The organism is Polynucleobacter sp. Latsch14-2 (assembly GCF_018881925.1).
Classification (GTDB): Bacteria; Pseudomonadota; Gammaproteobacteria; order Burkholderiales; family Burkholderiaceae; genus Polynucleobacter.
This window is the reverse complement of record NZ_JACVPL010000002.1, coordinates 110,995-224,406: the sequence shown is the minus strand read 5'-3', so window position 1 is coordinate 224,406 and position 113,412 is coordinate 110,995. Positions and strand designations below refer to the sequence as shown.

Annotated in this window: 120 protein-coding genes and 1 tRNA gene (2 of these 121 cut by a window edge); 79 read left to right on the top strand and 42 right to left on the bottom strand. The window is 45.6% G+C overall.

Annotated elements, in window-relative coordinates:
* Positions 1-139: the end of a c-type cytochrome gene (locus ICN46_RS03270; RefSeq protein WP_216204461.1), read on the top strand. 590 nt of this gene lie to the left of the window's left edge; only the last 139 of its 729 coding nucleotides appear in the window; the start codon falls outside the window, past its left edge; its stop codon occupies positions 137-139.
* Positions 140-224: 85 nt separating this feature from the next.
* Here ICN46_RS03270 and lysA read toward each other — a convergent pair whose 3' ends face one another.
* Positions 225-1,523 carry a diaminopimelate decarboxylase gene (gene lysA / locus ICN46_RS03265; protein WP_216204456.1) on the bottom strand — a complete coding sequence of 433 codons (1,299 nt, stop codon included), beginning with the start codon at positions 1,521-1,523 and terminating at the stop codon, positions 225-227.
* Positions 1,523-1,711: an LPS translocon maturation chaperone LptM gene (gene lptM, locus ICN46_RS12130; protein WP_223146567.1), complete on the bottom strand. Its 189-nt coding sequence runs from the start codon at positions 1,709-1,711 to the stop codon at positions 1,523-1,525. Before lptM ends, lysA begins: the two co-directional genes overlap by 1 nt.
* A 17-nt stretch (positions 1,712-1,728) precedes the next feature.
* Between lptM and cyaY the strand changes: the two genes are divergently transcribed.
* Positions 1,729-2,139 (top strand): iron donor protein CyaY, encoded by a 411-nt coding sequence (gene cyaY / locus ICN46_RS03260; RefSeq protein WP_255538722.1) that lies wholly within the window; start codon positions 1,729-1,731, stop codon positions 2,137-2,139.
* Between the two features lie 11 nt (positions 2,140-2,150).
* Here cyaY and aroB read toward each other — a convergent pair whose 3' ends face one another.
* The 4 genes from aroB to ICN46_RS03240 all read right to left on the bottom strand — a co-directional run bounded on the left by aroB (position 2,151) and on the right by ICN46_RS03240 (position 5,565).
* On the bottom strand, positions 2,151-3,233 hold the full coding sequence (gene aroB, locus ICN46_RS03255) for a 3-dehydroquinate synthase (protein ID WP_216204452.1): 1,083 nt from the start codon (positions 3,231-3,233) through the stop codon (positions 2,151-2,153).
* Positions 3,234-3,241: 8 nt separating this feature from the next.
* Entirely contained in the window at positions 3,242-3,766 is a 525-nt protein-coding gene (locus ICN46_RS03250) for a shikimate kinase (protein ID WP_216204450.1), read from the bottom strand.
* 12 nt (positions 3,767-3,778) lie between these two features.
* Entirely contained in the window at positions 3,779-4,693 is a 915-nt protein-coding gene (locus ICN46_RS03245; protein ID WP_255538720.1) for a secretin GspD/PilQ domain-containing protein, read from the bottom strand.
* A gap of 191 nt (positions 4,694-4,884) precedes the next feature.
* Positions 4,885-5,565 (bottom strand): hypothetical protein, encoded by a 681-nt coding sequence (locus ICN46_RS03240; protein WP_216204444.1) that lies wholly within the window; start codon positions 5,563-5,565, stop codon positions 4,885-4,887.
* A 220-nt stretch (positions 5,566-5,785) separates the two neighbouring features.
* On the opposite strand from ICN46_RS03240, the gene ICN46_RS03235 reads away from it, so the two are divergent.
* The 16 genes from ICN46_RS03235 to hisD all read left to right on the top strand — a co-directional run bounded on the left by ICN46_RS03235 (position 5,786) and on the right by hisD (position 24,233).
* On the top strand, positions 5,786-8,044 hold the full coding sequence (locus ICN46_RS03235; RefSeq protein WP_524538584.1) for a penicillin-binding protein 1A: 2,259 nt from the start codon (positions 5,786-5,788) through the stop codon (positions 8,042-8,044).
* Positions 8,045-8,055: 11 nt separating this feature from the next.
* Complete coding sequence (locus ICN46_RS03230; RefSeq protein ID WP_216204438.1) at positions 8,056-8,760, top strand: transposase; 705 nt, start codon at positions 8,056-8,058, stop codon at positions 8,758-8,760.
* A 195-nt stretch (positions 8,761-8,955) separates the two neighbouring features.
* On the top strand, positions 8,956-13,701 hold the full coding sequence (locus ICN46_RS03225; protein WP_216204436.1) for a glutamate synthase-related protein: 4,746 nt from the start codon (positions 8,956-8,958) through the stop codon (positions 13,699-13,701).
* A gap of 47 nt (positions 13,702-13,748) precedes the next feature.
* Entirely contained in the window at positions 13,749-15,212 is a 1,464-nt protein-coding gene (gene gltD / locus ICN46_RS03220; RefSeq protein WP_216204434.1) for a glutamate synthase subunit beta, read from the top strand.
* 10 nt (positions 15,213-15,222) lie between these two features.
* Positions 15,223-16,089, top strand: a complete 867-nt coding sequence (locus ICN46_RS03215) for an ABC transporter ATP-binding protein (protein ID WP_255538719.1) — start codon at positions 15,223-15,225, stop codon at positions 16,087-16,089.
* Positions 16,086-16,883, top strand: a complete 798-nt coding sequence (gene mlaE / locus ICN46_RS03210; protein ID WP_216204430.1) for a lipid asymmetry maintenance ABC transporter permease subunit MlaE — start codon at positions 16,086-16,088, stop codon at positions 16,881-16,883. The genes ICN46_RS03215 and mlaE overlap by 4 nt, the downstream gene beginning before the upstream one ends.
* Positions 16,884-16,904: 21 nt before the next feature.
* Positions 16,905-17,387 (top strand): outer membrane lipid asymmetry maintenance protein MlaD, encoded by a 483-nt coding sequence (mlaD, locus tag ICN46_RS03205; RefSeq protein WP_216204427.1) that lies wholly within the window; start codon positions 16,905-16,907, stop codon positions 17,385-17,387.
* Positions 17,384-18,133: an MlaA family lipoprotein gene (locus ICN46_RS03200; protein ID WP_216204424.1), complete on the top strand. Its 750-nt coding sequence runs from the start codon at positions 17,384-17,386 to the stop codon at positions 18,131-18,133. The genes mlaD and ICN46_RS03200 overlap by 4 nt, the downstream gene beginning before the upstream one ends.
* 131 nt (positions 18,134-18,264) lie before the next feature.
* The gene (locus tag ICN46_RS03195; protein ID WP_370625476.1) at positions 18,265-18,852 is read left to right on the top strand and encodes an MlaC/ttg2D family ABC transporter substrate-binding protein; all 588 of its coding nucleotides are present in this window, start codon (positions 18,265-18,267) and stop codon (positions 18,850-18,852) included.
* Positions 18,853-18,870: 18 nt separating this feature from the next.
* Positions 18,871-19,131, top strand: coding sequence for an STAS domain-containing protein (locus tag ICN46_RS03190; protein WP_216204418.1), 261 nt, complete (start codon positions 18,871-18,873; stop codon positions 19,129-19,131).
* Between the two features lies 1 nt (position 19,132).
* Positions 19,133-19,885, top strand: a complete 753-nt coding sequence (locus ICN46_RS03185; RefSeq protein ID WP_216204414.1) for an ABC transporter ATP-binding protein — start codon at positions 19,133-19,135, stop codon at positions 19,883-19,885.
* On the top strand, positions 19,882-20,658 hold the full coding sequence (locus ICN46_RS03180) for an ABC transporter permease (RefSeq protein WP_216204412.1): 777 nt from the start codon (positions 19,882-19,884) through the stop codon (positions 20,656-20,658). The genes ICN46_RS03185 and ICN46_RS03180 overlap by 4 nt, the downstream gene beginning before the upstream one ends.
* 42 nt (positions 20,659-20,700) lie before the next feature.
* A complete protein-coding gene (locus ICN46_RS03175; RefSeq protein ID WP_216204410.1) occupies positions 20,701-20,949 on the top strand; it encodes a BolA family protein in 249 nt (82 codons plus the stop codon).
* A 16-nt stretch (positions 20,950-20,965) separates the two neighbouring features.
* The gene (gene murA, locus ICN46_RS03170; protein WP_216204408.1) at positions 20,966-22,240 is read left to right on the top strand and encodes a UDP-N-acetylglucosamine 1-carboxyvinyltransferase; all 1,275 of its coding nucleotides are present in this window, start codon (positions 20,966-20,968) and stop codon (positions 22,238-22,240) included.
* Positions 22,241-22,260: 20 nt separating this feature from the next.
* Positions 22,261-22,887: an ATP phosphoribosyltransferase gene (gene hisG, locus ICN46_RS03165; RefSeq protein WP_216204406.1), complete on the top strand. Its 627-nt coding sequence runs from the start codon at positions 22,261-22,263 to the stop codon at positions 22,885-22,887.
* Between the two features lie 20 nt (positions 22,888-22,907).
* The gene (gene hisD / locus ICN46_RS03160; protein ID WP_216204404.1) at positions 22,908-24,233 is read left to right on the top strand and encodes a histidinol dehydrogenase; all 1,326 of its coding nucleotides are present in this window, start codon (positions 22,908-22,910) and stop codon (positions 24,231-24,233) included.
* 33 nt (positions 24,234-24,266) lie between these two features.
* On the opposite strand, the gene hisC is transcribed toward hisD, so the two are convergent.
* Positions 24,267-25,340 carry a histidinol-phosphate transaminase gene (gene hisC / locus ICN46_RS03155; protein WP_216204403.1) on the bottom strand — a complete coding sequence of 358 codons (1,074 nt, stop codon included), beginning with the start codon at positions 25,338-25,340 and terminating at the stop codon, positions 24,267-24,269.
* A gap of 116 nt (positions 25,341-25,456) precedes the next feature.
* Here hisC and hisB point away from each other — a divergent pair, with 116 nt between their 5' ends.
* The 14 genes from hisB (at position 25,457) to tatC (ending at position 32,596) form a co-directional block, all read left to right on the top strand.
* Positions 25,457-26,044: an imidazoleglycerol-phosphate dehydratase HisB gene (hisB, locus tag ICN46_RS03150; RefSeq protein WP_216204401.1), complete on the top strand. Its 588-nt coding sequence runs from the start codon at positions 25,457-25,459 to the stop codon at positions 26,042-26,044.
* A 47-nt stretch (positions 26,045-26,091) separates the two neighbouring features.
* Positions 26,092-26,754 carry an imidazole glycerol phosphate synthase subunit HisH gene (hisH, locus tag ICN46_RS03145; protein WP_216204399.1) on the top strand — a complete coding sequence of 221 codons (663 nt, stop codon included), beginning with the start codon at positions 26,092-26,094 and terminating at the stop codon, positions 26,752-26,754.
* A 19-nt stretch (positions 26,755-26,773) separates the two neighbouring features.
* Positions 26,774-27,535, top strand: coding sequence for a 1-(5-phosphoribosyl)-5-[(5-phosphoribosylamino)methylideneamino]imidazole-4-carboxamide isomerase (gene hisA, locus ICN46_RS03140; RefSeq protein ID WP_216204397.1), 762 nt, complete (start codon positions 26,774-26,776; stop codon positions 27,533-27,535).
* A gap of 11 nt (positions 27,536-27,546) precedes the next feature.
* Entirely contained in the window at positions 27,547-28,305 is a 759-nt protein-coding gene (gene hisF, locus ICN46_RS03135) for an imidazole glycerol phosphate synthase subunit HisF (protein ID WP_216204395.1), read from the top strand.
* A 91-nt stretch (positions 28,306-28,396) separates the two neighbouring features.
* A complete protein-coding gene (locus ICN46_RS03130; RefSeq protein WP_216204393.1) occupies positions 28,397-28,651 on the top strand; it encodes a type II toxin-antitoxin system Phd/YefM family antitoxin in 255 nt (84 codons plus the stop codon).
* Positions 28,651-29,079 (top strand): type II toxin-antitoxin system VapC family toxin, encoded by a 429-nt coding sequence (locus tag ICN46_RS03125; RefSeq protein ID WP_216204391.1) that lies wholly within the window; start codon positions 28,651-28,653, stop codon positions 29,077-29,079. Before ICN46_RS03130 ends, ICN46_RS03125 begins: the two co-directional genes overlap by 1 nt.
* Positions 29,080-29,116: 37 nt before the next feature.
* Complete coding sequence (gene hisI / locus ICN46_RS03120; RefSeq protein WP_216204389.1) at positions 29,117-29,512, top strand: phosphoribosyl-AMP cyclohydrolase; 396 nt, start codon at positions 29,117-29,119, stop codon at positions 29,510-29,512.
* Between the two features lie 84 nt (positions 29,513-29,596).
* Positions 29,597-29,860 (top strand): antitoxin, encoded by a 264-nt coding sequence (locus ICN46_RS03115; RefSeq protein ID WP_370625474.1) that lies wholly within the window; start codon positions 29,597-29,599, stop codon positions 29,858-29,860.
* 8 nt (positions 29,861-29,868) lie between these two features.
* Positions 29,869-30,255, top strand: a complete 387-nt coding sequence (locus ICN46_RS03110; RefSeq protein WP_255538718.1) for a type II toxin-antitoxin system VapC family toxin — start codon at positions 29,869-29,871, stop codon at positions 30,253-30,255.
* A gap of 17 nt (positions 30,256-30,272) precedes the next feature.
* Positions 30,273-30,674, top strand: a complete 402-nt coding sequence (locus tag ICN46_RS03105) for a phosphoribosyl-ATP diphosphatase (protein WP_216204385.1) — start codon at positions 30,273-30,275, stop codon at positions 30,672-30,674.
* Positions 30,671-31,027 (top strand): histidine triad nucleotide-binding protein, encoded by a 357-nt coding sequence (locus tag ICN46_RS03100; protein ID WP_216204383.1) that lies wholly within the window; start codon positions 30,671-30,673, stop codon positions 31,025-31,027. Before ICN46_RS03105 ends, ICN46_RS03100 begins: the two co-directional genes overlap by 4 nt.
* Before the next feature lie 16 nt (positions 31,028-31,043).
* Positions 31,044-31,262, top strand: a complete 219-nt coding sequence (gene tatA / locus ICN46_RS03095; RefSeq protein WP_216204381.1) for a Sec-independent protein translocase subunit TatA — start codon at positions 31,044-31,046, stop codon at positions 31,260-31,262.
* A 39-nt stretch (positions 31,263-31,301) separates the two neighbouring features.
* Positions 31,302-31,781, top strand: a complete 480-nt coding sequence (tatB, locus tag ICN46_RS03090) for a Sec-independent protein translocase protein TatB (protein WP_216204379.1) — start codon at positions 31,302-31,304, stop codon at positions 31,779-31,781.
* Between the two features lie 32 nt (positions 31,782-31,813).
* Positions 31,814-32,596: a twin-arginine translocase subunit TatC gene (gene tatC / locus ICN46_RS03085; protein WP_216204377.1), complete on the top strand. Its 783-nt coding sequence runs from the start codon at positions 31,814-31,816 to the stop codon at positions 32,594-32,596.
* On the opposite strand, the gene ICN46_RS03080 is transcribed toward tatC, so the two are convergent.
* The gene (locus ICN46_RS03080) at positions 32,593-34,071 is read right to left on the bottom strand and encodes a tetratricopeptide repeat protein (RefSeq protein ID WP_216204375.1); all 1,479 of its coding nucleotides are present in this window, start codon (positions 34,069-34,071) and stop codon (positions 32,593-32,595) included. The two genes, tatC and ICN46_RS03080, sit on opposite strands and share 4 nt — an antisense overlap.
* A gap of 208 nt (positions 34,072-34,279) precedes the next feature.
* On the opposite strand from ICN46_RS03080, the gene ICN46_RS03075 reads away from it, so the two are divergent.
* Positions 34,280-35,464 carry a porin gene (locus ICN46_RS03075; protein ID WP_216204373.1) on the top strand — a complete coding sequence of 395 codons (1,185 nt, stop codon included), beginning with the start codon at positions 34,280-34,282 and terminating at the stop codon, positions 35,462-35,464.
* Positions 35,465-35,676: 212 nt separating this feature from the next.
* Here ICN46_RS03075 and mscL read toward each other — a convergent pair whose 3' ends face one another.
* A complete protein-coding gene (gene mscL / locus ICN46_RS03070) occupies positions 35,677-36,108 on the bottom strand; it encodes a large conductance mechanosensitive channel protein MscL (RefSeq protein WP_216204371.1) in 432 nt (143 codons plus the stop codon).
* Between the two features lie 138 nt (positions 36,109-36,246).
* On the opposite strand from mscL, the gene petA reads away from it, so the two are divergent.
* From petA to ICN46_RS03020, 10 genes are all read left to right on the top strand, one after another.
* Entirely contained in the window at positions 36,247-36,849 is a 603-nt protein-coding gene (gene petA / locus ICN46_RS03065; protein WP_216204370.1) for a ubiquinol-cytochrome c reductase iron-sulfur subunit, read from the top strand.
* Between the two features lie 10 nt (positions 36,850-36,859).
* A complete protein-coding gene (locus ICN46_RS03060) occupies positions 36,860-38,260 on the top strand; it encodes a cytochrome b (protein WP_216204368.1) in 1,401 nt (466 codons plus the stop codon).
* A 24-nt stretch (positions 38,261-38,284) separates the two neighbouring features.
* Positions 38,285-39,058 (top strand): cytochrome c1, encoded by a 774-nt coding sequence (locus ICN46_RS03055; RefSeq protein WP_216204366.1) that lies wholly within the window; start codon positions 38,285-38,287, stop codon positions 39,056-39,058.
* A gap of 74 nt (positions 39,059-39,132) precedes the next feature.
* Positions 39,133-39,744 carry a glutathione S-transferase N-terminal domain-containing protein gene (locus ICN46_RS03050; protein WP_216201942.1) on the top strand — a complete coding sequence of 204 codons (612 nt, stop codon included), beginning with the start codon at positions 39,133-39,135 and terminating at the stop codon, positions 39,742-39,744.
* A gap of 30 nt (positions 39,745-39,774) precedes the next feature.
* The gene (locus ICN46_RS03045; RefSeq protein ID WP_216204364.1) at positions 39,775-40,182 is read left to right on the top strand and encodes a ClpXP protease specificity-enhancing factor; all 408 of its coding nucleotides are present in this window, start codon (positions 39,775-39,777) and stop codon (positions 40,180-40,182) included.
* Between the two features lie 18 nt (positions 40,183-40,200).
* Positions 40,201-40,276 (top strand) — tRNA-Thr (locus ICN46_RS03040).
* 9 nt (positions 40,277-40,285) lie between these two features.
* Complete coding sequence (locus ICN46_RS03035) at positions 40,286-40,957, top strand: DUF5672 family protein (RefSeq protein WP_216204362.1); 672 nt, start codon at positions 40,286-40,288, stop codon at positions 40,955-40,957.
* A gap of 123 nt (positions 40,958-41,080) precedes the next feature.
* Entirely contained in the window at positions 41,081-41,968 is an 888-nt protein-coding gene (locus ICN46_RS03030; RefSeq protein ID WP_216204360.1) for a glycosyltransferase family protein, read from the top strand.
* A gap of 16 nt (positions 41,969-41,984) precedes the next feature.
* A complete protein-coding gene (locus tag ICN46_RS03025) occupies positions 41,985-42,782 on the top strand; it encodes a hypothetical protein (RefSeq protein WP_216204358.1) in 798 nt (265 codons plus the stop codon).
* Positions 42,782-43,942: a DegT/DnrJ/EryC1/StrS family aminotransferase gene (locus ICN46_RS03020; RefSeq protein ID WP_216204357.1), complete on the top strand. Its 1,161-nt coding sequence runs from the start codon at positions 42,782-42,784 to the stop codon at positions 43,940-43,942. Before ICN46_RS03025 ends, ICN46_RS03020 begins: the two co-directional genes overlap by 1 nt.
* A gap of 68 nt (positions 43,943-44,010) precedes the next feature.
* Here the strand turns inward: ICN46_RS03020 and ICN46_RS03015 are convergent, their stop codons facing one another.
* From ICN46_RS03015 to ICN46_RS03005, 3 genes are read right to left on the bottom strand one after another with little or no spacing between them, the layout of a single operon-like run.
* On the bottom strand, positions 44,011-44,760 hold the full coding sequence (locus ICN46_RS03015; protein WP_216204356.1) for a class I SAM-dependent methyltransferase: 750 nt from the start codon (positions 44,758-44,760) through the stop codon (positions 44,011-44,013).
* A gap of 32 nt (positions 44,761-44,792) precedes the next feature.
* A complete protein-coding gene (locus tag ICN46_RS03010) occupies positions 44,793-45,617 on the bottom strand; it encodes a DUF5672 family protein (RefSeq protein WP_216204354.1) in 825 nt (274 codons plus the stop codon).
* Positions 45,618-45,671: 54 nt separating this feature from the next.
* Positions 45,672-47,012, bottom strand: a complete 1,341-nt coding sequence (locus ICN46_RS03005; RefSeq protein ID WP_216204352.1) for an MFS transporter — start codon at positions 47,010-47,012, stop codon at positions 45,672-45,674.
* 175 nt (positions 47,013-47,187) lie between these two features.
* Between ICN46_RS03005 and phaP the strand changes: the two genes are divergently transcribed.
* Positions 47,188-47,772 carry a phasin family protein gene (phaP, locus tag ICN46_RS03000; RefSeq protein ID WP_216204351.1) on the top strand — a complete coding sequence of 195 codons (585 nt, stop codon included), beginning with the start codon at positions 47,188-47,190 and terminating at the stop codon, positions 47,770-47,772.
* 86 nt (positions 47,773-47,858) lie between these two features.
* Here the strand turns inward: phaP and ICN46_RS02995 are convergent, their stop codons facing one another.
* From ICN46_RS02995 to hemA, 5 genes are read right to left on the bottom strand one after another with little or no spacing between them, the layout of a single operon-like run.
* Positions 47,859-49,136 (bottom strand): DNA recombination protein RmuC, encoded by a 1,278-nt coding sequence (locus ICN46_RS02995; protein ID WP_216204348.1) that lies wholly within the window; start codon positions 49,134-49,136, stop codon positions 47,859-47,861.
* 21 nt (positions 49,137-49,157) lie between these two features.
* Positions 49,158-49,466 carry a Grx4 family monothiol glutaredoxin gene (gene grxD / locus ICN46_RS02990; protein WP_216204346.1) on the bottom strand — a complete coding sequence of 103 codons (309 nt, stop codon included), beginning with the start codon at positions 49,464-49,466 and terminating at the stop codon, positions 49,158-49,160.
* A 60-nt stretch (positions 49,467-49,526) separates the two neighbouring features.
* Positions 49,527-50,378, bottom strand: a complete 852-nt coding sequence (gene prmC, locus ICN46_RS02985) for a peptide chain release factor N(5)-glutamine methyltransferase (protein ID WP_216204343.1) — start codon at positions 50,376-50,378, stop codon at positions 49,527-49,529.
* Positions 50,379-50,390: 12 nt separating this feature from the next.
* On the bottom strand, positions 50,391-51,470 hold the full coding sequence (prfA, locus tag ICN46_RS02980) for a peptide chain release factor 1 (RefSeq protein ID WP_216204342.1): 1,080 nt from the start codon (positions 51,468-51,470) through the stop codon (positions 50,391-50,393).
* Positions 51,471-52,787, bottom strand: a complete 1,317-nt coding sequence (hemA, locus tag ICN46_RS02975; RefSeq protein WP_216204340.1) for a glutamyl-tRNA reductase — start codon at positions 52,785-52,787, stop codon at positions 51,471-51,473.
* A 19-nt stretch (positions 52,788-52,806) separates the two neighbouring features.
* Between hemA and ICN46_RS02970 the strand changes: the two genes are divergently transcribed.
* Entirely contained in the window at positions 52,807-53,088 is a 282-nt protein-coding gene (locus ICN46_RS02970; protein WP_255538717.1) for a hypothetical protein, read from the top strand.
* Between the two features lie 10 nt (positions 53,089-53,098).
* Here ICN46_RS02970 and ICN46_RS02965 read toward each other — a convergent pair whose 3' ends face one another.
* Genes ICN46_RS02965 through ICN46_RS02950 form a run of 4 tightly spaced genes read right to left on the bottom strand, consistent with a single transcriptional unit; the run spans position 53,099 to position 57,687 of the window.
* A complete protein-coding gene (locus ICN46_RS02965; RefSeq protein ID WP_216204338.1) occupies positions 53,099-53,878 on the bottom strand; it encodes a uracil-DNA glycosylase in 780 nt (259 codons plus the stop codon).
* A 23-nt stretch (positions 53,879-53,901) separates the two neighbouring features.
* On the bottom strand, positions 53,902-55,683 hold the full coding sequence (locus ICN46_RS02960) for a M61 family metallopeptidase (RefSeq protein WP_216204336.1): 1,782 nt from the start codon (positions 55,681-55,683) through the stop codon (positions 53,902-53,904).
* 20 nt (positions 55,684-55,703) lie between these two features.
* On the bottom strand, positions 55,704-56,420 hold the full coding sequence (locus ICN46_RS02955) for a DsbC family protein (RefSeq protein WP_216204335.1): 717 nt from the start codon (positions 56,418-56,420) through the stop codon (positions 55,704-55,706).
* Positions 56,413-57,687 carry an FAD-dependent monooxygenase gene (locus ICN46_RS02950; RefSeq protein WP_216204333.1) on the bottom strand — a complete coding sequence of 425 codons (1,275 nt, stop codon included), beginning with the start codon at positions 57,685-57,687 and terminating at the stop codon, positions 56,413-56,415. Before ICN46_RS02950 ends, ICN46_RS02955 begins: the two co-directional genes overlap by 8 nt.
* Before the next feature lie 39 nt (positions 57,688-57,726).
* On the opposite strand from ICN46_RS02950, the gene ychF reads away from it, so the two are divergent.
* Positions 57,727-58,821 (top strand): redox-regulated ATPase YchF, encoded by a 1,095-nt coding sequence (ychF, locus tag ICN46_RS02945; protein ID WP_216204331.1) that lies wholly within the window; start codon positions 57,727-57,729, stop codon positions 58,819-58,821.
* Between the two features lie 82 nt (positions 58,822-58,903).
* On the opposite strand, the gene ICN46_RS02940 is transcribed toward ychF, so the two are convergent.
* Positions 58,904-59,254: a hypothetical protein gene (locus tag ICN46_RS02940; protein WP_216204329.1), complete on the bottom strand. Its 351-nt coding sequence runs from the start codon at positions 59,252-59,254 to the stop codon at positions 58,904-58,906.
* Positions 59,255-59,393: 139 nt separating this feature from the next.
* Here ICN46_RS02940 and ICN46_RS02935 point away from each other — a divergent pair, with 139 nt between their 5' ends.
* Positions 59,394-59,930, top strand: coding sequence for a hypothetical protein (locus ICN46_RS02935; RefSeq protein WP_255538716.1), 537 nt, complete (start codon positions 59,394-59,396; stop codon positions 59,928-59,930).
* Here the strand turns inward: ICN46_RS02935 and trpC are convergent.
* From trpC to rpe, 5 genes are read right to left on the bottom strand one after another with little or no spacing between them, the layout of a single operon-like run.
* Positions 59,927-60,730 (bottom strand): indole-3-glycerol phosphate synthase TrpC, encoded by an 804-nt coding sequence (trpC, locus tag ICN46_RS02930; protein WP_216204324.1) that lies wholly within the window; start codon positions 60,728-60,730, stop codon positions 59,927-59,929. The two genes, ICN46_RS02935 and trpC, sit on opposite strands and share 4 nt — an antisense overlap.
* Before the next feature lie 18 nt (positions 60,731-60,748).
* Positions 60,749-61,774, bottom strand: coding sequence for an anthranilate phosphoribosyltransferase (gene trpD, locus ICN46_RS02925; protein ID WP_216204323.1), 1,026 nt, complete (start codon positions 61,772-61,774; stop codon positions 60,749-60,751).
* Positions 61,775-61,797: 23 nt separating this feature from the next.
* Complete coding sequence (locus tag ICN46_RS02920; RefSeq protein ID WP_216204320.1) at positions 61,798-62,364, bottom strand: anthranilate synthase component II; 567 nt, start codon at positions 62,362-62,364, stop codon at positions 61,798-61,800.
* Entirely contained in the window at positions 62,348-63,853 is a 1,506-nt protein-coding gene (gene trpE / locus ICN46_RS02915; protein ID WP_216204319.1) for an anthranilate synthase component I, read from the bottom strand. The genes ICN46_RS02920 and trpE overlap by 17 nt, the downstream gene beginning before the upstream one ends.
* Complete coding sequence (gene rpe, locus ICN46_RS02910; protein WP_216204316.1) at positions 63,853-64,569, bottom strand: ribulose-phosphate 3-epimerase; 717 nt, start codon at positions 64,567-64,569, stop codon at positions 63,853-63,855. The genes trpE and rpe overlap by 1 nt, the downstream gene beginning before the upstream one ends.
* Positions 64,570-64,618: 49 nt before the next feature.
* Between rpe and apaG the strand changes: the two genes are divergently transcribed.
* On the top strand, positions 64,619-64,993 hold the full coding sequence (gene apaG / locus ICN46_RS02905) for a Co2+/Mg2+ efflux facilitator ApaG/CorD (RefSeq protein ID WP_216204315.1): 375 nt from the start codon (positions 64,619-64,621) through the stop codon (positions 64,991-64,993).
* 22 nt (positions 64,994-65,015) lie between these two features.
* On the opposite strand, the gene ICN46_RS11960 is transcribed toward apaG, so the two are convergent.
* On the bottom strand, positions 65,016-65,297 hold the full coding sequence (locus ICN46_RS11960) for a hypothetical protein (RefSeq protein WP_255538734.1): 282 nt from the start codon (positions 65,295-65,297) through the stop codon (positions 65,016-65,018).
* Between the two features lie 19 nt (positions 65,298-65,316).
* On the opposite strand from ICN46_RS11960, the gene mltA reads away from it, so the two are divergent.
* Together mltA and ICN46_RS02895 are read left to right on the top strand one after the other, a co-directional pair.
* Positions 65,317-66,270 carry a murein transglycosylase A gene (gene mltA, locus ICN46_RS02900; RefSeq protein ID WP_255538715.1) on the top strand — a complete coding sequence of 318 codons (954 nt, stop codon included), beginning with the start codon at positions 65,317-65,319 and terminating at the stop codon, positions 66,268-66,270.
* Positions 66,271-66,292: 22 nt separating this feature from the next.
* Positions 66,293-67,069, top strand: coding sequence for an enoyl-CoA hydratase (locus ICN46_RS02895; RefSeq protein WP_216204311.1), 777 nt, complete (start codon positions 66,293-66,295; stop codon positions 67,067-67,069).
* 19 nt (positions 67,070-67,088) lie between these two features.
* Here ICN46_RS02895 and ICN46_RS02890 read toward each other — a convergent pair whose 3' ends face one another.
* From ICN46_RS02890 to bioA, 4 genes are read right to left on the bottom strand one after another with little or no spacing between them, the layout of a single operon-like run.
* Positions 67,089-68,285, bottom strand: coding sequence for a M20 aminoacylase family protein (locus tag ICN46_RS02890; protein WP_216204309.1), 1,197 nt, complete (start codon positions 68,283-68,285; stop codon positions 67,089-67,091).
* A 44-nt stretch (positions 68,286-68,329) separates the two neighbouring features.
* Positions 68,330-69,061 (bottom strand): dethiobiotin synthase, encoded by a 732-nt coding sequence (bioD, locus tag ICN46_RS02885; protein WP_216204308.1) that lies wholly within the window; start codon positions 69,059-69,061, stop codon positions 68,330-68,332.
* Positions 69,058-70,293, bottom strand: coding sequence for an 8-amino-7-oxononanoate synthase (locus ICN46_RS02880; protein ID WP_216204306.1), 1,236 nt, complete (start codon positions 70,291-70,293; stop codon positions 69,058-69,060). Before ICN46_RS02880 ends, bioD begins: the two co-directional genes overlap by 4 nt.
* A complete protein-coding gene (bioA, locus tag ICN46_RS02875) occupies positions 70,290-71,645 on the bottom strand; it encodes an adenosylmethionine--8-amino-7-oxononanoate transaminase (protein ID WP_255538712.1) in 1,356 nt (451 codons plus the stop codon). Before bioA ends, ICN46_RS02880 begins: the two co-directional genes overlap by 4 nt.
* Before the next feature lie 86 nt (positions 71,646-71,731).
* Between bioA and bioB the strand changes: the two genes are divergently transcribed.
* The 19 genes from bioB to lpxC all read left to right on the top strand — a co-directional run bounded on the left by bioB (position 71,732) and on the right by lpxC (position 92,699).
* On the top strand, positions 71,732-72,769 hold the full coding sequence (gene bioB / locus ICN46_RS02870) for a biotin synthase BioB (protein WP_216204304.1): 1,038 nt from the start codon (positions 71,732-71,734) through the stop codon (positions 72,767-72,769).
* A 14-nt stretch (positions 72,770-72,783) separates the two neighbouring features.
* A complete protein-coding gene (gene coq7 / locus ICN46_RS02865; protein ID WP_216204301.1) occupies positions 72,784-73,413 on the top strand; it encodes a 2-polyprenyl-3-methyl-6-methoxy-1,4-benzoquinone monooxygenase in 630 nt (209 codons plus the stop codon).
* 275 nt (positions 73,414-73,688) lie between these two features.
* Complete coding sequence (gene mraZ / locus ICN46_RS02860) at positions 73,689-74,117, top strand: division/cell wall cluster transcriptional repressor MraZ (RefSeq protein ID WP_216204299.1); 429 nt, start codon at positions 73,689-73,691, stop codon at positions 74,115-74,117.
* Positions 74,118-74,129: 12 nt separating this feature from the next.
* A complete protein-coding gene (gene rsmH / locus ICN46_RS02855; RefSeq protein WP_216204297.1) occupies positions 74,130-75,080 on the top strand; it encodes a 16S rRNA (cytosine(1402)-N(4))-methyltransferase RsmH in 951 nt (316 codons plus the stop codon).
* Complete coding sequence (gene ftsL, locus ICN46_RS02850) at positions 75,077-75,343, top strand: cell division protein FtsL (RefSeq protein WP_216204295.1); 267 nt, start codon at positions 75,077-75,079, stop codon at positions 75,341-75,343. The genes rsmH and ftsL overlap by 4 nt, the downstream gene beginning before the upstream one ends.
* A gap of 47 nt (positions 75,344-75,390) precedes the next feature.
* Positions 75,391-77,112, top strand: a complete 1,722-nt coding sequence (locus ICN46_RS02845) for a peptidoglycan D,D-transpeptidase FtsI family protein (RefSeq protein ID WP_216204679.1) — start codon at positions 75,391-75,393, stop codon at positions 77,110-77,112.
* Between the two features lie 8 nt (positions 77,113-77,120).
* Positions 77,121-78,659, top strand: a complete 1,539-nt coding sequence (locus ICN46_RS02840) for a UDP-N-acetylmuramoyl-L-alanyl-D-glutamate--2,6-diaminopimelate ligase (protein ID WP_255538711.1) — start codon at positions 77,121-77,123, stop codon at positions 78,657-78,659.
* On the top strand, positions 78,659-80,104 hold the full coding sequence (locus tag ICN46_RS02835) for a UDP-N-acetylmuramoyl-tripeptide--D-alanyl-D-alanine ligase (protein WP_255538710.1): 1,446 nt from the start codon (positions 78,659-78,661) through the stop codon (positions 80,102-80,104). The genes ICN46_RS02840 and ICN46_RS02835 overlap by 1 nt, the downstream gene beginning before the upstream one ends.
* Positions 80,095-81,264, top strand: coding sequence for a phospho-N-acetylmuramoyl-pentapeptide-transferase (gene mraY, locus ICN46_RS02830; protein WP_216204291.1), 1,170 nt, complete (start codon positions 80,095-80,097; stop codon positions 81,262-81,264). The genes ICN46_RS02835 and mraY overlap by 10 nt, the downstream gene beginning before the upstream one ends.
* A gap of 14 nt (positions 81,265-81,278) precedes the next feature.
* Positions 81,279-82,901: a UDP-N-acetylmuramoyl-L-alanine--D-glutamate ligase gene (murD, locus tag ICN46_RS02825; protein WP_216204289.1), complete on the top strand. Its 1,623-nt coding sequence runs from the start codon at positions 81,279-81,281 to the stop codon at positions 82,899-82,901.
* Positions 82,898-84,169: a putative lipid II flippase FtsW gene (ftsW, locus tag ICN46_RS02820; protein ID WP_216204287.1), complete on the top strand. Its 1,272-nt coding sequence runs from the start codon at positions 82,898-82,900 to the stop codon at positions 84,167-84,169. The genes murD and ftsW overlap by 4 nt, the downstream gene beginning before the upstream one ends.
* Positions 84,166-85,239, top strand: a complete 1,074-nt coding sequence (gene murG, locus ICN46_RS02815; protein WP_216204286.1) for an undecaprenyldiphospho-muramoylpentapeptide beta-N-acetylglucosaminyltransferase — start codon at positions 84,166-84,168, stop codon at positions 85,237-85,239. The genes ftsW and murG overlap by 4 nt, the downstream gene beginning before the upstream one ends.
* A complete protein-coding gene (gene murC / locus ICN46_RS02810; RefSeq protein ID WP_216204285.1) occupies positions 85,236-86,672 on the top strand; it encodes a UDP-N-acetylmuramate--L-alanine ligase in 1,437 nt (478 codons plus the stop codon). Before murG ends, murC begins: the two co-directional genes overlap by 4 nt.
* Positions 86,665-87,663, top strand: coding sequence for a D-alanine--D-alanine ligase (locus ICN46_RS02805; RefSeq protein ID WP_216204283.1), 999 nt, complete (start codon positions 86,665-86,667; stop codon positions 87,661-87,663). The genes murC and ICN46_RS02805 overlap by 8 nt, the downstream gene beginning before the upstream one ends.
* Before the next feature lies 1 nt (position 87,664).
* On the top strand, positions 87,665-88,531 hold the full coding sequence (locus ICN46_RS02800; protein ID WP_216204280.1) for a cell division protein FtsQ/DivIB: 867 nt from the start codon (positions 87,665-87,667) through the stop codon (positions 88,529-88,531).
* Positions 88,528-89,757, top strand: coding sequence for a cell division protein FtsA (ftsA, locus tag ICN46_RS02795; protein WP_216204279.1), 1,230 nt, complete (start codon positions 88,528-88,530; stop codon positions 89,755-89,757). Before ICN46_RS02800 ends, ftsA begins: the two co-directional genes overlap by 4 nt.
* A 49-nt stretch (positions 89,758-89,806) precedes the next feature.
* A complete protein-coding gene (gene ftsZ / locus ICN46_RS02790; RefSeq protein WP_216204278.1) occupies positions 89,807-91,147 on the top strand; it encodes a cell division protein FtsZ in 1,341 nt (446 codons plus the stop codon).
* A 113-nt stretch (positions 91,148-91,260) separates the two neighbouring features.
* Positions 91,261-91,761, top strand: a complete 501-nt coding sequence (locus tag ICN46_RS02785) for a peroxiredoxin (RefSeq protein WP_216204277.1) — start codon at positions 91,261-91,263, stop codon at positions 91,759-91,761.
* A gap of 23 nt (positions 91,762-91,784) precedes the next feature.
* Entirely contained in the window at positions 91,785-92,699 is a 915-nt protein-coding gene (gene lpxC / locus ICN46_RS02780) for a UDP-3-O-acyl-N-acetylglucosamine deacetylase (protein ID WP_216204276.1), read from the top strand.
* A gap of 15 nt (positions 92,700-92,714) precedes the next feature.
* Here lpxC and ICN46_RS02775 read toward each other — a convergent pair whose 3' ends face one another.
* Positions 92,715-93,215 (bottom strand): hypothetical protein, encoded by a 501-nt coding sequence (locus ICN46_RS02775; protein WP_216204275.1) that lies wholly within the window; start codon positions 93,213-93,215, stop codon positions 92,715-92,717.
* A 54-nt stretch (positions 93,216-93,269) separates the two neighbouring features.
* On the opposite strand from ICN46_RS02775, the gene secA reads away from it, so the two are divergent.
* From secA to ICN46_RS02745, 6 genes are all read left to right on the top strand, one after another.
* Complete coding sequence (secA, locus tag ICN46_RS02770; RefSeq protein WP_216204274.1) at positions 93,270-96,035, top strand: preprotein translocase subunit SecA; 2,766 nt, start codon at positions 93,270-93,272, stop codon at positions 96,033-96,035.
* Positions 96,036-96,183: 148 nt separating this feature from the next.
* Positions 96,184-96,642, top strand: a complete 459-nt coding sequence (locus tag ICN46_RS02765) for a (2Fe-2S)-binding protein (RefSeq protein WP_216204273.1) — start codon at positions 96,184-96,186, stop codon at positions 96,640-96,642.
* 10 nt (positions 96,643-96,652) lie between these two features.
* Positions 96,653-98,776 (top strand): xanthine dehydrogenase family protein molybdopterin-binding subunit, encoded by a 2,124-nt coding sequence (locus ICN46_RS02760; RefSeq protein ID WP_216204272.1) that lies wholly within the window; start codon positions 96,653-96,655, stop codon positions 98,774-98,776.
* 82 nt (positions 98,777-98,858) lie between these two features.
* Complete coding sequence (argJ, locus tag ICN46_RS02755; protein ID WP_216204271.1) at positions 98,859-100,094, top strand: bifunctional glutamate N-acetyltransferase/amino-acid acetyltransferase ArgJ; 1,236 nt, start codon at positions 98,859-98,861, stop codon at positions 100,092-100,094.
* 26 nt (positions 100,095-100,120) lie between these two features.
* A complete protein-coding gene (locus ICN46_RS02750) occupies positions 100,121-100,978 on the top strand; it encodes an ATP-binding protein (RefSeq protein WP_216204270.1) in 858 nt (285 codons plus the stop codon).
* 11 nt (positions 100,979-100,989) lie between these two features.
* The gene (locus ICN46_RS02745; RefSeq protein ID WP_216204268.1) at positions 100,990-101,406 is read left to right on the top strand and encodes an NUDIX domain-containing protein; all 417 of its coding nucleotides are present in this window, start codon (positions 100,990-100,992) and stop codon (positions 101,404-101,406) included.
* Here ICN46_RS02745 and zapD read toward each other — a convergent pair.
* From zapD to ICN46_RS02715, 6 genes are read right to left on the bottom strand one after another with little or no spacing between them, the layout of a single operon-like run.
* Entirely contained in the window at positions 101,403-102,155 is a 753-nt protein-coding gene (gene zapD / locus ICN46_RS02740; protein ID WP_216204267.1) for a cell division protein ZapD, read from the bottom strand. The genes ICN46_RS02745 and zapD overlap by 4 nt on opposite strands.
* A gap of 11 nt (positions 102,156-102,166) precedes the next feature.
* The gene (coaE, locus tag ICN46_RS02735) at positions 102,167-102,853 is read right to left on the bottom strand and encodes a dephospho-CoA kinase (RefSeq protein WP_216860280.1); all 687 of its coding nucleotides are present in this window, start codon (positions 102,851-102,853) and stop codon (positions 102,167-102,169) included.
* Positions 102,808-103,305, bottom strand: a complete 498-nt coding sequence (locus tag ICN46_RS02730) for a prepilin peptidase (RefSeq protein ID WP_255538708.1) — start codon at positions 103,303-103,305, stop codon at positions 102,808-102,810. Before ICN46_RS02730 ends, coaE begins: the two co-directional genes overlap by 46 nt.
* A gap of 2 nt (positions 103,306-103,307) precedes the next feature.
* Positions 103,308-104,384 carry a type II secretion system F family protein gene (locus ICN46_RS02725; RefSeq protein ID WP_216204263.1) on the bottom strand — a complete coding sequence of 359 codons (1,077 nt, stop codon included), beginning with the start codon at positions 104,382-104,384 and terminating at the stop codon, positions 103,308-103,310.
* Entirely contained in the window at positions 104,375-105,448 is a 1,074-nt protein-coding gene (locus ICN46_RS02720; RefSeq protein WP_216204261.1) for a GspE/PulE family protein, read from the bottom strand. Before ICN46_RS02720 ends, ICN46_RS02725 begins: the two co-directional genes overlap by 10 nt.
* Complete coding sequence (locus ICN46_RS02715) at positions 105,445-106,734, bottom strand: HlyC/CorC family transporter (RefSeq protein WP_216204259.1); 1,290 nt, start codon at positions 106,732-106,734, stop codon at positions 105,445-105,447. Before ICN46_RS02715 ends, ICN46_RS02720 begins: the two co-directional genes overlap by 4 nt.
* Positions 106,735-106,852: 118 nt before the next feature.
* On the opposite strand from ICN46_RS02715, the gene ICN46_RS02710 reads away from it, so the two are divergent.
* A complete protein-coding gene (locus ICN46_RS02710; RefSeq protein ID WP_216204257.1) occupies positions 106,853-107,365 on the top strand; it encodes a methylated-DNA--[protein]-cysteine S-methyltransferase in 513 nt (170 codons plus the stop codon).
* 7 nt (positions 107,366-107,372) lie between these two features.
* Here the strand turns inward: ICN46_RS02710 and ICN46_RS02705 are convergent, their stop codons facing one another.
* A complete protein-coding gene (locus ICN46_RS02705) occupies positions 107,373-108,350 on the bottom strand; it encodes a squalene/phytoene synthase family protein (protein ID WP_216204255.1) in 978 nt (325 codons plus the stop codon).
* A 108-nt stretch (positions 108,351-108,458) separates the two neighbouring features.
* Here ICN46_RS02705 and ICN46_RS02700 point away from each other — a divergent pair, with 108 nt between their 5' ends.
* Both ICN46_RS02700 and ICN46_RS02695 read left to right on the top strand, forming a co-directional pair.
* Positions 108,459-109,871 carry a high affinity choline transporter 1 gene (locus ICN46_RS02700; protein WP_216204253.1) on the top strand — a complete coding sequence of 471 codons (1,413 nt, stop codon included), beginning with the start codon at positions 108,459-108,461 and terminating at the stop codon, positions 109,869-109,871.
* Between the two features lie 125 nt (positions 109,872-109,996).
* Positions 109,997-111,016, top strand: a complete 1,020-nt coding sequence (locus ICN46_RS02695; RefSeq protein WP_216204251.1) for a 2-dehydropantoate 2-reductase — start codon at positions 109,997-109,999, stop codon at positions 111,014-111,016.
* Positions 111,017-111,018: 2 nt separating this feature from the next.
* On the opposite strand, the gene ICN46_RS02690 is transcribed toward ICN46_RS02695, so the two are convergent.
* On the bottom strand, positions 111,019-111,786 hold the full coding sequence (locus ICN46_RS02690) for a fumarylacetoacetate hydrolase family protein (protein ID WP_216204250.1): 768 nt from the start codon (positions 111,784-111,786) through the stop codon (positions 111,019-111,021).
* 58 nt (positions 111,787-111,844) lie between these two features.
* Here ICN46_RS02690 and ICN46_RS02685 point away from each other — a divergent pair, with 58 nt between their 5' ends.
* A complete protein-coding gene (locus tag ICN46_RS02685) occupies positions 111,845-112,780 on the top strand; it encodes a hypothetical protein (protein WP_216204248.1) in 936 nt (311 codons plus the stop codon).
* Positions 112,781-112,786: 6 nt separating this feature from the next.
* Here the strand turns inward: ICN46_RS02685 and ICN46_RS02680 are convergent, their stop codons facing one another.
* Positions 112,787-113,412, bottom strand: the 3' portion of a protein-coding gene (locus ICN46_RS02680) for a polyprenyl synthetase family protein (protein WP_216204244.1). It continues 379 nt past the right edge of the window; only the last 626 of its 1,005 coding nucleotides appear in the window; its start codon lies off the right edge, out of view; its stop codon occupies positions 112,787-112,789.

The window sequence follows — 113,412 nt, the reverse complement described above, 5'->3', positions numbered from 1 at the left end:
GGCTGAGTATTCCAATGCCCAGTTGTTGGCTTTCCGTGACGGTATTCGCAAGAACAGCTCACAAATGACAATTATTGCTACCAAGCTTTCAGATGTTGAAATGAAGGCTGTTGCAGATTACATGGCTGGCCTGCATTAATACGGCAGTACTTAAAAAACAAAACCCCGCTAAATAAAGCGGGGTTTTTTATTGCCCAAATTAAGCTCTTGCAAGGCAACTTTTCTTATTTTGGCAAAAGACTTTCCGTACTAAAAAGATTCTTGATGGTCTCGCGAGACCTAATGACATAAGCATTTTTTCCATCAACCATAATTTCAGCTGGTTTAGGTCTAGTGTTGTAGTTGGAGGCCATAACAAAGCCATAAGCACCGGCAGATAGAATGGCCAAAAGATCTCCTTCTTCAATCGCAAGATTACGATCTTTGCCAAGCCAGTCACCAGATTCGCAAACCGGACCCACGATGTCATAGGTCGAGCTTTTAACTGCTTTGGTTGTTACCGGAACAATGCCGTGATATGCCTCATAAAGAGCGGGGCGCATGAGTTCAGTCATGGCAGCATCGACGATACAAAAGTTTTTCTCTGCACCAGGCTTGAGGTATTCCACTTTAGTTAATAGAACGCCAGCATTGCCCACTAAGGACCTGCCTGGTTCAAGCACTACATCTAAATGCCCAAAGCCACGCTCTGCAACGCGATCAAGCAGTGTGTTTGTAAAGGCAGTGATATCAGGAGGGGACTCTTCGCCATAAGAAATTCCAAGTCCGCCACCAAGGTCCAGATGGTGGATCTCAATGCCTTCTCTGTGAAGGTGCGAAACAAGGTCTAATACTTTATCAAGGGCATCTAAGTAAGGCGCAGTCGTGGTAATTTGCGAGCCAATATGGCAATCAATCCCCACTACATCAATTTGAGAAAGTAGAGCTGCCTCACGATATGTTTTTAAAACTTCGTGATAGGCAATGCCAAATTTATTTCCTTTCAAGCCAGTAGAAATATATGGGTGAGTTTGAGCATCTACATCTGGATTGACGCGCAAGGAGATAGGCGCGCGACAATTGAGCTCTTGGGCAACGCGATTAATTTTGTGTAGCTCTGCAATCGATTCAACATTAATGCATTTAACGCCAACTTTTAGCGCCTGCGAGATCTCTTCTCCAGATTTTCCAACACCGGCAAATACTAAGCTTTTAGGGTCAGCCCCAATGGCTAAAGCACGAGCTAATTCACCGCCGCTGACCAAGTCAAATCCAGCGCCTAACTTTTTAAAGCAATCAATCACAGCCAAATTACTATTGGCCTTCATTGCAAAATGAATGCGGGCGCGACGCTTGCCCTTTGCATCAACGCAAGCAAGGTCATAAGCTTCATAGGCCTCGGTAAGTGCTTTTTTGCTATAAATATAGAGTGGTGTCCCAAACTCTTTTGCTAGATCGGCTAAGGGGGTCTCTTCTACATACCAAGCGCCATTACGCTCTGAAAAGCCAGATAATTTAGGAAGAGGAATTGCGGAGCTATTCATTACTTTGCCGAAGAAGGGGTGGTTTCGCTGGAGCCTAGGGGTGGGTACAGCTTACCTTTGGGTTCAGGCTCACTTGGGGCTACGGGAGCGGGTGGGGTGCTGGGTAAATAAAGCGCTCCTCTAACCCCACATCCCACAAGGGATATTAGGATGCTAATGCTGAGTGCTCTTATAAGAATCGCTATCATGAATGTCTCTAAAACGAATGATTGAATATAGCATGCAGGACTCTCAAACAAATCTAAATAATGCAACTCTAGAGCAGATTGATGACAAGCAATTTTATCAATTGGGGGCTAATTTACTGCACTCTATTGAGGTGGCTTTAGAAGCTGCTGATGATGCATTGGATCTGGATTTGGATATAGAGCGTCAGGGGGGTAACGTTATTAATATTCGCTTCCGCGATCGTAGCGTTATCGTAGTTAATACCCAGCCACCATTGCACGAGATTTGGGTGGCAGCCAAGTCAGGCGGGTATCACTATCGTTGGGCGGGTACAACGACTGCACCATTATGGCTGGACACCAAAACTGGCCGCGAGTTGTTGGGTGACCTATCTGAATTTGCTAGTTCTCAGGCAGGCAAAGCGGTAAAAATCGATTTGCTAAGGTAACTTTGAATAAACTAATCTGCGCCAGTAGCTTTGAGTGTTTCAATGACGGTTGTGTCGGACACGCTTTTGATGTGGGCTTTGCCGATTTTTTCTAAAAGAACGTAGCGAACTGTCCCACCCTCAGTTTTTTTATCTACCTGCATGAGTTCCATATAGCGCTTAGAACCAAATTTTGGCGGCTGGATTGGAAGGCCTAGAGATTGAATAATATTTTTTAGTCGATCAACTTCTGTTTGAGTGATTTGCCCAAGTCGACAGGACAGGTCAGCTCCCAATACCATTCCACAGCCTACTGCCTCACCATGTAACCACTCACCATAGCCCATTCCTGCTTCAATAGCATGACCAAAGGTATGTCCAAAGTTAAGCGTAGCGCGAATGCTACCCTCTCGCTCATCTGCAGAAACTACGGCGGATTTGATTTCACAAGAGCGTAATACTGCATGAGCCATTGAGTCTGTATCACAAGCTAGCAAGGCTTTTGTATTCGTTTCAATCCAATCTAAAAATTGGGCGTCAGCAATAGCGCCATGCTTAATGACTTCTGCAAGTCCAGCCGAGAGCTCTCGGGGTGGGAGTGTTTTTAAAGTATTTAAATCTGCAATGACGGCTTCGGGTTGATGAAATGCGCCAATCATATTTTTGCCAAGTGGGTGGTTAATGCCAGTTTTGCCACCAACAGAAGAATCAACCTGTGCCAATAAAGTCGTGGGTACTTGAATGAAGCGAATGCCACGCATAAAGCTAGCCGCTGCAAAGCCAGTCATGTCGCCAATAACCCCGCCTCCCAAGGCGACCAGCATGGTTCGGCGATCAGCCCCATGGGTTAGTAGGGCATCAAATATTAGTTGTAGGTTTTTCCAGTCTTTATAAGACTCGCCATCGGGCAAAATAATTCTTCTAACGGGCTTACCGAGCTTTTCTAATGTTTGTGTGAGGCGATCGGCATACAGAGGTTCAATCGTTGTATTGGTAACGATATAAATCGAAGTGGCTTTCTCGCAAGCGCTAAAGAGTTTTGGTTGATCAATTAGGTCTGTGCCAATGTGAATCGGATAGCTTCTGCTGCCGAGATCTACTTCAAGTGTTTTCATAAAAAATTTCAGGCGGAAAGTTCAAGCTGCATGATGAGTGTGTTGACTAATTGATTAACGCTGGGTTTGCCAGTCTCAATCACGTGGTCCGATATTTCTCGGTATAGGGGGTCGCGAAGTGCATATAAATCCCCTAGAATTTTTCTGGCATCACCATTTCGGAGAAGTGGCCTGCCTTCCCCACCTTTAGTACGGTGCCAGAGTTCGGTGGGGTTTGCGTGAAGGTAGATAACAAGACCCCTTTCGCTAAGGGCTTTGCGATTTTCTGGAAGCAGGACGGCGCCACCGCCGGTTGCTAAAACAATATTGTGTTCGGATGAAATTTCATTGATGACTTGTGCCTCGCGCTTTCGAAAGCCGTCCTCTCCTTCCATCTCAAAGATCACTGGAATCTTGACCCCACATCTCTCTTCAATCACATGATCTGCATCCAAAAAACGGCGCCCCAATTTTTTGGCCAGCACTTTTCCAACGGTCGACTTCCCAGCGCCCATCAGGCCGATTAGAAAGATATTGTTGGATGAAGAATTCATCCTTGGATTTTATTAGGGTTTATCAAGGATGGTAGGAGTTAAAAAGACTAGTAGCTCAGTTTTATCTTCTAATTTTGATTTATGTCGAAATAAGTGGCCTAAGAGGGGGATATCACCCAATAAGGGGACTTTGACTTCATCTTCGCGTTCAGTGGTCTGAAAAATACCCCCAATGATGGCTGTGCCGCCGTTTTCCACTGTTACTTCAGAGCTGAGGTTCTTGGTATCAATTGCATAGCCTTGCTCAGTTTTCATGCCAATAGTGTCTTTATTGATGCCTACTAGCATTGAGATCTTCCCATCGGGGTGAATTTTAGGCAAAACCTCTAACCGTAGGTTTGCTTTGCGGAACTGCAATTTGCCGCCACTTTGAGAGGTAGTTTGATAGGGCAGCTCTGTACCCTGCTCAATTGTGGCCTTGACTTGATCGCCGGTCATGATGCGAGGATTTGAGAGAATTTTCCCTTGACCTTCTGTTTCTAGGGCAGAAAGCTCAATTTGTAAAAGGCGGCTTGCATTTTTTGAAATCAGAGTTGCCGCAAGGTTTGCTGGATTAAAGCCGCTCAGTCCGGTACCCGCTAGATCGATGTTGCTGCTAAGCTTTTGGTCGGAGTGCTCGCCGATCCCGCCGAATTGATATCCAAGCTTCATGCCTAATTCGCGAGCGAACCGTTGATCTGCTTCCACTATTCGGGCTTCAATGAGAATTTGCCTCGGGCTATTAATATGGTCTCCCCCAAATGGTAATGCTGCATCTTCTCTGCGGAATTTTTGAAATGCCTGTATTTCTGAATGCGGACCAATCCAGTAAATATCGCCGTTTCGGGCTAATCGTAGACCCCTACTCGCAATGATTGAATGGAGTGCTGTTTGCCAAGGCGTATTGCTGAGGTCAACAGATATTGTGCCTTTGATAGATTCGCTCAAAATAAAGTTGGTCCCCCCTATTTTGGCTAGAATCTGGAGAAGTTCAGATAACTCAATATCTGTGAATTGCAAACTAATAGGCGCATCTTGCGTACTCTGAGGTTGGAAAGTTACCGAGGCTAAACTCGTTGAAAAACTGATGGTGAGAGCAAAAGACGCTATGCAAATTTGAATCTTAAAGAGAGGTGTTTTCATTCGGCTTTTGTTGTTCTCAAAGTGAGGGATTTACCTTTAGGGTTGACTAGCGTTACTCGGTCCTTTTGAATCCCAGAAAGCTGCCAGTCACCCAAAGCTTGGCTGCCGAGTTGCAAGGTTAATCTGGCTTTGCTGGATTGAAAAAAGGCCTGCTGAGTTTCGCCAACTTGAGCCGTGCCTAAATAGCGCCAACGGCGCAGTTCTGATTCATGTGGGTCGGCTTTAGGGGTGTTGGATAACTTGGTTTGGGGTGATAGGATCATTTTAGAGTGAACGCTCACTTCTAATTCATCGATTGCTCCATATAATTCAGCTTCAATATTTTCTGCATCAGCACGGTACTGTGTGAGCTCTTTTTTGAGCTCTGTGATCTGACTTTGGGTTCTTTCAAGCACAAGCTGAGAATTAGTTTTGAAGGAATCGAGAACAAAGAAGATCATGACCGCTAGGGCAATAGCGATAACGATGATAAGAAAATAAAGACCTAAATTTCCGCCTTTTACCTGGAAATGGAGATTGTCGAGAAAGTCATTCTTTACCTGCTTTGGCTTTGAACTAAAGCCATCTTTTGGCGCGGGAGATTTGCGTATGCCATGGGGATCCGGAATGGCTGGGTCATCCCCTAATTCACTCAGAATGTCATCAAATGATTGAGGCGAGATATGTCGGCTGGGCATATCTCATTGTTCAGTTGCCCGCAGAGAAAAGCCATCAGATTCGCCTGTTCCTTGTGTCAGAAAAAGCCCGCAAGAATTTTCGAGCTCTATTGGTCTGAAGTTTTAGGAAAAAAGACTAAGCACCCTATAATTTGAGCTTATGGCTCTCCCCCCAAAAGACAAGCCACCGCTAAATCAGCGGTCCAATAGATTTCCAGATAGACGCCCCCGTCAGTTTGGAATGAAGTCTGCTACCAATGGGCAGTCCAGAGGTAATCCTCTGGTCAAAGCCTTACTGATTATTGGTGTAGTTTGTACTTTGGTATTTACCTTGATCCTGGGCTACGCCTTTCTGATTGCCAAGCCTAATTTGCCTAAGATTTCTGCGCTGGTAGATTACAACCCCAAAACGCCTTTGCGTATCTATACCGCAGATAAAGTCCTTATTGGTGAGTTTGGCGAAGAGCGCCGTAAAGTGATTCCGCTAAGCGAAATTCCCTTGAGCATGCGGAATGCAGTGATCGCTACTGAGGATGATCGTTTCTATTCTCATGGCGGCGTTGACTATGTAGGTGTTTTGAGGGCAGGGGTAGCTAATTTGCGAGGCCATTTAGCGCAAGGTGCATCCACAATTACGATGCAAGTCGCCCGTAACTTCTTTTTGAGTAATGAAAAAACATTCAGTCGTAAGATTTATGAAATCTTATTGGCGTGGCAAATAGAGTCTGAATTAAGTAAAGATAAGATTTTAGAAATCTACATGAATCAGATCTTTTTAGGCCAACGCGCATTTGGCTTTGCCAGCGCAGCACAAATTTATTTTGGTAAAGATCTAAAAGATATCAGCATTGCTGAGTCTGCTATGTTGGCGGGTTTACCAAAGGCACCTTCGGCATATAACCCTGTGACGAATTTCCGGCGGGCAAAAATACGACAGGAATACATTCTGCAGCGGATGCGCGACCTGTCTTACATTACGCCTGAACAGTACCAAAAGGCGATGGCTGAGGAGTTGCATATTCGAGGTTTGGGAAATGAATTCAGCACACGCGCTGATTTTCCATCTGAGATGGTGAGGCAGATATTGCTTGCACAGTATGGCGATGCAATCTACTCACAGGGGGTCGATGTCTATACGACCATCCTCAAAGCAGACCAAGACGCAGCCTATAAGGCGGTACGTCGCGGGATTTTTGAATACGACTTACGCCATGCTTATCGCGGGCCAGAAGGATTTATTGATCTCCCTGAGGATGCAGTAAAGAGGCAGCGCGCAATTGATGAGGCCTTGCTTTCCTATCCTCAATTAGATGATCTCCAATCAGGAGTAGTGCTCGATGCCAAGCCAAAGGAAATGCAAGTCATGCTTTCTACGGGCGATATCATTACCTTAAAGGGCGATGCATTGAGATTAGCTTCCGCATCGTTAACTGATAGCTCTCAACCTAAAAAACGTTTACGCCCAGGTGCCGTTGTAAGGCTCCTGCAGGCCGAGCCGGGTATTTGGAAGTTGGCCCAACTCCCTCAGGTGGAGGCAGCATTTGTTTCTATGAATCCAGAGACGGGTGCGATTCTTTCATTGGTTGGCGGCTTTGATTTCCACCGCAACCAATTCAATCATGTAACACAAGCATTGCGTCAACCAGGCTCTTCATTTAAACCGTTTATTTATGCAGCAGGTCTTGAGAAGGGATTTACACCCAGCACAATGGTTAACGATGCACCCTTATCGATTGGCAGTTTAGAGACTGGCAGTCAATCATGGGAGCCTAAAAACTATGATGGCAAATACGAAGGCATGATGCGTTTACGTACGGCCTTAGCTAAATCAAAGAACGTTGTTTCGGTTAGATTGATTAGGGCAATTGGCCCATCTTATGCGCAGGAATATATTCAGCGTTTTGGTTTTGATCCAGAGAAGCACCCCCCTTATTTAACAATGGCTTTGGGTGCGGGCTCTGTGACACCACTCCAAATGGCTACAGCCTACAGCGTATTTGCCAATGGAGGTTATCGCGTCGATCCTTTTTTAATTGATAGGATGGTTGACTCAAAAGGTGTTGTTATATTTGAAGCTAAACCCGTTCGAGTTGGAGATGGCGCGCCGCGGGTGTTGGATGCGCGCACTGCCTTTGTGATGGATAGTATGTTGCAAGAGGTGACTAAGACAGGAACTGCAGCAAGCGCTAGAGCCAAATTGGGGCGGAACGATATTGCTGGAAAAACAGGTACTACCAATGATTCACACGATGCTTGGTTTGCTGGATATAACCCTAAGGTGGTGGCAATTTCTTGGATTGGTTTTGATAAGCCAGAGAGTTTAGGCGATCGCGAGACCGGTGGCGGTTTGGCATTGCCAATGTGGATTTCTTACATGACAACAGCCTTAAAAGATAAGCCACAAGAAAATCGCGAGATACCAACCGGTGTAACGCAAGCTGATGGTGACTGGTTTATCCCAGAGTTTGCCCCTAATGGTGGCGTGCGCGAACTTCAGTAAGCGCTCAAGTTATGGCTAGGCAGGCGCGCACTGTTATTCCTGGCCAGGCAATGCATGTCATGGTACGCGGCAATAATCGTGAAATGCTTTTCTATAACGAGCATGATCGAGAAGTTTATTTAGACTGGCTGCGTGATGCAGCAAAACAATACTCTTGTTCAGTTCACGCTTTTGCGCTCATGCCTAATCATGTACATTTATTAATGACCCCTCAGCATGAAGATTCCTTAGCAAAAACAATGCAGTCATTGGGTAGGCGTTATGCGCAGTATTTCAATCAGCAACATCATCGCTCCGGAACTATTTGGGAGGGGCGTTATCGCTCTTCTCTAATTGACCCAGACTATTTTCTGCGTTGTCAGCGCTATATTGAGCTTAATCCCGTCAGAACAGGTTTTGAGTCCGCCCCACAGGATTCGGCATGGACCAGTTTTACAAGTCATATCGGCGGAAACTCTGAGCCTTGGTTGGTTGATCATCAACATTTTTGGATGCTGGGTAATACCCCTTTTGAAAGACAGATGAGCTGGGCTAATTTCGTCAAAGAGGGCGCGCCTCACTGGGAAGATCGGCAGATAACAGAATCACTCATTCGTTCTAAGCCTTGGGTGAGTGATATTTACGCTAAAAAGTTATTCAAGGACAGACCTGAAATAGCTCAAATACGCCATCGTGGCCGACCAAGAAAAATAAAGTCATTTATTTCAATACCTTAGAGATTTTTTAGTGCGGAAGGCAGCGCTAGAATATTGAGCACATTATCGACTCTGTCCCTATTTAAGTAATTCATTTTGGTGCTCTTACTAAAAAAATGGGACAGACTCATTTTATTTCTATTGCGTCGTTATGGGTATTCACCTATATTTGATCTTCCAAAAGTAATCAGGCCTTTGTTGCCGCTCGGAAATACTATGACTACACAATCAATTACAGATCTACGACCAATTGCTCAGGGCTTATATGACCCACGAAATGAGCATGATGCCTGCGGCGTAGGATTCGTCGCGCATATCAAAGGTAAAAAATCGCACGAAATCGTTGCTCAGGGTTTGAAGATTTTGGAGAATCTAGATCACCGGGGAGCTGTCGGTGCTGATCCTTTAATGGGTGACGGAGCCGGAATCTTAATTCAAATTCCGGACACGCTCTATCGCGATGAAATGGCCAAACAAGGCGTGACTTTGCCACCATTTGGCGAATACGGTGTTGGCATGATTTTTTTACCAAAAGAAAATGCTTCACGTTTAGCCTGTGAACAAGAGTTGGAGCGCACAGTACGTCTAGAAGGTCAGGCTGTATTGGGCTGGAGGGATGTGCCAGTAGATGTGAAATTGCCGATGTCTCCAACGGTTAGAAAGACTGAGCCATTCATCCGTCAAATCTTTATAGGCCGGGGTCGTGACATTATGACCACGGATGCGCTTGAGCGTAAGTTGTATGTGATTCGTAAAACAGCTAGTCATGCTATTCAAGATTTACATCTGAAGCATGGCAAAGAATATTTTGTTGCATCAATGTCGGCACGTACTATTGTTTATAAAGGCCTGCTCCTGGCAAACCAAGTGGGCGCCTATTACGAGGACTTAAAAGATCCGCGAACTGTGTCAGCATTGGCTTTAGTGCATCAACGCTTTTCGACAAATACTTTCCCCGCCTGGGAGTTGGCGCACCCATACCGCATGATTGCTCATAATGGCGAGATTAATACCGTCAAGGGAAATGTCAATTGGGTAAATGCACGCGAAGGTGCTGTTAGTTCGCCTGTATTAGGCGATGACTTGAAAAAACTTTGGCCACTAATTTACCCAGGTCAATCTGATACCGCTTGCTTTGATAACTGCTTAGAGCTATTGGTAATGGCTGGTTATCCACTAGCACAGGCCATGATGATGATGATTCCAGAGGCTTGGGAACAACATACATTGATGGATGAGAACCGCCGAGCTTTTTATGAATACCACGCAGCCATGATGGAGCCATGGGATGGTCCGGCGGCTATGGCGTTTACTGATGGTCGCCAAATTGGCGCAACTTTGGATCGCAATGGCTTACGTCCCGCACGCTATTACGTGACAGATGACGACTTAGTCATCATGGCATCAGAAGCCGGTGTATTGCCAATTCCGGAAAACAAGATTGTTCAAAAATGGCGCTTGCAACCAGGCAAGATGTTCATGATTGATATGGAGCAGGGCCGCATTATTGATGATGTGGAATTGAAAAATGCCGTTTCAAAAGCAAAACCATATAAGAGTTGGATTGATGCTGTGCGCGTCAAGTTGGATGAAGTTGACGCTGGTAAGGCCGACATTATTGATGAGAAAAAAGTCATACGCCCAGCTGCATCATTGCTAGATCGCCAGCAAGCTTTCGGCTATACCCAGGAGGATATTAAGTTCCTGATGGCGCCGATGGCAATGAATGGTGAAGAAGCCATTGGTTCGATGGGCAATGACAGCCCTTTAGCAGTTCTTTCAAATAAGAACAAGCCACTTTATAACTACTTCAAACAGTTGTTTGCGCAAGTTACCAATCCCCCGATTGATTCCATTCGCGAAAATATGGTGATGTCATTGGTATCGTTTATTGGGCCTAAACCCAATTTACTTGATACCAACAATATCAATCCGCCAATGCGTTTAGAGGTCAGTCAGCCAATTTTAGATTTTGACGATATGACGAAGATTCGCCATATAGGTCATTACACCAACGGCAAGTTCCGTTCGTATGAATTGGATATTTGTTATCTAGCAGCATGGGGCAAGGCAGGTATTGAGGCGCGCTTGGCCTCTCTCTGTGCAGAGGCTGCTGATGCAGTTCGTTCTGGTTACAACATCTTGATCGTCAGCGATCGTCAGGTAGACGCAAAGCATGTAGCAATTCCTGCATTGTTAGCAACGTCTGCAATTCATCAGCATTTAGTTGAAAAAGGTTTGCGTACCAGCGTAGGCTTGGTAGTTGAAACGGGAAGTGCGCGTGAGACACATCACTTTGCACTTTTGGCTGGCTATGGCGCTGAAGCAGTCCACCCATACCTGGCAATGGAGACTTTGGCCCAGATGGCTAAAGGTTTATCTGGCGATTTGTCGGCTGAAAAAGCAGTTAAAAACTTTGTCAAAGCAGTTGGTAAGGGCTTACAAAAAGTGATGTCTAAGATGGGCATTTCTACTTATATGTCCTATACCGGATCGCAAATTTTTGAAGCGATTGGTTTAAATCATGATGTGATTGATCAGTATTTCAAAGGTACTCCTTCCAATGTTGGCGGTATCGGTGTATTTGAGGTGGCTGAAGAAGCCTTGCGTATGCATGCTGGGGCGTTTAGTGACGATCCGGTACTGGCGAATATGCTTGAGGCTGGTGGCGAATATGCATTCCGTATCCGCGGTGAAAACCATATGTGGACGCCTGACACCATTGCCAAGTTACAACACTCGACTCGTATTGGTGCTGAAAAGGGCTATCAGACTTACAAAGAGTACGCCAACATTATTAATGACCAAAGTAAGCGTCAAATGACATTGCGTGGGTTGTTTGAATTCAAGATTGACCCAGCCAAAGCAATTCCCTTGGATGAAGTTGAGTCCGCAAAAGAAATCGTAAAACGTTTTGCTACGGGCGCGATGTCGCTTGGATCTATTTCCACTGAAGCTCATGCCACTTTAGCTATTGCGATGAACCGCATCGGCGGCAAGTCCAACACTGGAGAAGGCGGTGAAGATCCAAACCGGTACGTGAATGAACTCAAAGGAATTCCGATTAAGAAGGGTGAGACTTTAGCTAGCATCCTGGGCAGTGATGTGGTTGAAGCCAATATTCCTTTGTTGGATGGTGATTCATTGCGCTCCAAAATTAAACAGGTCGCTTCTGGACGATTTGGTGTTACTACAGAGTATTTGCGTTCGGCTGACCAACTGCAAATCAAGATGGCACAGGGCGCTAAGCCCGGTGAAGGCGGTCAATTGCCTGGCGGTAAAGTTTCTGATTACATTGGGAAATTGCGGTATTCAGTGCCAGGCGTTGGTTTGATTTCTCCACCTCCGCACCATGATATTTATTCAATTGAAGATATCGCTCAATTGATTCATGACTTGAAGAATGTAAATCCAGTCGCCGATGTCTCTGTAAAGCTAGTTTCAGAGGTTGGTGTTGGTACGATTGCTGCTGGTGTTGCTAAAGCAAAGGCAGATCACGTGGTAATCGCTGGCCATGATGGCGGTACAGGTGCATCCCCTTTATCTTCCATTAAGCATGCTGGCTCCCCTTGGGAATTGGGCTTAGCAGAAACACAACAGACATTGGTGCTTAATCGTTTGCGTAGCCGCATTCGTGTTCAGGCTGACGGTCAAATGAAAACTGGTCGCGATGTGGTGATCGGTGCCTTGTTAGGCGCAGATGAATTTGGTTTTGCAACCGCACCATTAGTTGTCGAGGGTTGCATCATGATGCGTAAGTGTCATTTGAATACCTGCCCAGTGGGTGTTGCAACCCAAGATCCAGAATTGCGTAAAAAGTTTGCTGGCAAGCCTGAGCACGTTGTGAACTTCTTCTTCTTTGTTGCAGAAGAGGCTCGTGAAATCATGGCGCAGTTGGGTATTCGTAAGTTTGATGACCTGATTGGTCGCGTTGATCTTTTGGATACTCGCAAAGGTATTGATAACTGGAAAGTCCATGGTTTGGATTTCAGTAAAATTTTTGCTGCGCCACAAGTACCCGCAGATGTTCCACGTTATCAAGTTCTTACACAAGATCATGGTTTAGCAAGCGCACTTGACAACATCTTGATTGAGAAGAGTGAGCCTGCAATTGAGCGTGGCGAGAAAGTTTCTTTCATTGTTCCTGTCAAGAACGTTAATCGTACGGTCGGTGCAATGCTCTCCGGTGAGATTGCGCAGCGTTATGGCCATGCTGGCCTGCCTGATGACACTATCCACATTCAGTTAAATGGTACCGCTGGGCAAAGTTTTGCTGCTTTCTTGGCACACGGTGTCACACTGGATTTGGTGGGTGATGGTAATGACTATGTTGGCAAAGGTTTATCTGGCGGTCGTGTGATTGTGCGTGCACCGCATGAGTTCCGTGGTGATACTGCCAAGAATATTATTGTTGGCAATACTGTGCTTTACGGTGCTATTGGTGGTGAGGCCTTCTTCAATGGCGTAGCTGGAGAACGTTTTGCCGTGCGTAACTCTGGCGCTACTACCGTAGTCGAGGGCACTGGAGATCATGGTTGCGAATACATGACTGGCGGCACTGTAGTGGTATTGGGCGCAACCGGCCGTAACTTTGCAGCGGGAATGAGTGGCGGTATTGCTTATGTATATGACGAAGATGGTCTATTTGATAAACGTTGCAATACCAGTATGGCTACTCTTGAAAAAGTATTGTCGTCTGCCGAGCAAATTGCCAAGGTCCCTCAATCACAGTGGCATGCCCCTGTCGATGTTAAAGATGGTGGCGAGCGTTTAACTGATGAGCAAATTCTGAAGGGCCTAATTGAGCGTCACTTCCGTCACACTGGTTCGGAGCGTGCAAAAGCACTTTTAGCTGACTGGGAAAATGCTCGCGATCGTTTTGTGAAAGTGCTTCCAACCGAGTACAAACGTGCATTAGGTGAGTTGTGGGAAAAAGCACAGAATAAAACTGTTGCCGCTTAATTTAGTTAATTAATACAGACATTCAGAAAAGATACTAAGGATTCAATATGGGTAAGGTCACAGGATTTATGGAGTTTGAGCGCGTAAGTGAAACTTATGAAGCTCCTACTAAACGCCTCCATCACTACAAAGAGTTTGTTATTGCCTTAACGGATGAAGAGGCAAAAGTTCAGGGTGCACGTTGCATGGACTGTGGCATTCCATTTTGCAATAACGGTTGCCCAGTAAATAACATCATTCCTGATTTTAATGACCTAGTATTTCATAGTGATTGGCAAAATGCATTGGATGTACTGCAGTCAACCAACAACTTCCCAGAATTTACTGGCCGCATCTGCCCGGCGCCTTGCGAGGCGGCCTGTACCTTAGGCATTAATAGTGACGCCGTGGGTATTAAGTCTATTGAGCATGCCATCATTGATAAGGGTTGGGAGAATGGTTGGGTTAAGCCGCAGCCAGCAAAAACGAAGACGGGCAAAAAAGTTGCCGTTGTTGGTGGCGGCCCTGCTGGTATGGCAACTGCACAGCAATTAGCTCGCGTTGGTCACGATGTCACTGTCTTTGAGAAGAATGATCGCATTGGCGGTTTGCTTCGTTATGGCATCCCTGATTTTAAAATGGAAAAATGGTTGATTGACCGTCGCGTTGAGCAAATGCAAGCGGAAGGCGTCAAGTTTGAGACTGGCGTGTTTGTTGGTAAGGAAGCAATTGGTTCCGAGGTTAAAAATTACTCAACCAAAACAGTTTCTCCAGAACAGTTGATGAAAGATTTTGATGCGGTAGTGATTACTGGCGGCGCAGAGCAACCACGTGATTTACCTGTGCCAGGTCGTGAGTTAGCTGGGGTGCATTACGCACTGGAATTTTTGATTCCACAAAACAAAGAAAATGCCGGCGATTTCAAAAATGAAATTTCAGCGGCCGGCAAGAATGTCGTAGTTATTGGTGGTGGCGACACTGGTTCTGACTGTGTTGGCACATCAAATCGTCATGGCGCAGCAAAAGTAACTCAATTTGAACTAATGCCACAACCACCAGAGGCAGAGAACAAGCCATTGGTATGGCCTTATTGGCCAACTAAATTACGTACCTCCTCATCGCACGATGAAGGTTGCGAGCGTGATTGGTCTGTTGCTACCAAGCGTTTTGAGGGTAAAAACGGCAAATTAGAGAAGCTTATCTGTGTTCGTCTGGAGTGGAAAGATGGCAAGATGACAGAAATGCCAAATTCTGAATTTGAAATTAAGGCAGATTTAGTCTTTTTGGCCATGGGTTTTGTGTCTCCAGCGCAACAAGTCCTTAATGCTTTTGGCGTTGAAAAAGATGCGCGCGGTAATGCAAAAGCTACCGTAGATGGTCAAAAAGCCTATCAAACTAACGTTGCTAAGGTGTTTGCTGCAGGCGATATGCGTCGCGGGCAGTCACTAGTAGTCTGGGCCATTCGTGAAGGTCGTCAGTGTGCTCAGGCGGTTGACGAGTATTTAATGGGGTCATCTGTTCTTCCCCGATAATATCGGGGATATGAATAGTAGCCAACCCCATTCTTTGACTGCACATCAAAAAGCTGTAGGACAAGCCCAAGACCAAGTTGTCGTCTCTATTAAAGACGTCAACTTTTCTTATGCGCCTGGCGAAAGACAAATTTTGTCTGGGTTGAGTATGGAATTTCGTCGGGGTCAAGTCGTTGCAGTGATGGGCGGATCTGGTTGCGGCAAGACTACTATTCTGAGATTAATTGGCGGCCAATTTAGCGCTCAATCAGGCGAAGTGCTTTTTGAGGGCCAAGATATTGGCAAGATGAGTTCAGCCCAATTGATGGGCGCACGCCGTCGTATGGGCATGTTGTTCCAGTTCGGCGCCTTATTCACAGACCTCAGCGTTTTCGAGAATGTCGCATTCCCGTTGCGTGAGCACACAAATCTGACTGAAGAGCTTTTGCACTCATTGGTCCTCATGAAACTTAATGCAGTTGGTTTACGGGGCGCGCGTGATTTAATGCCCTCGCAAATTTCAGGCGGAATGGCAAGACGTGTTGCATTGGCACGCGCGATAGCGCTTGATCCACCGTTGATCATGTATGACGAACCCTTTGCTGGTTTGGATCCGATCTCTTTGGGTATTACGGCAAGATTAATTCGTGATTTAAACAATGCGCTAGGTGCCACTAGTTTGTTGGTAACACATGATGTTGAAGAGACATTTGAAATTGCCGACTATGTCTACTTTATTGCCAATGGGAAGATTGCTGCCAAAGGTACACCCGAGGAGCTTAATCGCTCAACTGATCCATTTGTGCGTCAGTTCTTAGATGCTGCACCCGATGGTCCTGTGCCATTTCACTATCCCGGGCAGAGTCTGGAAGAAGATTTTGGGGTGGTAGTGAAATGACGATATTACATCTAGCTATAGACCTTTTGGGCGACCTCGGATTTTATGTACGCCGCAATCTAACAAGCCTTGGTCATGCTGCGCGCATGTTTATTGCTGTGATTTGGCGCTCTGGTTTTTTGTTGAAAAGACCGCGCTTAGTTTCTGATCAAATTTTATTTGTTGGTAATCACTCTTTTGTGATCATTGCTATCTCAGGTTTGTTTGTTGGTTTTGTTCTGGGCTTGCAGGGGTATTACACGCTTAATCGTTATGGTTCTGAGCAGGCATTGGGGTTGCTGGTAGCGCTTTCCTTGACGCGTGAATTAGGTCCAGTCATTACTGCATTGTTATTTGCTGGTCGCGCAGGCACATCTCTTACGGCAGAGATTGGTCTGATGAAGGCTGGGGAGCAGTTAAGTGCTATGGAGATGATGGCGGTTGACCCGTTAAGTCGTGTGATTGCGCCACGTCTCTGGGCAGGAATAATCGCTATGCCAATTTTGGCAACGATCTTTACTGCAGTTGGTGTGATGGGCGGCTACTTTGTTGGCGTGCCATTGATTGGGGTAGATTCTGGTGCCTTCTGGTCGCAGATGCAAGGCGGTGTAGACCTCTTTTCAGATATTGGCAATGGCTTAATTAAAAGTATGGTCTTTGGTGTAGCAGTCACTTTTATAGCCCTGTATCAAGGTTATGAGGCAAAACCTACGCCTGAAGGTGTATCGCAGGCAACCACCCGAACGGTAGTGATCTCTTCCTTGTCGGTCTTGGCATTGGACTTTCTGCTAACCGCAATGATGTTCTCGAATTAGAAAGAATAAACTGAGGCTCTTATGAGAAAAAGTGCAATTGATATTTGGGTAGGAATTTTTGTAGCTATTGGCTTGTTGGCTGCATTATTTCTTGCGCTGAAGGTTGGTAATATGAACGCAGTTTCATTTGCACCTACGTATAAAATTTCTGCACGCTTTGACAACATTGGCGGCTTAAAGCCGCGTGCGCCAGTAAAGAGTGCTGGGGTTGTGGTTGGGCGAATTGCCAATATCTCATTTGATGACAAAACTTACCAAGCGACTGTCGTCATGACTATCGAGGAGGGCTATAAGTTTCCCAAAGATTCATCTGCAAAGATTTTGACTTCGGGTTTGCTAGGCGAGCAATATATTGGTTTGGAGGCTGGCGGTTCTGATGATATGTTGGCTAATGGTGAAAAAATTGCGCAAACGCAATCTGCTATCGTTCTAGAAAACTTGATCAGCCAATTCTTGTATAACAAGGCAGCCGATAGTGGTCAAGACAAGGGCGCGGCAAAATGATCTTTTGGGTTACAAAGCTGAAACATGCTTTTGTGATTTTTTTTACTGCCGTGTTGGTCGGTTGTGCGTCAATCCCCGCCGGAGTAGAGCCTTCCCCGAACGATCCTTGGGAGCCTTTTAATCGCTCTGTTTTCGAGTTCAATGAAGGTCTGGATGCCTATCTTCTGAAGCCTGTAGTGGCTGGCTATCGATTCGTTTTGCCAGAATTTGTGCGCGAAGGCATTTATAACTTCTTTAGCAACTACAACGATATTTACACTGCGTTAAATAACCTCCTGCAAGGCAAGCCAGCCGATGCTTTTAATGATCTCATGCGAGTGGTGGTGAATACCACGTTTGGTCTGGGTGGTTTCATTGATATGGCGACACCTGGCGGTCTTGAGAAGCATAAAGAGGACTGGGGTCAGACTTTTGGGGTTTGGGGTATTCCTTCAGGTCCTTATGTAGTGTTGCCATTCTTTGGACCAAGCTCTGTTCGAGATACTTTTGGGACTGCCGCTGACTTAGAAACGGACTATCTCTTTAAGTACATCCCAGACGTAGGCTTGCGTAATAGCATTACCGGTTTGCGGGTTGTAAATGCGCGAAATACCTACTACGAGGCAGGAGACTTGCTCGATGGCGCTGCGATTGATAAGTACAGCTTTATGCGGGATGCTTACATACAGAGACGGCAATATCAAATCAACGAGGGGCGCGAGGATGAAGAGCCCCTGATGCCTCCCTATATGAATAGCTACGAGTAAGCCGAGCTGGCGTTAAGAGGCTAAAATTAGGTCTCAATCAGTCGGTCAATTAGGAATATATGAAAAGCTACAAAACAATGCAAAAGCAATTTGCTGTGGTAGTTTTAGGTGTGGTCTCCAGCTTGTTGTTGATGGTTGGCAGCGCATTGGCTCAGACTTCAGATCAATTAAGCCCAGATGGCTTAATTAAAACGGTTGTTTCAGATGTGATGGCATCCGTCAAATCTGATCCTGAAATCCAAAAAGGTAATATTCCGCGCATCGTTGATTTGGTTGAGAAGAAAATTGTTCCTTATACCGACATGCGACGCACTACCGAGATGGCAATGGGCCCTAACTGGAAGAAGGCAAGCCCAGAGCAACAAACTCAGCTGGTTTCAGAATTTAAGAGTCTATTGATTCGGACTTACTCTGGTGCCTTGAGTCAGCTGCGCGACCAGACGGTGCAATTTAAAGCTTTGCGTGCGGCGCCAGACGACAAGGAGGTGGTTGTAAAAACCGTTGTGCTTGGTCGTGGCGATCCAGTGCCGTTGGACTATCGTCTAGAGAAAACAGCCAATGGTTGGAAGGTCTATGACATGAATATCATGGGCGTTTGGTTGGTTGAGGCCTATCGGAATCAGTTTGCAAACCAAATTAGCCAAAATGGAATTGAAGGCCTTATCAAGTTTTTGCAAGAGCGCAATAAGCAATTAGCTGCTACTAAGCCAACAAACTAACTGAAAGACTCCAGAGCAATGCCTTTTCTTCTGCCTAGTAAAGTTACCCAAGAAAATGCGGTACAGCTTGAGCGGGATGGGTTATTCAATATGGCCACATTGGGAACTATTGACTGTTCAGCTTTAATAGATTTTGATTCAACAGTATTAACCTTGTTAATGGCTTGGCAGAAAAAATTACTGTTTAAGGGGCAGACAATTTCTGTTGTAAACGCCCCTGAAAAATTAAAAGTGCTGGCTGGTGTTTACGGTGTTTCACAATTATTGGGCCTTGAATAGCATGCCTGCAGCAATTTCGATTAAAAAAATATCTAAAAACTATGGCGCGCTTCAGGCCTTGGATGAGGTTTCGCTTGAGATACAGCAGGGCGAGTTCTTTGGTTTGCTTGGTCCCAATGGGGCTGGCAAGACAACCTTAATTTCTATCTTGGCGGGCTTGGTCGTTGCCGATCAAGGTCATGCATTGATTATGGGTGCAGATGTCCAAAGTCATTTTCGTGAGGCTCGCCGCGCTCTAGGTGTAGTACCGCAAGAATTAGTTTTTGACCCCTTTTTCACTGTTCGTGAAACATTGCAGTTTCAGTCTGGCTACTTTGGCATTCGAAATAATAACGCGTGGATTGACGAAATCATCGCCAATCTAGATCTGACTAGTAAGGCTGATAGCAACATGCGTTCTTTGTCTGGAGGCATGAAGCGGCGCGTCTTAGTTGCGCAGGCTCTAGTGCATAGACCACCAGTCATTATTCTGGACGAGCCAACAGCCGGTGTAGATGTTGAGTTACGCCAATCACTATGGCAATTTATTAGTAGACTCAATCAAGATGGGCATACGATTGTTTTAACTACGCATTATCTTGAAGAGGCTGAGGCCCTATGTCAGCGCATTGCCATGCTCAAACAGGGCAACATTGTTGCCTTAGACACCACCGCTAATTTATTGAGCCGTTATGGTTCCGTAAAAAAAGATGGCGAAGGCAAGACCGATCTCGAGGATGTTTTTGTCAACATCATGTCTGGGAACGCCTTATGAAAAATCCACCACTAAAGTACGGTAGCGGCTTTCCGGCCCTATTGCGCAAGGAAGTCAAACGTTTCTACAAGGTAGGTTTTCAGACTGTTGCAGCGCCAGTCCTCACGGCTATTTTGTATTTGATGATTTTTGGGCATGTGCTTGAAGGTCGAGAAATGTATGGTCGCTTAAGCTACACCGCATTTTTAATTCCTGGCTTGGTGATGATGAGCTTGCTACAAAATGCGTTTGCCAATACCTCTTCTTCATTGATTCAGTCAAAAGTTACCGGTAATTTGGTTTTTGTTTTACTAGCCCCCCTAAGTCACTTTGAGTTTTATGCGGCTTATGTACTTGCAGCAGTGTTCAGAGGGGTTGTGGTGGGTTTGGGTGTATTTCTCATCACGGCTTGGTACTCCCCTCCAGCACTTGAATATCCGCTATGGATTTTGACCTTTGCATTTTTGGGCGCTGCTATCCTGGGTAGCTTAGGTTTGATTGCTGGAATTTGGGCTGATAAATACGATCAACTGGCGGCCTTTCAAAATTTTCTGATCATGCCTGCCACGATGTTGTCAGGAGTGTTCTATTCCATACATTCATTACCGGCCGCATGGCAGGTGGTATCGCACTTCAATCCGTTCTTTTACATGATTGATGGATTTCGTTATGGATTCTTTGGGGTATCCGATATCTCTCCATGGAATAGCTTGGCAATTGTTTTATGTTTCTTAGTAGTAGTTTCTGCAATCGCATTGCGTATGCTAAAGATGGGCTATAAGCTTAGACACTAAAAACGGATATTTGTATTTAATAGATTCATCAGGAGACTTAAGATGTTGCCAACCCCCGAACAAATTGAGGGCTATATTAAGCAAGGAATTGTCTGCAGCCATATTCAGGTTGAGGGCGATGGCCAACATTTTTTTGCCACGATTGTGAGTCCCGAGTTTGAGGGCAAACGTTTAATACAGCGACATCAATTGGTCTATGGCGCCATGGGTGATCGCATGAAAGCCGAAGTGCATGCTCTATCAATCAAGGCTTTTACACCCGAAGAGTTTGCACAAAACTCAGCCGCATAAATATTGGAATTGATTTATGGATAAATTAAGAATGGTTGGCGGCACACCCTTAAAGGGTGAGGTGCTGATTGCTGGTGCTAAAAATGCCGCGTTACCGATTCTATGTGCTTGTTTGTTGACCGATCAACCGATCGTATTGCGTAACGTACCTGATTTGCAGGATGTGCGTACGATGCTCAAGCTTTTACAAGAAATTGGTGTGACAGTCAGCTTTCCAGATACGGGTGATCGCAGCCATTTGGTATTGAATGCCGCTGATATTAAAAGCTCGGAAGCTACTTACGAGATGGTGAAAACCATGCGTGCCTCCATCTTGGTTTTGGGGCCTCTACTCACGAGGATGTATAGCGCAAAAGTATCGTTGCCTGGTGGTTGTGCCATTGGTGCGCGACCAGTAGATCAGCACATCAAAGGTTTAAAGGCGATGGGCGCCACGATCAAAATTAAGAGTGGATATATTCAGGCGCAGACAAAATCTCCTGAAGATCGCTTACAGGGCGCCAATATCTTGACTGACATGATTACCGTCACGGGCACTGAGAATCTGTTAATGGCTGCAACCCTTGCATCGGGTACGACCATTTTGGAAAATGCTGCGCGCGAGCCAGAGGTGGGCGATTTGGCTGAGCTCTTGGTCAAAATGGGCGCCAAGATTACTGGCATTGGTAGTGATCGTCTAGTGATTGAGGGCGTAGAAAAGTTACACAGCGCAGAGCATTCAGTTATTCCAGATCGCATCGAAGCCGGAACGTTTTTATGTGCTGTTGCCGCCGCTGGTGGCGAGGTATTAGTAAAACAGTGTCGCCCCGATACTTTGGATGCAGTTATTGTGAAGCTCAAAGAGGCTGGCTTAAAAATGGAAGTAGGGCCAGATTGGATTAAGGCATCCATGGTTTCTCGCCCTAAGGCAGTCAGTTTTCGTACTTCCGAATATCCAGCCTTTCCAACCGATATGCAGGCCCAACTCATGGCCGTTAACGCGGTTGCGAGTGGTAGCTCGATGATTACCGAAACTATCTTTGAAAATCGTTTTATGCATGTTCAGGAGCTCAATCGCTTGGGCGCTGATATCGCCATTGAGGGTAATACGGCTATTGCCCAAGGCGTTGAAAAGCTATCCGGGGCAGTGGTGATGGCAACCGATCTCAGAGCTTCAGCGAGTTTGGTTATTGCAGGGTTGGCCGCTCAGGGCGAAACCCAAGTCGATCGGATTTATCATCTAGATCGTGGTTATGACCGTATGGAACAAAAGTTAACCCTCTTGGGGGCCGACATTCAGCGGGTAAAGTAAGCCTGGTGGATAATTGATCCATGAAATTGACACTAGCCCTCTCGAAGGGGCGTATTTTCGAAGAAACCGCCGAGATCTTATCTAAGGTCGGTATTCGTCTGCTCGAAGATCCTGAAAAGTCACGCAAGCTCATTATTGAGACCTCTAATCCAGACGTCCGCTTAATTATTGTGCGCGCCTCTGATGTCCCAACTTATGTCCAGTTTGGCGGCGCCGACTTTGGTGTTGCTGGTTTAGATGTATTGCTGGAAAAAGGTACTGATGGCTTATATGTGCCATTTGATTTAAACATCGCCAAGTGCCGCATGTCAGTAGCTGTGCGCGAAGGCTTTGATTACGCTGCTGCAGTTAAGCAAGGCTCTCGTCTAAAGGTTGCCACTAAGTATGTCAACTGTGCACGTGAACACTTTGCGAACAAAGGCGTACATATCGATACGATCCAGCTATATGGCTCTATGGAGCTAGCGCCTTTGGTTGGTTTAGCAGATGCGATTGTGGATTTGGTTTCTACGGGCAATACTTTGCGCGCAAATGGTTTGATAGAGGTTGAGTCAATTGCGGATATCAGCGCGCGTTTGGTTGTGAATCAAGCCTCGTATAAACGCAAGCGCGCACAGTTACAGCCTTTCTTTGAGCAGCTGAAGTAAAGAACAGGACAACTCATCCAATGTCCTCTGTAGAAATTAAAGTCAAGCGCCTTAATAGTAAAGACGCACAATTTAAACAAACTCTGTTGTCGAGCCTTTCTTTGCCCATGGCTGACGATGAGGCTATTGATTTAGCCGTTCTGAAAATCTTGGCAGAAGTCAAAGCCAAAGGTGATGAGGCAGTTCTTAGTTTTACAAAGCAATTTGATCGTTTAGGCGTTTCGACTGTTGCTGAGCTAGAAATTTCTTCTAAAGAGCTAGAGCAAGCTTATCAAGGTTTATCAGCAGAACAAAAAAATGCTTTAGATATTGCTGCCCAAAGAGTGCGCTCTTATCACGAGAGACAAAAAATCGAAGCGGGTTGCCATTCTTGGGAATATCAAGAGTCGGATGGAACACGTCTTGGCCAAAAGGTCACGGCACTAGATCGGGTTGGTATTTATGTGCCAGGGGGTAAGGCAGCCTATCCATCATCCGTATTAATGAATGCCATTCCGGCAAAAGTTGCAGGTGTGAGCGAAGTCATTATGGTGGTGCCTACGCCTGATGGCGCGCGTAATTCTTTGGTGCTAGCAGCTGCTTATTTATCAGGAGTTGATCGTGTATTTACGATTGGTGGCGCTCAAGCAGTTGGCGCATTAGCTTACGGCACCAAAACCATTCCTTCAGTTGACAAAATTGTTGGCCCAGGGAATGCCTATGTCGCCGCTGCTAAACGCCGAGTGTTTGGCACTGTCGGCATTGATATGATTGCTGGCCCGTCAGAGATTTTAGTCTTATGTGACGGCGCTAGTAACCCAGATTGGGTTGCGATGGATCTTTTTTCGCAAGCAGAGCATGATGAACTTGCTCAGTCGATCCTGCTTTGTCCTGATGCTCAATTTATCGAGAAAGTACAAGCTAGCATCAATCGCTTACTTCCAGAAATGCCAAGAAAGAAAGTCATTGAAGCCTCTTTGGCTAATCGTGCTTTGTTAATTCAGGTACAAGACATGGAGGAGGCTTGCGAGATTGCTAATGCGATTGCCGCCGAGCATCTGGAGATCTGCGCTGCCGAGCCACGCAAGTGGGCTGAGTTGATACGTCATGCGGGCGCGATCTTCATAGGCAACTACACTAGCGAGGCTCTTGGCGATTATTGTGCCGGACCAAATCATGTACTACCAACAGCGCGCACTGCACGCTTTTCATCTCCACTTGGCGTTTATGATTTTATTAAACGTTCAAGCATGATTGAGGTGAGTGAGGCTGGCGCCCAAACACTGGGTGCGGTAGCTAGTACGCTAGCTCATGGTGAGGGTTTGCAGGCGCATGCTCGTGCCGCTGAAATGCGCCTCAAAAAATAAAAGCAAATCTAGAATAATTTACCGTGTAACTAATTAAGCGCTAGCCAGAATTTCTGTTAGCGCCCCTATCAATTCACGACTTTGCTCATCAGTGCCAATGGTGATGCGTAGAAATTCTTCAATCCGCGCCGCCTTAAAGTGCCGCACGATAATGCCGCGATCACGCAATGCTTGATATATTTTTACGCCAGCATGTTTTGGATGGCGAGTGAAAATAAAGTTAGCGCTTGAGGGAATCGTGTCAAAACCTAATACAGCCAGTTCTTTTACAAGTTGGGCGCGCGTTTGTATGACCTTAGTGGAGCTTGCCTCAAGATGCGCTTGATCTTCAATAGCAGCAATGGCGCCAGCTTGTGCTAGACGTCCCAATGGGTAAGAGTTAAAACTATTCTTTACGCGCTCCAGACCCTCAATCAAAGCTGGATGACCAACTGCAAAACCTACTCTTAACCCTGCAAGAGCACGCGATTTGGAAAGCGTATGCACTACCAATAGATTTTCAGGGCAGTTAGCCCCACGCAGTAGCGGAATACAAGATTCTGTGCCGTAATCAACATAGGCCTCATCGATCACAACTACAGAGTTTTTATTTTTCGAGAGTAGTGCTTCAATTTCTGAGCGTGGGATGGATCTGCCAGTAGGGGCATTGGGGTTAGGAAAAATAATGCCACCATTAGGCGATTCATAGTCAGCCACCTGAATTTCGAAGTCAGGTCCCAATGGTATGTTTTTGTATTCAATGCCAAACAACTTGCAATAGACTGGATAGAAGCTATAGGTAATGTCTGGAAATAAGACGGCATCGGTTTGTTTGAGTAGAGCAAGAAACACGTGAGCCAAGACTTCATCTGATCCATTGCCCAAAAATACTTGCTTAGGGTCGAGCCCATGTAAATCGGCAATCGCTCGCTTGAGGGCAACCCCCTCTGGATCAGGATATAGGCGCAAATCATCGGAGGTTTGCTGGCGAATCGCGGCCAGGGCCTTGGGAGATGGTCCATAAGGACTCTCATTAGTGTTGAGCTTCACCAGCCGCTGCATTTGCGGTTGCTCCCCTGGGGTGTAAGGGGTCAAGGACTGAACAACGGGGCTCCAAAAACGGCTCATGAGGGTACTCAAGTCAAAAATCAGAAGGAAAATGAATTAAATCCAATACTTACATTGGTACTAGCAATGATATTATGAGGCTTCAATCAACACTTCGCCTCGCGGCGCAACGAAGCATGCGGCAAGCCGACGTTACCCGAAACACTTCGGAAACCAAAATTCAAATAGCCATCAATTTAGATGGCACTGGCAAGGCTGAACTAGCCTCGGGCGTTCCTTTTCTCGATCACATGCTGGATCAGATTGCACGTCACGGCATGATTGACTTGAAGGTCGTGGCTAATGGCGATACCCATATTGACGATCACCACACTGTTGAGGATGTGGGCATTACTTTAGGGCAAGCTTTTGCTAAGGCGGTAGGAGATAAGGCGGGTATTACCCGCTATGGTCACTCCTATGTGCCCTTGGACGAGACTTTATCGCGCGTTGTGGTCGATTTTTCTGGTCGTCCGGGCCTCGAATTTAATGTGCCGTTTACTCGTGCGCGGGTCGGTGACTTTGATGTTGATCTCAGTATTGAGTTTTTCCGTGGTTTTGTAAATCATGCCGGGGTGACTTTGCACATCGACAACTTGCGCGGTATTAACGCCCACCATCAGATTGAGACTGTATTTAAAGCCTTTGGACGTGCTTTGCGCATGGCTTTGACTTTAGATCCACGCGCCTCTGGCGTTGTTCCTTCAACTAAAGGTAGCCTGTAATCTAGAACGCTGCTAGTTGCCAGAAAATAATAGAGACAGGCTAAAAGTTGGCGCAAACTATTGCCATCGTTGATTACGGAATGGGGAATCTCCGTTCCGTATTTCAGGCATTTCATCATGTAGCTCCTGATGACAATGTTCTGATCGCGCGTAAGCCTGAAGAAATCACTGCTGCTGATCGTGTAGTTTTGCCTGGGCAAGGTGCAATGCCAGACTGTATGAAGCATTTGGATGAGTCTGGCTTGCTTGAGGCGCTTCTAGAGGCAGCTAAAAATAAACCGCTTTTAGGCGTTTGTGTGGGCGAGCAGATGCTCGTTGACCGGAGTGCCGAGGTAAGGGCTAGCGAGAATGCTGTCTGGACTAAATGCCTAGGCTTGATTCCTGGGGAGGTTCGTCGCTTTGAATTAGTGGGCCAAAAACAAGCTGACGGATCTGCCTATAAGGTTCCGCATATGGGCTGGAACCAGGTTCGACAAGATTCTGAGCACCCACTGTGGGCGGGGATTCCGAATTTAAGTAGTTTCTATTTTGTACATAGTTACTATGTTGTACCGCAACGCAATGAAGATATTGCTGGCTCAACCGAATACGGTAGTTGGTTTACTTCTGCTGTGGCACGAGATAATATTTTCGCAACACAATTTCATCCGGAAAAAAGTGCAGAATACGGATTGATGCTGTATAAAAATTTTGCCTCCTGGAAACCTTAATACTTTTTAACCCTTTGCTATGCTGCTGATTCCTGCGATTGATCTAAAAGACGGCCACTGCGTTCGACTCGAACAAGGTGATATGGATAAAGCCACGGTTTTTTCTGAAGACCCCGGTGCCATGGCAAGTCATTGGATTGGTAAAGGCGCACGGCGTTTGCATTTAGTCGACCTCAATGGCGCGTTTGCCGGAAAACTCAAAAATGAATCCGCTATCAAATCGATTCTCAAAGCAGTGGGGGATGAGATTCCTGTGCAATTGGGTGGCGGTATTCGTGACTTAGAAACTATCGAACGTTTATTGGATGATGGGATTAGCACTGTCATCATTGGCACTGCAGCGGTGAAGAGCCCTGGATTTGTGCAAGACGCTTGCACGGCATTTCCTGGCCACATCATGGTTGGCTTAGATGCGCGCGATGGCAAAGTAGCTACCGACGGTTGGAGCAAAATCACGGGCCATGAAGTCATAGACCTTGCCAAGAAATTTGAAGACTATGGCGTTGAAGCCATTATCTATACAGATATTGGGCGTGACGGCATGCTCAAGGGCGTCAATATTGATGCTACGGTGAAGTTGGCACAAGCTGTGCGTATTCCAATTATTGCTAGCGGTGGCCTATCAAACAATCAGGACATAGCGTCTTTGTGTCAGGTAGAGGAGGAGGGCATCATGGGTGTTATTGCTGGCCGCTCCATTTATTCTGGAGACCTTGATCTTGCTGCAGCACAAAAATATGCAGATGAGTTAACACTCAAATTTGCTAAAAAAATTATCTAGCGTGCCTATTAGTGTTAACTAAAAGAGTGATTCCATGCCTTGATGTCACAGCGGGGCGCGTTGTTAAAGGTGTGAATTTTGTCGGTCTGCGTGATGCAGGCGACCCGGTAGAGATTGCGCGTCGCTATGATTTACAGGGTGCTGATGAGCTAACCTTTTTAGATATCACTGCCACATCAGATGGCCGCGATCTTATTTTGCATATTATTGAGGCTGTTGCCTCACAAGTCTTTATACCCTTAACTGTTGGCGGTGGCGTACGTGCTGTTGCTGATGTGCGTCGCTTACTCAATGCCGGCGCTGACAAGGTGAGCATGAATTCTTCTGCAGTTGCTAATCCAGATTTAGTTTCGGATGCTGCTGCTTACTATGGCTCTCAATGCATTGTTGTGGCAATTGATGCAAAACAAACTGCAGCAGGTCGCTGGGAGGTATTTACCCATGGCGGCCGCACAGCAACCGGTATTGATGTCGTGGATTGGGCTGATGAGGTTGCTAAACGCGGCGCCGGTGAAATTTTGTTAACGAGTATGAACCGCGATGGCAGTAAAGATGGTTTTGATTTGGCATTAACCGCGGCTGTTAGTAATGCGGTGAGCGTGCCCGTGATTGCATCTGGTGGCGTGGGCAATCTGCAGCATTTAGTAGACGGCATTACTCAGGGTCATGCCGATGCGGTTTTGGCCGCTAGTATTTTTCACTATGGTGAATATACCGTTGGTCAGGCAAAAGAATTCATGGCTGCCCAAGGTATTCCAGTCCGACTTTAGAGCGGCGACTGCTGTAAGCCCTTTTTGTGCTGGGGATTGCAAATCTGGGTGACTTATAATAAACTAGTTTAATAAACCAGTTGGATAATATATGAAATCAATCCCTATTGTTGTTGGTTCATTTGAAGCAAAAACGCATTTAGCGGAGCTACTAAGAAAGGTAAGCTCCGGTCAAGTTGTCCGCATTACACAACGCGGAAAACCAATTGCAGATTTAATGCCTATTGCATCTGAGGATTTGGGCCTGGTGACGGTTGCTGCTCACAAAATGTTGGCATTAATGAAAAGCACCACTGTTCAAGATAACCTAGATATCAAGTCTCTTATCAGCGCGGGAAGAGATTAATGAATTTTGTATTAGATAACTCTGTGGTGATGCGTTGGCTTTTTAATGATGGTGGCACACAAGATCGGCAGTATGCAGAAAATGTTTTGAATTTGATTGCTGCTAAAACTCATACCCCTATTGCACCAGGTATTTGGCCGTTAGAGATTGCTAATGTCATATCGAGAGCTGAGAATATGGGACGGCTGGAGGAAACTCGCAGCGCTCATTTTTTAGAGACAATTCGGGAAATGGGAATTGAAAACGATTCAATAACACAGGGGCTTGCATTTGGAACGGCTCTACACCTAGCAAGAGCGTATAAACTGAGTTCTTATGATGCATCCTATTTAGAGTTAGCGATGAGACACGCCATACCTTTGGCGACCTTGGATAAAGACCTGTTAGACGCAATGAAAAAAGTTGGGGTGACGCAGTTGGGGGCTTAGGCAACATACTGATCAGGTCTGTCAAAGTAAAGAAAAAATGATAAACAAGCAATCAAACCCGAAGACGCAAGATAAAGCATTGCTAGAAGCGGTTGCCTGGAATGAGCAAGGTCTTGTACCTGTCATTGCCCAAGAGGTCGACAGTGGCGATGTCTTGATGATGGCTTGGATGAACCGCGATGCGCTAATGGAAACCTTGCGCTTAGGTGAGGCTGTTTATTGGACGCGCTCCAGACAAAAGTTGTGGCACAAGGGTGAAGAGTCTGGTCACACGCAAAAAGTGAAGGAAATTCGTTTAGATTGCGACGGCGACACTATTTTGCTAATAGTGGAGCAAAAAGACGGTATCGCCTGCCACACTGGGGAACATAGCTGTTTTTTTCAGAAATGGGATTCTAGTAAGTTAGATTGGCAAAAAATCAGTAAAGACTGATCTTGGTTTGCGACAAACGGTATAGAAAGTGACGACAGACCACTCTATTATGGTATATACTTTGATATATACCAAGGAGTCAAGATGATGAGTCAGACAGCAAAAATTTTCATGAATGGGCGAAGTCAAGCAATTCGATTGCCAGCAGCATTTCGCTTTCAAGAAAAAGAGGTCTTTATACGGCAGGATGCAGCCACTGGAGACTTAATCTTGTCTCGCAAGCCCGATAATTGGGATGGTTTTTTCTTGGCACTCAAGAGCGCCGATATTCCATCAGACTTTTTGAGCCCTGAGGATAGAAATCAAGGCACTCAAAATCGGAATCCCTTCCATGGGATTAACGATTAATGAGATATATGCTTGATACCAATACGGTTAGTAGTCTAATAAAGCAAAATCAGCTAGTGCGCAAAAGAATTACCAGCCTACCAATGGATAAGCTATGCTTATCGGTGATTTCTGAGGCTGAGTTGCTTTATGGGCTGGCGAAAAAACCTCATGCCACAAACCTTCATCAGGTTGTGCAGGAGTTTTTAAAAAGAATTGAAGTGTTGGCTTGGAATAGTGATGTAGCCGAGCATTATGCGATCTTGAGAGCTGACTTGGAGGCTAAAGGTGCCGTACTGGGTTCGCTAGATATGCAGATTGCAGCCCATGCTTTTGAGGCTGGTGCCGTTCTCGTGACAAATGATCAGGCCTTCAAAAGCGTAAAAAAGTTAAAAGTTGAAGACTGGACCAAGTAGTTATCAAAAGAGCATAAATGAACAATAGCAATAAATCCTCCCAAAGTTTAGATTCTGCATTAGCCCACTTGGCTGATGTGGTTGATCAGCGCCGAGACGCATTTAAGGCAGGGCAGGCTGACCCCAAGACATCCTATACCGCATTGCTATTTTCAAAGGGTGATGATGGAATTTTGAAGAAAATTGGGGAAGAAGCCACCGAGACGGTGATGGCAGCCAAAGACTCTCGCCAAGCGAATCTGGCCCCAGAGCAACAAAAGCTGCTAGTGGGTGAGGTGGCTGATCTTTGGTTCCACTGCTTAATTGCCTTGTCTCAGTTCAATTTACGACCAGAAGATGTCATTGCTGAGCTCGATCGCCGGCTAGGAAGCTCTGGTATTGAGGAAAAAGCCGCCAGAAAAGCTGCCAATAAAGAATGAGTCACGATCCAAATTGCTTGTTTTGTAAGATTTCTCAAGGACTCATCCCATCCCAGAAGGTGTATGAGGATGAGGAGATCTACGCATTTAAAGATATCAACCCAGCCGCACCCATTCATTTTTTACTCATTCCCAAAAAACATATCCCTATGCTGGAGTCGGCCCAAGCCATAGATGTGCCATTGCTAGGTAGAATGATGGAATTGGCCCCACTTCTTGCCAAAGAACAAGGTTGCCGTCCTGGAAAAGAAGGCGGCTTTCGATTGATGGTAAACAATGGGGCAGATGGAGGGCAGGAGGTTTATCACTTGCATTTGCATGTGATGGGCGGTCCGCGTCCCTGGAAAAAATAATCCAAGGAGAGTAAGCATGGGTTCATTCAGTATTTGGCATTGGTTAATTGTTTTGGTGATCGTAATGTTGGTATTTGGTACCAAGAAATTACGCAACATTGGGCAAGACCTAGGTGGTGCAGTTAAAGGGTTTAAGGATGGCATGAAGTCTTCTGAAGAGCCAAAAGAACAAATCCAACAAAGTTCAGCTAACGCAGAAAAAACAGTTGATGTACAAGCTAAAGACCTTAAGTAAGCGATCCGTGCGTAATGCATTGGTAGTGATGAAGTTCACATGATCGATCTTGGGGTTTCAAAACTTGCACTAATCGCAGTTGTTGCCTTGGTGGTGGTGGGGCCAGATCGATTGCCAAAAGTGGCGCGTATGGCTGGCAATCTATTTGGTCGAGCACAGCGCTACATGGCCGACGTTAAATCTGAAGTCAATCGCCAAATGGAGATTGAAGAATTCAAACAGTTGCGAGAAGAGAGCGCTGCAGTCTTAAAAGAGGTGGAGGGTAGTATTCATTCCGCCGCTCAAGAGGCTAGCGCAAATCTGAGCGATCAAGCTGATATCTTTGAGAATAATTTCTCAAAGCCATTTCTTGATGAAAAAGAAGTGCTACGCAAGTCCAAACGGCAAGGCCGTAACAGTTGGGGCGTGAGGCGTGCTGCAAGGCCGGTTTGGTTTAAGCGCTCCGCTGGCATTAGAACTCGTGTGCAATCTGGCGCTGCCAGAATGAAGCGCTTTCATCACAGTTCAAATAGCAATTAAGCAAAAAATAAAAGACCCAATACCGTTCTCTAATGGCGCAAAATAATCCAAATTCAGATTCAAACTCATCAGAGTCAAGCGAGGGGCTGCAGGAGTCATTTCTTTCGCATCTATTTGAATTGCGCGATCGCGTCATTAAAGCCGCGCTAGCGATCATCGTTGTATTTGTAGGTTTGGTGTATTGGGCTCCGGATATTTTTCACCTTTTTGCGCAGCCTTTACTGCAAGCATTGCCTGCGGGCGGCAAGATGATTGTGACCGATGTTACTGGTTCATTCTTTGTACCCATGAAAGTCACGATGTTGGTTGCCTTCGTGATTGCGCTGCCAGTGGTGATGTATCAACTGTGGGCATTTATTGCACCCGGACTCTATCTGCATGAGCGCAAACTGATTTTGCCTTTAGTGGTGAGCAGTTATAGCCTTTTCATTATCGGCATGGCGTTTGCGTATTTCTTGGTGTTCCCAACCGTCTTTAAATTTATGGCAAGTTATAACGCGCCTCTGGGGGCTGAGATGTCGACTGATATCGACAACTACCTTAGTTTTGCTATGACAACCTTTCTTGCTTTTGGGATTACGTTCGAGGTACCAGTAGTTGTAGTGGTTCTAGTGCGTATGGGAATTGTGTCCTTGGCCAAGCTCAAGGAGATTCGACCTTACGTCATTGTGGGCGCTTTTGTAGTTTCTGCAATCGTCACACCGCCAGATGTTTTATCGCAACTGCTGCTTGCGGTTCCTATGACTTTGCTCTACGAGCTAGGTCTTTTAGTAGCTCGATTTTATGTGCCCAAACCAGCAGAGGATGAGGCTTAAGCTACCTTCGCAAGCTCTGTTTCTGTTTGAGCTGTAAAAGTTCTGTTTAACCACTCAACTACCCTGTCAAATCGATAGCGTCTTTGCCGTAGATTTCCTTCTAAATCTGACTCTGTGCCGGCGAATGCTTTACCTGCTGCAAGCAGCACGCGACGTTGTTGAATGGTTTCAATCTGAATCAGCCGCGGGAGTATCTTCGGCAGCTCCCAGCGAATATCTACCACCACACAATGTTCGTGTTGCAGTTGCCCAACTTCCGCAAGCAATAACTCAGCCTTGCTGAAGTTAAATTGATTAGCAATGATGAGGCGGTGACATAACAGCATCCAATCAACATCCAGCTTGTGCTCTGCATGATGGTTTAAGGCTTGCTCCGCACATAATGCCAGCTCATGCCATTCGTTCTGCTTAGGATGAGCGCTGCTTTCTAAGATTTTAGAAAGCAGCTCTTTAGCTTCAGGCACTCCCTGTTGATTGGCTTGCCAAACCCAATACGATGCTTGGAGGCCACGCACCTTTTCTTCTATTTTTTCGCGCTTGCGCCAAAGACTTGCCCCTTTACGAAATTGGGCCTGTGCATGCCCTAGATCAGCGGCTCGGTCAAAGCAACGATCGCTCTCTGCTGCGTTGTAACCAGAAAATTGTGGGCGACGATAAATTTCACCCAACGTATACCAAGCATCGCGATCGCCATCTTTGGCGGCTAACTCTAACCAATAAGCTGCTTTTTTAAGTGAGGCATTCGATTTGTTGTCAGTGGACTTTTTGGCGCCCACATCACCGTCGAGTTGCGCTAGACGTAGGCCATGGATAAGTTTGGCTTCGGTAAGTCCGAGTTCCGCAGCCTGAATGAGTGCATCCTCATTCTGATTTTCAATCCAGGCACTCCAAAGAGAAGCAAGTGACTCATTTTTTGGTTGGAACTTAATAAGCAATTCTTTTGCTTCGCGCGTGAAGGCAGATTCCTTGTCGGCAAATTCTTGTAAGTACTCAAGCGCTATCTTTTTGAGTCCGCCAAAATCAAGTGTTGCTAATTCTGAAACAGATACTGCGAGATCTTTTTTCTTCAGCCGCTCTATTAAGTGAGATTGTGTCTCTGCGTGAAGTGGGTTGAGTATTAGATGAATGAGTTGCCATTTCGCCGCTGCTTGTGATTCCGGGCATGCATCAGACCAGGCTATTCTCCAAAAAGAATCCCAGCCAAAGGGAAATGCGGGGGAGCTGAAGGTCTCCACGAGAGGAACCTGAGCTATTTGGGTAAAAAGTTGTCTAACTTGAGGGCTACTTAAGCTTTCATCTGTAAGCTCCTGATTTTGTAGTGAAAAATACGCTTTTTCTAACCAAATCAAGGCATTAGAGGGTTGAATAGGGGTATTAAAGAATCCGTCAAGGTAGGCAGAGGCTACTTTTTGTTGTGCAGAAACATCACCCAAACGGGCGTAACTGAGGATTTTTAAGAATTCGCGACTTGCCATATGACAATTTTGGCATTCCAAGGGCATAAAAGACAGAAAACAAAGCTCTTGTTGCCGAGATACAACGAAGAAAGCCAAAAAACTACCTTTTGACAAGCAAAAAGAGCTCCTAATTACCCTTACCCCCAGTCTAGCTGGGCAAAGGTAGCAAAATTCATAGGTCCCGATTTCATATGGGCATTACTTTCAATTTATGGAGATTTAAAGAATGAAAAAATCGCTATTCGCACTCGCAGCTTTATCAGCTGTTGCTGGCGCGGCTCAAGCTCAGTCAAGCGTTACTGTTTACGGTATCCTCGACGTTGGTTTTGCTAGCACATCAACACGCGCACCTACTTCGTCAACATCTGGCGTTGTAAAGAGCACAACTAACCAGTTCGATCAATCACGTGAAACTTCAAGCCGTTTAGGTTTCAAAGGTACTGAAGATTTAGGTGGCGGTCTTTCCGCATTCTTCACAGCTGAGTTGGGTTTAACTCCAGAAGCTGCAACAATGTCTACAGTTAACAACCGTCAGTCTTTTGTTGGCTTGGCTAAACAAGGCCTTGGCGCTGCATCTATCGGTACACAGTACACCGTATTGCATAACGAATACACACAAATTGACCCAGGCATGAGCAACAACAACATGGGTAGCGTTTTGCGCCCAGCTGGTTCATCTACAGGTGCTGATGCAGGTCAGTACAACTCTTCAACAGCGTACACAGTATCATCAACTAACATGTTGATCGCCAACAGCGAATCATTTGCTGGTTTCCGTGGCAATGCAATGTTGGTTCAGAATGGTAAGAACACTACAATTAATACTTCTGGCACTGTTGGTGGTCAAACTAACTTTACTGGTTGGGGCCTATCTGCTGACTACACTTGGAACAAACTGTATGCAACTGCTGCATATCAGTCATTCAAACAAGTGCAACAAGCTGGCAACACAACCCCTGCTGCAACTTTAGGTACAGCACCGGCTTACTTTGCTGATACAACAACTGTTAGCTCAACAACCAACAATACTGATAACCAAGTATTGGCTGGCGCATCTTATGACTTCGGTATTTTGAAGGCATATGCTGGATATGTAACACGTAAAGTTAGCGATAACTCCAATTCAAACATCTACTTGAAGCGTTCTGCTCAACAGATCGGTGTTCGTAGCTACATCACTCCAGTGATTGAATCTTGGGCGTTGATTGGTAACGGTCGTTACACATCTTACGGTACAGGCTCACCAACAGCTAACTTCAATGCATGGCAGTTGGGTTCTAACTACTACCTCAGCAAGCGTACAAACTTGTATGCTATCTACGGTCAAAGCTTGACATCAAGCACTTCTAGCACATACGGTTACGGTGCTGCTGGTAGCCAGATGTCTCTTGGCGTACGTCACACTTTCTAATTGCTTGCTAGCGTAAGCTAGTGAACAATTAGTTTGGCATTACAAAAACCACCGCGGTAACGCGGTGGTTTTTTTATTGGGATATTGGGATCACAGAAGTAAAGGTAACGATTAGCAACTAAAAAGCTTCTCGTTGCGCGCAATACCAGCAACACTAAAACAGCAAGACCAAAAAATAGACCAATACAGTTTTTTAAAACGATTGCTTGAGATTATTTTTTTAGGCTATCGCGGATTTCTCGGAGCAGCACAATATCTTCTGGAGTTGGAGGGTTCGATGGTGCAGGCGGTGCATCCATCATGCGAACCCGATTGACTAACTTCACCATCTGGAAAATAACAAACGCGAGCAAAATGAAATTGATCGCAATGGTGATGAAATTGCCATAGGCAAATATAGGCACACCGGCTTTCTTTAAGGCATCAAAGGTCCTTGGCACGTTTTCTGGGACATGCCCTAGAACAATGAAGAGATTAGTGAAATCAATATGACCGCCTAACAGTGTCGAAATCACTGGCATCACTATGTCATTTACCAAGGAGTCGACAATTTTTCCAAAAGCGCCCCCAATAATCACACCTACGGCCAGATCGATGACATTGCCCTTGACGGCGAAGTCGCGAAACTCTTTTAAAACGCTCATAAATGCTCCCTTTTTGTCAGAGAAATAGCTTAACTCAAGATTAACCCCATAACTTTCTTGCTTACCCAAATTTTTACTTTAAAATCCTACCTTTAAGCAATTTCCACCCATAAATGCTTCTTTCGAGGAATTTTGTAAATGAGTGACAAGCCCTGTATGGATAAGGATCGCCGTAATTGGTTGATCGCCACTTCGGCAGTTGGAGGCGTCGGCGCAGCCGCAGCCCTCTATCCTTTTGTGGATAGTTTTGAGCCATCCGAGCGTGCTAAGGCAGCCGGAGCAGCAGTTGAGATTGACATTGCTGGTATGCAGCCAGATGAGATGCGCACGGTAGAGTGGCGCGGTAAGCCTGTATGGGTGGTGCGTCGCAAGCCTGAGCAGGTTGCTGAGCTTACCAAGTTAGATGGTGAATTAGCAGATCCTGATTCTTTACGGGATCCAGCGCAATTTACACCTCCTTATGCGCAGAACCAATGGCGTTCTATCAAACCCGAATACCTAGTGGTTGTTGGCATTTGTACGCATTTGGGTTGCTCCCCTTCAGCTAAGTTTGAAGCCGGTGCCCAGCCATCTTTGCCCAATACTTGGCCAGGCGGCTTCCTATGCCCTTGCCATGGCTCTACATTTGATATGGCAGGCCGAGTATATAAGAACAAACCAGCCCCAGATAACCTTGAAGTACCGCCACATATGTATTTGAGCGATACCAAGATTCTGATTGGCGATGATAAGAAGGCCTAAGGAGAGATAAATGGCATTCCACGAAAAAGAAGTCCCAGCAGACGCTTCAGCAGCCCAGAAGGTCTTGGCTTGGGTAGATTCACGATTACCTGTGACAGAAGCCTTTAAGAGGCATATGAGCGAGTATTACGCGCCTAAGAATTTGAATTTTTTCTACATCTTTGGTGCATTGGCTATCGTAGTGCTGGCAATGCAGATACTGACAGGTATTTTCCTGACAATGAACTACAAGCCTGATGCTGCTAAGGCCTTTGATTCTGTTGAATACATTATGCGAGAGGTCCCTTGGGGCTGGATGATTCGTTATATGCACTCAACCGGCGCTTCTATGTTCTTCGTCGTTGTTTATATGCACATGTTCCGTGGCTTGATTTACGGTTCATATCGCAAGCCACGTGAGTTGATTTGGATCTTCGGTTGTGCGATTTTCTTGTGCCTCATGGGCGAAGCTTTCTTTGGTTACTTGCTCCCATGGGGTCAGATGTCTTATTGGGGCGCTCAAGTTATCGTCAATCTATTCTCTGCTATCCCATTGATTGGTCCAGACCTCTCTTTGTGGTTGCGTGGCGACTATGTTGTTGGTGACGCTACTTTGAACCGCTTCTTCGCATTCCATGTGATTGCTATTCCATTGGTCTTGATCGGCTTGGTAGTGGCTCATATTCTTGCGTTGCATGAAGTGGGCTCAAATAATCCCGATGGCGTGGAAATTAAAGACACTCTAGATGCACAAGGTCATCCGGTTGATGGGATTCCATTCCACCCTTACTACTCCGTCCATGACGTGATGTATTTGGGCGGCTTTTTAATGGTTTTTGCTTTGATTGTTTTCTTCGCACCGGAGATGGGTGGTTATTTCTTGGAAGCCAATAATTTCATTCCAGCAAATCCATTACAAACTCCTCCGCACATTGCGCCAGTTTGGTATTTCACACCTTTCTATTCGATGTTGCGTGCTACAACAACAAACTTCTTGTTGCCGTTGTGGATTTTCTTGGCGGTGATTTTGGCAATGTTTGCCAAGACTGCTAAAGACATCAAGATCAAAGGTTTATGTGCGGCAATCGCATTGGTGTTAGCTGGCGGCTTCTATATGTTGGATGCTAAATTTTGGGGCGTTGTGATCATGGGCGGTTCTGTTGTGATCATGTTCTTCTTGCCTTGGCTTGATCATTCTCCAGTGAAATCCATTCGCTATCGCCCAGAATTCCATAAATATATTTATGGCGTATTCGTAGTGAGCTTTGTGATTTTGGGTTACTTGGGTATACAGCCGCCATCACCATTGTTTGAAAAGGTTTCTCAGATCTGCACTATTTATTATCTGGGCTTCTTCTTGGGAATGCCGTTTTGGAGCAAGCTTGGTACATTCAAGCCGGTGCCAACACGCGTTACTTTTAAGTCCCATTAATTCAAAGAGAAATTAGGAACTAGCATGAAACGAATTCTGCAAACTTTGATGGGCATCTGCCAGGCAACAGTCTTGGTTGTTGCTCTTGGTGTAGGCGCGACTGTTAGCGCGAATGAAGGTGGCTATCCATTGGATAAGGCGCCAGATCGCGTTAGTAAAAATGCTTCATTACAAAATGGCGCAAAGATCTTTGTTAACTATTGCTTAAATTGCCACGCTGCTTCAAACATGCGTTACAACCGTCTGCGTGATATTGGCTTGACTGATCAACAGATTAAAGACAATTTGATTTTGAATGACGCTAAGGTTGGCGATCTCATGACAATCTCCATGACGGCTAAGGACGGTAAAGCGTTCTTTGGTAAAAACCCACCTGACTTGTCAGTTGAGGCTCGTGCTCGTGGGGCGGACTGGTTGTATACCTACTTCCGTAGCTTCTATAAGGATGATGATCGTCCAACAGGTTGGAATAACTTGGTCTATCCAAACGTAGGTATGCCACATGTTTTATGGCAACTGCAGGGTGAGCGTGCTGCGAAGTTTGAAGAGCAAAAAGACCCTCATGATGAAGGCCGCATGGAAAAAGTATTTGTTGGGTTTGAGCAATTAACACCAGGCACCATGAAGCCTCAAGAATACGATGACAATATCGCCGACTTAGTTGCGTTCATGTCTTGGATGGCCGAGCCAGTTCAGTTAGAGCGTAAGCGTCTTGGCGTTATTGTGCTTTTATTCTTAGCAATCTTCACCTTGTTTGCTTCGCGTTTGAACAAAGCTTACTGGAAAGATATTCACTAAGTTTGAATTTGATTTAAAGCCGCTGTTTGCTGTATGTTTGCTGTATTGATGTAGAAATTTAAGGACATAAATTTATGATGGTGTTGTACTCGGGCACTAATTGCCCATTCTCGCAACGCTGCCGTCTAGTGCTTTTTGAAAAAGGCATGGACTTTGAGATCCGTGATGTGGACTTGTTTAACAAGCCAGAAGACATCTCGGTGATGAACCCTTATGGCCAAGTTCCAATCTTGGTAGAGCGCGACTTAATTCTGTATGAGTCAAATATCATCAATGAATACATCGATGAGCGTTTCCCCCATCCACAATTGATGCCGCCTGATCCAGTTGCACGCGCACGCGCACGCCTTTTTCTCTTCAATTTTGAGAAAGAGCTGTTTGTGCATGTAGCTGCCCTGGAAAATGAAAAAGGTAAAGCCGCAGAAAAGACTCACGAAAAAGCTCGTTTAGCTATTCGTGATCGCTTAACTCAACTTGCTCCAATCTTCGTGAAGAACAAGTACATGCTAGGCGAAGAGTTCTCCATGTTGGATGTAGCCATTGCACCATTGTTATGGCGTCTGGAGCACTACGGTATCGACCTTTCGCGTAATGCAGCAGCCTTACTCAAGTATGCAGAGCGTATTTTTAGTAGGCCTGCCTATATTGAGGCCTTGACACCTTCAGAGAAGGTAATGCGCCGCTAAGTAGTATTCAGCGGTTCATGACAACTCAGTATGTCTGACATACCAAGCAATAAACCCTATCTTATCCGAGCGCTACATCAGTGGTGCTCGGATAATGGTTTTACGCCCTTCATGGCGGTATTTGTCGACTCTAGAGTAGAAGTGCCGATGGAGTTCGTTAAGAATGATGAAATCGTTCTGAATTTGTCGATTGAAGCTTGCCATCAATTGCAAATGGAAAATGATTACATCAGCTTCCAGGCTAGGTTTGGCGGAGTACCTAAAAAGATATTGGTTCCGATTACCCATATTTTGGCCATTTATGCCAAGGAGAATGGCCAAGGCATGTCTTTCCCATTTGACCCTACGCAGCTTAAAGCCATACCTACTTCAGATAAGGCAGAACATAACGCAGAAAAGGCAAAAACTGCTAGGCCTTCGTTAACGATTGTGAAATAAGCTACAATATCATCCGTTGCCCCTTTAGCTCATCTGGTAGAGCAACTGATTTGTAATCAGTAGGTGGTCTGTTCGAGTCGGACAAGGGGCACCACTAAATTTCATGCTATCACTTCCAGACGTGACCCTCATAGCAGTCAGCTCGGTTGAATTAGACGAGACTTTACTGGCACTTTCTATCTCTTCGAATGAAATAGAGTTTGGCGAGATTAAATTTTTAACTTCGGAATCAATCGCACCAACCAATGCCAAGATAAAAGCGGGGCTTATCCCCAAACTCGATTTTTTGGGATACAGCAAATTTATTCTTCAGGATCTATGTAGGTATGTGCAAACTACGCACTGTTTGGTAATCCAGGCCGATGGCTTTGTTTTAAATCCAGATCGTTGGCAGCCAAAGTTTCTTGAGTATGACTACATTGGCGCGCCTTGGCCAGAAAAGCTGACACTTCATCCCACCCAACAGATCTTGGACATGAAACAAAATCAAGTTGGCAATGGTGGCTTTTCATTGCGTAGCAAGAAGCTATTAGAAGAAACAGCCAAAATCGACTTTGATAGCCTGACTTTTCCGAGCCTCTCTGAAGATCTCATTATTGGCCATTTCCTCTTGGATCAAATGATGAGGGCAGGGATAAAGTTTCCCACTCCAGAGCTGGCGGCACAATTTTCCGTGGAATCGCCAGAAGCTGCCTTTGGGCAAAGTCCCAGTACTTCATTTGGATTTCATGGGAAAGCGCTGAGGGATCATATTTTTAAGCTTGCACCAAGGTAACATTGAGCTCAAGCGGCTAAGATCCTAGTTAAATACTGGCAGTGCTTGTAAAGAGACGGGATTTTGGGACAATTAGAAGCTGCAACCCTGATTTAATGGGTTGTAAATTAACTGGATCAACGAATGCAAGATATACCTGTAGTGCTTCTCAACTATAACCGACCGGAGTTTTCAAAACGGTTGGTAGAAAATCTTGCCAGGATCAAGCCTAAACAGGTCTACATTTCAATTGATGGGCATAAGAGTGATGTTGCAGGGGATAAAAATAAAGTAGATCAGGTTGAGGCAGCATTCGCAAATATTCAGTGGGACTGCGAAGTAAAGTTAAGAAGAAATGAAACAAACCTAGGTTTAAGGCCCGCGGTAAAAGGGGCGCTCGATTGGTTTTTTGGTGAGCAGTCATTCGGAATCGTTTTAGAGGACGACATAGCCTTTAACGAACATTTTTTCCAATACTGCCAAAGATTTTCAAAGTTAGAAGATGGCTCAAAAATTGGAGCGATCTCTGGAAATAATCTAATGGCGCATATGTTCTCCAAAGATTTTTTTCAGCCAAAATATTTACTTGCACAAATATTCCACTGCTGGGGTTGGGCCACCTGGAGTGAGCGGTGGAAAAATTATGATGACAACATTGAGCAAGACGATGATTTTTTCCAAAATACCCTTCCAAAATATCTAAATTATGATGAGAAGGTGATTAATTTTTTTTATTCCGTCAGGACCAATATTCAGAATAATGCTATCAATACTTGGGCCTTGAGATTCTTACTGTCTAACTGGAAGCATGATTTGTATTTTTTAACGCCTCCAGAAAATTTGACGACTAATCACGGTTTTATTGAGGACAGCACTCATACTTCAGCAATGCCTTTTTATATGCAAAATATTCAAATTGGCAACTTTGTTCCCTATGAAAAATCTCAATATGAGATAAAGACTTCCCCGCCTTTTGAGAAAATTGAGGAGAAGTTTATTTTGGGTATCGATAGAAGCCCTCTTTTGCTTTGATATTCCTGGAGAAAAAGTGGGTTTAAAGTTAGCCGTATGTTTTTTTGGGATGAATCGGAGCCTCTCCCATGTTGTCGATTCAATTAATAAAAACATTATTGAGGCCATTCCAGAAGGAATTGAGTATCAAATTTATGGCGCACTCATGCACACTACAGTGCCATTTACAAATATTCGAAGTGAAGAGTTTTCCTGCGTCCCGGAAAGTAATTTCGAGAATTTAATGGTTCCTAAGTCTTTTGAGCTAATAGAGCAATCTGAGTTAGATAAGGTATATAAAAAACCTTTGATGGCGCTTGGCTTAAACGACATCTATTCAGACGATGGTGCCAGCCTAATGAATATGGTTAGAGAAATGTACTCAGTTCAGACGGTTTGGAACTTGGCTTCTGAGTCTAAGCCTGATTACGTATTATTTTTAAGACCGGATTTGATTTACCACGATAAAGTGGATTTCGAAAAATACTTTGCCCTTATTGATCAGGCTTCCGGACCCATGGTGATCACGCCATCCTGGCAAAAATGGGGCGGATTAAACGATAGATTCGGGCTTGCTAATCTTTCGGGGGCGGTAATTTATGGAAAACGCTTCGATCTATTTTGGAAATATGTGCATTTAGTTGGGGGTTATCCTCAAGCTGAAGCAATTCTTTTTACTACCTTATACTTAGAGGGCGTTGACTACTCCATCACTGCTAATGAAACTGCAAGCCGAGTGAGGGCTGGTGGAGTTACTAAAGTGGAAGACTTTAGTGAATGTGGAGATTATAAAAATTTAGAGAGCTACCTGATTGAGGTGGGGAATAGAAACTAATGACTAAAAATGTAAATACACCAATGAATGAATTCCCATTGCTTAAAGAAGGCGATGGGGTAGTCTTGTTTTATCCAGATATTGATAAATCGGCAATCAATTCAGTAGGAGATACTCTATCTGGAAGGTGGATTGGTCAGGGTCCTAAGGTTGAGGAGTTTGAAAGGCGTATTGCGGATCGATTTCTGGATTCTGCAGCTCCGCTAGCTGTGGGAAGCGGCACAGATGCCCTACATTTGTCTTATCTATTAGCGAATATTAATGCTGGGGATGAAATTTTAGTCCCGTCATTTACCTGTACGGCCACTAATATCCCCCTGCTTTATATCGGAGCAAAGATTAAGTTTTTGGATATTGATCCATTAACAATGAATATATCTATTGAGGATCTTAAGAGAAAGATAAGTGACAAAACCAGAGCTATTGTTACGGTAGATTATGGCGGTATCTGTTGTGAGTATTCGGAGATCAACGCTATTGCTAAAAAATACGGTATACCAGTCATTCAGGATGCTGCGCATTCAATTGGCTCAAAATACGATAATAGCTATGTGGGCAACCAATGCGATTTCACTATATTTTCATTTCAAGCAATCAAGACCTTGACTACTGGAGACGGTGGGATGCTGGTGATGAAGGATCCCCAGAATCTTGAGCGAGCAAAAAGACTTCGCTGGTTTGGTATAGATAGAGAAAAGAAGCAGGGCGGCATTTGGGAAAATGATATTCAAGATATTGGCTACAAGTATCAAATGAATGATATTTCCGCAGCAATCGGCCTATCTAATTTAGAAAAAATTGACTCAATTATTGATGACAGAAAATCTTTGTACGCGCACTACCTCGCTGGCTTAAGCAAAGTTTCTGGCATCCGAGTAATCCAACCTTCCTCTGGCTTGTCAGCTGATTTTTGTCCATGGCTCTTAACAATTATTGTTGAAAAAGACCGGATGGGTTTAATGGCAAAACTGAGGGAGCATGGCATTGAGTCTGGCCAAGTTCATTATCGCAATGATAGGTACAGCATCTTCGGCTCTCGCAGAGATGATTTACCTAATATGGACTTGCTTGAAGACGCATATTTGGTCTTACCCCTCCATAGAAGAATGAATCACGAAACAATAGATCGAATCGTAGATGTTATGAAATCTGGTTGGTAGTTGATTTGCTCAAAGAGTTGCCCTACAAACTTGTACAGTCAACGTCTTAAACATAGGTTTAAAACTTTTTACGTTTTCTGAAAAATTAGCGTGCCTTGAAATGTTCCTGAATCAGGTGGCGTATCCAATGTTGAGTGGTCCTGTTCGTGGGCGGAGAAAAAAACTCTGGCGTAACCATTTTCGTTAAATATTTTATCTAGTTCGTTTATACAAAAAACCCACTGAGAGATTTTGACCTCGAGATTATGCTGGTATCTGCAATAGGTATATTTATTATTTAGCGGGGTGTTAATTATGAGAAAAAACTCAGGTTCAGTAGCAATTAAATCTTCAATTTTCTCTAGATAATTTTCTATGTATTGCAAACTACTGGTGCAATTCACAATATCTGATTTCGTTACATCAATTGAGTTTGATAGGTGAAATAGATCTTTCCAGATCGGCTGAAATATTTGACTTAGTGGAGGTTCGATAACCCTGCATAACTTTGGCATCTCTATCAGGTGATACTTAATTTTGCTTACAAGAGTGGAGCTATCTAGAGCTCTAGTAATTTCAACAAAATGTTTTCCGGCGCCGCCTCCAAAATCCAAAATAGTTAACTCTTCTTTTTTAAGAATAAGCGTCGAGATGAGGCTTGGAAGGACGGCACAGCCCCATAGCTTAGATTCGACCATTAGGGGAACTGGTGCCCTAAGAAGAGTCATAAGCTCTAAGATCTGGCTATCTGCATGCCTTTGAATAATTGAGTTATCTTCATAGTTATTGTCGACCGAAAGATACTCTTTGCTATAGCCAGAAAATATTATGGGGTTCATTTTTAGTGGGGTAGGTTATTTTTGGTTATTTGTTAATTCATGACTTTAATAAATCTTTCAGCCCAGCCACCGTAGATCTTATTGCGAAAAAAAACATCAATCAGCTCTATTGTTTTAGGCGTCCTATTGATTGAATCAACAGACTCAAAAAATAATGAATGCATACTTTGATTTTTGCATTCTTCTAGGTATAAGGTCAATATAATGAAATTAAGAGTTCGCTCAATAATTTCCTTGGCAAAAGGCATCAGGAAGTCTTCAGTAAAAAACTTTGGAAAATTCCAGGGACCATGAAATCCAAATAGTTCGTCTGCACTCAGCGACACTGGACCTTCTTGATATGAAAATCTTGAAGCAAGAGGCAAGTGGGGGAACTTGACCCCCAATTGCTCGAGTTCATGCCTATGTCTATGGCATATTAAAAAATCTTCTGGCATATCTATTGCATGGGGAATTTTCTTAATGGCATGCATGAGTTTTTGGGTGCGAAAACTAAAGCCACCATTACCAACGGACATCTTCTCACTATCACGTAAATGGGGCGCTCCAATGTAGTCATAATTGAGAAATTCATCACTCCATTTTCTGGGATTTAAAACAAAGCCGTCCCATTGAATAACGATGAAATCCTCATGGACGTAATTTATCAATGAATCGATCATTAAGGTGGAGTATTGCTCCACATCGGTAATTTCTGGTATTTGCACGAATTCAGCACCATTAAAGTATGGCTGGTCACTAAATGTATAGACCTTTCCTATCTTGCCGCACTCAAGCGTTTTTTCAATAGCGAGTTTTGGCAATGTTTTATTGGGGTAAGTGTCGATGATGACTGCTGAGATTTTTTGATTATTCATCTTGGTGCGCTGGGTAGTGGTTGTTAAACGCCATGTTTTTCTAGGGACTTGTCTTTAGAGCTTCGCATCACGTGTTTCGGTAAGAAAGATACAGCCTATTATGGATGCCAAGCTAAGAAAAATGGTCGGATACCAAAGCCCTACCAACGAGTTGCCCCCCAGTTGATTCAACCAAGTAATGATTAGGGGGAGCAAGCCCCCAATCCAGCCTGCTGCAAGATTGTGGGGTAGTGTGGCTGCGCTATTCCTATTCTTTGCCGGAAAGAGCTCTGCAAGGTAGGCGGTTTGTGGTCCAACTACCAGCGATAGCACTAGTGAGAGCGCTATCAAAATCAATACGATGGCGACTAGGGGATTTGTATTACTTGTTTGAAGATATTCTCCCCCAAACTTTTCAAGTGCCCAATATGCTGGTTGAATAAATATTGCGCCAAGTATGAGGCCGCTCAATATCACTGGCTTGCGCCCAATTCTGTCAGAAAGCCAGCCTGCAAATACAGTCAGCGGAAATAGAGCAAGCGTTGCGCAGATGCTAAGTTGGTCTACTAATTCAGAAGGCAGCTTTACTGCTGTCTTAAGAAAGATTGCCGTATAGACCTGGACGCAAAAGAACAAAATTGCGCCGCATGAGGAAATGCAAAAGAAGAGGAGAAACATCTTCTTTCTAATCTCGGGATCTTTAAAGTTATTGAGGAGTTGTGACTCCACTTTTTGTTTGTTATTGCTGAGTTCTAAAAAGACGGGCGTTTCTTCCAATGCCCTTCTGGCCCGGAATGCAATTGCAAGCAGTAGCAGTGAAACCCAGAACGGCACACGCCAGCCCCATGAGCTAAATTCTTCCGCAGTTAGCCAATGCTGTAGCAGGGCTATCTGCAGAGTGGACGCCATTATTCCTAGTGGACCCATTAACTGTAAGAAGCTCGTTTTAAAGCCACGATTGGTATTGCCTGCATGCTCTGTTAAAAAAACAGCGCTACCCCCAATCTCGCCACCGGCTGATAGTCCTTGTAATAGTCGCAAGCTAACGAGTAGGAGGGGCGCCCAAACCCCAATCTGAGAATAGGTAGGTAAAAATCCTACGCCAACTGTGGCAAGTCCCATGAGGCTGATGGTGATCATAAATACGGGTTTGCGGCCAATACGATCGCCCAGAGAGCCAAATAAGGCTGCACCAATAGGCCGCACTACCATTCCAACGCCAAAGGTCGCTAGACTTGCTAATAGACCAGAACTAGGGTCGTTTGTGGGAAAGAAGAGCGGACCAAATACTACGGCCAAGGTAGCAAAGGTTAAGAAGTCGTACCACTCTAAAAAAGTGCCAAAACAGGCAGCAATAGCTACTTTTCGATAGGAGTGAGGCTTTTTTATTAACTTTAAGTGGTTGATATTATTCAATATTATAAAATTTTAGTAAAAATATGTTGCGTAGCAGCAAAAAGTTCTTGATTTGTCATATTGCTTCAGTTAAAGTTCATTGGTGCAGTGCAATATATAAGGTTTATCGGTATTTTCCTAGTCTTAATCTTGCACTTAATTGATTAGTTGTACCACTTAATTACTGGAGAAATATATGAACCAAGATCAAATCACCGCTAAATTGTCCCAAATTAACAGCAAAGGCCTCGAGGCTTCATTTTCTTTGAGCGAAGCTGCTTTAGAAAATGCTCAGAAATTAGCTGAGCTGAACTACGCTGCATCTAAAGATGCTTTGGTGAACGTTCAAGACGGCATTCAACAAGTTTTGACTGCTAAAGATCCAAAACAAGTTACTGAGATCCTCAGTGCCGATGCATTGCAAGCTGCTAGCAACCAAGCTGTTGCTTACCAAAAGAAAGTTAGCAAAGTATTGCGCGATAGCAATAAAGAATTTTCAAACGTTGTTGAGTCAAGCATTGACCAATTGCAAGATGGTTTCCAAGATTGGATCAACACAGTAGCTGCTAATGCGCCTGCTGGCTCTGACGTGTTTGTTTCTTCATTCAAAACTGCATACGGTAGTGCATTGCAAGGTTTCGAGCAGTTCCGCGCTGCTAGCAAAGAAGCTTTTGCAACAGCAGAAAAAACTGCTGACCAAGCAATCGACGCTGTTCAAGGTCAAATCGCTCAAGTAAAGAAGGCTGCAACCCCTGCATCACGTGGTCGTAAAGCTGCTTAATTTGTAGTGTAGATTTAAGTCTTAATAAAAAACCCTGCCTCGGCAGGGTTTTTGCTTTAAAGCGTCTAGAGATATATTGCTTTTACTTACTCAGCATCAGAATCTGAAGAGTCGAGTAATGGTGTAGAGATGTTTTTGCTAGGTTTCACACCTAGTTCACGCACCTTCTCAGCCGTGCGTATGAGATTGCCCTTGCCAGACTTCAATTTATTAAATGCATCGTGATAACTCGTTTGGGCTTGGTCTAGACGTTGACCTAATTTTTCTAAGTCATCAACAAAACCAACAAACTTATCGTAAAGAGTGCCACATTGTTTAGCAATTTCTAAAGCATTGCGATTTTGGTGATCTTGTCTCCAGAGATGGGCAACGGTTCGTAATGTTGCCATCAGCGTACTAGGACATACGAGCACAATATTTTTCGCAAGAGCCTCTTGGTATAAGTTCGGTGCAGTTTTGAGGGCTAGCAAGAATGCAGGCTCGATTGGGACAAACATCAGCACAAAGTCTACAGAGCCAATGCCATAGAGTGAGCTATAGTTTTTCCCTGAAAGCCCTTGGATGTGCTGGCGCAGGGATTGGATATGCGCTGCCAACTCTTGTTCTGCAACGACGGGATCTGTAGTCTGGGCATGTCTGGCATAGGCAGTGATTGATACCTTGCTGTCGACCACCAGGCTTCTGCCCTCGGGAAGCTTGACAACAACGTCTGGTTGCAGTCTTGAGCCATCTGTTTGGGTGTGGCTGTCTTGCACGAGATACTCTTCACCTTTGCGTAAGCCGGAGGATTCTAAAATGGATTCAAGTACAAGTTCACCCCAGTTGCCTTGTACTTTAGAGTCCCCCTTTAAAGCCTGTGTCAGTGAGCGCGTTTCATCTGACATGCGCAAATTGAGATTAGCAAGACGCTCAATTTCAGACTTTAGGGCAAATCGTTCACGCGCTTCATTGCCATATGAATTGTTAACTTGCTCTTTAAATTCTGTGAGCTTGGTTTGGAGTGGCTTGAGCAGGGCATCTAAGCTAGCAGCGTTTTGTTCTGTAAAGCGTTTAGATTTATCTTCTAAAATCTCGTTCGCTAAATTCTTGAACTGATTTGTGAGCGCTTCTTTAGCTTCATTTAAAGACTCAATTCGCCCGAGCCCTTGCTTGCGTTCTGAATCAAGCTCTGCTTCGAGGCGAATCGCATTCTGAAGTGCTTGATCACGCTCGGCACGCAGGTTAATACTCAGCGTCGAATCAGTGAGGGCTTGCTGCTCACTGCGAGCTAAAGAAGATCTTAAATTAAAAACATAAACCAAAAGACCTACACATAATGCAAATGGTAGGCCTGATAGTAAAAGAGTGCTTAGATCAAAAGTCACAGATGTGAGTGGTTTAGCTAATTAAGACTTCACTAGTTTTTGCAATTCACCAGTCTGAAACATTTCAGTCATGATGTCTGAGCCACCAACAAATTCACCATTGATGTAAAGCTGAGGAATAGTTGGCCAGTTTGCAAATTGTTTAATGCCTTGACGAATACCTTCATCATCAAACACATTAACGGTGTGAAGGTTTTCTACACCGGCAGCACGCAAGATGTTGATGGCGTTTCCGGAAAAGCCACATTGCGGAAACTGGGCAGTGCCCTTCATAAACAAAACAACGGGATGGCTGGTAACAATTTCTTTGATTTTTGCTTGGGTATCCATAAATATCTTTCTTGAGCGACAGTACTGTTTGATTTTAAGACTTTACGAAGAAAAGGGTTATTAAGGCATCGGCTTTCTGCCTGATGCCACCCTGTCATGGCCTGCCAAATCTTGATGCACTTGGATCTCTTGAAGATTGGCCATTTTCAGCAGATTGACTACGGCGTCTGACTGATCAAACCCATGCTCTACCGCAACCACGCCCCCAGGCTTTAGGTGAGAATCTGCCTGCGCTATGATCGTTTCTAGACAAGTTAAGCCGCTGGCGCCATCCGTTAGGGCTGTTCTGGGCTCAAAGCGCAAATCACCCTGCAATAAATGGCCATCTTCCCTAGCGATATATGGGGGATTACTTAGGATGACATCAAACTGAGTGGTACCAGCAAGGGCGGCATACCAGCTACCTTGGGAGAATCGCACTTGAGGGGTAAGGCTAAGTTGCTCGGCATTTCTTTTGGCAATCGCAAGTGCTTCCAATGATTCATCGGTGGCGGTCACTAGAGTATTGGGCGCTGCATGAGCCACTGCTAGTGCAATTGCGCCTGAGCCTGTTCCCAGGTCCAGGACGTTCGCTTGCCCCCCAAGCTTTTGTATTTCTCGCAGGGCAATTTCAACTAAAAGCTCTGTTTCTGGGCGCGGAATTAAGACTCCAGGCGCAATATAAAGTTCAATCTCATGAAAACCTTTTTTCCCGATGAGGTAGGCTACAGGCTCTCCAAAAAGCCTTCTTGCCTCTAAATCTTGCCATTGCTGCAGGGCTTCCGAATTTAATTGCAGATCATCATGAGATAACAGCGCCGAGCGAGGCAGTTGGTAGTGCTTCTCTAGAACAAAAGCCAGCAGAATTTTTGCCTCATTGAGTGGTAGCAAAGTACCGCCCAACAAAGAGCGTAATGAATGATGTTTACTCACTTGAAGGCTGACTTAGTTGTCGCCCAAAGCGGCAAGCAATTCTGCTTGATGCTCTGAGGCTAAGGCATTGCAAAGATCGTCGAGGTCGCCATCCATCATGGCATCAATCTTATACAGCGTTAGATTAATGCGGTGGTCTGTAATGCGACCTTGAGGGAAGTTATAGGTGCGAATCCGATCGCTACGATCTCCAGAGCCAATCAGCGATTTTCTTGTTTGCGCCTCCAGTTGGTGCTTCTCTCGCTCTCGGGCATCCATAATTCTAGAAACCAATACCTTCATCGCTTGTTCTTTATTGCGATGTTGGCTTCGATCATCTTGGCACTCCACCACGGTGCCAGTTGGTAGGTGGGTAATGCGAACTGCCGAATCTGTTTTATTAATGTGTTGACCGCCAGCACCTGACGCACGGAAAGTATCAATGCGTAATTCAGCAGGGTTAATTTTCACAGCCTCAAGTTCATCTGCTTCAGGCATGACAGCTACAGTGCATGCAGACGTATGAATCCGCCCTTGCGTTTCAGTTTGGGGAACACGTTGTACTCGGTGACCTCCGGATTCAAATTTAAGACGCGAGTAGACGGATTGGCCTACTAAACGGAGGACAACTTCTTTATATCCTCCTAAATCCGATTCTGCAGAACTCACCACTTCGACTTTCCAGCCCTGACGTTCAGCAAAGCGGGTATACATGCGCAGTAGATCGCCAGCAAATAAGGCGCTTTCATCCCCGCCAGTACCCGCCCGAATTTCTAAGAAGACGTTACGTTCGTCATTCACATCTTTTGGCAGTAGCAATTTTTGTAAGACATCTTCCAGCATCGCCATAGTGGCTTGGGCATTTTTTTGTTCTTCATCAGCAAAATCCTTCATATCAGGATCTTTGCGCATATCTTCTGCGGCAGCAGCGTCTGCTTCGGCTTGCTTATATAGGCCAAATTGCTCAACCACGGTTGCTATATCGGAGTGCTCACGCGTGAGTTTTCGATAGTTGTCCATATCCTTCGTGGACTCTTCGGTAGTTAATAAGGAATTGAGTTCGGCTAAGCGTGTGTCTAGATGATCTAGCTTAGCCCGCATGCTGGGCTTCATCTAATGGTCTTCTGGCTTGGAGTGAGAGGTAAATAATTTTGGCAGCAGCTTGATAAGAGCGTCACGTTCAGCGCCATTGGAATGTTGCAATGCATGTAGTGAGCCATGTAGAAATTTATTAGTCAGTCCTTGCGCCATCGCATTGAGTACTTCTTGGGGATCATCGCCACGCATCAGACGTTTCATTGCTCGCTCTAACTCTAGTTGTCTAAGGTGTTCACCTTGTTGCTGGATGTCCTGAATAATAGGTACGGCACTGCGCCCTTGCACCCAATGCATAAAATTACCAACACGATCTTCAATGATGACCTCGGCTTGACTTACAGCCGCTTGGCGTAGAGACGCTCCAGTCTGAATCATGGCACCAAGATCATCAACGGTGTAGAGATAGACGTCATTTAAGCGAGAAATCTCTGGCTCAAAGTCTCTAGGAACCGCTAGGTCAATCATCACAATAGGTTTATGGCGGCGCTGCTTGAGTGCACTTTCAACCATGCCCAAGCCAATAATGGGAAGTGAGGAGGCCGTGCTTGAGACAATGATGTCAAATTCATGCAAGCGTCCTGGTAATTCAGAAAGTCTGAAAGATTCAGCTTCAATATTTTCATTAGCAATTGAGTCTGCCAATTCTTGACCGCGTTCAATACTGCGATTGGCGATAGAAATGGTTTTGGGTTTGTGAGCAACAAAATGTGTCGCGCACAAAGAAATCATTTCTCCTGCGCCAATAAATAAAACACGTTGTTCAGAAATGCTGCCAAAGATACGTTCAGCCAAGCGCACGGACGCAGCCGCCATTGAAATAGAATGTGCCCCAATTTCTGTCGAGCCGCGCACCTCTTTTGCTACTGAAAATGTTTTTTGGAACAGTTGATTGAGGTAGGTTCCCAAAACACCCGCATCATTTGCGGTGCGTACAGCATCTTTCATTTGACCCAAGATTTGAGTTTCACCAATCACCATTGAGTCTAGACCGCAGGCCACTCTAAAAGCATGACGAACCGCATCGGATTGAGGCAGTGAATAGACATGGGGTTGCAGACTGCTGGGTGCTAGTTTTTGGGTTTTAGCCAGCCAATCGAAGGTTACCTCATGCAAGAGGTTTTCGGCATTGGGGTCATTCGCAGCGCAGTAGACTTCTGTGCGATTGCAGGTTGACAAAATTGTGGCCTCAGGGAGCCCAGCATGATTCTCGCCAACCAAGTGTTGGCGAAGATCGTGTAACGCTTCTTGAAGAAATTCAGGGTCAAAGGCGACCTTTTCCCGAATGGCGACCGGCGCTGTGTGATGATTGATGCCGAGTGTCAACAACTTCATAATGGTGATTATAGATTTGATGACAGCATTAATGGGGGTAGGAATGGGGTTTTTGGCTTTTTTGGTGGTTGGCGGCATTACAGGGGTATGCGCATGGGCGTTCTACCCGGGCGCTCAGTCACGCCAGAAAAGCCCCCAAAAGCTCCTTACGGCTGCTTTTATGGGCTTCTTAACGGCCTTTGGAGCCTCATATTTAGGTCAGTACACCAATTTTTTCCAATCCGGTCAAATGCTAGAGTGGTTCATTGTCGTCATCGCGTGCTCACTGCTTGGTGGTCTCTACGCAGCCCTGAGCAAGTAATTTAGTCAATTTATTGGTTGAATAAATCAGCTTGAGGTTTTTTAACCAAGCGCCCACCGGTCTCGCTAACCCATTGAATCGGCGCTTGTCGGTGCTGTTTTAACCAGTTGTTGGCTTTGGTGAAGTGCTCACAGCTTGCGGCCCCGCCTGGTTGCAAAAAAGGCCTATTGGTTTTGTAAACCCCTAAACCCGAAGGATGTGATGATTGCAAAATCAGCTGATTGGTGCCCGATTCAATGAGGGGTAATTTGGATTGGGCATGTCCACCCCAGAGCATCCAGACTAAATTAGGCTTAGCCTGTGCAAGGGCCGCAATTAATCTATTGATCAAGAATTGCCATCCTAAGCCCGTATGGCTCCCAGCCTCGCCGAGTCTTACGCTTAATGCGGTATTCAGAAGCAAAACTCCTTGTTTAGCCCAGCTGTGCAAGTCGCCACTAGCCAAACTTCCAAAACCTTCTAGAGCTAATGCTTTGCTGATATTACGTAGTGAGCTCGGAAATTCTCGTGAGTTTGTGGGGATATTGGCTGGAATAGAAAATGCTAAACCTTGCGCAAGACCTGGAGAGTGATAAGGGTCCTGGCCAAGAATGACAACTCGTACTGAATCCAGCGGTGTTAGCTGTAGCGCTTTAAAAAAGTGTTCAGGCTCTGGACGAATGCACCCTGGGTGAAGATCAAGTTCAGCCTGAATATTTTTTTGTAACTGATGCCAATGGGCACCTTCAAAGTAGTCGCGTAATAATTCACGCCAATCTTGGGGGATGTCGTCTTTCGAGAACTTGTGCATTAAAGAAAATAGCAAAAAATTAATTAAGCAGGCTCAAGTTGATATTGTGGCGGCGCTTGCTCTTTTCGTAAAACAATCATGCTTTCCTGCTCTAGGTCATCTCGGTAAAAGCAAATGACGATCGCTTGTTCTTCTGTGAGGCTTCCTAACACCGTATCCCAGCGAGCCGAGGTAACACGCTGGCCATTAATGCTCGCAAGTAAATCACCAGGCGCTAGGCCTGCCTCCTGAGCTGCCCCACCATCTAAGACATGGCTTACTTTAAGCCAGCCATTAGCATCGGTATGCCGCATACCAAATCGTAATTTGAGCTGATCAATTTTAGTTTGTGCTTTAGGTCGAACATGAATATAGCGAGAGTCAAACCATTTTTGAAGAGGAATATCTTCAACTCCAAAAATATAGCGAGATTTAAAGTCATTCCAGGTTTTTCTAAATCCTGAGCCCAGTAGCTCCTGCATTAACTGATCTAAGCCATTTTCAGCGACGCCATCCAGAGTGATGCCATGTTTTTGCCAAAGAAGGCGCATCAGATCATCAAGAGACTGATGATTCTTAGAGAATGCACGGATCTTAAGATCTAGTCCTAACGCTAAAAGGGCGCCTTTGCCGTAATAACTCACTACCGCATTGGGAGTGTTCTCATCAGATTGGTAATACTTGGTCCAAGCATCATAGGAGCTGTCAGCTAAGCTTTGTTTTTTTCTTCCTGGACCACGTAAGACGCCATTCCAATTATTGGCAAGCAGCTTCAGATAAGTTTTCAGATCAATTCGCTTACTGCGTAGTAGTTGTAGATCATCGTAATAGCTGGTGAAGCCCTCAAAGAGCCAGAGTAAGCGCGTGTGGTTTCTACGATCGAGTTGATAAGGTTGAAATGCCTTTGGCTGAATACGTTTGACTAGCCATGCATGAAAATACTCGTGACTACATAGCCCCAGAAATTCTCTATAACTGACTTCATCAAGAACTACATTTTTCTGTGGAATCTGATCGCGACGACACATAAGAGCGGTGCTACTTCGGTGTTCAAGACCGCCATAACCTGAGAGCACTGCATTCACTAAAAAGAGATAGCTCTTAAAGGGTGCCTTTTCGGTGTTAGGTTCAAAAAGATTAATCGTTGCTGTGCAAATGGCCTGAAGGTCGTTGCTAAGGCGCGGCACATCGAGCGCGTGAATGCACCCCTGAATTGCCATGGAATGGGGTACACCATTTGATTGCCATTGAATTACTTGGAATTCACCCATGGCAACGGGATGATCTAGTAGGTCATCATAATTTTTTGCGAGATAAAAACCAAAACCCTGTTTATCAGTTTTAGCCAATGGCAGAGTCGTTTGAACGAACCAATGATCTGCAGGAGCTCTATTGGGTCTCACGATAGCCACGGCGCATGGTAGATGCTCTTGACCCTTAACGGCTAAACACAAGCTGCTCGCATTAAAGAACCCCCGTTCGCTGTTTAGATAGGCCGCACGAACGGAAGGATCAAATGCATATACCGATAATCTAATTTCTACGGGCTCATTTATTGTTGGTAGACGCCAGTGATCGTTATCAAGCCGCTCGAGAGTAAGGAGTTTATGAGGCGTGCTAACTGCGTAAGCCTCAATGGATTCAATCTGTTTGCTGAAGTCGCGAATTAAATAACTACCGGGTATCCAGGCTGGCATCTGCAGGATCTGACCATGGATGTCAGGTTTTTCAATATGTAACTTGACTTGAAAGTGGTGACCATCAAGGTCCGCAGGCCAAATCGTGTATTGAATTGCTGGTAAGTCAGGATTATTTTCGGCGCTCATGTGCAATGTTTTTCGGTTGGCTACTTTAGGGATGCCAGCTTTTTCTCAAGATCGCTAAGTTGAACAGCTCCAGGAAAGCGACTGCCATCAGTAAAGAAAAGCGTAGGCGTACCGGTAATGCCATAAGTTTTAGCAAGTGCTATGTTTTTATCGAATGGCGTTGTGCAATCTGTCTTGCCGCCAAGCGGGGTGCCATTAATCATCCAGTCAATATAGGTTTTTGCGGGATCATTAGAGCACCAGATTTGTTTGGATTTTTGGACTGAGTCAGCACCTAGTATGGGAATGAGATAGGTGTAGATGGTCACGTTGTCTAGCTGCTGCATTGATTTTTCAAGGCGCTTACAGTAGCCACAGTTGGGATCTGAGAAGACTGCAAACTGTTTGCTGCCGTTACCGCGCACCTGTTTCATCGCATTGGCTTGTGGCAGGTCGCTCCATTTGATGCGGTTGAAATCACTTTGTCTTTGCTCGGTAATATTTTTACCTGTTGCTAACTCAATAATCTCACCTTGAATCAGATATTGGCTTTTTGCATCAGTGTAAAAGACATCACTGCCAACGAGTACCTCATAAATTCCTGGAATGGGGGATGCTGAGATGCTTTTAATTTTTGCGCTAGCCCCCAACTTCTTCTGCAGCTCTGTTTTGACTTGTTGCTCCGATTGCGCATAGGAGAGTTGACAGGCAATAATGCTGGTGCAGCAAAAAAACGCCGCAGCAAAAAATTTATTCAAAATCAATATCTCCTAAGGCGCGTTCAATGAGTCGCCGTTTAATGAAGTGACTACGATTGACAAAGCCGAGTCCAAAATTGCGTAACTGACGTTCGGCATTGCTCGATCCAGAAAATAATTTCTTCAGGCGATCTGTTACCCACAGTAAAGCACTGGTATCGCCCTGACGCTGGCGTTCATAGCGACGCAAGAGCGTTACGTTGTTTATAGGCCGAAAGGATTCTCGTTTACTTAATACGTTTAATAGGACAGCAACGTCTCGCAGACCTAAGTTAAGACCTTGCCCAGCTAGAGGATGCATGACATGCGCAGCATCGCCAATTAAAACTACCTTAGGGTCATGCTCGGGTCCAATAAAACGATTCGCACGAATTTTTCGTAAGGGAAAGGCCGCTGGGGTGGAGTTCAGCATGAGCGTGCCAAGTTGTTTTCCGATTGCGCCACCCGCAAGCATTCTCCATTTGCTATCCCAGTCAGATTGCTTAAGGAGTAGAAGATCAGAGGCATTTTCAGGCGAGGTTGACCACACCATGGAAACTTGTTTATTGGGCAGGGGCAGCATTGCCACAATATCCCCGCCCGGCAAGAACCATTGATAAGCCGTTTCTAGGTGAGGTTGAGTGCACAGCCAATTGGCAACAACGGCGCTTTGTGAATAGCTTTCTTCACTTGCGGTAATGCCAATACTTTTACGAGTAGCGGAGTTGGCCCCATCGGCTGCCACTACCAACATGGCTTGTATCGGCGCATGATTTTTGAGGTGAAGTGTCGCCCCGTCAGCATCAGTTTCTAGAGTTTCGACTGTGTCGGCAATTTGCCCTAATTTATTTTGAAAGCGCACTGCTTGATCCAAAATACCTTCGACGAGGTTCGATTCGCCAATCCAAGCAAGTTGCGGGGTGCCCGCTTCGAAGGCAGAAAGATGTAGCTGATCGGATCCTTCCCCGCGATCTCCAAAAATACGCATATCCCGAACGGCTTGGATACGAGTGTGCTCTAGGGCATCCCAAATATGTAAATGGGCCAATAATTTTTGGGTACTGGGTGAAAAGGCATAGATTCTTTGGCCCCATTGCGGTCCTGTGGGGGGCGGTACCGGATCGCCTAAGTCAGGAGCAATCTGAACGGTCTGCAGTCCCAGTTGCGCAAGCCCTAGGGCGCAGGCTTTCCCGGCAATACCTCCCCCAATAACCGCAATATCGACCTTGCGAATTTTGGTGTTATTGCTCTGGTTTTGTGGGGGTGAATTTTGGCTAGCTACTGACATATCTCGATGATATCGAAACCAAGCCCTTACAATATCGCTATGTCTGTGAAATGTGGCATCGTCGGCCTGCCTAATGTCGGCAAATCTACCCTTTTTAACGCGCTTACCAAAGCTGGAATCGCGGCGGAAAACTATCCTTTCTGCACGATTGAGCCCAATGTTGGCGTAGTTGAGGTCCCTGACCCTCGTCTTGCCGGTTTGGCTGAGATTGTGAGTCCTGAGCGCGTGCTCCCAGCGGCTGTCGAGTTTGTTGATATTGCTGGCCTCGTAGCTGGTGCATCTAAGGGAGAAGGGCTTGGAAACCAATTTTTAGCAAATATTCGTGAAACAGATGCGATTACCCACGTGGTGCGCTGTTTTGAAGATGCGAATGTAATACACGTAGCTGGCAAGATCGACCCTATTGCTGATATTGGGGTGATCGATACAGAGTTAGCGCTATCGGACTTGGCCACGGTTGAAAAAACCCTGAATCGCTCAAGTAAGGCTGCGAAGTCAGGTAATGACAAAGAGGCTGCAGCTTTGGTTGCGGTGCTCACTAAGGTGCAGGCACATTTAGATTCCGCTTTGCCAGTTCGCAGTATGAAATTAAGTGACGATGAGAAGCTACTCTTAAAACCACTTTGTTTAATTACTGCAAAGCCAGCGATGTATGTAGCTAATGTAAAAGAGGATGGATTTGCTAATAATCCTCATTTAGAAGCAGTCAAGCAGCATGCGGCCCAAGAAGGCGCTCCCGTGGTGGCGGTATGTGCCGCAATCGAAGCGGAGATTGCTGATTTAGATGATGCTGACAAGCTTGAATTTTTGACTGACTTAGGAATGGAAGAGCCAGGATTAGATCGTGTAATTCGTGCTGGTTACGACCTATTGGGTTTGCAGACTTACTTTACAGCAGGCGTGAAAGAGGTACGTGCTTGGACTATTCATAAGGGCGACACTGCACCTCAGGCTGCAGGCGTGATTCATACAGACTTTGAGCGCGGTTTTATTCGTGCCCAAACAATCTCTTATGAAGACTTTATTCAGTTCAAGGGCGAAGCAGGCGCCAAAGAGGCCGGCAAGATGCGTGCTGAAGGTAAGGAATACGTCGTTAAGGATGGCGATGTTTTGAACTTCCTGTTTAACGTTTAATCAATTTTTACAGCTAACAAAAAAGCCCTTTGCTACTAAGGGCTTTTTTAATGGGACTGTCAATCCATTGTCCGTGAATATATTAAGCCGGTTTAGCTGCTTTCTCTAAGCATTTAGAGATTTCTTCATATCGTTTAAGAGCCATTTTGGTAGGTAGCACTTGCTTTTTCCGACCATCCTCATTGGCGACCATTTTGATATAGCCCATCGCGCTGAGGTTTTTTAGGCGCCCATGCAGCGTAGCCTGTGAACCAAGTTCTGCAAGGGAGATCAAGTCCCCAACCAAAATAGATTGCTTAGCAAAGGAAGATAAAACGATCTTGTTTAAGAGATGCTCTTCTGTAGAGTCAAGCTTTTTACCTGGATTGATGCGATCCAGTGTATCGATCAGATTTAAGAATCGCAGGTAAGAAGATGGTTTGTTGGTAGACATTCAGATGTATTTATTATTTGCCATTAAGCTATTAGCTTGATGTACAGATTTTATATCCCATGTTCACTTATTTGCAACTTGTACGGACTTTGTAAAACTCAACCATACTCTATCAATGGGCAAGAAATTATCCGAATCATTGGCAACAATTTTAATTAGCATGCTTTCGTATGGAGCCCTGTTCTATTTGAATGATTGGCTGACGAGTAGTCTGGCATTCGGTTTAGGGGTAAATTGGATCTATTTGCCTGCAGGCTTGCGTTTATTTTTGACTCTAGTATTTGCATTGCCAGGCGCGATTGGTATTGCTGTAGCCTCATTTTTGATTTCCTGGTTTGGTGGCTTTCCTCATGACCTGATAACTTGCCTGGGGGTCGGATTAATTTCCGGTTTTGCGCCCTATATGGCCAGGATATTCGTGGTGGCTAATGTGCAATTAGCGGGAGATCTCAGCGACCTTAACCTTCCCAAACTCATTTTGTGTATCTTGATTTATGCAGCATTAAGTTCCAGCTTGCATCAGTGGTGGTATCAAGTCAGGGGTCTAAACGATGCTGGCACCCTGAATCATTTCTTTGTCATGTTTATTGGGGATGTCTTCGGAACCATCCTATTCATTGCCGTCATCAAGTATGGCTTAGATCTGCTGAAGAAAACTAGGGTAATGGCGCTTTAGAAAAATAACGCCTTCAGTGCGAGTCCTGGATCTTGGGATCGCATAAAGGCCTCTCCTACCAAAAACGCATTGATATTGTGATCACGCATCAGTTTTACATCAGCGCGATTCATAATGCCAGATTCAGTTACCAAGGTTTTAGTATTGGGCACCATCTGTAAGAGTGAAAGCGTTGTCTGTAGCGTTACCTCAAAGGTTTTAAGGTTGCGGTTGTTAATTCCTAGTAATGACGTTTCTAATTCAAGGGCTTGTTCTAATTCTTGAGCGTTGTGCACCTCAACCAAAACATCCAAACCTAATTCATGAGCGCAAGCTTCTAAATCTTGCATTTGCTTGATCTCAAGAGCGGCAACGATGAGTAAGATGGCGTCTGCACCAATCGCCCGCGCTTCATAGATTTGGTATGGATCAATCGTAAAGTCCTTGCGCAGCACAGGAATATTGCACGCGGCGCGTGCTTCTTGTAGGTAGGCGTTGCAACCCTGAAAGTAATCCATATCGGTTAAGACGGATAAACAGGCTGCACCATGATCTTCGTAGGAGCGGGCAATCGCTGCTGGTTGAAAATTATCTCGCAAGATTCCTTTGCTAGGACTCGCCTTTTTGATTTCAGTAATCACGCCGGGTTTGCCAGATGCAATTTTTTGCTCAATTGCATGAATAAACCCGCGCGGCTTTAATGCGGTATCTCGATTATTAGCTTCCGCTTGCTCGCGATGATTGGCAAGCGAAATATGCTTTGAATTGTGTGCTACCTCAATTTTTTTAGTGGCAACAATTTTGTCGAGAATATCGCTCATGGATCGAAAATAAATAGGTTAATTAATCTTGGTGGCTGCTATGAAGGCATCAAGTTTCTGCCGAGCGTCACCACTTGCTATGGCAGCCTTCGCCATGGCAATACCAGTGGCAATATCTTTACATAGGTCAGCAACATATAAAACTGCCCCTGCATTGAGGCAGACAATATCGCTAGCGGGACCAGATTTTTTATTAAGCACATCTAAAACGATTTGCTTGGACTCTTCTGCATTGGCGACTTTAAAACTGCTAGTTGGTGCAGTGCTGAGCCCAAAGTCTTTCGGATGGATTTCGTATTCGCGCACTATGCCGTCTTGAAGTTCTCCAACTAGGGTAGGGCCTTCTAGTGAGATCTCATCAAGACCATCGCGCCCATAGACCACCAAAGCATGTTTCATATTTAAAGCTTGTAAAACGCGTGCCTGAATGCCAACAAGATCAGGGTGGAATACCCCCATTAAAATATGTTGTGCATCTGCGGGGTTAGTAAGTGGACCTAAAATATTAAAAATAGTACGCACACCGAGTTCTTTGCGAATCGGTACAACATTTTTCATGGCGGGATGGTGGTTGGGGGCGAACATAAAGCCAGCACCAACATTGGCGATACAGTAGGACACTTGTTCGGCTGAAAGTGCAAGATTGACGCCAAGAGCCTCTAGAACATCTGCGCTACCCGACTTACTGCTGACGCTACGGTTTCCATGTTTGGCAATTTTTGCTCCAGCCGCGGCGGCAACAAACATGGCCGCAGTAGAGATGTTGAAGGTATGTGCCCCATCACCACCGGTCCCAACAACATCAACTAAATGCGCTCTATCTTCTACGTGAACTGGAGTTGCAAATTCCCGCATCACCTGAGCTGCTGCTGCGATTTCACCAACAGTTTCTTTTTTTGTCCGCAGTGCAACCAATAAGCCGGCCACCATTGTCGGGGGCATCTCACCACTCATGATGAGGCGCATCATCGCTGTCATTTCGTCATGAAAGAGCTCGCGATGCTCTATGCAGCGTTGTAAAGCTTCTTGAGGAGTAATAGTCATAGCGCTCTTTGGGGGCTGTGTATTTATTTGGATTGCAAAAAATTCTTCAAAAGTGCGTGACCATACTCAGAAAGAATAGATTCTGGATGGAATTGCACGCCTTCAACTGCAAACTCGCGGTGACGAACCCCCATAATTTCGCCATCAGAGGATGTGGCGGTAACTTCTAGTGCCGCGGGAATACTACTCTTTTCGATGGCTAATGAGTGGTAACGCGTTACTGTAAATGGGTTTGGAATGTCTTTAAATACGCCAATACCAGTGTGTTGAATGCTATCAGTCTTGCCATGCATGACTTTCTGAGCACGCACAATTTTTCCGCCAAAGGCTTCACCAATCGCTTGATGCCCTAGGCAAACTCCCAAGATCGGAATATGACCAGCGTAGCGTTTGATTGTCGCAACTGAAATACCTGCCTCTGCAGGGCTACATGGCCCAGGCGAGATACAAATACGTGCAGGGTTTAGTTTGCCGATTTCTTCAACGGCAATCTCATCATTCCGAAATACCTGTACCTCTTCACCTAGTTCAGCAAAGTACTGCACTAGGTTATAAGTAAACGAATCATAGTTATCAATCATGAGGAGCATCGAGTCCTCCTTGTACTAAATCAGCGGCAAGTAATACAGCGCGTGCTTTGGCTTCGGTTTCTTTCCATTCGGCTGTCGGGTCTGAGTCTGCAACAACGCCAGCACCTGCTTGTGAGTGCAGCATCCCATCACGTATGACGCCAGTGCGAATTGCAATAGCGACATCCATATCGCCAGAGAAGGAGAGGTAGCCTACCGCACCACCATAGATCCCACGCTTCACAATTTCCATTTCATCAATAATTTCCATGGCCCGAATTTTTGGGGCGCCAGATAAAGTGCCGGCAGGAAAGGTGGCTCGAAGAACATCCATATTGCTCATATTGTCCAGCAACTCACCCTCAACTGAGCTAACAATGTGTTGCACATGTGAATATTTCTCTATCGACATAGAGTCTGTCACTTTGACTGAGCCTGTCTTAGCGATGCGACCGACATCATTGCGAGCAAGGTCAATCAACATGACGTGTTCAGCAATCTCTTTGGGGTCTGCTAGCAATTCTTTAGCAAGCCGCTCATCCTCTTCTGGATTTGCTCCGCGGGGACGCGTGCCCGCCAATGGGCGAATCGTCACAATCTTTTCAGACTTGCGTTTTTCTTGGCGCACTAAGATTTCTGGTGAGGAGCCCACTACCTGTAGGTCTCCAAAATCATAGAAGTACATATAAGGCGAGGGGTTTAGAGAGCGCAGTGCCCTATACAGGGCTAATGGCGAATCAGTGAAAGGCTTACTAATGCGCTGACCGATAACAACTTGCATACAATCGCCAGCCAAAATATATTCTTTGGTTTTGCACACAGCACTCTCAAAATCTTCCGCTTTGAATTTACGGATGAGTTCGGTCTTGGTGCTAGCCCTGGAATTTGGAATGCTGATAGGCTTGTTTAGGCAAGTAAGCAATTCTTTTAATCTGGCATGCCCTTTTTCAAAACTGTCATCCTGGCTTGGGTCGGCATAAACAATTAAGTAAATTCTTCCGGCCACGTTGTCGATGACTGCCAACTCTTCAGTTAGCATGAGTTGAATGTCGGGAACACCTAATTCATCGGGCAGGCTGTGTTTGGCTAAGCGAGATTCAATATAGCGAACCGTATCATAGCCAAAATAGCCCGCTAGGCCACCGCAAAAGCGTGGCAAACCAGGTTGAAGCGCAACCTTAAAGCGTTTGAAATAAGCGTCTACAAAATCAAGCGGATTATCGCGATTACTTTCGGCTACCTTGCCATCTGTCAACACCTCAGTTAATGGTGCGGTGGGTGTGCCGGCTGTTCTCAATAAAGTTTTTGCTGGTAAACCAACAAAAGAAAAACGACCAAAGCGTTCGCCACCTAAAACAGACTCCAGTAGGTAAGTATTTTTCTTGCCAAACTCCTGAGTTAATTTCATATACAGGGAGAGGGGTGTTTCTAGATCGGCCAATACCTCTTTCACTAGAGGGATACGATTGAAACCCTGCTTAGCTAGGGCATTAAATTCTTCGCGCTGCATTAGGCTTTTCCTGACTTTCCTAATTCTGTCCGCATCGCCTCAATGACTGTGGCGTAATCCTTTTGACCAAAAATAGCCGAGCCAGCAACAAAAGTATCTGCTCCTGCTTTGGCAACTTCTGCGATGTTGTCAACTTTGATACCACCGTCAACTTCAAGCCTGATGGAGCGACCGGTCTCGGCTTGATAGCGGTCTAGGCGGGTACGCACTTGCGCAATTTTATTTAGGGTGCTGGGGATAAATGATTGACCGCCAAAGCCTGGATTCACTGACATGAGTAATACCAGATCTAATAATTCTAGAGTGTGGTCTAAATAATCTAATGGTGTGGCAGGGTTCAAAACAAGACCAGCTTGACAGCCTTGATCTCGAATCAGGTTAATTGTGCGGTTAACGTGAGGACTCGCCTCTGGATGAAAGCTGATGAGGTTGGCACCTGCTTTTGCAAAATCAGGAACGATGCGATCTACTGGCTCCACCATGAGGTGAACATCAATCGTCGCTGGCTGACCATTTTTAGTGGCATAAGAACGAATAGCCTCGCAGACTAAAGGGCCAATTGTCAGGTTGGGAACGTAGTGGTTATCCATCACATCAAAGTGAATCCAATCGGCTCCAGCCGCTAGGACGTCCTGAACTTCTTTACCCAGACAGGCAAAGTCAGCCGACAAAATAGAGGGGGCGATAACAAATTGGGGTGATTTCTGGCTATCCATCCCTAGATTCTAGCTTGCAGTTGGCTCTCGGATGGAGCAGAATTCGAGCATGAATCCCCACGAAATCAGTATTACCGTCAAAGCCCAGTACTTGCCCGAGCAATCTGACCCCGATAACAGCCAGTTTGCATTCGCCTATACCGTCACTATTCGCAATGCAGGAACCGCTAGTGTTCAGCTGATTGCCCGTCATTGGTTCATTACTGATGGGGATAACGATGTACAGGAGGTGCGGGGTCTAGGCGTGGTTGGACAGCAGCCTTTATTGCGCGCTGGCGAGCATTTTGAGTACACCAGTTGGGCCACCTTACCTACTCCCGCAGGAACGATGCGGGGAGAGTATTTCTGTGTGACTGAGGACGCCCAGTTTTTTCAGGCTCCAATCCCAGAATTTGCCTTGGTAATGCCTAGAACCCTTCACTAGGGGGCTCTTCTGGTAATAATGACTATTTTTTGCCGCCACCAGTCCAAAGTACGATAAAGAGCAGCAGGCCTAAGGCAACCGCTGCCTCTAAGACAAAGAGCAGCATTGGGTATTCATCGAGTAAATTGGCGATCATGATTCTAAATTTCCAAATAGTGACAAAGCGATTGGTTTTTACCAGTGTATTCGCTCTGGTGTTGATCGCACTTCTGGCGGGTTGCTCAACTCTCCCTACAGGTAGATCAAGCTCTCGACCAACAAGTACCGCTGTCGCCCCATATAACTCTCCTATTGCTAGTTTCACTGCGGTCTCATGGCAGGCTTTGCCGGGATGGCAAGAGGATGAGCTGACTCAGGCTTGGCCAGCATGGCTTAAAAGCTGTGACGCCTTACGTAAACGCAGTAGTGAGGTCAACTGGCGCGATGTTTGCGCACAGTCGACTCCTATTTCCCCAAGGGATGGGCAGGCCATTCGACAGTACTTTGAGACTTATTTTCAGGCTTATGAAGTGCGTAACAGCTCGAGTGGGATCGAAAGCGGTTTAGTTACGGGCTATTACGAGCCGGTCATGAATGGCTCTCTGATGCGCACCAATCTCTATAGCACCCCTTTGTACTCTTACCCAAAGGCTTGGCGAAATGCAAAGCCAAGTCCAGCGCCTACTCGCGCTGAGCTCATAAGCTCCAGCGTTTTAAAGGGTCAGGAGTTGGCGTGGGTACAAGACCCCGTTGCAGCGGCTTTTATGCAAATACAGGGCTCAGGAAAAATTCGCCTTGAGGATGGGCGAGTTTTACGCTTGGGCTTCGCCGGAACAAATGATCAACCATTTAAATCTTTTGCCCAATGGTTGTTAGATCGCAAAGAGATCACACGCAGTGAAGCAACGATGCAGGGTATCTCGCAATGGGCAAAACGCAACCCCAGTCGTGTGGATGACATGTTAAATGCCAATCCCCGCTTTGTTTTTTTTAAGGAGTTGCCAAGTAACGTAAGTGCAGAGCTTGGGCCTAACGGCGCACTTGGTGTTCCTTTGACTGGAGAGCGAAGCATTGCGATTGATCTGAGGGCTCTCCCAATAGGTGCGCCAGTATTTTTGGCTACTACCAAGCCTCTTAGTAATCAATCCTTGCAGAAGCTGGTGATGGCGCAGGATACTGGCAGCGCTATCGTAGGAGCCGTAAGAGCTGATTACTATTGGGGTTCTGGGGATGCCGCAGCAGAAATGGCTGGTCGCATGAAACAAAATGGCAAGATGTGGGTATTACTGCCGCGCTGAAAAAGAATGCTGAAAGGGTTATATGAGCTACAACACTATTTTGACTAAAGTGGATGGCAAGGTTGCCACGATTACTTTGAATCGCCCTCAGGTATTAAATGCCTTAAATGATGAGCTGATGGATGAGTTGGGCGCTGCGTTGATCGGGTATGACGCTGATGACAATATTGGTTGCATCATCATCACTGGTAGTGAAAAAGCTTTTGCCGCTGGTGCGGATATTGCCAGCATGGCAAAGTACGAATTTCATGAGGTTTATCGTAGCGACTATATTTCTCGTAATTGGGAGCACATTAGGAAAGTGCGTAAGCCAGTCATTGCAGCTGTCTCTGGCTATGCGCTGGGGGGTGGTTGTGAGTTGGCAATGATGTGCGACATGATCATGGCAGCCGACAATGCGAAATTTGGCCAACCAGAAATTAAGCTGGGGATCATTCCCGGTGCTGGCGGTACTCAGCGTTTACCGCGTGCAGTTTCTAAAGCTAAAGCAATGGATTTGGCTTTGACAGGACGCCTGATGGACGCGGCTGAGGCTGAGCGCTCAGGACTGGTGGCACGGATTTTTCCTCAAGCTGATTTGTTAAGTGAAGTCCTTGCGATTGCAAAAGGCATTGCGGATATGCCATTGCTAACCGCCATGATGGTGAAGGAAAGTATCAATGCCTCTTATGAAACTTCACTCTCAGAAGGCATTCATTTCGAGCGTCGTTTATTTCATGCTTGCTTTGGAACAAGCGACCAGAAAGAGGGTATGGCTGCCTTTGTAGAAAAACGCCCTGCCAAATTTACTAACTCTTAATCGATATTGAGAGTTAGGGCTAATTTGCCCCTAAAAAGCGTTGAGCTAGTTTGACCCAATAGTTCACGCCCACTGGAATGAGGGCATCATTGAAGTCGTATGATGGGTTATGGAGGTGGCATGGTCCCATGCCATGTCCGATCGAGCGATGATCACCATCCCCATTACCTAAGAAGACATAGCAACCAGGCTTTTCAAGTAAGAAGAAGGCAAAGTCCTCGGCGCCCATTGTCGGGTCTATGGAGGTATTGACATGAGACTCTCCAACAAGTTCGGTCATCACCTTGCTAGCAAACTCGACTTCATTTTCATGATTAATGAGCGGGGGATAGTTTCTAGAAAAAGTAATCTCCGCTTGGCAATCAAATGCACTCGCTACATTATGTGAAATCTCTCGCAGGCGTTGTTCAATGAGATCGAGTACCTCCAAGGTAAAGGTGCGTACAGTGCCGCCAATAAATGCGCTATCTGGAATTACATTACTAGTTTCACCTGCATGAAATTGCGTTACAGACAAAACGGCAGCATCCACTGGACGTTTGTTACGAGTAATAATGCTTTGCAAAGCTTGCACGACTTGAGCGCCTGCTAGTACTGGGTCTGCACTGTTATGCGGCAACGCTGCGTGACCACCTTTGCCGCGAATCGTAATTTCAAATGCATTGCTGGAGGCCATCATGGGTCCGGCAGTCACACCAAAATGACCTTCGGCAAGACCAGGCCAATTGTGCAAGCCAAAAACAGCATCACATGGAAATTGTTTAAAGAGGCCATCATTAATCATTTCTTTTGCGCCAGCACCACCCTCTTCAGCAGGCTGGAAAATAAAAATGACGGTGCCTTTAAAGTCTCTATGATTTGATAAATATTGCGCAGCACCTAAGAGCATTGCAGTGTGACCATCATGGCCACAGGCATGCATTTTTCCAGGGTTAACGGAGGTGTGCGCGAAATTGTTGTGCTCTTGCAGTGGCAGTGCGTCCATATCGGCACGCAAACCTATCATCCTGCCCGGCCCTAAATCTCCAGCGAGTCGACCTACAACTCCAGTCTTTCCCATGCCGCGAAAAACAGTAATCCCCCAGCTAGAAAGGGCTTCTGCAACAAGATCAGATGTGCGATTCTCTTCGAAGCGTAATTCTGGATGCGCATGGATATTGCGCCGTATTTCTTGAATTTCCGCTGCGGAATCGACGATTTCAGGGAGTAATCGCATGTGTTTATCTTATCTGAAACTAAAGGCCATCGCACTTATTTGACCTAAGCTACTTTAGGCAGCTTTATATGCTCCGCAACAAACTGAAGCGCTGGCAATGAGTAAGGTTTATTTACTTGCTGTCGGAGGGTCTTGGGTAGTGGAGGGATAACTCCGAGACAGGGCGAACTAATGCGGTCACTAAGTGTTTGAATGTTCTCTTGCAACAGGGGCATTTCTTCAGAAAGCGTATTGGCTACCCAACCTGCGACTTCAATATTACGTATTTTTAAAGCTTCGTAAGTTAGCAGTGCGTGATTGATGCATCCCAATCGCATACCCACTACCAGGATGACTGGTAATCCAATCGCCTGTGTCACATCACCTAAATCTTCTCTGTCATTAAGGGGCACCAAAAATCCTCCGGCGCCCTCCACAATGACTGAGTCAAATGCTGCAGACATTGCCTGAAAAGCCTTGGTAATGACTGCAATGTTTAGGTTAACTCCCTGTAATTGAGCTGCTAGGTGGGGTGCTGCAGGGATTTTTAAGATGTAAGGGCAAAGATTGTGCTGATCGCGCCCCATGTTTGAAGCAAGTCGCAATGTTTCTAAATCTTCATTTAATTCATATTCGTCTAAGGCTTGATAGGTTCCCGCTACAACAGGTTTAAAACCGGCGACCTTTAATCCGGTTTCGCGTAGTTTCAGTATCAAAGCTCCGCTAATTAAGGTTTTACCGACTCCAGTATCGGTGCCTGTAATAAAAAAACCGGAAGATTGATGATTGGGGTTCAAGGTAATTCCCCTATCTGTACTTGCCGCTCAATTTTTTGCAAAACTTTAATGAGCGCCTGCAAATCTTCAATACTGTGATTCGCAGAAATAGTAATACGCAGGCGTGCGCTTCCCGCTGGAACTGTTGGTGGCCTAATTGCTGGAATCCAGTAACCCATTTCATCTAATAATTTGGCCGCCACTAAGGCATTAGCATTGCTACCAAGAATGACTGGTTGAATTGGGGTGCATGAGCTTACTTTTTCCCACCTGGAAAAAGACATTTCATTTTGCCAATGGGTAATGAGTTGATGTAGTCGGCGACGTCGAGCCTTGCCTTCTTCGCCTTCAATGATGGCAAGGCTTTTTAGCAAGGCATGGGCAATCGCTGGAGGCGTAGCAGTGCTGTAGATATAGGGGCGACCTTTTTGAATAAGCCAGTCGATAAATGGTGCCTGTGCACAAACGAATGCCCCGCTCACTCCAGCGGCCTTACCAAGAGTGCCGATATAGATGATGCGCTCTGACGTAATGGCAAATTGCTCCAGAATTCCATGTCCTAGTTGGCCCAGGACGCCGAAACCATGAGCATCATCTATCAACAATAATGCATCGTAGCGTTCGGCAATTTCTGTGAGGGCTTTTACTGGGGTGATATCGCCATCCATACTAAAGACGCCATCGGTGATGATGAGCTTGAGAGGCTTTGTATCTTTTCTGAGGACTGCTTCGAGCGTTTCTAGTTGCTGATGGTCAAATAGTGTTACTGAGGCTGTTGACTGAGTGCTTGCTAAGCGAACTCCATCAATAATCGATGCGTGATTGAGTTTGGCAGAGTAAATGCTGGCTTCGCCTGACTTTGCCAGTTTGATTAACCCTGTGATAGCGGTGAGGTTTGCAAGATAACCCGTGCTAAAAAATAATGCGCTCGCATTTGGAATGTGGGTGCTTTGGAATAAAGCTAATTTTTTTTCTAGCAAATCATGTGCAATATTGTGTCCGCTGATCAGGTGTGAAGCGCCACTCCCAACGCCGTATAGATTTGCACCTTCTGTAAGAGCTTGAATAAGTTCTGGGTGATTAGCTAGACCAAGGTAATCATTGCTGCAAAATGCGTTTAGTTTGCGCTGGTCAACTATTGCTTTGGTGTCACAGGGTGATTCAGTTACGCGCAATTTTCGTTTTAGTAACTGAGTATCAAGCTCGCTAATCTGCTCTGCTGCCATACTCAAAGCCTGAAATGAATTCTTCATGTGAGCACCCGATTGAGTGCGTGCTGAACGGCCTCACCCATTTGTAGGGTTTGGCTGGAGGTAAGGGTGTAAGGAGGCATGACGTAGATCGTGTTAGCAATGGGGCGAATCAAGATACCCTCATCTATGCCTGCTGAAAACATTTCGCGAGGAAATGTAGCAGAGTTCTTGAGAGAATCATTCTTAATATCAAAGGCAAGAATCATTCCTTGTTGGCGCCAGTGCTCAATACGTGAATCTGTTTGAGCCCATGCAAACGCATTGGCTAGCTCTTGTGCCCCAATCAAATTCTTTTCTAAAATATTATCGGTCTCAAATATTTCCAGGCAAGCCAAAGCTGCTGCACACGCGAGAGGGTTTCCTGTATAAGAGTGTGAGTGTAAGAAGCCGTGCTTTGTTTGGTCACTGTAGAAGGCGCGGTAAATATTTTCCGTAGTGAGACAAAGCGATAACGGAAGATAACCCCCAGTAATACCTTTCGAAAGCGTTAGAAAATCAGGCCAAATACCGGCGTGCTCGCAAGCAAAAAACTTACCACTGCGACCGCAGCCAACCGCAATTTCATCTGCGATGAAGTGAATATCATATTGGTTGCAGAGAGCTCTTACTCGCCGAAGATATTCTGGTGAGTGTATGGCCATTTGCCCCGCACATTGGACCAGCGGCTCAACAATGATGGCTGCAATATTCTGATGCTCTTGTGCAAACAATTTTTCGAGAGAGCTAGCGGCTTGCTTAGCAATCTCCTCGGTGCTTTCACCAAACTTCGCCTTGCGAGCATCTGGTGATTCGACTGTAAATACATCTTGCAAGAGAGATCCGTACGCCTCTCTAAAAATTGCAACATCAGTTACAGCTAGGGCGCCAAGTGTTTCGCCGTGATAACCATTTTCTAGGCAAACAAATTTTTTCTTACTAGGTTTGTTATTTAATTGCCAAAAGTGGTGACTCATCTTTAAGGCGATCTCCACTGCGGATGCGCCATCGGATGCATAAAAGGCATGACCTAAATGATTTTGTGTAAGGGCAGACAGTTTTTCTGAAAGCTCGACGACTGGGGGATGAGTAAAGCCGGCAAGCATGACATGCTCAATTTTTTCCAATTGATTGCAAATAGCCAGATTGATTCGCGGATTGGAGTGACCAAATAAGTTAGTCCACCAAGAGCTTATGCAATCCAATAAAGCATTGCCTTTGTCGTCGTATAGCCAAGGCCCTTTGCCATGAGTGATGGCAATTAGTGGAAAAGATTCATGATGTTTCATCTGGGTGCAGGGGTGCCAAACGGCCTCCAGACTTCTTTCGACCCAGTGGTTTTGATTTACATCAGGAATAACCTTGTTTTTCATCATTGATATTTGACCACTAGTTTTTCCTAATTTAAGCTTTCATCTGTTATGTTTATGGCTTGAATTGATCTATTTTCTGGAATTTACACATGCTGGATGTACAAAGTACTGAAAAACCCCTTACTCATGTCAAATCTAAGGCGGATTTGCACAGGCAGGTGAATGCTTCTGGCTCTTGGACAATTGCGCAGATTGAGGCTTTATTTGCTTTGCCATTCAATGAGTTGATGTTTAGGGCCCAAGAGACGCACCGAGCCCACTTTCCCGAAGGTGATGTGGAATTGGCAACTCTCTTATCCATTAAGACTGGCGGTTGCCCCGAGGATTGTGGGTATTGTCCTCAAGCTGCGCGTTATGACACGGATGTTCAGGCTAGCAAGTTAATGGATCTGGATGAGGTGCTTATGGCCGCTAAAGCAGCCAAAGCTGCTGGCTCAAATCGTTTTTGCATGGGTGCTGCTTGGCGTGAGCCTAAAGACCGCGATATAGAAAAAGTAGCCGCCATGATTAAGGGCGTAAAAGCATTGGGCCTAGAAACCTGTGCTACTTTGGGTATGTTGGAAGCCGATCAGGCTGAGGCTTTACAGGAGGCAGGTCTAGATTTTTATAACCATAACCTCGATACCAGCGAAGATTTCTATCGTTCCGTGATCTCCACCAGGGGCTATCAAGAGCGCTTGGATACGATTTCTAATGTTCGCGCAGCAGGCATGTCAGTATGCTGCGGTGGAATTGTAGGAATGGGCGAGTCTCGTGAACAGCGGGCCGCTTTCTTGACTCAGTTGGCAAATTTGAACCCTTATCCCGAATCAGTCCCCATTAATCATTTAGTACCGGTTGCTGGCACACCCTTGGCAGATCAAAAGCCAATGGACCCACTGGAATTTGTCAGGACGATTGCTATTGCGCGCATTACTATGCCCCGCGCTAGAGTACGTTTATCAGCCGGTCGCCAAGAGCTCGGAAGGGCGGTGCAGGCTATGTGTTTTTTGGCGGGTGCCAACTCTATATTCTATGGTGAGCAACTGCTCACTACCGCTAATCCTGAGGCAGAAGAGGACCGTGCCCTATTGGCTGAGCTCGGATTGAAGACCAAACAGAGCTGCAAATCTGAAGTTTTAATTTAAGTCTGCCAGCAGAAATGACCCTGTTGGATCGCTTCATTATTGAGTTTGATACCGCTCTTCGGTCGGTTGTTGGTGGTGCAAATGCCCACCGCTCAACCCCAGGTTCCGATCTGAATTTTGATGCGAGTTTGGAGCTCGCTGAGCGAGAGCATGCTGCTGGCTTGATGCGGGTGAATCATGTTGGTGAGGTTTGCGCTCAGGCGCTATACCAATCTCAAAAAATATTTGCCAGAAAGTCAGAAATTCAAGAGATGTTGCACCGCTCCGGGCAAGAGGAAATGGATCACCTAGCATGGTGTGAGACACGCTTAAAAGAGTTGGGTTCACACACGAGCTATCTCAATCCTTTTTGGTACGCAGGATCCTTTGCAATCGGCATGGCTGCTGGCTTAGCGGGCGATCGATGGAGTTTAGGATTTGTTGCTGAAACTGAAAAGCAAGTGGAGCAGCATCTTGAAAGTCATTTGGCAAAATTGCCTGAAAATGATCATCGCTCACGTGCCATTGTTAATCAAATGCGACTAGATGAAATTGAGCATGGACAGGCGGCTTTGCATGCTGGCGGAGTTTCATTGCCGAACCCCATTCAGCGGGTCATGAAGTTGATGTCTAAGGTCATGACAGCAAGTGCGTACAAAATCTGATTTTTGACTCTTGGTGGGGACAATATAAAAAACTAGCCACTGTTTTTTAATACAGTATATTTAACTATTATTTGAGTAAATAGCTAAGACCTATTCTTAAGTATATTTTCCAAGCTCTTGTTTCAAGTAGTAATTTTAATGCCACCATTTTATGAACACACGACGCTAAGTGTTTGTAAACAATAGAGAAATTCCTAAAAAAAGCCTTTAAAACACTTGACCCTCTTATGCTGATCCTCTAAAGTGGGAGGAAGTGTGAAAAAGTGGGGTAATTGGTGTTTCAAGGTGCTTCAGCTCTCAATTTAGATGCAAAAGGTCGCATGTCTGTGCCGGCAAAGCATCGTGACGCCTTGTTGGTTCAAGGTGAGGGCAGAGTCACGCTCACCAAGCACCCCGACGGATGCCTTTTACTGTTCCCTCGTCCTGAGTGGGAAAGTTTCCGATCCAAAGTTGCTCAATTGCCAATGGATGCCCACTGGTGGCGTCGAATTTTCCTTGGTAATGCCGCTGAAGTGGATTTAGATAGCGCGGGAAGAATTCTGGTTAGCCCAGAACTCCGCACTGCAGCGGGTATTGAAAAAGAAGTGATCTTGCTTGGTATGGGAAGTCATTTGGAATTGTGGGATTCCGCCACATACGCTGCAAAAGAACAGGCCGCCATTGCACAAGGCATGCCTGAAGCACTCAAGCAATTTAATTTTTGATGACAGGGTGCCATGAACATAACTCATCGCCCAGTATTACTGGCCGAGGCGGTGACGGCGCTGATCAGCAGTCCGCTCATTCAAGACTCAGACTCGTCAAAAAAAATTCTATTGATCGATGGAACTTTTGGCCGTGGTGGCCATACGCAAGCATTGCTCAAAGAGTTGGGTTCGAATGCGCGAATGCTTTCATTCGACAAGGATTTGGATGCGATCGCAGTTGGCAATGCCATCAAAGATCCGCGTCTAACGATTGTGCACAACAGTTTTGCGCAGATGGATCAGTATGCGGAACCGGAGTCGGTCGATGGCATTTTGTTGGACTTGGGTATCAGCTCTCCGCAGGTAGACGAGGCTCATCGGGGATTTTCTTTTCGCCGAGATGGTCCGCTCGATATGCGGATGGATACCGATCATGGTTTGACAGCGGCAGAATGGTTGGAGCAAGCGTCTCAGGAGGAAATCACTAGAGTGATTAAGACTTACGGGGAAGAGCGTTTTGCATTTCAGATCGCTAAAGCTATCGTGGCAAAACGCGAGGAAGGTTTATCGCCAAAAACAACTTTGCAGTTAGCGAGCTTAGTTGCGAGTGTTGTGCGCACGAGAGAGGCCGGACAAGATCCAGCTACAAGAACTTTTCAAGCGCTCAGAATTTTCATTAATCGTGAGCTTGAAGATTTGGAGTTAGGTCTTAAAGCGGCATTGAGATTATTAAAACCAGGCGCAAGATTGGCGGTTATTAGCTTTCACTCCCTAGAGGATCGGATTGTGAAGCAATTTTTACAGTCCCATGCAAAAGTAGAAGTGCCACGCGGACTTCCGGTGCGTGAAAAAGATTTACCGCAAAGTGCCTTAGAAATTATTGGTCGGGTTAAGCCAAGTAGTGAAGAAGTGAGTGAGAATCCGCGTGCTCGTTCAGCCATTATGCGTATTGCAGAAAAACGTTTGGTGGCACTTGCATGAATCGGGCGACTTTGACCTTATTGTCTTTGCTGTTGGTATGTGCGCTATCTCTAGTAGCTGCGCAGCAACGTGCGCGAAAATTATTTGTAGCGCTTGAACGAGCACAAATAGAAGAGTACAAATTAAATCAAGATTGGTTACGCTTGGAGTATGAGCAGCGCAATCTGTCAAAGTCGGCTCGTATCCGCGATGTAGCGCGCAATCAGTTGCGCATGGTGCCAATTTCTCCTGAGCGTACTTTGTACCTAAAGGAGGCTAAGTGAGGCCGGTAGGATTTTCTACTACCCCAAATTTAGTATTGCGCCTGCCAATGTGGCGGTCGCGATTGATGCTATTCCTTTTATTTTTTGTATTTACTTTGTTGTTAATTCGCGCTTTCTGGATTCAGGGTCCAGGAAATGCATTTTATGAAGCTAAGGCTGTACGTGGCACACAACGGGAGCTTGAGTTACCAGCTAGCCGTGGAAAAATTTTAGATCGTAACGGCCAAGTCATCGCCACGAGTCTGGAAGCAAAGTCCGTGATTGCTTATAACGATACCGTTCCAGATGATTTATCTGCAGAAAAAGTTCAGAAGCTGGCTAGTCTTTTGCAGATGAGTGAGCATGATTTGCGTAAAAAATTAAAAGAAGAACGTAAGCAGATTTTTTTAAAACGCCAGGTTGACCCAGAGGTTGCTCAACAGATTAAAAAATTAGAAATTCCAGGCATTGGATTAAATAATGAGTACCGTCGTTTTTACCCAGAGGGTGAAGCGATGGCTCACGTTGTTGGTTTTACAAATGTTGAGGACCGTGGCCAAGAAGGCATGGAACTTTCTAGAGAAAAAGACCTGGCCGGACATCCTGGACAGCGTCGTGTTGTGGTCGACCGGTTGGGCCGAGTTGTTGAGGATGTGGCAATTGAGCAGTTTCCACAAAATGGTAAAGACCTGCAGCTCTCTATTGATAGCAAAATTCAGTATTTGGCATATAACGCCGTGAAAAATGCGGTTGAGCAGCACCATGCCAAAGCTGGAGGTGCAGTAGTCCTGGATACGCAAACGGGTGAAATTTTAGCCTTGGCTAACTATCCAAGTTACAACCCAAATGATCGCCGCGGTCTAATCGGTGAGCAACTACGTAATCGCGTGCTAACTGATATGTTTGAGCCTGGTTCAACTATTAAACCCTTTACAGTATCAGCAGCGTTAGAGAAAGGTGCCATCACTCCGAATACATCAATGGCAATTGGCGCTAGTTATTTGGTTGGCAAGAAGCCGATTACCGATACACATCCCAATGGCACCCTAACGATCGCTCAGGTGATTCAGAAATCGAGCAACATTGGCGCCGCCAAAATTGCGATGAATTACTTATCCCCGGAAGAAATGTGGGATATGTATACCGCCGTTGGTTTTGGGCAGGCACCAAAGATTGGCTTTCCTGGAGCGGTGGCTGGTACCTTACACCCCTTTAAAAACTGGGTCCCGAGCGATCAGGCTCGCGTTGCATTTGGTTACGGACTCTCAGGCTCATTATTTCAAGTGGCTCGTGCCTATACTATTTTTGCGCGTGATGGCGAATTGGTGCCATTAACTATTGAGCGTAGCCCAGAATTTAAACCAGGCACTAGAATTATTTCCGCGAAAACGGCGATTGAGATGCGTCAAATGCTGGAGACGGTCACGCTACCGGGCGGTACCGCAGTAAAAGCTCAGGCAGATGGCTATCGCGTCGGCGGCAAAACAGGGACAGCTCATAAACTTGTTGGTAAGACTTATGGCAACCGGTACCTCGCTTACTTTGCAGGCATAGCTCCTATTAGCGCGCCACGTATTTCGGTAGCAGTCATGATCGATGAGCCTACAGGTGGTAGTTACTATGGCGGTGATGTGGCGGCACCCGTATTCTCAGCCATTGTCAGCGAGACTTTGCGTACTTTGAATGTGCTTCCAGACAGCAACATGAAGCAGGCAGTTTTAGAAGATAGCAGCCCTTCTGAAGTTCGATCTAATAGTGCGCAAGCACAACATGTGGCTTTAAAAAGATGAGCGTGGCGATGAATATAAAACCCGCTAACTTAATAAACCATTTGCATGGCTTGCTTAACTCGTCAGCCAAAGTGACCGCTGATAGCCGTCATGTTCAGAATGGCGATATTTTTTTTGCTTACTCTGTTGGTCATGGCAAAGCACTGCGTGACGGGCGCGAATATATTTCAGCTGCACTGCAAAATGGTGCGGGAGCAGTAGTCTACGATCCGGCGGGCATGAGTGATGAATATCTTGATAACACAAAATTTTATGCTGTTGAGAATTTGGCGCAGCAAGCTGGACTATTGTGCGCACAGTGGTATGGCTTTCCAAGCAAGAAATTAAAAGTCATTGGTGTGACTGGCACTAATGGCAAGACTACTGTTACTCAATGGCTAGCGCAAGCGCTAGATCATGCCGCTAGTCGCGCAGCCGTTTTAGGAACACTAGGCTCAGGTTTTCCTGAGGCTTTGATACAAACGGGATATACCACTCCAGATGCACCACGTTTGCAATCGCAACTCAAAGCGTTTTTGGATGAAGGTGCTAAATATATTGCAATGGAGGTCTCATCTCATGCATTAGAGCAAGGTCGGGTTGCTGGCCTTGAATTTAATTGCGCTGTATTTACTAATCTAAGTCAAGATCATCTTGATTATCACGGCAGTATGGCCAATTATGCCGACATAAAAGCAAAGCTTTTTTTTCAATCTGGCTTAGAACATGCGGTTGTCAATTTAGATGATGCATTTGGTCGTGAACTTGCGATGAAATTAGTTGCTCAAAATGGAGTGAAGGTGTGGGCGTATGCCCTAACCCAGGACGCATTCAGAAGTTTTGAAAAGTTTGGCGATCGTCTGAAACGTATTTACGCCAAAGATACTGTATTAACTGGTACTGGTTACGACGCTATATTTGTTTGTGAGGAGCTTGGACAGCATGTGGTCCATATACCAGTAATCGGAGAATTTAATTTAAGTAATTGCTTGGCTGTTTGGGCGACCTTACTAACTCAGGGCATCACAAGCGAACAGGCTAGTAAACGCTTAAGTCTATTGCGACCAGTTATCGGCCGCATGGAATTAATTTCGCTGAACAAAACCCAAAAGGCTGAAGGACCGGTAGTAGTAGTTGACTATGCACACACTCCAGATGCATTAGAGAAAGCATTGTTAGCTTTGCGCCCGATTGCAAATGCACGTGGCGGAAAAATTTGGTGCGTATTTGGGTGTGGCGGCGATCGTGATGCCGGCAAGCGGCCCCAAATGGGCAAGGTTGCGCAGCAGAACGCAGACCATATTGTGCTCACTAGTGATAACCCAAGATCAGAGGAGTCAGATGCCATCATTGCCATGATCTTATCTGGCATGAATGCTGAGGCGAAAAATATTCAGGCGATCTCCGATCGGGCTGCGGCCATTATGGCTGCAGTTCGCCACGCTGAAATTGCTGACGTTGTATTGGTCGCAGGTAAAGGCCATGAGTCTTCCCAAGAAATTAAAGGCAAAAAATTTGATTTCTCAGATCAAGAACATATTCTTCTGGCGGCCGGAGGAATTATTTGATGCTAGTGATGACTAATCTTGCACAAATCCAAGCCATGTTACCGGGTAGCAGACTGATTAATACTTCAGAGGCTGATGCGCAGCAAATAAATATTTCAGGAGTGGGCAGTAATAGTCGTCAGATTGCCGCGGGCGAACTATTTATTGCTCTATCTGGGGAGCGTTTTGACGCCCACGATTTTTTGCAAGATGTTGCGAGTGCGGGAGCTAGCGCGGCACTCGTTAGTCAGCAGGAGAAATGCCCTGAAAATTTAGCGGCTGTCTGTGTGACTGACACTCGCATTGGCCTTAGTGCTTTGGCCAAAGCATGGCGCATGCAGCACTCCATTCCTCTAGCGCTGGTTACTGGAAGTAATGGCAAAACGACTGTTAAAGAAATGATTGCCTCAATCTTTAGGGCGGCAGTCGGGGAGGATTGCGCCTTGGTCACTAAGGGTAATCTCAATAATGAAATTGGCCTTCCGCTGACGTTATTGCGATTACGACCTAGTGATCGCTTGGCGGTGATTGAATTAGGCATGAACCACCCGGGAGAAACGGCACAGTTAGCGGATGTAGCGGGGGCTAACATTGCGCTCATCAATAATGCGCAACGTGAACATCAGGAGTTCATGGCAACCGTTGCTGCAGTAGCTGAAGAGCATGCAGATGCCCTGCGCGCTTTACCTCAAGATGGGGTGGCAGTCTTCCCGGCTGATTCTGAATTCGCAGGGCTGTGGCGTAAGGCTGCAGCAAGTCGCAAGATTATTGATTTTGTCTTGACCCCCAATCAGAATCATCAAACGGCAGGAGTGCGGGGTAGCTTGCTTGGTAATGGCCATGTAGAAATTAAGACTACACAGGGTGTAATCGAGGTTCAATTAAAAACCTTAGGTAATCATAATGTGCGCAACGCCTTAGCAGCTAGCGCTGTAGCTTTAGCCGCTGGTGTGAACTTGGAAAAAGTCAAAGAGGGGCTTGAGTCTTTTGACCCCGTAAATGGCCGTATGCAAGCTAAAAACCTGGATGGTAATCACACACTGATTGATGATAGTTACAACGCCAATCCAGATTCCGTAATAGCTGCGATTGATGCTTTAAAGCAATCCGGCAAAACTGCTTGGCTGGTGCTTGGCGATATGGGCGAAGTCGGAGATCAAGGCGCCGCCTTTCATCATGAGGTTGGTGTCTATGCTGCTGAGCAAGGAATTTCTAAGCTATTTTCCATTGGCGAGCAGTGCAAGCTTGCCGTTCAAGGCTTTGAAGAAATGAAGCAAAAGCTAAATCTTTCCTCAGTGGCAGAACATTTTTCTGATGTGGATGTGTTGAATACAAGATTAGTAAATGATCTTCGATCACAGCGCTCTAGTGATAAGCATTTAAATATTTTGGTGAAGGGTTCGCGTTTTATGCGTATGGAGCGTGTAGTTCAAGCCTTGTTAGAGGAGGCAAAAGCATGCTCTTAATATTGGCTCAGTGGCTACAGGATGACTTTGGTTTTTTTAGGGTGTTTAACTACATTACCTTTAGAGCAGTGATGGCAACCGTGACGGCTCTATTGATTGGACTTGCAGCAGGACCTTGGGTGATTCGTAAATTAACTACTTTAAAGATGGGTCAGGCAGTTCGCACTGATGGCCCACAAACTCATTTGGTGAAATCTGGCACCCCAACGATGGGTGGTGTATTGATTCTGATTGGCATTTTTGTTTCTTGCATGCTGTGGGCAGACTTGAGCAATCGATTTATTTGGATTGTGATGATTGTTACCTTTGGTTTTGGCATGGTCGGCTGGGTAGACGATTACCGTAAGGTTGCACGCAAGGACCCTAAGGGTATGGCGTCCCGTGAGAAGTTCTTATGGCAAACCTTAATTGGCTTGTTTGCCGCTATATATCTGGCATTCTCCGTTTCTGAAGTAAGTAACCTAAAAGTGCTGCAATTATTTTTTGATTGGCTCAGTAGCGGGTTTGCTTTAAATCTTCCCGCCAAGTCAAATCTACTAATTCCATTTGTTAAAGAAATTAGTTATCCGCTGGGTGTTTTGGGTTTCATTATCTTGAGTTACTTAGTAATTGTTGGCAGTAGTAATGCTGTCAATCTAACCGATGGTCTAGATGGCTTGGTCATCATGCCGGTCATCTTGGTTGGTGCTGCGCTTGGCGCATTTGCGTATGTGATGGGTAATGCAATTTACGCCAAATATTTACTCTTCCCTTATATTCCTGGCGCTGGCGAATTAATGATTTTCTGCGGAGCTATGGGTGGTGCTGGTTTAGCTTTTCTTTGGTACAACACGCATCCAGCTCAGGTATTTATGGGTGATGTGGGCGCGCTCGCTTTGGGCGGCGCACTAGGAACCATTGCGGTCATTGTGCGACAGGAAATTGTTTTATTTGTGATGGGTGGAATTTTTGTTGCAGAAACATTTTCAGTGATGTTGCAGGTTTTTTGGTTTAAGTTCACCAAAAAGCGCTATGGGGTGGGGCGCCGTATTTTTCGTATGGCGCCATTGCACCATCATTTTGAGTTGGGTGGCTGGAGAGAAACGCAGGTGGTTGTTCGTTTCTGGATCATCACCATTTTGTTGGTCTTAATTGGCTTGTCTAGTCTCAAATTACGGTGAGCCAAAGTATAAAAATGCAGAATTTAAATAACGCCTTCGCAAATCCAGAACTGCTCGCAGATGAGGCTTATCAAGCTCCACAGAATTTTTTGATTCTGGGGCTTGGTGAGTCTGGCTTTGCAATGGCCAAGTGGTGTCTACGAAATGGAGTATCTGTTTGCCTTGCCGATACTCGTGACGCTGATCATTTGAGTGAACGTCAAAAAGCATGGCTTAGTGAGTTGGAGTTTGCCGGCCTAAAGAATTCACACTTTGGCTCGCTAGATGATGATCTCCTAAAGGGTGTAGATGTTATTGGCATTAGTCCTGGGCTTTCGCCATTGCAAGAACCAGTGCAATCATTTTTAATCAAAGCTCAGGATTCTAAAGTTGATCTCTGGAGTGAGATTGAGTTCTTTGCAAGAGCAGTTGCTGCGATGGAGCGCATGTCGCAATCTGATGGGGTGCAATATAAACCGAGCATTCTAGCGATTACTGGTACTAATGGTAAGACTACTACTACAGCTTTGACTGGTCAGCTATGTGAGCGTGCGGGCAAGAAAGTCGCAGTAGCTGGCAACATTAGCCCGGCCGCATTAGAGAAATTGGTTTCTTGCTTGGAGCGGGTGGACCAGATTTCAGATATGCCAGATATCTGGGTGTTAGAGCTCTCCAGTTTTCAGTTGGTTTACACCCATACTTTGAAGGCTTCAGCAGCTGCAGTACTAAATATTACGCAAGATCATTTGGATTGGCACGGCGATATGCAGGCTTATGTAGATGCAAAATCTAGAATATTTAGCGCTGATACAACTCGCATCCTGAATCGTGATGATCCTTTGGTAATGGGGCTTATCAGCGACGAACAAAAATCAGTAAGCAACATAATTACGTTTGGGTCCGGTCGCCCCGATGAGCAAGGCACCTTTGGAATTGAGCATGACTTGCGTGCTGGTGGAATTGACTGGTTAGTGTGGGCGGAAGTAGATGAGGATATTGAGCCACAGCCAAAGCGTCGTCGTAAATCGTCCTTGACTGTTGAGGTCGAGGCATTACGGCTTAAGCGTTTAATCCCGGCCGATGCATTACGAATTCGGGGTCGGCACAATGCCTTGAATGCCCTTGCAGCACTAGCGCTAGCGAGGTCTGCGGGATTGCCGATGAATGTCTTGCTTCACGGGTTGCGGGATTACCATGGTGAGCCACATCGTGTGCAAAGCATTGCCATCGTTGCTGATGTTGAATACGTTGACGATAGCAAGGGGACTAATGTGGGCGCCACAGTTGCTGCGTTAAATGGCTTGGGGAATAGTGACTCAGGAAAGCGCATTTGGTTAATTGCGGGCGGAGAAGGTAAGGGTCAAGATTTTAGTCCCTTACGTGAGCCTGCTTTACGCTATGTCAAGGGTGTATTTTTAATTGGTAAAGATGCTCAAATAATTGCCAGTAGTTTAGGCTCAGACATTCCTTGCATCATGAGCGAAACGCTGCCAAATGCGGTCCAAGAAGTCGCCAAACAAGCGCAATCTGGGGATATTGTGTTGTTATCACCCGCTTGTGCAAGCTTAGATCAGTACAGCAATTACGTTGCGCGCGCCGAAGCTTTTGTTGCCGAAGTTCAAGAACTAGAAATGCAGTTTGATGGAGCTCAAGTATGAGTTTAAGAGAAAAACTGTTTCCAGAAAATCGCTTGGGCTTTAATCGCTTTTGGAATTTTTCTAGAGGTGGTATTGATAACTTTCGTAGCGGCTTAAGAGATGCCGTGTCAGGTGTTGAGCAAACACGTTCACGCATGATGGAATATGACCAGCTATTGGTTTGGGCGGTTTTGTCTCTAGCGTTGATTGGTTTGGTGATGGTGTATTCCGCTTCAATTACTTTGGCCGATGGCCCTAAGTACGCTAGTTATAGTAGTAATCACTTCTTAATACGTCATGTGATTTCTTTAGCCATTGCCATTGGCGTTGGATTTTGGGCATTTAAGATTCCCACTAAAGTTTGGGATCGTTATTCACCGATTATTTTTGGCTTCACTGTTTTGCTTTTAATTGCCGTATTAATTCCTGGGATAGGCAAGGGCGTAAATGGTGCAAAACGTTGGATCCCTCTAGGTCTAATGAATTTTCAGCCATCTGAATTAATGAAATTTGCAGCAGTTATTTTTGCTGCTACCTATACCGTGCAGCGCCAGGAGTATCTCCATTCGTTTGTGAAGGGCATGCTGCCAATGGGTATTGCGGTTGCGTTAGTTGGTGGACTTTTAATGCTCGAGCCTGATATGGGCGCCTTTATCGTAGTTGCTTTAATTGCCTTTGGGATTCTATTTTTGGGGGGGATTAATGCAAAATTATTTGGGGGCCTCATTGTTGTTGGTTTATTGAGTGCCTCAACCATTATTGCTTTATCACCCTTTCGTCGCGGAAGAATGATGGCATTTATGGATCCATGGCAAGCTGAGAATGCTGCGAATAAAGGTTATCAATTGACACATTCCCTCATGGCCTTTGGTCGTGGTGAATGGTTTGGTACTGGACTAGGCGGCAGTGTTGAAAAATTGCATTACTTACCTGAGGCCCATACCGACTTTATTTTGGCTGTGATAGGTGAGGAACTGGGTTTCTTTGGTGTTGTTGTCATGCTCTTCTTGTTCTACTGGGTAGTGCGCCGCGCATTCATGATTGGCCGCACCGCTTTGCAGTTGGATCGAAGCTTTGCTGGTTTAGCAGCCAAGGGTGTTGCGATCTGGATTGGCTGGCAATCATTCATCAATATGGGTGTAAATCTTGGCCTCTTACCAACTAAGGGTTTAACGCTTCCGCTAGTGAGCTATGGTGGCTCTGGAATTTTGATGAATGCCATTGCGATCGCAATGTTATTGCGTATTGATTATGAGAATCGCGTTTTGATGCGCGGAGGGAAGTTATGACGCAACCCTCAATTCTGGTGATGGCGGGTGGAACTGGCGGACATATCTTTCCAGGCTTGGCTGTTGCTGAATATTTGCGGATTTGTGGCTGGAAGGTTTCTTGGCTTGGCAATAAATCTGGCATGGAATATCGCCTAGTGAATGCCTGTGATTTTCCATTTGAGGCTGTAGAGTTTGGTGGCTTGCGTGGCAAAGGCATGAAAGCCAAATTCATGCTGCCTTTTAACTTATTGCGGGCTGGGATTCAGAGCTGGAAGATCATGCGTCGCATTAAGCCTAGCGTGATTTTGGGTATGGGTGGTTACATTACCTTCCCCGGTGGTCTGGTAACCAAAATACTGGGGCGCCCATTAGTGCTACATGAGTCTAACTCAGTAGCTGGCAGTGCTAATCGGGCATTGACCAAGATTGCTATGCGGACATTGACAGGCTTCCCAAACACGATGCTAGGTGCTGAGTGGGTGGGTAACCCGATTCGTGAGGAGTTTGATCATCTGGCTGCACCAACGCAGAGATATGAGCAGCGTCAGGGCAACTTATCTATTTTGGTGGTGGGCGGAAGTTTGGGTGCGTCAGCCTTGAATGACATTATTCCCGCAGCAATCGCTTTAATCCCTAAAGAGTCGAGGCCTAGCGTTATTCATCAATCCGGTGATAAGCATTTTTCTGACCTTCAAAGACGTTATGCAGATTTAGATGTGGTAGCTGATATACGCCCATTTATTGACGATATGCCTAGCGCTTATGCTCAAGCAGATTTGGTGATTTGTCGCTCGGGCGCAATGACGATTTCTGAATTAGCAGCATGTGGTGTTGCCTCTTGTTTGATTCCATTCCCGCATGCGATTGATGATCATCAAACTGCAAATGCAAAGTTTCTATCTGAAGTGAATGCGGCTGTTTTGTTGCCACAGAAAAATCTGAATGCGCAGGACTTAGCATTGATGGTGCAAAACTTTAGTCGTGAAGATCTAAAACTCATGGCTGAACGGGCGCATGCACTAGCTAAGCCATCTGCCACTCAACGAGTAGCAGAGATCTGTGCGGATTGTGCGGGGGTCGGTCGATGAAGCATATTGTTCAGCAAATTCATTTTGTAGGTATTGGCGGTGCTGGTATGAGTGGCATTGCTGAAGTATTGCTAAATTTAGGGTACCAAGTTTCTGGATCGGATTTGGCGGACAGTATTGCTACCAAGCGCTTAAAAGAATTAGGCGCAGTCATTCATATTGGCCATGATCCAAAAAATATCGGCACAGCAGAGGCAGTGGTAATTTCAACAGCCGTAGCGGGTAATAACCCCGAAGTCTTAGCTGCGCGTGCGGCAAAGATTCCAGTGATTCAGCGTGCAGTGATGCTCGGTGAGTTAATGCGCTTGAAACAAGGCATTGCGATTGCAGGCACGCATGGTAAGACTACTACGACTAGTTTGGTGGCTTCGGTGTTAGCCGAAGGCGCTCTAGATCCTACTTTTGTGATTGGTGGAAAACTCAATTCGGCTGGAGCTAATGCTCGCTTAGGGCAGGGTGACTTCATCGTGGTTGAGGCTGATGAGTCTGATGCATCTTTCTTGCAGTTGTTCCCTGCGATGGAAGTAGTGACCAATATTGATGCTGATCATATGGATACTTATCAGCATGATATGGCGCGTTTAAAGCAGGCTTTTGTAGAGTTTATTCAGCGTATGCCGTTTTACGGTGTAGCAGTTTTATGTGTTGATGATGCCAATGTACGCGACATTATTCCTTTCGTATCTCAGCCGGTATTGCGATATGGAACTTCGGACGATGCAGATATTCGTGCGAGCAATGTAATGGCAGTTGGAACGCGCATGCATTTCACGGTGGATCGTCGTACCATACGCAGACATGGCAGCAAACCAGGGCCGCTTCAGATCGAGCTGAATTTACCAGGCCTGCACAATGTGCGTAATGCACTTGCTGCCATCGGGATTGCAACAGAATTGGGTGTAAGTGATCAAGCCATTATGAAAGCCCTATCTGAGTTTGGTGGTGTTGGTCGCCGCTTCCAGCGCTATGGAGAGATTCCTCTGGTATCCGGTGGGCATTACACACTAATCGATGATTATGGCCACCATCCTGTTGAGATGGCCGCTACATTAGCTGCCGCTCGCGGCGCCTATCCTGGACGCCGTCTTGTATTAGCATTTCAGCCACATCGTTTTACTAGAACAAGAGACTGCTTTGGTGAATTTGTCCAAGTCTTGAAAAATTTTGACGCCGTAGTGTTGACTGAGGTTTATCCGGCTGGTGAGGCGAAAATTCCAGGTGCCGATGGTAAGAGTTTGCTCAAAGCAGCTATTACAGAAGATAAAAATATTGCAGCCCTGTTGAAGTCTGCTGATGTCGCTTTTGCGGCTAACGTCGATGAGATGCCAGAAAAGCTAAACCAACTCCTGCGAGATGGTGATGTATTAATTACGATGGGGGCTGGTTCTATATCGGCATTACCCCATACCTTGGCAGAGGTTAAAAATGCCTAAGCTTATAAATTCATGGGGTGAGCGCGTCAAGGCTGATCTAGCCAAGCTGGACATTCAATCGCTTGGTCGGGTGGGTATTTTATTCGGTGGTCGCTCTGGTGAGCGTGAGATTTCCTTGATGTCAGGTAGCGGCGTTTTGGATGCGCTCCTTAAAAAAGGAGTGGATGCACATGCATTTGATCCAGGCTTGCGTTGCCCAACTGAGCTAGTTAAAGAAAAATTTAATCGAGTCTTTATTTCTTTGCATGGTCGTTATGGCGAAGATGGCACGATTCAGGGTCTACTGGAATTATTAAATATTCCCTATACCGGTAGCGGTGTATTGGCTTCAGCGTTGTCTATAGATAAAATTGCAACCAAGCAAATTTGGTTAAGTAATGGTTTATCAACGCCTGAGTTTGAAGAACTTACAGCTAATAGTGATTGGAAGTCGGTAGTCGGTCACTTGGGCCTACCACTGATTGTGAAGCCTGCTAATGAAGGATCTTCGCTCGGCTTAACAAAAGTGAAATCCGTCGATGAGTTACCTGCCGCCTATCAACTTGCGGCTGGACTAGACAAGAAGGTTATTGCCGAGACTTGCATTATTGGCGACGAGTTGACTTGTCCATTGGTTGGAGAAGGTGCAAATGCTGAGGCATTACCCGTCATTAAAATTATTCCACCGCAAGCAAATTATGATTTTCACAATAAGTACTTCTCCGATGAGACACGGTACTTATGTCCAACTGGCTTAGCTGATGAGGTAAATGAAGCTGTTCAGAATTTAGCATTAGCAGCTTATCGCGCTCTTGGTTGCAGTACGTGGGGGCGAGCCGATGTGATGTTGGATCAGAAAACAGGCAAACCCTATCTTCTCGAAATGAACACCTCACCAGGGATGACCTCCCATTCTTTAGTGCCTATGGCAGCAAAAGCTGCCGGCATTGAGTATGCGGATTTAGTGCTTTGGCTATTAAGTCAAACGCTTATTAAAAAGGTCGGCGCATAGCATGAAAACCATAAACGCGATCTTGGTCTGGTTTGGCGAATCTTGTGCCTTTGTTATGGCTCCACTATGGAATCATTCCGACCGCATGCAGAAGGTAAGTCGTTTTTTGATGCGCTGTTTTGCCATCATGATGTTGATTGGAGTCTTGGTTTGGTTGAGTCAGCGCCCGGTATTTAGCTTGCGTCAGGTGGTGATTGAGCCAGTTACAGGGCAAACCTTGAAACATATTAATAAGCCTATTGTTAAACAGCAGGTTTTAGAAACTGTTCAAGGCAATTTCTTTAGCGTCAGATTAGAGGATGTGAAGCGTGGCTTTGAATCTATGCCTTGGGTACGTCATGCGAATGTGCGGCGTGTTTGGCCAAATGGCCTGGTTATCAGTATCGAAGAGCAAAAAGCATTTGCTACCTGGGGTGGTGTAGATAGTCAGAAGCTCATGAATAACCATGGTGAAATTTTTAGTGGGCGCGTGGCAGACGTGCCAGACGATATCCGCTTGTTAGATTTCAATGGGCCTGAGGATGCTGGTAAAGAGGTGATGGGGCTTTATGAAAAAGCGAACGCTTGGTTTAAGCCGTGGAATGCTGATGTGACGAGCTTAACACTCTCAGACCGATATGCCTGGCAAGTGAAGCTTTCCAATGGCATGAAATTGGAATTTGGTCGTGATGAAGAAAGTTCCGATAAGACGCTAACGGAGGAGCGTGTTTCACGCCTCTTTAAATACTGGCCACAGGTTCAAGAAAAGTGGGCTAACAGGGTTGATGCAATTGACTTGCGTTATGCCAATGGATTTGCAGTTCATCTCGCCTCTGCAAGCATTAAAAAAAATGAAGTTGAAGATAAAAAAAGTGAGCGCAAGCAATGAGTAAAGACAACCGCGATTTATTAGTAGGATTAGATATTGGCACCTCCAAAGTAGTGGCCTTGGTCGCTGAATTAGCCGCAGATGGGCAATTTAATGTTGTTGGTGTGGGACAAACTGCGTCTAAGGGCTTAAAGAAGGGTGTTGTTGTCAATATTGAGGCCACAGTTCAGTCGATTCAGAAAGCGCTGGAAGAGGCCGAAGTGATGGCTGATCGTCAAATCGCTCAAGTATTTACTGGCATCGCAGGTAATCACATTGTGAGCTTTAACTCTAGTGGCATGGTCGCCATCCGAGATAAGGAGGTGAGTGCCGGCGATGTTGAGCGCGTGCTAGAAACTGCGAAGGCAATCAACATTCCGACTGACCAACAAATTTTGCATATCCTGGTTCAGGAATTCATCATCGACGGCCAAGAAGATGTGCGTGAGCCTATTGGCATGAGTGGGTTACGACTTGAGGTTAAGGTGCACATCGTTACTGGTGCTGTTAGTGCCGCACAAAACATTGTGAAATGCGTGCGTCGTTGTGGGCTTGAGGTCAATGATTTGATCTTGCAGCCATTAGCATCAAGTCTTGCCGTATTAACTGAAGATGAAAAAGAGCTTGGCGTTGTGCTGGTAGATATTGGCGGGGGAACAACCGATATTGCTATTTATTGCCAAGGATCTATTCGCCATACTGCTGTTATCCCAATTGCGGGTGATCAAATCACCAATGACATTGCTATGGCATTGCGCACTCCAACAATTGATGCGGAAGACTTGAAAATTCAATATGGGATTGCACGTCAAGATATGGCGGATCCAGCGGCCATGATTGATGTGCCGGGAGTTGGTGATCGTGAGCCGCGTCCAATGTCTAAGCAGGCTCTCTCTGCAGTCATCGAGCCCCGTGTTGAGGAGCTTTTCACTCTCGTTAGAGGGGTTGTGCGTGATTCTGGATATGAAGACATGGTTTCCTCAGGAATCGTATTGACTGGAGGCACAGCCTTGATGCCAGGAATGGTTGAGCTTGCAGAGCAGGTCTTTTTACGTCCCGCGCGCATTGGCACTCCTGAGTACCGCGGTCATTTGCATGAAGTATTGCGCAGCCCAAGATTTTCAACCGGCATTGGTTTGTTGATGGAAGGTCAGGCGCAGTTATTGCGTGGCCGTCGCGTGTCCCAATCTGGCCCTTTTCAAGGGGTGGTATCACGTATGAAGGAATGGTTTGCAGGAAATTTTTAAATTTTTATCGTCGTCGTCAATGTAGTCCGTTTTTTACCTAGGAGGGTATATGGAATTTGAAATGTTAGATCAAGAAACAGCCGGGAAAACCATCATTAAAGTGGTGGGAGTCGGTGGCGCTGGTGGCAATGCTGTCCAGCATATGATTCGTCGCGGTGTAAACGGCGTAGAGTTTATTTGCATGAACACCGATGCTGGCGCCTTACAGCGCTCTGAGGCATCTGTGAATTTGCAACTAGGTTCTAGCGGACTGGGTGCTGGTGCCAAGCCAGAAATCGGTGCGGCCTCCGCAGAAGAGGCTCGTGCTCGTATTGCAGATACTTTGCAAGGTGCACACATGGTATTTATTACTGCAGGTATGGGTGGTGGAACCGGAACTGGAGCCGCTCCAATCGTCGCTCAAGTTGCAAAAGAAATGGGTATTTTGACGGTGGGTGTTATTAGTAAGCCGTTTGATTTTGAAGGCGTAAAGCGCTTGAAGGTTGCTGAAAATGGTGCTGCCGAGTTAGAGAGTTATGTTGATTCTTTGATCGTCGTTTTGAATGAAAAACTATTTGAAGTTATGGGCGAAGATGCTGAGTTTGATAAAGCATTTGCCTGTGCTGATGATGTTTTACACAATGCAGTGTCTGGTATTGCAGAAATTATTAATGTGCAGGGTTTAATTAACGTCGACTTTGAGGACGTGAAGACTGTGATGGGCGAGCAAGGTAAGGCCATGATGGGAACGGCAACTGTTTCTGGTATGGATCGTGCGCGCCTCGCTGCTGAAGCTGCAGTTGCTTCTCCATTGCTTGAGGGCGTTGATCTTTCTGGAGCGCGTGGTGTGCTGGTAAACATTACCGCAAGTCGCTCATTGAAATTGTCAGAAACTCGTGAAGTGATGGCTGCAATCCGTGGTTATGCCGCAGATGATGCGACCGTCATTTTCGGTACGGTTTATGACGATAGCTTGGGTGATGCTTTGCGAGTTACTGTTGTTGCAACTGGCTTGAATAATCCGCAGTCTCGCCAAAACAGTCAGCCAGAAGTGGTTTGGAGGCAAGCAACAGGTACGCATGATGCAATGCCAACCATGGCTGATCTCAACAGCTTTGCTCCAGCGAGCCCTTCCGCTGCAATGAGTAAGGCTGGGATGGACTCAGCATTAAGCGCCAGCGCAGGCTTGGCCTTAACTGGATCGGGCGGTATGCCTTCATTGGCAGCTCAGTCAGCGTCAAGTAGTGTTGATTACAGCCAATATGATTTGCCTAGAGTGTTCCGTAGTTCTCGTGAGGCTTCTCCTATCCCTACATTGGGTGCGGATAGTTCCCCACAGGCAAAGACCATGTTGGATAAAGGGGCTGATTACTACGAAATTCCAGCCTTTTTACGTAAGCAAGCAGATTAATAAACTGCTCAATACAATAGATAGTTGCGAAATGCCAGCGCGGCGCCCCTCCGGACGACGAATCCCGCGCTAGCGTTGGCATACTTTCAAACAACTATTTCATTGGAGATCCCATGATTGCAGTCGGACAAAAATTACCAAATGCCACTCTCTACGAGTTTTACGACGAAGCGACTGAAGGTTGCGCTATCGGGCCAAATGCTTTTGAAGTTGAAAAAGAAGTTGCTGGTAAGAAAATTGTAATCTTTGCATTGCCTGGCGCATTTACGCCAACTTGCTCTGCAAAGCATGTGCCAAGTTATGTCGAACACTTTGATGCAATCAAAGCTAAAGGTGTTGATGAAATTTGGTGTGTTTCTGTGAATGACCCATTTGTTATGGGCGCTTGGGGACGCGATCAAAAAGTCGGCAAGAAGATTCGTATGTTAGGTGATGGTAGTGGCGAGTTCACTAAAAAGCTAGGCCTAGAACTTGATTTGGTTGCCCGCGGTTTGGGAGTTCGTTCAGACCGCTATGCCATGATTGTAGAAGACGGTGTAGTTAAGACTTTAGACCGCGAAGCTCCAGGTAAGTTTGAAGTAAGTGATGCTGCTTCTATTTTGAAAAAGCTTTAATTACTTTCTGAATTTATAAGCTGATGATGAAGCAACGCACAATCTCAACTCCAGTGAAAACTGTTGGGATTGGCTTGCATTCAGGGCGCAAGGTAACGATCTCGATCAAGCCTGCACCGGTAAATTCAGGGGTACAGTTTGTCCGCGTAGATACTCCAGAGCAATCGGTCGTACCGGCCACTGCTCTGGCTGTATGTGACACTCGCTTAGCTTCAGTGATTCAAAAAGATGGTGTTCGTATATCGACCGTTGAACATTTGCTCTCAGCTTGCGCAGGCTTAGGTCTTGATAACTTGTTGATTGAGCTTGATGGTGAAGAAGTTCCCATCATGGATGGTAGTGCCGCCTCATTTTTATTTTTGATCGAGTCTGCTGGCATTACCGAGCAAGACGAGCCACGAAAATTCCTTGTAATTAAAAAGCCAATTGAAGTCCGTGAAGACGATAAGCTTGCGCGTCTCGAACCATTCTTTGGTTTTAAGTTGGATTTCACAATCGATTTTAAGCACCCTGCAGTGGATAAAACTGGCCAACGTTTTGTTGTCGATTTTGCTGAGCATGCTTATCGAAGTGAAATTGGGCGCGCTCGCACTTTTGGTTTTGCTCACGAAGTTGAGGCATTGCGAGAAATGGGTTTAGCCCGAGGCGGAAGTTTAGACAATGCTATTGTGTTGGACGAGCACCGCATTCTTAATAATGAAGAATTGCGCTACGAGGATGAATTCGTGCGCCACAAAATCCTAGATGCTATTGGCGATCTTTATTTGGTTGGGCATCCAATTGTTGGGGCATATGTTGCTTTGAAATCGGGCCATGCTTTAAATAATGCGCTTCTGCGTAAGTTATTGGAAGACCCTAGTTCTTACGAAATCACCTCTTTTACTGAAAATAAAGCTCCGCAGGCTTATTCTCAAGAAAGTCAGCCCCTCTTTTTCTAAGGCGGCTCTTTATAGCTAATTAGATTTGCCTTGAAGTAGCCGCTCGACTGCTTTGCGCAAGTCAGAATCGGGCGCTAATTTATCCAGTAGACCCTCCCAAGAACTTCTTGCAACCTGATTAAAGCCACGCGGCCTGCTTATTTTTTCAGCATCCCTAGGTTTTACTTCCCAGTTTGGTGGGGCTGGTTTTAGGCGCACTTTAATCGCGCTGCAAGCATAACCTTTTTTAGATAACTCATTGATTAGACTAGGTAAAATTTGCTGAAGCCGATTGGCAATGCTGGCATTGTTGACCAGTAAAAATAGCTCATTTGGAGCATTAGTGCGCCACCCCACATCAATTTTAGCCGCCAAATGACCTAATTCCAGCTCATTTAATGCCAGACTGAGGCTTGTTTTCAGCTTAGCCAAATCTTCTGTCTTGGCTAGAATGCCGCCCAGCCCTTCGGAGTCCCGCAGGTAATCCGCCCATTCATGGGCTACTTTACTGCGGGAGGGTTTGGGGGCAAAGTTCATAAAAAAAGAGGGTACGGGTGATAAACTCAAGGACTTAATTTTCTTCAATATCCCATGGTAATCGGTCTTCTTAAAACCCTGGTCGGCAGTCGTAACGACCGCCTCTTAAAACAGTATCGCAAAGTCGTTGCCAAGGTCAATGCTTTTGAAGCTAGCCTGCAGACTTTGGATGATGCCGCCCTTCAAGCTAGGACCGTGCAATTCAAGTCGCGCTTGAATGCTGGCGAGTCGCTTGATGATATTGCGCCCGAAGCTTTTGCGGTGGTGCGCGAAGCAAGCACGCGAGTAATGAAGATGCGCCATTTCGACGCACAGATTATGGGTGGTCTTGCTTTGCACCAAGGCAAAATTGCCGAAATGGGTACCGGTGAAGGTAAGACGCTGACAGCAACGCTTCCCGTATATTTAAATGCCTTAACGGGTAAAGGTGTCCATGTTGTTACCGTGAATGATTACTTGGCTCAACGTGATGCTGAGTGGATGTCTAAGCTATATAACTTCCTCGGCATGAAAGTTGGCGTGAACCTGTCTCAGATGGATCACACAACCAAGCAAGAAGCATATGCCGCTGATATCACCTACGGTACCAATAACGAGTTCGGTTTTGATTATCTACGCGATAACATGGTGCAGGATTTAGGTCAGCGAGTACAGCGCGGCCTAGCTTATGCCATCGTTGACGAGGTTGACTCGATTTTGATCGACGAAGCTCGCACACCTTTAATTATTTCTGGACAGGCAGAAGATCATACTGATCTCTACATTAAGATCAATGCACTGCCTTCTTATTTAGAATTGCAGATTGGCGAAGAAAAATCTGATGGCACTGGAGTTATCAAGGCCGGAGATTATTGGGTCGATGAAAAATCACAGCAGGTGTATTTGACCGAGCAAGGTCATGACAAAGCTGAGACTGTGTTGGTACAGTTGGGCGCCCTAAATGATGGCGACTCTTTATACGCCCCGCAAAATATTACCTTGATGCACCATGTCTACGCTGCATTACGAGCGCACACTTTGTATCATCGCGATCAACAGTATGTTGTGCAAAACAAAGAAGTCATCATTGTTGATGAGTTCACTGGTCGACTTATGCAGGGTCGTCGTTGGTCGGACGGATTACATCAAGCGGTTGAAGCTAAAGAGGGTGTTCCGATTCAGAATGAGAACCAAACTTTAGCAACTATTACCTTTCAGAATTATTTCCGCATGTACGGCAAGCTGGCGGGTATGACGGGTACGGCTGATACTGAGGCATATGAGTTTAAGGAAATTTATAACCTTGAAACGGTAGTCATACCTCCAAATCGTATTAGCCAAAGAAAAGACAAGCAAGATCAGATTTATAAGTCTTCTCGTGAGCGCTATGATGCCGTGATCAAGGATATTGAAGATTGCTATCAGCGCGGTCAGCCAGTATTGGTTGGTACAACCTCGATTGAAAACTCAGAGCTTATTGCTAACCTCCTTGATAAGCGACAGTTGCCACATCAAGTGTTGAATGCAAAGCAACATGCACGCGAAGCAGAAATCATCGCACAAGCAGGTCGACCAAAAATGATCACGATTGCCACTAATATGGCTGGTCGTGGAACAGACATCGTGCTGGGTGGAAACGTTGGCAAGCAGTCTTCTTTGATAGAGGCTGACGAAGCAATTTCAGATGTAGATAAAGCTAGCAAGATTAAAACTTTGCAAGACGAATGGCAGAGTATTCATGATCAAGTGTTGACTGCTGGTGGTTTACATATTATCGGCACCGAGCGACACGAGAGTCGCCGTATTGATAACCAATTAAGAGGTCGTTCCGGTCGTCAAGGCGATCCAGGCTCATCTCGTTTCTATCTGTCTTTAGATGATCCGTTGCTCCGTATTTTTGCGGGCGATCGTTTACGTGCTGTTATGGAGCGTCTTAAGATGCCCGATGGTGAACCTATCGAAGCTGGTATGGTGACACGCTCTATCGAGTCTGCCCAGCGCAAGGTTGAGGGCCGTAACTTTGATATTCGTAAGCAGTTACTGGAATACGACGACGTTGCCAATGATCAACGCAAAGAAACGTATCGCCTAAGAAATGAAGTCTTAGAGAGTCAAGATATTGGCGATTTAATTGCCAACTTACGTGAAGATGTTCTGCGCACTATTTGTTCCTACTATGTTCCTGCGGAATCTATGGAGGAACAGTGGGATTTGGCCGGCCTAGAAAATGCACTGGCTAGCGATTGGAGTTTGACTATTGATCTCAAAGGCTGGGTCGAGGGGGCTGCATCTGTAGATGATGCAGAAATTGTTGAGCGTGTTCTGCAGACTGCAAAAGAAAGCTACGATGCGAAGGTGGAGTTATCGGGACGAGACTCGTTTGCTGGGTTTGAGCGCTCCGTTCTGTTGTATAGCCTAGATAGTCATTGGCGTGAGCATTTGGCCGCATTAGATCATTTGCGCCAAGGTATTCATTTGCGTGGTTATGCTCAAAAAGATCCAAAACAAGAATATCGTCGTGAGGCATTTGAGCTATATGGTGAGTTATTAAATGTCATCAAGAATGATGTTGTGAAAAGCATTATGACTGTACAGATCCGTAGCGCAAGTGAGTTAGATGAAGCCTCTGTAGCGATGAATGAAGATCTTGCCAAACTGTCTGATATTCAATATCAACATGCTGATCCCGTTCAGGATATTGCAGGATCTACAGGTGATGGTGGTTCAGATATTGCCATTACTCCTGCACCACTTCGTTCCGGCCCAAAGATTGGTCGCAATGATCCATGTACCTGCGGCAGTGGTAAGAAATATAAAAACTGTTGTGGTGCTTTAAGTTAGCCTCAAATAATTGCTGCGCCGCATTAAATTAAAAACGACCTAGATTTTTCTAGGTCGTTTTCTTTAGTGAAACCCCTAAATGCAAGTTCATGCGTATTTAATTTAAATCTGTCATGATCTAGAGCAAGAACAATATCAAGGAGTCAATATGACTGTGTCTTTTAATTTAAATGGCAATTCTGTGCAATTTGAAGGCGATCCTCAAACTCCAATTCTATGGGTCTTGCGGGACCACTTGGACGTAACGAGCCCTAAATACGGTTGCGGTGCTGGTCTTTGTGGCGCCTGTACAGTTCACCTTGAGGGAAGTGCAATTCGCTCATGCTCTATACCAGTCTCAGCGGCCGCTGGTAAAAAAGTGGTTACCCTGGAAGGTTTGCCCCAGAAGATGGGTCAAGCCCTTCAGTCCTCTTGGATTGAATTCGATGTTCCCCAATGCGGTTACTGTCAGACGGGGCAGATGATGTCGGCAGCTGATTTGTTGGTGAAAAAGAAGCGGCCTAATCCAGAAGAAATTAAAAATGCGATGAGTGGAAATATTTGTCGCTGCGGTACGTATTCTCGTATTGAAAAAGCGATTGAACGTGCTGCAGATAAATTGCTGTAAGGAGACGAATATGGAAAATAATTCTTTAAAGAACACAAGTCGTCGTCAATTTATTCAGCATAGTGCTGCTGTTAGTGGCGCATTTGTATTGGGTATGTACCTCCCATTATCAAGCGATGCTGCTATTGGTGCAGGAAGTGACCCGGCCTTTACAAATGCATGGGTCCGCATTACTCCAGATAATCAAATTACCTTAATATGTGCGCGCTCTGAGATGGGTCAAGACGTATATACCTCCATGCCCGCACTCATTGCTGAAGAATTAAATCTGCCTTTATCGATGGTAAAGGTGGAGATTGCTAGTGTTGCGCCGGTTTACATCAATGCATTATTGGGCGGACAAATTACTGGCGGCTCTACTTCGGTGCGCGAGGCTTTTGATAAGCTCCGCACTGCGGGAGCTGCTACGCGCTCTGTTTTGGTACAAGCTGCTGCTAATCGTTGGAATGTCTCCATCGACGAATGTAAGGCACTTAACGGCAAAGTAACTAGCTCTAATGGCCAGTCTGCAACTTTTGGCGAATTAGCTGCTGATGCAGCCAAGATACCTTTGCCTGAAAAACCAGCACTGAAGTCTCCTGCCAAATTTATGGTCATTGGCAAGGAGAGTATGCGCCGCTTGGATACACCAGCCAAAGTGGCGGGCAAAGCGGTGTTTGGTATTGACGTCAAGATGCCCGGTATGGCGATTGCTTCCTTGGCGCAATGTCCAGTCATTGGCGGTACGCCAGTATCAGTTGATAGTTCTGAAGCAATGAAAGTTTCAGGCGTAATGAAGGTGGTACAAATTTCCGATGGTGTGGCGGTATTGGCAAAAGATTTTTATGCTGCTCGTAAAGGTCGTGATGCACTCAAAATTACTTGGAATGAGGGCTCTGGGGTAACGATTTCTAACGCAGGCATGCGTAAACAACTTGAGGCTGGGTTATCAAAGCCTGGAGCAGTTATTAAGTCAGTTGGTAACGCTGACGCCAATATGGGTAAAGGCAAAACTCTGAGCGCTCAATATTTCATGCCTTACTTAGCGCATTCGACAATGGAGCCAGTCAATTGTTCAGCTGACTTTTCGAATGGTAAGTGCAGAATTATTGGGCCCGTTCAATTTCAGCAAGGATCACAAGCGGTTGCAGCTACAGCAACTGGTTTAAAGGTAGAAGATGTCACGGTTGAGACCACTTTCTTGGGTGGTGGATTCGGCCGAAAACTAGAGTTGGATTTCGTACGCCAAGCTGCTGAAATCTCAAAGGCCGCTGGGATGCCAGTCAAATTGTTGTGGACTAAAGAGGATGATATTACCCATGACTTCTACCGTCCAATGAGTGTGCATCATATGGATGCCACCCTGACGGCTAGTGGTAAATTAAGCTCGCTAAAAGCCAAGATGGTTTCTCAATCCGTTACTGCAAGAGCTTTTCCAGTTTTTGTAAAAGACGGCAACGATCCTTTTATGACAGAGGGCTCGGCTAATTTAACGTATGACATTCCGAATCTTGAAGTTCGCAATGTGATTGAAGATGCTGGTATTCGAGTTGGTTATTGGCGCTCTGTTAGTAATGCACTTAATGCGTTTGCAGTTGAGAGTTTTATGGATGAAGCCGCAAAAGCGACTGGCAAAGATCCAGTTGCTTTTAGATTGGCTGCCCTTACTAAAGAGCCTAGAGCTACCGCTGTTTTGAAATTAGCTGTGCAAAAATCTGGCTATAAACCTAATAGTAAGCATTTTGGGGTTGCGCAAATGGAGTGTTATGGCACTTACTCGGCATGTGTGATTGAGTTGGATCCGATTGCTGCGAGTACGAAGGTCAAGAAAATTACTTTCGTCTCAGATTGTGGAATTGCGGTTCATCCAGATCAGGCAAAAGCACAGCTGACCGGAGGCATCCTCTATGGATTAGGCGCAGCTTTGTATAATGAAATTACTATTGAATCTGGGCGAGTGCAGCAAAACAACTTCAACGATTACCCGAGTATTCGCATAAACCAAGCCCCAGTCGTTGAGGTGCATTTAGTTCCCAGTCAAGAGAAGCCAGGCGGCTTAGGTGAGGTTGGGGTCCCCTTGGTTGCTCCAGCATTGGTAAACGCGATTGCGGCCAATACTGGTCACCGCATTAGGGAACTCCCAATTAAGGCTTAGGCTTTTTATTGAAGTAAAGCATTTGGCAAAGCGCGCCTAAGGGCGCGCTTTCTTTTTGAGCCTCATCTACAATTATCGAACTATGACAGTTAACCTCCCACTTCCCCAAAAAGACCAACTCAAGCCTGTGAAGGGCTTTCAGATGGGCATTACTCAAGCTGGCATTAAGAAAGCAAATCGCAAAGATTTATTAGTGATGACATTAGCTCCTGGATCCCAGGTTGCTGGTGTATTTACCTTAAATCGTTTCTGTGCCGCACCGGTTCAGGTTTGCCGCGAGCACTTAGCACAAGAGGGGCGCAATGGAGAAATCCGCGCCCTGGTGGTGAATACAGGCAATGCCAATGCGGGCACTGGAGAGGCAGGTATGAAACATGCTCTAGAGACTTGTGATGTTTTGGCTGAGGAGCTCAAGCTCAATCCTGCTCAGATATTGCCATTCTCGACAGGCGTCATTCTGGAGCCCTTGCCTATCGAAAAAATTACTTCTGCGCTTCCCAATGCCGTGGCTAATTTAGGTGAAGACAATTGGCTTGATGCGGCTGAAGCTATCATGACCACGGATACGCAGCCTAAAGCCACTTCAATGACGGTGCAAACTCCGTTAGGCTCAGTAGTGATCACCGGGATCTGTAAGGGCGCTGGCATGATTCATCCGAATATGGCGACGATGCTGGGATTTATTGCCACCGATGCCGGCTTTGCGCCGGGACTGCTTGGCAATCTCACGCGTGAAATCGCAGATCTTTCGTTTAATGCCATTACGATCGACGGCGACACTTCAACTAATGACTCTTTTATCGTGATGGCGACTGGGCAGTCAGCAGTCCAGATTGCTTCAATTACCGATCCAAATTATGCAATTGTGCGTAATGCCCTAATTACCGTGGCCAGAAAGCTAGCGCAAATGATTGTGCGAGATGGTGAGGGAGCCACTAAATTTATGACTATTGAAGTGTGTGGCGGCAAGACTTCTGAAGAATGTCGTTTGGTAGCCAAAGCAGTCGCGCATTCACCATTGGTTAAGACAGCATTCTTTGCTAGCGACCCCAATTTAGGCCGCATTCTGGCTGCGATTGGATATGCAGGCATTACCGACTTGGATGTTAGTCGAGTGCAGATGTGGTTAGGTGATGTTTGGGTTGCCAAGGATGGTGGCCGTAACCCTAGTTATCAAGAAGCTGATGGGCAAAGAGTTATGAAAGAAGCTGAAATCACTGTCAAGATTGATTTAGGTCGCGGCTCTGCAACTCAAACCATGTGGACCTGTGATCTATCTCACGAATATGTCTCTATAAATGCTGATTACCGGTCTTAAGAAAGTTAAACAGAGCGCAAAAACAAATGAGTGAAAAATTAGAAAATTTATTAAGTCATCTAGAGACTTTTTTACCTAAGCCACTAACAGCAGAGCAATGGAAGTCGTCTGTAGCATTTAGATGGCGTCGGCGCGATAGTATTTTTGGCAGTATTGGTTTTTTGCAACCCGTCAAACATGTATCCGATATTAGCTTTGAGGATCTGCAGCATATCGATCGTCAGCGCGATGCTATTCGTGAAAATACCCAGAATTTCATTCAAAAAAAACCAGCGAATAATATTCTATTAACGGGCGCTAGAGGCACAGGGAAGTCATCCTTAATTAAGGCGAGTTTGCATGAGTTTGCAAGTCAAGGCTTACGTTTGGTTGAGGTAGAAAAAGAACATTTAGCTGACTTAGCTGATATTACAGACCTCTTGGCAGATCGCCCAGAACGTTTCATTATTTTTTGCGATGATCTGTCATTTGAGGATGGCGAGTCTGGATATAAGGCTATGAAGTCTGCCTTGGATGGTTCTGTATCGGCTCAAGTCGACAATATATTAATTTATGCAACCTCAAATCGCCGCCATCTTTTGCCTGAGTATATGAAAGATAACGAAGGTTACGTTCATAGCGATGATGGAGAGATTCATCCGGGTGAAGTGGTTGAGGAAAAAATTTCTTTATCTGAACGCTTTGGGCTATGGTTGTCTTTTTATCCCCCCAAACAAGATGAGTACCTAGCCATTGTTGGACATTGGTTACAGCACTTTGGTATGAATCATTCTCAAATTGAGGCTGCGCGTGCAGAAGCATTAATTTGGGCATTAGAGCGGGGCTCACGTTCAGGTCGAGTAGCTTGGCAATTCGCTAAGCACTGGGCTGGTTCTCACCCCTAAGCACATCTCTCATGAATGTAAATAATCGTCCAGTTACAGAGGTAGCCGCAGGCATCCTGCTGGACTCTGAGGGTCGCTATCTTTTGGGTCAAAGGCCTGAGGGTAAGCCTTATGCTGGGTATTGGGAAGTGCCCGGAGGAAAAATTGAGTCAGGTGAGTCTGTATTTGATGCACTTAAACGAGAGTTGCAAGAAGAGCTTGGAATTGAAATTGAATCTAGCGAAGCATTGACTGTGCTTGAGCATGATTATCCACATGCCTATGTAAGGCTTCATGTGAGTATCATTCGAAATTGGCTAGGCACCCCACGGGGTTGTGAGGGCCAGACATTATCTTGGCAGACAATATCTGATGAAGGTCCATCAGTTGCGCCGCTATTGCCTGCGGCCTGGCCAATGCTGGAAAAATTAAAAAGGCTTTTGGATTAGAACTGACAAAGAGTCAGGTTGAACGGCACATCGACGTTTATCAGCTGTGCTTTTTTATCACGATCTGCTTTTAAAAAGCGGATTGATAGCAAATACTTATTGGCACTAATTTCTGAGTAAATAGAATCGTCTTCAACGGCAATACGCATAAGTTGGTAAACTTTTCCTGAGGGTGCTTGTTGAAAAGATCCTTGATGTGCAACTACTTCCTTTGCTTCACCAGCTTGACGGAGTAGTCTGAGAAAAACTTGACACGCTTCATGCCAAGGTAAGAGTGGACTCACAAAATTTTGCAGCAATTCACGACGTTGAATTGTTGGACTATTTTTCCAGGCATGGTAACTCGGCAGATCAATTGGACTAGTTCCACCAGGAATATTTAGGCGTGTGCGAATTGCATTGAGCCACTCACTTTCAGAAATGGCGGCATTTGGCCTGCCGACAGAATGATTAATCTTTGCCGATGCCGAATCAATTTCTGTGAGAGTCTGAGAAAGCGCCTCTTGGTCAACCTTTTGTGAGGACTTTAAACCATTGAGGGTATATTTTTGACGCTCGAATTCTTTTAGCAAGAGGGACTTGATATCGCCACGTGAGCCAATGTCACCTAGGTCAAATAATGTAGCGACCGCATTGTGATGTAGTTCTGGGTCATCCGATTTTAAAAAGTGATTAAAACGGGCGAACAAATACTCCAGTCGAAGCATGCTCCGAACTAATTCGTTGAAGGGGTATTCGTATACGATCACAAGTCCATATTCTATGACGAAGTTGATTGATTGGTCTTAAATCCTATTAATTTTTGGTGCAAAACTTGCGTCTCTGCTTCCAGCTTGGCTAAGTCCCTGTCGTTATGCAAGACGGTGTCTGCTTGTGAAATGCGCTTTGCCCGGCTGGCTTGAGCGGCAAGGATTTTCTCTACATCTTGTTTGGTAAGTCCACTGCGCTCCATAACTCTTGCAATTTGGACGTCTTCGGGGCAGTCTACAACCGCAATATGGTCAAGAATGCCTTGCCAATTCCCCGACTCAATGAGTAGGGGGACTACAAAAACCAAGTAGGGCTTGCCAGATTTACTTAATTTAAGGGCTTGCCGTGTGGTTTCTTGGCGAATCAGGGGGTGTGTAATTTGCTCTAAAGCTTTCCTGGACTCCGGGTTTGTAAATACAAGGGCGCGCATTTTTCCCCTATTGAGGGCTCCTGCAGAGTCGATAAACTTAGCTCCGAACTGCTCCTGAATAAGGGGGATTGCTATTCCGCCGGGTGCTGTAATTTGGTGGGCAATGAGATCGGTATCGATTACTCCAGCCCCCAGCCTACCCAATAAATTGCTCACTGTAGTTTTCCCAGAGCCGATGCCACCTGTTAGGCCAAGTAAGGGGATGTGTCCCTTGAGGGCCGTTAAATCAGATGGATCGGTAGGATTTTGGTGAGGAGTTGAGGCCATAACAACTGAATAATGCCAGCAATGACAAGAAATGGCCCAAAAGGAAAGGCTTGACCATAGCGGCGCTGTTGCCATTGAAGCCACAGTATTCCACCAATAACCCCAGATAGCGAGGCTATTAGTAAGATGCCCGGTAGGGAACTCCAGCCCAGCCAGGCTCCAAGGGCGGCAAGTAGTTTGGCATCACCCATTCCAACGCCATCTTGTTTTTTGATACGGTGGTACACCCAGTTTGGGAGCCAAAGGAGGGTATACCCAAGGCAAGCCCCCATCAGAGATGATGACGCATCTGTCAGTCCTAGAGTTGTAAAGGCACTAAAACCAAAGCCGGTAATGATAAGTGGCAGGGTAATGGTGTTGGGTAATTGAAAAGTTCGAAAATCAATATAGGCTAGATACAACAAAACTCCAATTAGGATTGTTTGTATGCAGTAGTTAAGTGCAAAGGACATCATTAGACGATTTGTCCTAGATTAAAAATAGGGAGATAGAGGATGATGACTAGCCCCCCAATGATGGCTCCAACCAAAATGATTAGCAAGGGTTCGAGACTTTGGCTCAGGGTGTTAAGTTGGTTGCTGAGCTGAGCTCCTAGCGTGTCGGCACGCTGATTCAGCATTTCTGGCAAACAGCCACTTTCTGCGCCTATACGCAACAGTTGCAATGTTTCGATATCGCATAAAACCCTAGTTGGATCGGCTTTTTTAAGTGACTCCCCGACTGGCCAGCCTCGTGTTAGATGTTTAAAAACCTCCGCGCTAAAGTCATGACTTAGCCAGTGGTTGGACGATTGTGCTGTGATACGTAATGCATCTGGAAGCGGCAATCCCGAGGCTAGTAAGTGCCCTAGGGTTCGGCACCAATGGGTCAGTGTGGCGAGCCTCAATAAATTTCCTAATATTGGAATATGTAGCGCCAAGCCGTCACATTTTTTTTGTACATGGGGTGACTTTAACCAAGCGGTAATAAATATTGCAAGTAGTAATACAACTCCCAGCAGTAGTTCAAGCAAGAAATTTTCAATTAGTGTGGATACCCTAATTAATATTCGAGTGGGGGCAGGCAAGTCTGCCTGAAAGTGTGCAAAGACATCTTTAAATACTGGTACAACCCAAACCATCATCACAATGACGAGTGCAAAAGAAGTGGCTAGGGTAATAACAGGGTAGCTGAGTGCTTGCTGTATTTTTCGGCGTAGCTCAATCTGTTCCGTCAGTTGTTTACTAATCGTTTGGAGTGCCAATGTCAGATCACCGGAGCGTTCGCTCACTCGAATAAGATTAATAAACTCGATTGAAAAAAGATCTCCCTCTTCTTTCAGGGAGTGAGAGAGGCTATCACCTTTTTTAAGGCGTGCATAAACGTCTTTTATCCAACCAATCCAGGATTGAGGGGCAGATTGATAAAGTAACTCAATCGCATTTAATAGTGGTAAGCCAGCATGCAGAAGCGAAAGTAGCTGCCGAGCAAAATGCAGTTGCTCCCCTTTGCTGAGATTCTTTTTAAACAAAGGTTGATCTCTCAATGCCATGTTCCCACCTCAGATAGAAGGGAGACTTCATTAATAAGTCCGGCTTGAATGTGGCGCATGCCCGCTGCATACATCGTGAGGTCGCAAGCATCTTCTTTTTGTAGTTGCGTAGCACTAAAGACTTCATGAACACCAAGCCTTCCGAAATAGCCTGAACCTTTGCATCGATTGCATAAAGAACCCTCTTTTTCTTTCTGGCAGTGCATACAAAGACTGCGAATCAATCGCTGAGAACTTACGCAGAGTAAACAAGAATCGATGGACTCATGATCAATTCCTAAGCTTTTGAGTCGTATTAGTGCGCCTCTAGCGTTGCGGGTGTGTAAGGTACTGAGAACAAGGTGACCAGTTTGAGATGCTTGAATGGCAAGCTGTGCTGTTGCCGCATCTCTAATCTCGCCAATCATGATGACATCTGGATCTTGCCTGAGCAGGGCGCGAATGATGCATGCAAAATCAAGACCTGCGCGAGGGTGATAAGCGACTTGATTCACGCCGGGAAGCCGAATTTCAATTGGGTCTTCAATCGAGCATATATTGCGGTGTATTAGATTCAATGCTTTCAGACAGCTATAAAGGGTACGAGTTTTTCCGCTGCCAGTTGGACCCGTGATTAATATAAGACCATTGGATTGATGAATCGCATTGCGTAATATTGCTAATTGTTCTGGCAAAAGCCCAAGTCGATCAAGGCTCAGCTCTTCAATCTGACTGGGCAGTATACGAACGACAGCTTTCTCGCCATATAGGGTCGGGAGAATAGATACCCGGCAATCAGTATTAGGTTTACAAAAGTCATGACCAACACAGAGTCTGCCATCTTGCGGAAGTCGTTTTTCTGCAATATCTAAACGCGCCAATATTTTGATGCGAGTAATCAGGCGCTCATGCAATTCAATGGGGTAGCGTGACTGAAGCTCTAATTGCCCATCGACTCGAATGCGTACTAGGGTTTCTTGAGCTCCCGCCTCAATGTGAATATCAGTCGCCCTAGAATGAAGTGCATTAACAGAAATTTCATGCCAGGTACGAATGATTAGGGAGTCATCTTGAAGGCTAGTCAATCTTGAGAGGCAGAGAGATTTGGTCTATAGAGCTTAACGGTTTTGACGCCTTGCTCATCAAAGTGCACTATTTCCATTACGATGTTGGCGATTCGAAGACTGACGTCATGATCGGGGATGGCTTCCAACTTTTCTAGAATAAGGCCATTAAGTGTACGTGGTCCATCTAGGGGTAAATCTAGATTTAGCAGTCGATTGAGATCGCGAAGGGAGGCGCTCCCACTAGCTAGATATGTGCCATCTACTAACCAATGAGGATCATTAGAGAGATTGGAGAACGAGGTTGTGAACTCTCCGATGAGTTCTTCGACAATGTCTTCAAATGTCACCAAGCCAAGAACTTCACCATACTCATTGACGACTAAACTAAGCCGCTGTTGGTTGTCTTGAAAAAATTGCATCTGCTGCAACACTGGTGTACCGCCCGGAATAAAGTAGGGTTCACTTACTAAGGCTTTAAAGTCTTGATGCTTGAGCTTGGCGTTACCGAGAAGAGTCAGTGTTTTTTTGACCGATAAAATACCAATAATGCGCTCAGAATCACCATCGCAAACGGGAAGTTTATTGTGGTAGCAGGTTTCTAATTGCTGAATTACCTCTTCGATTGGCCTAGAAAGATCCAAAATTTCAATCTTGGATCTTGGCGTCATCACATCGTCCACCAAGATATTTTCTAGATTAAATAAATTAAGCAGAATATTCCGATGATGATTAGAAACAAAGCGATTTGATTCTAGCACTAGGCTGCGTAACTCCTCTTTGCTCATGGCTCTATTTTCTGTGGAGGTCTGTAGACCTGATACTTTCATCAGTCCAGATACAAAACTGTTAATAAACCAAAGCAATGGTTTCAGAATGAAGGTGAGAGGGAGAATGAACCAGCCCACATGCGAAGCAATTTTTTCTGGGAATGCGGCGCCAATCACTTTGGGCGTGATTTCACTAAAAACAATAATCAACAAAGCAACTACCAAGGTTGCAATCGTCAGTACAAAGCCACTTTCACCAAAAATATGAAGCGCGATTCCAGTCACCAAGATGGGTAAGATGGTGTTAATTAAATTGTTGGAGATTAAGAGTACGGAGAGTAGCGAATCAATTCGCTTCAAAAGTCGTTCAGCCAAGGCTGCTCCAGGATTGCCCCCATTTGCCATAGCACGAAGCCGGTGGCGATTGGAAGACAGCATGCTGGTTTCGGCCATGGAAAAAAAGCCGGAGAGGGCAAGTAAAAATAAGACGAGGGCGACCTGAGCTAAAAAGGGCCAGTCGTCAAAAAAGTTGTCCATCTGTTATGCCTACAAAGAATATGGAAGATTCAATATAGCAAACTGCTATTTCAGAGGCTATAGGTTTCGTTATCCTAAATCTGGTTAGATGCCCTTTGCTTGTGTAAGATTCTTCCTTATGACCCCGCAAGATAAGAACACTGCGCTCCTAAACACCCAGTTTTGCGTTATTGAGGCCCCTTTTGGCCGTTTGGGTATTTTGACGGAGATGGTAGATGGCAGTCTCATGCTGTCCAAAATTGATTACCTATCCTCGAAGACCCCTTTGAGTTTGCCTGGTAATCAATTGGCTAAAGAGGTGGCAAAGCAATGCGCACATTACTTCAAGAACCCCAGATGTCAATTTAATTTACCCTTAAAGCCTGTCGGTACATTGCATCAGCAAAAGGTGTGGAGAGCTACTCAAGAAATTCCACTGGGCAGCACGAGTACCTATGGTGAGATTGCGAAGAAAGTTAAAAGTGGTCCAAGAGCAGTGGGAACGGCATGTGGCGCCAATCCCTACCCCCTGATTGCGCCATGCCATCGAGTGGTTTCTGCGCAAGGTGTCGGGGGCTACATGAAGGAAGATTCGCCTGGGTTCTATCGCCAAATCAAAATTTGGCTTTTGCAACACGAGGGTGTTCTTTAGTTCGAGCTTAGTACTTTGTGCCAAGCTTCTTGAGGGGGCTAGACCATAGGTAAAAAAAGACTTTAATCAGCATATCGTTGCTAGCAGCAATTTTTGTAAAGCCGTAAAAAAACCAGACCGTCATTCTTGAGAGTTTTAATTGGCCCTTCTTGTGCAGGCGATCTTGCGCCAAAATCTTATCCAGAGTGAGTACCGCAAGACCAAAAGCTAAAAAGCAAAAACGGCGCATGCCCACTTGCTCATTAGGTATTAGGAGGGTGTAGGTTAAAGCATCTTTCAGTTTTTCGTAGGCAATCTGAAGCAGTTCAAGTTGGCTCGTGTGCGCCGGCTTCCAAGATACCCCCCTTGCTTGGTCCTCGACAGAGTCTTTGAGGATATTGGTCATTTGCAAGGCTTGACCAAACGAAATTGCCAGATTTTCATGGCCCTGAATATTGTTTGAAAATTGTGGAGAGTAGTGTCGAAAGACGCTCGTGAGGAGTTCGCCGACGACACCGGCCACCACATAGCAATATTCTTCAAATTCGACCATGTCTCTTAAGCCTGCCTTAGTTTGCCTGCTATGAAAATGAGACATTCCCTTAGACATGATGGAAACACAGCGACTTACTGCTGCTTGATCATGACTCGAGCAGGTGCGCAGAATGCGTATAACAATTGGGGTATGTGTAATTAAATCTAATTCATCCTGATTGGAATAATTTTTAAGTGCCTGAAGACAGGGAGCAAGAAATGAATCAACCGGCACTTTTTCAAGTACCGCTTCTAGAAATAGATTGGATAAGTCTTTTTTGGTCTCGGGGGTGAGATCTGCGGCATCTTCAATGGTGTCCACAATACGACACAGTAGATAGGTGTTGCCAACCACCTTTTCAATGATTGGCGGCAAAAGGGGAATGGTAAGAGCAAATGTACGAGAGACTGACTTTAGGATAGTCTTTTGGTAGTCCAGGTCAGTTTGGGGATTATCGCTTGCGAGGTTCACAGGGCAATTATGTCAGACCTATATATCCTAGTGCAGCTCAAATTCCTTAACTATTAAAAATGACAAAGCCATATAATTTGAGCAAATTCTTGTGGGAGAACTTCGGCGATGTTGATTTGGTTTGTCATCATCTATTGGGTTGTGTCAGTCGGCATCGGCTTGTGGGCTGCATTACGCGTTAAAAATACAGCTGACTTTGCAGCAGCAGGCCACAGCCTGCCCCTGCCAATCGTTACTGCTACCGTATTTGCAACCTGGTTTGGATCTGAGACGGTTCTGGGTATTCCTGCTACTTTTTTAAAAGAGGGTTTTGGCGGTATTGTTGCGGATCCTTTTGGATCGTCGCTTTGCTTAATTTTGGTAGGCCTCTTTTTTGCCCGTCATTTATACAATCGTCGCATGCTCACGATCGGCGACTTCTTTCGTGAGAAATATGGGCGAACCGTAGAAGTCTTGGTGACGCTTTGCATCGTCGTATCGTATTTAGGGTGGGTTGCAGCTCAAATTAAAGCGCTTGGTCTGGTATTTAATGTTGTCTCTGAGGGGGGTATTTCTCAAACAGGCGGAATGCTCATCGGTGCAGGTAGCGTTTTGATCTACACCCTTTTTGGTGGCATGTGGTCTGTAGCGATTACCGACTTTATTCAGATGATCATTATTGTCATAGGTATGCTTTATATCGGTGGCGAGATGACGATGCAGACAGGGGGCATCGGCGTAGTGATTGAGCATGCTTCTGCAGCTGGTAAGTTCAATTTTTGGCCTGAGATGAACCTCGCCTCCATTCTTGGGTTTGTTGCCGCCTTATGTACCATGATGCTAGGCTCCATTCCACAACAAGACGTTTTCCAGCGGATTACCTCTTCAAAGAATGTCAATATCGCAGTTCAGGCAGCCCTTCTTGGTGGCGTGCTCTATTTTATTTTTGCTTTTGTGCCTCTTTATTTGGCTTATTCAGCAACGCTGATTAGCCCGGACCTAGTTAATCAGTATCTCAATACTGATCCGCAAATGATTTTGCCAAAGTTGATTCTGAATCACGCACCCATCATTGCTCAAGTGATGTTCTTCGGCGCCTTGCTCTCCGCAATCAAAAGTTGCGCTAGTGCAACCCTATTGGCGCCTTCAGTAACCTTTGCAGAAAATATTGTGAGAGGTTTCTTTAAGCACCTATCCGACCAAGATCTTTTAAAGATCATGCGTCTCACTGTGCTCTGTTTTGCAGTGATCGTCACATTCTTTGCACTCAATTCTCAGCTATCGATTTTTAAAATGGTTGAGAGCGCATACAAAGTGACTCTAGTCGCTGCATTTGTTCCCCTGGCTTTTGGCGTGTACTGGTCACGAGCTAACTCTCTGGGTGGATTGTTGGCTGTAGTTTTTGGTCTTACCGTTTGGATCAGTTGTGAGGTTTTGGCGCCCAACGCCATCATGCCCCCACAGTTGGCCGGCTTATTGGCAAGCATTATCGGGATGCTGATGGGTGGCCTAGTGCCCAGAGGGCTACTAAAGCCTATTTAAAGCATCAGAATTTAGCGCAAACAACCAGAAATGCCTTAAAAACAGGTGCTCTTTTTTGTTGCACTGCACAATAATCTCCTCTAATATTGCATTAATTCAATATTTTTTGTTTTTGCGGAGTTCCTATGAAAATTTCTGTGATCGGTGGAGGTGGCGCCATTGGCGGATACCTGGCCGTGATGTTGGCGCGCGCAGGTAATGAGGTAACCGTTGTTGCGCGTGGCGCAACTTTGGCCGCTATTCGGGAGCGCGGCCTTGCCTTGATCATGGATGATCAGCCAGAGCCATTGGTAGCTGAAGTTAAGGCGGTAGAAAAAATAACTGATGTCGAAAAGCCGGATGTTGTCATCTTGGCAGTAAAAGCGCACCAAGTTGAGCCAATCATTAATGACTTAGCTGCCATTATGGGACCTGAGACTATTTTGATTCCAATGCAAAATGGAATTCCATGGTGGTATTTCCAAAAGCTATCGAGTCAATACAAAGACCATTCAGTCGAAACGGTAGATGCTGGCGGTGTTGCAAAGCGCGCCATTAATCCCGACAACATTATTGGTTGCGTAGTGTATCCCGCAACCTTCACTCAAGCGCCTGGTGTAATTCGTCACGTTGAAGGAAATCGTTTCCCCTTGGGCGAGTTAGATGGCAAAGTTACAGAACGGATTCAGAAGGTTGCCGAAATGATGGGCGCTGCTGGATTTAAATCTCCCATTCTTGAGGATATTCGTTCAGAGATTTGGTTGAAGCTGTGGGGCAATATGACTTTCAACCCAATTAGCTCTTTAACGCATGGAACTTTGGAAGGTATTTGCCAGTATCCACTAACCAAAGAGTTGGCACGTAGCATGATGGCTGAAGCACAAACAATTGCCGAAAAGCTTGGCGTCACCTTCCGCGTTGATATTGAACGTCGCATTGCTGGTGCGGAAAAGGTAGGCAAACACAAAACATCTATGCTGCAAGATTTAGAAGCTGGCCGCAGCTTAGAGATCGATGCATTATTGGGTTCCGTCATCGAGCTAGGAAAAATTACTGACACACCAACATCGTGTCTGAATACTGTTTTTGCGTTAACCAAATACCTTGATGTCAATGTGCAGGCCTCAAGAGGCAGTCTAGCCTTGCCTTCTGTGTCGGGCTACTAATGCTATTCGAAGCGGTTATCTAAGCGCCCAACCCCCTCAATGATGATGCTCACCTTGCTGCCGGGTTTCATGGAGCCGACGCCTACTGAAGTGCCGCAAGCAATAATGTCGCCAGCGTGCAGTGGAATATCTTGCGAAATCAGGCTTACCAATTTTGTTGGCGGGAAGATCATATCGGCAATCGGATAGTTTTGACGCTCTTGATCGTTTAGGATCGTCTTGATGTGTAGCTTGCTAGGATCAACATCGGTCGTGATGTATGGACCAAATACTCCGAAGGTGTTAAAGCTCTTAGAACGTGTCCACTGTGCATAACCTGGATCACGGTTGAGAATTTCAATGGCGGTAACATCATTGACGCAGGTGTAGCCAAAAATAGCATTAGAGGCTTCTGTTTCATTGGCTTCATAGCAATCTTTACCGATCACAATACCAAGTTCACCTTCATAAACTACTTTCCCAGAATAAGACTTTGGCGTTTGAATGGTCTGCTCAGTTGCTAGGAAGGAGTTATTTCCTTTTAAAAAATAGAGAGGTTCTGCTGGTACCGCATGCTCAAGTTTTGTAACAAGAGCGTGAAAGTTATCCACCATTGCCACCATCTTTGAGGGGGTGCATGGAATGTCAATCGTGACGTCTGTTAGCTTGAACGTTTCTCCTGTCGCGGTGGGTTGATTAAAGAGATCGCCAGCATAAACGCTGATGTTGTCACCCAGCACTTGACCAAAACCACTTTTCTCTTGATGCTGAAATCTAAGCCATTGAGCCATAATGAGTTCCTATACAGTTTTGATATTTAGATGAGTAACATCTTACAAGGATGTAATGATGGGTCAGTCCTCCGAACTGAGTTTTGCTAGTGAACTTGATCAGCCGGTTCGTTATATTGAACGAACGCGTAATTATTATCTTGGCTTGGGTTATGACACGCCCTATGTCTGGGCGCACTATATCGATGTGCCATTCTTGTCATTGCAAAAGCCTTTACATGAGTCCGTATTAGGTCTCATCACAACAGCAGTTCCCTATGATTCCAGCAAGGGTCACCAAGGGACTGGTGCGCCATACAATTCCTCTGCAAAGTTTTATCAGCCCTATCTACATGCAATGAATGAGGAGGTTGACCTTCGCATTGCACACGTTGGGATTGATCGACGCAATGCCAATATGGAGGATAGTGCGTGTTGGTTTCCATTGGATGCTGCAAAACAGGCAGTTCAAGCAGGGCGTATTCAAGCGTTATCATCGCATTTTTATGGCTTACCCACTAATCGTAGCCAACGCCACACCTTAGAAATAGATGCCCCTCGGATTTTAGAAATGTTGCGAGCTGATAAGGTTGATGTTGCAGTATTGATTCCTAATTGCCCGATTTGCCACCAAAGCCAAAGCTTATTGGCACGCTATTTGGAAGAGGCTGGGATTTCAACGGTCGTAATGGGTGCTGCTAAAGATATTGTTGAGTACTGTGGAGTGCCCCGTTTTTTATTCAGCGATTTCCCCTTGGGTAATGCTGCTGCGAAGCCCAATGATCCAGATTCACGAGCACTGAATTTTGAATTGGCCTTACGTCTTTTGGAAAGCGCCCCAGCCCCAAGAACCACCCTGCAGTCACCTTTAACTTGGTCAGCAGATCCTGCCTGGAAACTCGATTATTCAAATTTAGAAAAAGTATCCACTGCTGAAATTGCACGCTTACGGGATGAGGCCGAGAAGGCACGTATTACGGCGCGTGAATTAAGAATGAAAAGTGTTGGAGCGTAATCGCCTTTAGGTTTGCCTTGTAATGGAGTATTCACAAAGAGCAAATAAAGCATCTGTTGCTGCATTTTGCGGAAATGACTTGATGCAATCTAGAGCGAGCTTAGCCTCGCGTTTTGCGGCTGCCTGTGTGTAATCTAGTGCTCCAGAGCTTTGTACTGCCAATAAAATTTGCGCAAAAATGTCTTCAGGCAAATCCTGGTTTTGTTCAATTGCTGCGCGTACCAAGAGACGTTCTTCTGCGCTGCCATTCTCTAAGAGATAAATAAGGGGGAGAGTTGGTTTGCCTTCGCGTAAGTCGTCGCCGGCATTTTTACCCATCTGTGCTGCGCTAGCCGTGTAATCCAGTAAATCGTCCATCAACTGAAATGCAGTGCCAATATGGCGACCAAAGGCAGCGGCCTGCTCCCTCTCAAAATCACTTGCTTTGGCCAGAATAGCGCCTAGCTCAGAGGAGGCTTCAAATAATTTTGCCGTTTTGTAGCGAATCACCTGCAGATAGCTTTCTTCGTTCACTTCAGGGTCGTGCATATTCAGAAGCTGTAAAACTTCGCCTTCAGCAATCGTATTGGTGGCATCCGACAAAATTTGCATGACTCGCAAGTCATTTGGGGCCACCATCATTTGGAAGGCCC

Bases quoted from the DNA above. Each gene is read 5' to 3' on its own strand.
- rpe (WP_216204316.1), bottom strand. From the start codon at position 64,569: ATGGATAGCCAGAAATCACCCCAATTTGTTATCGCCCCCTCTATTTTG.
- ICN46_RS03055 (WP_216204366.1), top strand. From the start codon at position 38,285: ATGAAACGAATTCTGCAAACTTTGATGGGCATCTGCCAGGCAACAGTC.
- ICN46_RS03045 (WP_216204364.1), top strand. From the start codon at position 39,775: ATGTCTGACATACCAAGCAATAAACCCTATCTTATCCGAGCGCTACAT.
- ICN46_RS03230 (WP_216204438.1), top strand. From the start codon at position 8,056: ATGGCTAGGCAGGCGCGCACTGTTATTCCTGGCCAGGCAATGCATGTC.
- ICN46_RS03010 (WP_216204354.1), bottom strand. From the start codon at position 45,617: ATGAATAATCAAAAAATCTCAGCAGTCATCATCGACACTTACCCCAAT.
- ICN46_RS02760 (WP_216204272.1), top strand. From the start codon at position 96,653: ATGGAAAATAATTCTTTAAAGAACACAAGTCGTCGTCAATTTATTCAG.
- ICN46_RS02845 (WP_216204679.1), top strand. From the start codon at position 75,391: ATGTGGCGGTCGCGATTGATGCTATTCCTTTTATTTTTTGTATTTACT.
- ICN46_RS02940 (WP_216204329.1), bottom strand. From the start codon at position 59,254: ATGTCTACCAACAAACCATCTTCTTACCTGCGATTCTTAAATCTGATC.
- ICN46_RS02685 (WP_216204248.1), top strand. From the start codon at position 111,845: ATGGGTCAGTCCTCCGAACTGAGTTTTGCTAGTGAACTTGATCAGCCG.
- murG (WP_216204286.1), top strand. From the start codon at position 84,166: ATGACGCAACCCTCAATTCTGGTGATGGCGGGTGGAACTGGCGGACAT.
- mlaD (WP_216204427.1), top strand. From the start codon at position 16,905: ATGAGAAAAAGTGCAATTGATATTTGGGTAGGAATTTTTGTAGCTATT.
- prfA (WP_216204342.1), bottom strand. From the start codon at position 51,470: ATGAAGCCCAGCATGCGGGCTAAGCTAGATCATCTAGACACACGCTTA.
- ICN46_RS03100 (WP_216204383.1), top strand. From the start codon at position 30,671: ATGAGTCACGATCCAAATTGCTTGTTTTGTAAGATTTCTCAAGGACTC.
- ICN46_RS03235 (WP_524538584.1), top strand. From the start codon at position 5,786: ATGAAGTCTGCTACCAATGGGCAGTCCAGAGGTAATCCTCTGGTCAAA.
- murA (WP_216204408.1), top strand. From the start codon at position 20,966: ATGGATAAATTAAGAATGGTTGGCGGCACACCCTTAAAGGGTGAGGTG.
- ICN46_RS03200 (WP_216204424.1), top strand. From the start codon at position 17,384: ATGATCTTTTGGGTTACAAAGCTGAAACATGCTTTTGTGATTTTTTTT.
- ICN46_RS02775 (WP_216204275.1), bottom strand. From the start codon at position 93,215: ATGAACTTTGCCCCCAAACCCTCCCGCAGTAAAGTAGCCCATGAATGG.
- aroB (WP_216204452.1), bottom strand. From the start codon at position 3,233: ATGAAAACACTTGAAGTAGATCTCGGCAGCAGAAGCTATCCGATTCAC.
- ICN46_RS03105 (WP_216204385.1), top strand. From the start codon at position 30,273: ATGAACAATAGCAATAAATCCTCCCAAAGTTTAGATTCTGCATTAGCC.
- murD (WP_216204289.1), top strand. From the start codon at position 81,279: ATGCAGAATTTAAATAACGCCTTCGCAAATCCAGAACTGCTCGCAGAT.
- ICN46_RS03185 (WP_216204414.1), top strand. From the start codon at position 19,133: ATGCCTGCAGCAATTTCGATTAAAAAAATATCTAAAAACTATGGCGCG.
- ICN46_RS03030 (WP_216204360.1), top strand. From the start codon at position 41,081: ATGCAAGATATACCTGTAGTGCTTCTCAACTATAACCGACCGGAGTTT.
- ICN46_RS03175 (WP_216204410.1), top strand. From the start codon at position 20,701: ATGTTGCCAACCCCCGAACAAATTGAGGGCTATATTAAGCAAGGAATT.
- gltD (WP_216204434.1), top strand. From the start codon at position 13,749: ATGGGTAAGGTCACAGGATTTATGGAGTTTGAGCGCGTAAGTGAAACT.
- ICN46_RS02835 (WP_255538710.1), top strand. From the start codon at position 78,659: ATGCTAGTGATGACTAATCTTGCACAAATCCAAGCCATGTTACCGGGT.
- ICN46_RS03130 (WP_216204393.1), top strand. From the start codon at position 28,397: ATGAAATCAATCCCTATTGTTGTTGGTTCATTTGAAGCAAAAACGCAT.
- mscL (WP_216204371.1), bottom strand. From the start codon at position 36,108: ATGAGCGTTTTAAAAGAGTTTCGCGACTTCGCCGTCAAGGGCAATGTC.
- argJ (WP_216204271.1), top strand. From the start codon at position 98,859: ATGACAGTTAACCTCCCACTTCCCCAAAAAGACCAACTCAAGCCTGTG.
- ICN46_RS03250 (WP_216204450.1), bottom strand. From the start codon at position 3,766: ATGAATTCTTCATCCAACAATATCTTTCTAATCGGCCTGATGGGCGCT.
- bioB (WP_216204304.1), top strand. From the start codon at position 71,732: ATGCTGGATGTACAAAGTACTGAAAAACCCCTTACTCATGTCAAATCT.
- mraY (WP_216204291.1), top strand. From the start codon at position 80,095: ATGCTCTTAATATTGGCTCAGTGGCTACAGGATGACTTTGGTTTTTTT.
- bioA (WP_255538712.1), bottom strand. From the start codon at position 71,645: ATGATGAAAAACAAGGTTATTCCTGATGTAAATCAAAACCACTGGGTC.
- ICN46_RS02895 (WP_216204311.1), top strand. From the start codon at position 66,293: ATGAGCTACAACACTATTTTGACTAAAGTGGATGGCAAGGTTGCCACG.
- ICN46_RS02880 (WP_216204306.1), bottom strand. From the start codon at position 70,293: ATGAAGAATTCATTTCAGGCTTTGAGTATGGCAGCAGAGCAGATTAGC.
- ICN46_RS02700 (WP_216204253.1), top strand. From the start codon at position 108,459: ATGTTGATTTGGTTTGTCATCATCTATTGGGTTGTGTCAGTCGGCATC.
- trpC (WP_216204324.1), bottom strand. From the start codon at position 60,730: ATGAGCGATATTCTCGACAAAATTGTTGCCACTAAAAAAATTGAGGTA.
- ICN46_RS02730 (WP_255538708.1), bottom strand. From the start codon at position 103,305: ATGTCCTTTGCACTTAACTACTGCATACAAACAATCCTAATTGGAGTT.
- ICN46_RS03075 (WP_216204373.1), top strand. From the start codon at position 34,280: ATGAAAAAATCGCTATTCGCACTCGCAGCTTTATCAGCTGTTGCTGGC.
- ftsZ (WP_216204278.1), top strand. From the start codon at position 89,807: ATGGAATTTGAAATGTTAGATCAAGAAACAGCCGGGAAAACCATCATT.
- hisB (WP_216204401.1), top strand. From the start codon at position 25,457: ATGCGGCAAGCCGACGTTACCCGAAACACTTCGGAAACCAAAATTCAA.
- hisC (WP_216204403.1), bottom strand. From the start codon at position 25,340: ATGAGCCGTTTTTGGAGCCCCGTTGTTCAGTCCTTGACCCCTTACACC.
- ICN46_RS03110 (WP_255538718.1), top strand. From the start codon at position 29,869: ATGCTTGATACCAATACGGTTAGTAGTCTAATAAAGCAAAATCAGCTA.
- tatA (WP_216204381.1), top strand. From the start codon at position 31,044: ATGGGTTCATTCAGTATTTGGCATTGGTTAATTGTTTTGGTGATCGTA.
- ICN46_RS02785 (WP_216204277.1), top strand. From the start codon at position 91,261: ATGATTGCAGTCGGACAAAAATTACCAAATGCCACTCTCTACGAGTTT.
- ICN46_RS03015 (WP_216204356.1), bottom strand. From the start codon at position 44,760: ATGAACCCCATAATATTTTCTGGCTATAGCAAAGAGTATCTTTCGGTC.
- tatC (WP_216204377.1), top strand. From the start codon at position 31,814: ATGGCGCAAAATAATCCAAATTCAGATTCAAACTCATCAGAGTCAAGC.
- ICN46_RS03240 (WP_216204444.1), bottom strand. From the start codon at position 5,565: ATGCCCAGCCGACATATCTCGCCTCAATCATTTGATGACATTCTGAGT.
- lysA (WP_216204456.1), bottom strand. From the start codon at position 1,523: ATGAATAGCTCCGCAATTCCTCTTCCTAAATTATCTGGCTTTTCAGAG.
- cyaY (WP_255538722.1), top strand. From the start codon at position 1,729: ATGATTGAATATAGCATGCAGGACTCTCAAACAAATCTAAATAATGCA.
- ICN46_RS03115 (WP_370625474.1), top strand. From the start codon at position 29,597: ATGATGAGTCAGACAGCAAAAATTTTCATGAATGGGCGAAGTCAAGCA.
- ICN46_RS02970 (WP_255538717.1), top strand. From the start codon at position 52,807: ATGACAGCATTAATGGGGGTAGGAATGGGGTTTTTGGCTTTTTTGGTG.
- coaE (WP_216860280.1), bottom strand. From the start codon at position 102,853: ATGGCCTCAACTCCTCACCAAAATCCTACCGATCCATCTGATTTAACG.
- ICN46_RS02695 (WP_216204251.1), top strand. From the start codon at position 109,997: ATGAAAATTTCTGTGATCGGTGGAGGTGGCGCCATTGGCGGATACCTG.
- ICN46_RS02890 (WP_216204309.1), bottom strand. From the start codon at position 68,285: ATGCGATTACTCCCTGAAATCGTCGATTCCGCAGCGGAAATTCAAGAA.
- lptM (WP_223146567.1), bottom strand. From the start codon at position 1,711: ATGATAGCGATTCTTATAAGAGCACTCAGCATTAGCATCCTAATATCC.
- ICN46_RS02965 (WP_216204338.1), bottom strand. From the start codon at position 53,878: ATGCACAAGTTCTCGAAAGACGACATCCCCCAAGATTGGCGTGAATTA.
- ICN46_RS02840 (WP_255538711.1), top strand. From the start codon at position 77,121: ATGAATATAAAACCCGCTAACTTAATAAACCATTTGCATGGCTTGCTT.
- ICN46_RS02805 (WP_216204283.1), top strand. From the start codon at position 86,665: ATGCCTAAGCTTATAAATTCATGGGGTGAGCGCGTCAAGGCTGATCTA.
- tatB (WP_216204379.1), top strand. From the start codon at position 31,302: ATGATCGATCTTGGGGTTTCAAAACTTGCACTAATCGCAGTTGTTGCC.
- ftsL (WP_216204295.1), top strand. From the start codon at position 75,077: ATGAATCGGGCGACTTTGACCTTATTGTCTTTGCTGTTGGTATGTGCG.
- ICN46_RS02745 (WP_216204268.1), top strand. From the start codon at position 100,990: ATGAATGTAAATAATCGTCCAGTTACAGAGGTAGCCGCAGGCATCCTG.
- ICN46_RS03060 (WP_216204368.1), top strand. From the start codon at position 36,860: ATGGCATTCCACGAAAAAGAAGTCCCAGCAGACGCTTCAGCAGCCCAG.
- ICN46_RS03225 (WP_216204436.1), top strand. From the start codon at position 8,956: ATGACTACACAATCAATTACAGATCTACGACCAATTGCTCAGGGCTTA.
- ICN46_RS02960 (WP_216204336.1), bottom strand. From the start codon at position 55,683: ATGAGCGCCGAAAATAATCCTGACTTACCAGCAATTCAATACACGATT.
- ICN46_RS02690 (WP_216204250.1), bottom strand. From the start codon at position 111,786: ATGGCTCAATGGCTTAGATTTCAGCATCAAGAGAAAAGTGGTTTTGGT.
- ICN46_RS02725 (WP_216204263.1), bottom strand. From the start codon at position 104,384: ATGGCATTGAGAGATCAACCTTTGTTTAAAAAGAATCTCAGCAAAGGG.
- ftsW (WP_216204287.1), top strand. From the start codon at position 82,898: ATGAGTTTAAGAGAAAAACTGTTTCCAGAAAATCGCTTGGGCTTTAAT.
- ICN46_RS03195 (WP_370625476.1), top strand. From the start codon at position 18,265: ATGGTTGGCAGCGCATTGGCTCAGACTTCAGATCAATTAAGCCCAGAT.
- ICN46_RS03080 (WP_216204375.1), bottom strand. From the start codon at position 34,071: ATGGCAAGTCGCGAATTCTTAAAAATCCTCAGTTACGCCCGTTTGGGT.
- ICN46_RS02715 (WP_216204259.1), bottom strand. From the start codon at position 106,734: ATGGACAACTTTTTTGACGACTGGCCCTTTTTAGCTCAGGTCGCCCTC.
- secA (WP_216204274.1), top strand. From the start codon at position 93,270: ATGGTAATCGGTCTTCTTAAAACCCTGGTCGGCAGTCGTAACGACCGC.
- ICN46_RS02710 (WP_216204257.1), top strand. From the start codon at position 106,853: ATGACCCCGCAAGATAAGAACACTGCGCTCCTAAACACCCAGTTTTGC.
- trpD (WP_216204323.1), bottom strand. From the start codon at position 61,774: ATGACTATTACTCCTCAAGAAGCTTTACAACGCTGCATAGAGCATCGC.
- petA (WP_216204370.1), top strand. From the start codon at position 36,247: ATGAGTGACAAGCCCTGTATGGATAAGGATCGCCGTAATTGGTTGATC.
- ICN46_RS03190 (WP_216204418.1), top strand. From the start codon at position 18,871: ATGCCTTTTCTTCTGCCTAGTAAAGTTACCCAAGAAAATGCGGTACAG.
- hisA (WP_216204397.1), top strand. From the start codon at position 26,774: ATGCTGCTGATTCCTGCGATTGATCTAAAAGACGGCCACTGCGTTCGA.
- ICN46_RS02800 (WP_216204280.1), top strand. From the start codon at position 87,665: ATGAAAACCATAAACGCGATCTTGGTCTGGTTTGGCGAATCTTGTGCC.
- ICN46_RS02750 (WP_216204270.1), top strand. From the start codon at position 100,121: ATGAGTGAAAAATTAGAAAATTTATTAAGTCATCTAGAGACTTTTTTA.
- ICN46_RS03035 (WP_216204362.1), top strand. From the start codon at position 40,286: ATGCTATCACTTCCAGACGTGACCCTCATAGCAGTCAGCTCGGTTGAA.
- lpxC (WP_216204276.1), top strand. From the start codon at position 91,785: ATGATGAAGCAACGCACAATCTCAACTCCAGTGAAAACTGTTGGGATT.
- mlaE (WP_216204430.1), top strand. From the start codon at position 16,086: ATGACGATATTACATCTAGCTATAGACCTTTTGGGCGACCTCGGATTT.
- hisG (WP_216204406.1), top strand. From the start codon at position 22,261: ATGAAATTGACACTAGCCCTCTCGAAGGGGCGTATTTTCGAAGAAACC.
- ICN46_RS02950 (WP_216204333.1), bottom strand. From the start codon at position 57,687: ATGTCAGTAGCTAGCCAAAATTCACCCCCACAAAACCAGAGCAATAAC.
- ICN46_RS03180 (WP_216204412.1), top strand. From the start codon at position 19,882: ATGAAAAATCCACCACTAAAGTACGGTAGCGGCTTTCCGGCCCTATTG.
- murC (WP_216204285.1), top strand. From the start codon at position 85,236: ATGAAGCATATTGTTCAGCAAATTCATTTTGTAGGTATTGGCGGTGCT.
- ICN46_RS03125 (WP_216204391.1), top strand. From the start codon at position 28,651: ATGAATTTTGTATTAGATAACTCTGTGGTGATGCGTTGGCTTTTTAAT.
- ICN46_RS03215 (WP_255538719.1), top strand. From the start codon at position 15,223: ATGAATAGTAGCCAACCCCATTCTTTGACTGCACATCAAAAAGCTGTA.
- hemA (WP_216204340.1), bottom strand. From the start codon at position 52,787: ATGAAGTTGTTGACACTCGGCATCAATCATCACACAGCGCCGGTCGCC.
- trpE (WP_216204319.1), bottom strand. From the start codon at position 63,853: ATGCAGCGCGAAGAATTTAATGCCCTAGCTAAGCAGGGTTTCAATCGT.
- ICN46_RS02920 (WP_216204320.1), bottom strand. From the start codon at position 62,364: ATGCTCCTCATGATTGATAACTATGATTCGTTTACTTATAACCTAGTG.
- ICN46_RS02765 (WP_216204273.1), top strand. From the start codon at position 96,184: ATGACTGTGTCTTTTAATTTAAATGGCAATTCTGTGCAATTTGAAGGC.
- rsmH (WP_216204297.1), top strand. From the start codon at position 74,130: ATGAACATAACTCATCGCCCAGTATTACTGGCCGAGGCGGTGACGGCG.
- grxD (WP_216204346.1), bottom strand. From the start codon at position 49,466: ATGGATACCCAAGCAAAAATCAAAGAAATTGTTACCAGCCATCCCGTT.
- hisI (WP_216204389.1), top strand. From the start codon at position 29,117: ATGATAAACAAGCAATCAAACCCGAAGACGCAAGATAAAGCATTGCTA.
- phaP (WP_216204351.1), top strand. From the start codon at position 47,188: ATGAACCAAGATCAAATCACCGCTAAATTGTCCCAAATTAACAGCAAA.
- ICN46_RS03050 (WP_216201942.1), top strand. From the start codon at position 39,133: ATGATGGTGTTGTACTCGGGCACTAATTGCCCATTCTCGCAACGCTGC.
- hisD (WP_216204404.1), top strand. From the start codon at position 22,908: ATGTCCTCTGTAGAAATTAAAGTCAAGCGCCTTAATAGTAAAGACGCA.
- apaG (WP_216204315.1), top strand. From the start codon at position 64,619: ATGAATCCCCACGAAATCAGTATTACCGTCAAAGCCCAGTACTTGCCC.
- ychF (WP_216204331.1), top strand. From the start codon at position 57,727: ATGTCTGTGAAATGTGGCATCGTCGGCCTGCCTAATGTCGGCAAATCT.
- ICN46_RS03020 (WP_216204357.1), top strand. From the start codon at position 42,782: ATGACTAAAAATGTAAATACACCAATGAATGAATTCCCATTGCTTAAA.
- coq7 (WP_216204301.1), top strand. From the start codon at position 72,784: ATGACCCTGTTGGATCGCTTCATTATTGAGTTTGATACCGCTCTTCGG.
- ftsA (WP_216204279.1), top strand. From the start codon at position 88,528: ATGAGTAAAGACAACCGCGATTTATTAGTAGGATTAGATATTGGCACC.